The sequence below is a fragment of the Bacteroidetes bacterium endosymbiont of Geopemphigus sp. genome (assembly GCF_002904345.1).
In the GTDB taxonomy this organism is placed as follows: domain Bacteria; phylum Bacteroidota; class Bacteroidia; order Flavobacteriales; family Blattabacteriaceae; genus GSPS2-BC2016.
Map to the genome: position 1 here is coordinate 136,096 of NZ_PEIH01000005.1, position 115,343 is coordinate 251,438.

98 protein-coding genes, 2 tRNA genes and 6 pseudogenes are annotated in these 115,343 nt (G+C 36.5%); 60 read left to right on the forward strand and 46 right to left on the reverse strand.

Annotation, left to right across the window (positions count from 1 at the left end; genetic code table 11):
* Positions 1-787: 787 nt before the first annotated feature.
* The 4 genes and pseudogenes from mtnN to CS842_RS01855 form a co-directional block, all read right to left on the reverse strand.
* Positions 788-1,189, reverse strand: coding sequence for a 5'-methylthioadenosine/S-adenosylhomocysteine nucleosidase (gene mtnN, locus CS842_RS07770; protein WP_103328006.1), 402 nt, complete (start codon positions 1,187-1,189; stop codon positions 788-790).
* A gap of 197 nt (positions 1,190-1,386) precedes the next feature.
* Positions 1,387-1,859 (reverse strand): annotated as a pseudogene (locus tag CS842_RS01840) (S-ribosylhomocysteine lyase).
* Between the two features lie 411 nt (positions 1,860-2,270).
* Positions 2,271-2,522 (reverse strand): hypothetical protein, encoded by a 252-nt coding sequence (locus CS842_RS01845; protein ID WP_103327213.1) that lies wholly within the window; start codon positions 2,520-2,522, stop codon positions 2,271-2,273.
* 1,366 nt (positions 2,523-3,888) lie between these two features.
* Positions 3,889-3,973, reverse strand: a tRNA-Ser gene (locus tag CS842_RS01855).
* 415 nt (positions 3,974-4,388) lie between these two features.
* Between CS842_RS01855 and CS842_RS07400 the strand changes: the two genes are divergently transcribed.
* The 5 genes from CS842_RS07400 to lysA all read left to right on the forward strand — a co-directional run bounded on the left by CS842_RS07400 (position 4,389) and on the right by lysA (position 10,668).
* Positions 4,389-4,613: a glycoside hydrolase family 3 N-terminal domain-containing protein gene (locus CS842_RS07400; protein ID WP_195909828.1), complete on the forward strand. Its 225-nt coding sequence runs from the start codon at positions 4,389-4,391 to the stop codon at positions 4,611-4,613.
* Positions 4,614-4,704: 91 nt separating this feature from the next.
* The gene (locus CS842_RS07775; protein WP_146037426.1) at positions 4,705-4,845 is read left to right on the forward strand and encodes a glycoside hydrolase family 3 N-terminal domain-containing protein; all 141 of its coding nucleotides are present in this window, start codon (positions 4,705-4,707) and stop codon (positions 4,843-4,845) included.
* Positions 4,846-6,101: 1,256 nt separating this feature from the next.
* Positions 6,102-6,338: a hypothetical protein gene (locus CS842_RS01865; RefSeq protein ID WP_103327216.1), complete on the forward strand. Its 237-nt coding sequence runs from the start codon at positions 6,102-6,104 to the stop codon at positions 6,336-6,338.
* A 588-nt stretch (positions 6,339-6,926) separates the two neighbouring features.
* On the forward strand, positions 6,927-9,341 hold the full coding sequence (gene lon / locus CS842_RS01870) for an endopeptidase La (protein ID WP_103327217.1): 2,415 nt from the start codon (positions 6,927-6,929) through the stop codon (positions 9,339-9,341).
* Positions 9,342-9,420: 79 nt separating this feature from the next.
* Positions 9,421-10,668 carry a diaminopimelate decarboxylase gene (gene lysA, locus CS842_RS01875; protein ID WP_103327218.1) on the forward strand — a complete coding sequence of 416 codons (1,248 nt, stop codon included), beginning with the start codon at positions 9,421-9,423 and terminating at the stop codon, positions 10,666-10,668.
* 830 nt (positions 10,669-11,498) lie between these two features.
* On the opposite strand, the gene CS842_RS06800 is transcribed toward lysA, so the two are convergent.
* From CS842_RS06800 to prmC, 3 genes are all read right to left on the reverse strand, one after another.
* Positions 11,499-11,672 carry a hypothetical protein gene (locus tag CS842_RS06800; protein ID WP_195909829.1) on the reverse strand — a complete coding sequence of 58 codons (174 nt, stop codon included), beginning with the start codon at positions 11,670-11,672 and terminating at the stop codon, positions 11,499-11,501.
* Between the two features lie 155 nt (positions 11,673-11,827).
* The gene (gene ligA / locus CS842_RS01885) at positions 11,828-13,855 is read right to left on the reverse strand and encodes an NAD-dependent DNA ligase LigA (protein ID WP_103327220.1); all 2,028 of its coding nucleotides are present in this window, start codon (positions 13,853-13,855) and stop codon (positions 11,828-11,830) included.
* Positions 13,856-14,734: 879 nt separating this feature from the next.
* Positions 14,735-15,613, reverse strand: coding sequence for a peptide chain release factor N(5)-glutamine methyltransferase (gene prmC, locus CS842_RS01890; protein WP_103327221.1), 879 nt, complete (start codon positions 15,611-15,613; stop codon positions 14,735-14,737).
* Positions 15,614-15,877: 264 nt separating this feature from the next.
* Here prmC and CS842_RS07780 point away from each other — a divergent pair, with 264 nt between their 5' ends.
* From CS842_RS07780 to CS842_RS01910, 3 genes are all read left to right on the forward strand, one after another.
* Complete coding sequence (locus tag CS842_RS07780; RefSeq protein ID WP_430537312.1) at positions 15,878-16,066, forward strand: disulfide bond formation protein B; 189 nt, start codon at positions 15,878-15,880, stop codon at positions 16,064-16,066.
* A gap of 49 nt (positions 16,067-16,115) precedes the next feature.
* Entirely contained in the window at positions 16,116-16,424 is a 309-nt protein-coding gene (locus CS842_RS01895) for a hypothetical protein (protein ID WP_103327222.1), read from the forward strand.
* 1,651 nt (positions 16,425-18,075) lie between these two features.
* A complete protein-coding gene (locus CS842_RS01910) occupies positions 18,076-18,897 on the forward strand; it encodes a TerC family protein (protein ID WP_103327225.1) in 822 nt (273 codons plus the stop codon).
* Here CS842_RS01910 and lpdA (CS842_RS01915) read toward each other — a convergent pair.
* The 5 genes from lpdA (CS842_RS01915) to CS842_RS01935 form a co-directional block, all read right to left on the reverse strand.
* On the reverse strand, positions 18,894-20,297 hold the full coding sequence (gene lpdA / locus CS842_RS01915; RefSeq protein ID WP_103327226.1) for a dihydrolipoyl dehydrogenase: 1,404 nt from the start codon (positions 20,295-20,297) through the stop codon (positions 18,894-18,896). The two genes, CS842_RS01910 and lpdA (CS842_RS01915), sit on opposite strands and share 4 nt — an antisense overlap.
* A gap of 79 nt (positions 20,298-20,376) precedes the next feature.
* Positions 20,377-21,351 carry a deoxyhypusine synthase family protein gene (locus CS842_RS01920; RefSeq protein ID WP_103327227.1) on the reverse strand — a complete coding sequence of 325 codons (975 nt, stop codon included), beginning with the start codon at positions 21,349-21,351 and terminating at the stop codon, positions 20,377-20,379.
* Positions 21,352-21,401: 50 nt separating this feature from the next.
* Positions 21,402-22,973 carry a ribonuclease Y gene (gene rny, locus CS842_RS01925; protein ID WP_103327228.1) on the reverse strand — a complete coding sequence of 524 codons (1,572 nt, stop codon included), beginning with the start codon at positions 22,971-22,973 and terminating at the stop codon, positions 21,402-21,404.
* A gap of 211 nt (positions 22,974-23,184) precedes the next feature.
* Positions 23,185-23,472: a cell division protein ZapA gene (locus tag CS842_RS01930; RefSeq protein ID WP_103327229.1), complete on the reverse strand. Its 288-nt coding sequence runs from the start codon at positions 23,470-23,472 to the stop codon at positions 23,185-23,187.
* Positions 23,473-23,478: 6 nt separating this feature from the next.
* Complete coding sequence (locus tag CS842_RS01935; RefSeq protein WP_103327230.1) at positions 23,479-23,766, reverse strand: hypothetical protein; 288 nt, start codon at positions 23,764-23,766, stop codon at positions 23,479-23,481.
* A 405-nt stretch (positions 23,767-24,171) separates the two neighbouring features.
* On the opposite strand from CS842_RS01935, the gene CS842_RS01940 reads away from it, so the two are divergent.
* The 9 genes from CS842_RS01940 (at position 24,172) to CS842_RS01980 (ending at position 32,104) form a co-directional block, all read left to right on the forward strand.
* Positions 24,172-24,723 carry a nucleotide exchange factor GrpE gene (locus CS842_RS01940; RefSeq protein ID WP_103327231.1) on the forward strand — a complete coding sequence of 184 codons (552 nt, stop codon included), beginning with the start codon at positions 24,172-24,174 and terminating at the stop codon, positions 24,721-24,723.
* 10 nt (positions 24,724-24,733) lie between these two features.
* Entirely contained in the window at positions 24,734-25,852 is a 1,119-nt protein-coding gene (gene dnaJ / locus CS842_RS01945; RefSeq protein ID WP_103327232.1) for a molecular chaperone DnaJ, read from the forward strand.
* Positions 25,853-25,866: 14 nt separating this feature from the next.
* Positions 25,867-26,793, forward strand: a complete 927-nt coding sequence (locus tag CS842_RS01950) for an ABC transporter ATP-binding protein (RefSeq protein WP_103327233.1) — start codon at positions 25,867-25,869, stop codon at positions 26,791-26,793.
* Positions 26,786-28,048 (forward strand): ABC transporter permease, encoded by a 1,263-nt coding sequence (locus tag CS842_RS01955; RefSeq protein WP_103327234.1) that lies wholly within the window; start codon positions 26,786-26,788, stop codon positions 28,046-28,048. Before CS842_RS01950 ends, CS842_RS01955 begins: the two co-directional genes overlap by 8 nt.
* Before the next feature lie 19 nt (positions 28,049-28,067).
* Complete coding sequence (gene mnmA / locus CS842_RS01960) at positions 28,068-29,270, forward strand: tRNA 2-thiouridine(34) synthase MnmA (RefSeq protein ID WP_265614201.1); 1,203 nt, start codon at positions 28,068-28,070, stop codon at positions 29,268-29,270.
* Between the two features lie 1,064 nt (positions 29,271-30,334).
* Complete coding sequence (locus CS842_RS01965; protein WP_146037427.1) at positions 30,335-30,742, forward strand: hypothetical protein; 408 nt, start codon at positions 30,335-30,337, stop codon at positions 30,740-30,742.
* The gene (locus CS842_RS01970; RefSeq protein WP_195909830.1) at positions 30,699-31,160 is read left to right on the forward strand and encodes a prolyl oligopeptidase family serine peptidase; all 462 of its coding nucleotides are present in this window, start codon (positions 30,699-30,701) and stop codon (positions 31,158-31,160) included. The genes CS842_RS01965 and CS842_RS01970 overlap by 44 nt, the downstream gene beginning before the upstream one ends.
* A gap of 34 nt (positions 31,161-31,194) precedes the next feature.
* Positions 31,195-31,290 carry a hypothetical protein gene (locus tag CS842_RS07405; protein ID WP_265614200.1) on the forward strand — a complete coding sequence of 32 codons (96 nt, stop codon included), beginning with the start codon at positions 31,195-31,197 and terminating at the stop codon, positions 31,288-31,290.
* A 532-nt stretch (positions 31,291-31,822) separates the two neighbouring features.
* Positions 31,823-32,104 carry a hypothetical protein gene (locus CS842_RS01980; RefSeq protein ID WP_103327239.1) on the forward strand — a complete coding sequence of 94 codons (282 nt, stop codon included), beginning with the start codon at positions 31,823-31,825 and terminating at the stop codon, positions 32,102-32,104.
* A 52-nt stretch (positions 32,105-32,156) separates the two neighbouring features.
* Here CS842_RS01980 and CS842_RS01985 read toward each other — a convergent pair.
* Positions 32,157-33,285: pseudogene (locus CS842_RS01985) on the reverse strand (catalase); the annotation flags it as partial.
* 541 nt (positions 33,286-33,826) lie between these two features.
* Here CS842_RS01985 and CS842_RS06485 point away from each other — a divergent pair.
* Positions 33,827-34,012, forward strand: a complete 186-nt coding sequence (locus CS842_RS06485) for a hypothetical protein (protein WP_146037428.1) — start codon at positions 33,827-33,829, stop codon at positions 34,010-34,012.
* Between the two features lie 375 nt (positions 34,013-34,387).
* Here CS842_RS06485 and CS842_RS01995 read toward each other — a convergent pair whose 3' ends face one another.
* Both CS842_RS01995 and CS842_RS02000 read right to left on the reverse strand, forming a co-directional pair.
* Positions 34,388-35,182: a zinc ribbon domain-containing protein gene (locus tag CS842_RS01995; RefSeq protein ID WP_103327241.1), complete on the reverse strand. Its 795-nt coding sequence runs from the start codon at positions 35,180-35,182 to the stop codon at positions 34,388-34,390.
* A 6-nt stretch (positions 35,183-35,188) separates the two neighbouring features.
* Positions 35,189-36,289: a Nif3-like dinuclear metal center hexameric protein gene (locus CS842_RS02000; protein WP_103327242.1), complete on the reverse strand. Its 1,101-nt coding sequence runs from the start codon at positions 36,287-36,289 to the stop codon at positions 35,189-35,191.
* 809 nt (positions 36,290-37,098) lie between these two features.
* On the opposite strand from CS842_RS02000, the gene lipA reads away from it, so the two are divergent.
* Positions 37,099-38,004: a lipoyl synthase gene (lipA, locus tag CS842_RS02005; protein WP_103327243.1), complete on the forward strand. Its 906-nt coding sequence runs from the start codon at positions 37,099-37,101 to the stop codon at positions 38,002-38,004.
* Positions 38,005-40,998: 2,994 nt separating this feature from the next.
* On the opposite strand, the gene CS842_RS02010 is transcribed toward lipA, so the two are convergent.
* From CS842_RS02010 to mnmE, 7 genes are all read right to left on the reverse strand, one after another.
* A tRNA-Val gene (locus tag CS842_RS02010) sits at positions 40,999-41,073 on the reverse strand.
* Positions 41,074-41,127: 54 nt separating this feature from the next.
* Positions 41,128-42,303 carry a bifunctional folylpolyglutamate synthase/dihydrofolate synthase gene (locus CS842_RS02015; RefSeq protein ID WP_241518416.1) on the reverse strand — a complete coding sequence of 392 codons (1,176 nt, stop codon included), beginning with the start codon at positions 42,301-42,303 and terminating at the stop codon, positions 41,128-41,130.
* A 1,431-nt stretch (positions 42,304-43,734) separates the two neighbouring features.
* On the reverse strand, positions 43,735-45,039 hold the full coding sequence (gene murA, locus CS842_RS02025) for a UDP-N-acetylglucosamine 1-carboxyvinyltransferase (RefSeq protein ID WP_103327245.1): 1,305 nt from the start codon (positions 45,037-45,039) through the stop codon (positions 43,735-43,737).
* On the reverse strand, positions 45,026-45,664 hold the full coding sequence (locus CS842_RS02030) for a DUF4290 domain-containing protein (RefSeq protein ID WP_103327246.1): 639 nt from the start codon (positions 45,662-45,664) through the stop codon (positions 45,026-45,028). The genes murA and CS842_RS02030 overlap by 14 nt, the downstream gene beginning before the upstream one ends.
* A 241-nt stretch (positions 45,665-45,905) precedes the next feature.
* Positions 45,906-46,094: a cation transporter dimerization domain-containing protein gene (locus CS842_RS02040; RefSeq protein WP_103327248.1), complete on the reverse strand. Its 189-nt coding sequence runs from the start codon at positions 46,092-46,094 to the stop codon at positions 45,906-45,908.
* Positions 46,095-46,473: 379 nt separating this feature from the next.
* Positions 46,474-48,738: an ATP-dependent helicase gene (locus CS842_RS02050; protein ID WP_103327250.1), complete on the reverse strand. Its 2,265-nt coding sequence runs from the start codon at positions 48,736-48,738 to the stop codon at positions 46,474-46,476.
* Positions 48,739-49,681: 943 nt separating this feature from the next.
* Positions 49,682-51,058 carry a tRNA uridine-5-carboxymethylaminomethyl(34) synthesis GTPase MnmE gene (gene mnmE, locus CS842_RS02055; protein WP_103327251.1) on the reverse strand — a complete coding sequence of 459 codons (1,377 nt, stop codon included), beginning with the start codon at positions 51,056-51,058 and terminating at the stop codon, positions 49,682-49,684.
* 429 nt (positions 51,059-51,487) lie between these two features.
* On the opposite strand from mnmE, the gene CS842_RS02060 reads away from it, so the two are divergent.
* Positions 51,488-51,709: a phosphatase PAP2 family protein gene (locus CS842_RS02060; RefSeq protein ID WP_103327252.1), complete on the forward strand. Its 222-nt coding sequence runs from the start codon at positions 51,488-51,490 to the stop codon at positions 51,707-51,709.
* A gap of 48 nt (positions 51,710-51,757) precedes the next feature.
* Here the strand turns inward: CS842_RS02060 and CS842_RS02065 are convergent, their stop codons facing one another.
* Positions 51,758-52,432: a metal-dependent transcriptional regulator gene (locus CS842_RS02065; protein ID WP_103327253.1), complete on the reverse strand. Its 675-nt coding sequence runs from the start codon at positions 52,430-52,432 to the stop codon at positions 51,758-51,760.
* Positions 52,433-52,555: 123 nt separating this feature from the next.
* On the opposite strand from CS842_RS02065, the gene CS842_RS02070 reads away from it, so the two are divergent.
* Complete coding sequence (locus tag CS842_RS02070; RefSeq protein ID WP_103327254.1) at positions 52,556-53,884, forward strand: Nramp family divalent metal transporter; 1,329 nt, start codon at positions 52,556-52,558, stop codon at positions 53,882-53,884.
* A 1,237-nt stretch (positions 53,885-55,121) separates the two neighbouring features.
* Here CS842_RS02070 and CS842_RS02085 read toward each other — a convergent pair.
* On the reverse strand, positions 55,122-56,075 hold the full coding sequence (locus CS842_RS02085; protein ID WP_103327256.1) for an acetyl-CoA carboxylase carboxyltransferase subunit alpha: 954 nt from the start codon (positions 56,073-56,075) through the stop codon (positions 55,122-55,124).
* Positions 56,076-56,746: 671 nt separating this feature from the next.
* Here CS842_RS02085 and CS842_RS02090 point away from each other — a divergent pair.
* Positions 56,747-57,004, forward strand: coding sequence for an ankyrin repeat domain-containing protein (locus tag CS842_RS02090; protein ID WP_103327257.1), 258 nt, complete (start codon positions 56,747-56,749; stop codon positions 57,002-57,004).
* A 1,221-nt stretch (positions 57,005-58,225) separates the two neighbouring features.
* Here the strand turns inward: CS842_RS02090 and CS842_RS06805 are convergent.
* Positions 58,226-58,438 (reverse strand): ankyrin repeat domain-containing protein, encoded by a 213-nt coding sequence (locus CS842_RS06805; RefSeq protein ID WP_103327258.1) that lies wholly within the window; start codon positions 58,436-58,438, stop codon positions 58,226-58,228.
* A gap of 728 nt (positions 58,439-59,166) precedes the next feature.
* On the opposite strand from CS842_RS06805, the gene dnaN reads away from it, so the two are divergent.
* From dnaN to CS842_RS07105, 3 genes and pseudogenes are all read left to right on the forward strand, one after another.
* Positions 59,167-60,282, forward strand: coding sequence for a DNA polymerase III subunit beta (gene dnaN, locus CS842_RS02100; protein WP_103327259.1), 1,116 nt, complete (start codon positions 59,167-59,169; stop codon positions 60,280-60,282).
* A 36-nt stretch (positions 60,283-60,318) separates the two neighbouring features.
* Positions 60,319-62,742, forward strand: a complete 2,424-nt coding sequence (pheT, locus tag CS842_RS02105) for a phenylalanine--tRNA ligase subunit beta (protein ID WP_103327260.1) — start codon at positions 60,319-60,321, stop codon at positions 62,740-62,742.
* 479 nt (positions 62,743-63,221) lie between these two features.
* A pseudogene (locus CS842_RS07105) lies at positions 63,222-63,608 on the forward strand (LNS2 domain-containing protein).
* Between the two features lie 23 nt (positions 63,609-63,631).
* Here CS842_RS07105 and fumC read toward each other — a convergent pair.
* Positions 63,632-65,026 (reverse strand): class II fumarate hydratase, encoded by a 1,395-nt coding sequence (gene fumC, locus CS842_RS02115; protein ID WP_103327261.1) that lies wholly within the window; start codon positions 65,024-65,026, stop codon positions 63,632-63,634.
* A 92-nt stretch (positions 65,027-65,118) separates the two neighbouring features.
* Here fumC and CS842_RS02120 point away from each other — a divergent pair, with 92 nt between their 5' ends.
* On the forward strand, positions 65,119-65,340 hold the full coding sequence (locus CS842_RS02120) for a hypothetical protein (RefSeq protein ID WP_103327262.1): 222 nt from the start codon (positions 65,119-65,121) through the stop codon (positions 65,338-65,340).
* Positions 65,341-65,352: 12 nt separating this feature from the next.
* On the opposite strand, the gene CS842_RS02125 is transcribed toward CS842_RS02120, so the two are convergent.
* Positions 65,353-66,990, reverse strand: coding sequence for a peptide chain release factor 3 (locus CS842_RS02125; protein WP_103327263.1), 1,638 nt, complete (start codon positions 66,988-66,990; stop codon positions 65,353-65,355).
* Between the two features lie 1,187 nt (positions 66,991-68,177).
* Here CS842_RS02125 and CS842_RS02130 point away from each other — a divergent pair.
* Positions 68,178-68,393, forward strand: a pseudogene (locus tag CS842_RS02130) (hypothetical protein); the annotation flags it as partial.
* 438 nt (positions 68,394-68,831) lie between these two features.
* On the opposite strand, the gene CS842_RS02135 reads toward CS842_RS02130, so the two are convergent.
* Complete coding sequence (locus CS842_RS02135; RefSeq protein ID WP_103327265.1) at positions 68,832-69,116, reverse strand: OmpA family protein; 285 nt, start codon at positions 69,114-69,116, stop codon at positions 68,832-68,834.
* Between the two features lie 50 nt (positions 69,117-69,166).
* On the reverse strand, positions 69,167-69,325 hold the full coding sequence (locus CS842_RS02140) for a glycine zipper domain-containing protein (protein ID WP_195909832.1): 159 nt from the start codon (positions 69,323-69,325) through the stop codon (positions 69,167-69,169).
* Positions 69,326-69,989: 664 nt separating this feature from the next.
* Between CS842_RS02140 and CS842_RS02145 the strand changes: the two genes are divergently transcribed.
* A complete protein-coding gene (locus CS842_RS02145) occupies positions 69,990-70,868 on the forward strand; it encodes a lysophospholipid acyltransferase family protein (protein ID WP_241518488.1) in 879 nt (292 codons plus the stop codon).
* Positions 70,865-71,857, forward strand: a complete 993-nt coding sequence (locus tag CS842_RS02150; protein ID WP_103327268.1) for a glycosyltransferase family 2 protein — start codon at positions 70,865-70,867, stop codon at positions 71,855-71,857. The genes CS842_RS02145 and CS842_RS02150 overlap by 4 nt, the downstream gene beginning before the upstream one ends.
* A gap of 725 nt (positions 71,858-72,582) precedes the next feature.
* Here the strand turns inward: CS842_RS02150 and CS842_RS02155 are convergent.
* From CS842_RS02155 to lpdA (CS842_RS02185), 8 genes and pseudogenes are all read right to left on the reverse strand, one after another.
* Complete coding sequence (locus tag CS842_RS02155; RefSeq protein ID WP_430537309.1) at positions 72,583-72,891, reverse strand: hypothetical protein; 309 nt, start codon at positions 72,889-72,891, stop codon at positions 72,583-72,585.
* Positions 72,854-72,973: pseudogene (locus CS842_RS07785) on the reverse strand (hypothetical protein); the annotation flags it as partial. The pseudogene CS842_RS07785 and the gene CS842_RS02155, both read right to left, overlap by 38 nt.
* A 179-nt stretch (positions 72,974-73,152) precedes the next feature.
* Positions 73,153-74,154: a GTPase ObgE gene (gene obgE / locus CS842_RS02160; RefSeq protein WP_103328008.1), complete on the reverse strand. Its 1,002-nt coding sequence runs from the start codon at positions 74,152-74,154 to the stop codon at positions 73,153-73,155.
* A 5-nt stretch (positions 74,155-74,159) separates the two neighbouring features.
* Positions 74,160-74,744 (reverse strand): adenylate kinase, encoded by a 585-nt coding sequence (locus CS842_RS07110; RefSeq protein WP_103327269.1) that lies wholly within the window; start codon positions 74,742-74,744, stop codon positions 74,160-74,162.
* A gap of 1 nt (position 74,745) precedes the next feature.
* Positions 74,746-75,294, reverse strand: coding sequence for a hypoxanthine phosphoribosyltransferase (gene hpt / locus CS842_RS07115; protein ID WP_241518417.1), 549 nt, complete (start codon positions 75,292-75,294; stop codon positions 74,746-74,748).
* A gap of 4 nt (positions 75,295-75,298) precedes the next feature.
* A complete protein-coding gene (gene hemN / locus CS842_RS02175) occupies positions 75,299-76,663 on the reverse strand; it encodes an oxygen-independent coproporphyrinogen III oxidase (protein ID WP_103327270.1) in 1,365 nt (454 codons plus the stop codon).
* Positions 76,660-77,499, reverse strand: a complete 840-nt coding sequence (gene kdsA, locus CS842_RS02180; protein ID WP_103327271.1) for a 3-deoxy-8-phosphooctulonate synthase — start codon at positions 77,497-77,499, stop codon at positions 76,660-76,662. The genes hemN and kdsA overlap by 4 nt, the downstream gene beginning before the upstream one ends.
* Positions 77,500-77,530: 31 nt before the next feature.
* Positions 77,531-78,925 (reverse strand): dihydrolipoyl dehydrogenase, encoded by a 1,395-nt coding sequence (gene lpdA / locus CS842_RS02185; RefSeq protein ID WP_103327272.1) that lies wholly within the window; start codon positions 78,923-78,925, stop codon positions 77,531-77,533.
* 250 nt (positions 78,926-79,175) lie between these two features.
* On the opposite strand from lpdA (CS842_RS02185), the gene CS842_RS02190 reads away from it, so the two are divergent.
* The 11 genes from CS842_RS02190 to CS842_RS02230 all read left to right on the forward strand — a co-directional run bounded on the left by CS842_RS02190 (position 79,176) and on the right by CS842_RS02230 (position 85,254).
* Positions 79,176-79,442: an RNA recognition motif domain-containing protein gene (locus CS842_RS02190; RefSeq protein ID WP_103327273.1), complete on the forward strand. Its 267-nt coding sequence runs from the start codon at positions 79,176-79,178 to the stop codon at positions 79,440-79,442.
* 84 nt (positions 79,443-79,526) lie between these two features.
* On the forward strand, positions 79,527-80,444 hold the full coding sequence (dapA, locus tag CS842_RS02195; RefSeq protein WP_103327274.1) for a 4-hydroxy-tetrahydrodipicolinate synthase: 918 nt from the start codon (positions 79,527-79,529) through the stop codon (positions 80,442-80,444).
* A 299-nt stretch (positions 80,445-80,743) separates the two neighbouring features.
* Positions 80,744-80,929: a hypothetical protein gene (locus CS842_RS07575; protein ID WP_346962748.1), complete on the forward strand. Its 186-nt coding sequence runs from the start codon at positions 80,744-80,746 to the stop codon at positions 80,927-80,929.
* 49 nt (positions 80,930-80,978) lie between these two features.
* On the forward strand, positions 80,979-81,803 hold the full coding sequence (locus CS842_RS02205; RefSeq protein WP_103327275.1) for an outer membrane protein assembly factor BamD: 825 nt from the start codon (positions 80,979-80,981) through the stop codon (positions 81,801-81,803).
* Positions 81,804-81,822: 19 nt separating this feature from the next.
* Positions 81,823-82,158 carry a DNA-directed RNA polymerase subunit omega gene (locus CS842_RS02210; RefSeq protein WP_103327276.1) on the forward strand — a complete coding sequence of 112 codons (336 nt, stop codon included), beginning with the start codon at positions 81,823-81,825 and terminating at the stop codon, positions 82,156-82,158.
* A complete protein-coding gene (locus CS842_RS07120; protein ID WP_241518418.1) occupies positions 82,155-82,505 on the forward strand; it encodes a flavoprotein in 351 nt (116 codons plus the stop codon). The genes CS842_RS02210 and CS842_RS07120 overlap by 4 nt, the downstream gene beginning before the upstream one ends.
* Positions 82,506-82,683: 178 nt before the next feature.
* On the forward strand, positions 82,684-82,944 hold the full coding sequence (locus CS842_RS07410) for a phosphopantothenoylcysteine decarboxylase domain-containing protein (RefSeq protein ID WP_265614229.1): 261 nt from the start codon (positions 82,684-82,686) through the stop codon (positions 82,942-82,944).
* A 41-nt stretch (positions 82,945-82,985) separates the two neighbouring features.
* On the forward strand, positions 82,986-83,231 hold the full coding sequence (locus CS842_RS07415; protein ID WP_265614195.1) for a phosphopantothenoylcysteine decarboxylase domain-containing protein: 246 nt from the start codon (positions 82,986-82,988) through the stop codon (positions 83,229-83,231).
* A 382-nt stretch (positions 83,232-83,613) separates the two neighbouring features.
* The gene (locus tag CS842_RS06495; protein ID WP_195909833.1) at positions 83,614-83,811 is read left to right on the forward strand and encodes a type IX secretion component PorD family protein; all 198 of its coding nucleotides are present in this window, start codon (positions 83,614-83,616) and stop codon (positions 83,809-83,811) included.
* A gap of 997 nt (positions 83,812-84,808) precedes the next feature.
* Positions 84,809-84,967 (forward strand): hypothetical protein, encoded by a 159-nt coding sequence (locus CS842_RS06815; protein WP_195909834.1) that lies wholly within the window; start codon positions 84,809-84,811, stop codon positions 84,965-84,967.
* A gap of 86 nt (positions 84,968-85,053) precedes the next feature.
* Positions 85,054-85,254, forward strand: a complete 201-nt coding sequence (locus CS842_RS02230) for a hypothetical protein (protein ID WP_103327279.1) — start codon at positions 85,054-85,056, stop codon at positions 85,252-85,254.
* 46 nt (positions 85,255-85,300) lie between these two features.
* Here the strand turns inward: CS842_RS02230 and fsa are convergent, their stop codons facing one another.
* Complete coding sequence (gene fsa / locus CS842_RS02235; protein ID WP_103327280.1) at positions 85,301-85,957, reverse strand: fructose-6-phosphate aldolase; 657 nt, start codon at positions 85,955-85,957, stop codon at positions 85,301-85,303.
* A gap of 395 nt (positions 85,958-86,352) precedes the next feature.
* On the opposite strand from fsa, the gene CS842_RS02245 reads away from it, so the two are divergent.
* Positions 86,353-86,682 carry a hypothetical protein gene (locus CS842_RS02245; protein WP_146037430.1) on the forward strand — a complete coding sequence of 110 codons (330 nt, stop codon included), beginning with the start codon at positions 86,353-86,355 and terminating at the stop codon, positions 86,680-86,682.
* A gap of 98 nt (positions 86,683-86,780) precedes the next feature.
* Here CS842_RS02245 and CS842_RS02250 read toward each other — a convergent pair whose 3' ends face one another.
* The 5 genes from CS842_RS02250 to CS842_RS02265 all read right to left on the reverse strand — a co-directional run bounded on the left by CS842_RS02250 (position 86,781) and on the right by CS842_RS02265 (position 90,641).
* Positions 86,781-87,440, reverse strand: coding sequence for a carbonic anhydrase (locus CS842_RS02250; RefSeq protein WP_103327283.1), 660 nt, complete (start codon positions 87,438-87,440; stop codon positions 86,781-86,783).
* Positions 87,441-88,674: 1,234 nt separating this feature from the next.
* Complete coding sequence (locus CS842_RS02255; protein ID WP_146037431.1) at positions 88,675-89,025, reverse strand: hypothetical protein; 351 nt, start codon at positions 89,023-89,025, stop codon at positions 88,675-88,677.
* Between the two features lie 284 nt (positions 89,026-89,309).
* Positions 89,310-89,618 (reverse strand): outer membrane beta-barrel protein, encoded by a 309-nt coding sequence (locus CS842_RS07790; RefSeq protein ID WP_103327285.1) that lies wholly within the window; start codon positions 89,616-89,618, stop codon positions 89,310-89,312.
* Positions 89,615-89,743: a hypothetical protein gene (locus CS842_RS07420; protein ID WP_265614194.1), complete on the reverse strand. Its 129-nt coding sequence runs from the start codon at positions 89,741-89,743 to the stop codon at positions 89,615-89,617. Before CS842_RS07420 ends, CS842_RS07790 begins: the two co-directional genes overlap by 4 nt.
* A 280-nt stretch (positions 89,744-90,023) precedes the next feature.
* On the reverse strand, positions 90,024-90,641 hold the full coding sequence (locus tag CS842_RS02265; RefSeq protein ID WP_103327286.1) for a porin family protein: 618 nt from the start codon (positions 90,639-90,641) through the stop codon (positions 90,024-90,026).
* Between the two features lie 1,020 nt (positions 90,642-91,661).
* Here CS842_RS02265 and ribD point away from each other — a divergent pair.
* The 8 genes and pseudogenes from ribD to CS842_RS02315 all read left to right on the forward strand — a co-directional run bounded on the left by ribD (position 91,662) and on the right by CS842_RS02315 (position 99,177).
* Positions 91,662-92,720, forward strand: a complete 1,059-nt coding sequence (gene ribD, locus CS842_RS02270) for a bifunctional diaminohydroxyphosphoribosylaminopyrimidine deaminase/5-amino-6-(5-phosphoribosylamino)uracil reductase RibD (protein WP_103327287.1) — start codon at positions 91,662-91,664, stop codon at positions 92,718-92,720.
* Between the two features lie 77 nt (positions 92,721-92,797).
* Positions 92,798-93,034 (forward strand): hypothetical protein, encoded by a 237-nt coding sequence (locus CS842_RS02275; RefSeq protein ID WP_103327288.1) that lies wholly within the window; start codon positions 92,798-92,800, stop codon positions 93,032-93,034.
* Positions 93,035-93,059: 25 nt separating this feature from the next.
* Positions 93,060-93,332 (forward strand): hypothetical protein, encoded by a 273-nt coding sequence (locus CS842_RS02280; RefSeq protein WP_103327289.1) that lies wholly within the window; start codon positions 93,060-93,062, stop codon positions 93,330-93,332.
* Positions 93,333-93,836: 504 nt separating this feature from the next.
* A complete protein-coding gene (dnaA, locus tag CS842_RS02285) occupies positions 93,837-95,270 on the forward strand; it encodes a chromosomal replication initiator protein DnaA (protein WP_103327290.1) in 1,434 nt (477 codons plus the stop codon).
* Positions 95,271-95,290: 20 nt separating this feature from the next.
* Positions 95,291-96,001: an SAM-dependent methyltransferase gene (locus CS842_RS02290; protein WP_103327291.1), complete on the forward strand. Its 711-nt coding sequence runs from the start codon at positions 95,291-95,293 to the stop codon at positions 95,999-96,001.
* A gap of 642 nt (positions 96,002-96,643) precedes the next feature.
* A pseudogene (locus CS842_RS07800) lies at positions 96,644-96,899 on the forward strand (23S rRNA (pseudouridine(1915)-N(3))-methyltransferase RlmH).
* On the forward strand, positions 96,892-97,731 hold the full coding sequence (locus CS842_RS02310) for a CPBP family glutamic-type intramembrane protease (RefSeq protein WP_103327294.1): 840 nt from the start codon (positions 96,892-96,894) through the stop codon (positions 97,729-97,731). The pseudogene CS842_RS07800 and the gene CS842_RS02310 overlap by 8 nt, the downstream one beginning before the upstream one ends.
* A 528-nt stretch (positions 97,732-98,259) precedes the next feature.
* Complete coding sequence (locus CS842_RS02315; RefSeq protein WP_103327295.1) at positions 98,260-99,177, forward strand: ribonuclease Z; 918 nt, start codon at positions 98,260-98,262, stop codon at positions 99,175-99,177.
* Positions 99,178-99,449: 272 nt separating this feature from the next.
* Here CS842_RS02315 and CS842_RS02320 read toward each other — a convergent pair whose 3' ends face one another.
* Both CS842_RS02320 and CS842_RS02325 read right to left on the reverse strand, forming a co-directional pair.
* A complete protein-coding gene (locus CS842_RS02320; RefSeq protein ID WP_195909836.1) occupies positions 99,450-100,427 on the reverse strand; it encodes an MlaD family protein in 978 nt (325 codons plus the stop codon).
* A gap of 325 nt (positions 100,428-100,752) precedes the next feature.
* Positions 100,753-101,598: an N-acetylmuramoyl-L-alanine amidase family protein gene (locus tag CS842_RS02325; RefSeq protein WP_103327297.1), complete on the reverse strand. Its 846-nt coding sequence runs from the start codon at positions 101,596-101,598 to the stop codon at positions 100,753-100,755.
* 60 nt (positions 101,599-101,658) lie between these two features.
* Between CS842_RS02325 and CS842_RS02330 the strand changes: the two genes are divergently transcribed.
* From CS842_RS02330 to hisE, 8 genes are all read left to right on the forward strand, one after another.
* Positions 101,659-104,256: a putative LPS assembly protein LptD gene (locus CS842_RS02330; RefSeq protein ID WP_146037432.1), complete on the forward strand. Its 2,598-nt coding sequence runs from the start codon at positions 101,659-101,661 to the stop codon at positions 104,254-104,256.
* 169 nt (positions 104,257-104,425) lie between these two features.
* Positions 104,426-104,830, forward strand: coding sequence for a RidA family protein (locus tag CS842_RS02335; RefSeq protein WP_103327299.1), 405 nt, complete (start codon positions 104,426-104,428; stop codon positions 104,828-104,830).
* A 53-nt stretch (positions 104,831-104,883) separates the two neighbouring features.
* A complete protein-coding gene (locus CS842_RS02340; RefSeq protein WP_103327300.1) occupies positions 104,884-107,133 on the forward strand; it encodes a RelA/SpoT family protein in 2,250 nt (749 codons plus the stop codon).
* Between the two features lie 66 nt (positions 107,134-107,199).
* Positions 107,200-107,646 (forward strand): Fur family transcriptional regulator, encoded by a 447-nt coding sequence (locus CS842_RS02345; protein WP_103327301.1) that lies wholly within the window; start codon positions 107,200-107,202, stop codon positions 107,644-107,646.
* Positions 107,643-109,334: an OstA-like protein gene (locus tag CS842_RS02350; RefSeq protein ID WP_103327302.1), complete on the forward strand. Its 1,692-nt coding sequence runs from the start codon at positions 107,643-107,645 to the stop codon at positions 109,332-109,334. The genes CS842_RS02345 and CS842_RS02350 overlap by 4 nt, the downstream gene beginning before the upstream one ends.
* 277 nt (positions 109,335-109,611) lie before the next feature.
* On the forward strand, positions 109,612-109,860 hold the full coding sequence (locus CS842_RS07580; RefSeq protein ID WP_322746653.1) for a hypothetical protein: 249 nt from the start codon (positions 109,612-109,614) through the stop codon (positions 109,858-109,860).
* A gap of 36 nt (positions 109,861-109,896) precedes the next feature.
* A complete protein-coding gene (locus tag CS842_RS07585) occupies positions 109,897-110,406 on the forward strand; it encodes an aminotransferase class III-fold pyridoxal phosphate-dependent enzyme (protein ID WP_346962749.1) in 510 nt (169 codons plus the stop codon).
* A gap of 31 nt (positions 110,407-110,437) precedes the next feature.
* A complete protein-coding gene (gene hisE, locus CS842_RS02360; protein ID WP_103327303.1) occupies positions 110,438-111,085 on the forward strand; it encodes a phosphoribosyl-ATP diphosphatase in 648 nt (215 codons plus the stop codon).
* On the opposite strand, the gene CS842_RS02365 is transcribed toward hisE, so the two are convergent.
* Entirely contained in the window at positions 111,077-111,520 is a 444-nt protein-coding gene (locus CS842_RS02365) for a metallophosphoesterase family protein (RefSeq protein WP_346962751.1), read from the reverse strand. The two genes, hisE and CS842_RS02365, sit on opposite strands and share 9 nt — an antisense overlap.
* Before the next feature lie 90 nt (positions 111,521-111,610).
* Between CS842_RS02365 and truA the strand changes: the two genes are divergently transcribed.
* From truA to CS842_RS02380, 3 genes are all read left to right on the forward strand, one after another.
* Positions 111,611-112,387 (forward strand): tRNA pseudouridine(38-40) synthase TruA, encoded by a 777-nt coding sequence (gene truA, locus CS842_RS02370; RefSeq protein WP_265614191.1) that lies wholly within the window; start codon positions 111,611-111,613, stop codon positions 112,385-112,387.
* Complete coding sequence (locus CS842_RS02375) at positions 112,384-114,138, forward strand: ABC transporter ATP-binding protein (protein WP_103327304.1); 1,755 nt, start codon at positions 112,384-112,386, stop codon at positions 114,136-114,138. The genes truA and CS842_RS02375 overlap by 4 nt, the downstream gene beginning before the upstream one ends.
* Positions 114,139-114,314: 176 nt before the next feature.
* Positions 114,315-114,647, forward strand: a complete 333-nt coding sequence (locus tag CS842_RS02380; RefSeq protein ID WP_103327305.1) for a hypothetical protein — start codon at positions 114,315-114,317, stop codon at positions 114,645-114,647.
* The last annotated feature ends 696 nt before the right edge of the window (positions 114,648-115,343 follow it).

A 115,343-nucleotide genomic window follows, 5' to 3' on the forward strand; every position in this document is an offset into this window, starting at 1 on the left:
CATATATATATTTAAATAATATTTTTTCTTAAAAGTTTCTCTTTCTAAGATCATTTTCGAAAGTGCTTTCAGAAAAAAAAGGCTAGCTCAGCAGCCTCGGCAAGAGTGTTTATAACTCTTTTTTCTCCGCGATAATTTCAATAGAAGCACATTATAAAAGTTTTTTTTTGCAGAGCTTTTCTTTGTCTTTTCATGGGCTGGGTTTTAAGATACTGAATGAAGTCTATAATAGAATTTTCATTTTTCTTTTAAATTCTCCGAAGAGCTCTTTAAGCTATTTCAGAGGATCCTAGCGTTTTGCGTATTGCTTTGCTAAATAATAAAGCCTTTCAGGGGATTTTTTTCAATAGAAATTTTATAAAAAATTCACGCAATTTTCCCGATATCCTCCTATTAGGGGAGGCCGGTAAAAAAACAAATCTATGATTTTATTTATAAATTATTGATTTTCATGTTTTTATATTGAAATCAAAACTTGTTAAATGAACTTAAAAATAAATGATCAACAGAATGTGTTAATAAAGAAAATTGTATTTGAGCTCATTTAATAACCATAGAGTTTATATGGACAAAGAACTTAGTACCTTTTGGTAATAATTCAAAAGACTTTTAAATTCTGTCTTTGTAGTTAATAACCCTCGTATTTAAGTTTTTGATTTAAAAATTGATCCATTCAAGGATCATAGACTCTATTATGGAAGCGGAATTTTTACCGGCATCTGCAATAAATTTCTTGAAAGTAGCGGAAGAAGAGACACACCGGCGATATCTGATAAAGAACTAGTAATTACAAACGGACACTTAAAATATGATAGGTATGAGCAATGGCTCCTGCTTCCATTTCACAGGCAAGTGCCTCGGGAAATCGTTTTCTAACGATTTCTAACTCTTGAGGTCTTGATATAAAAGTATCTCCTGTACATATAGCGCCTGAAAAAACAGGCAGTCCAAAAGATTGTCCACTTTTTAAGGCTTGTTGTATAAGATTAAGATTGGCTTTGAAAACTGTAGGCGTATTAAGAAGTTGCCCTGGCTTACATCCAAATGCTGTTAAATCTACATCATGATAATGAACTTTAGTAGAAATAATGATATCTCCAATGTGGAGATTCTCCTTAAGACCCCCGGCAGATCCTGTGTTAATGACTGCCTTAACTACAAAATGATCTAGTAAAATCGTGGCGTCTATGGCTGCGTAACCTTTCCAATACTACACTGAAGAATAATTACATGTATTTTATAAAGTTTTTCTAAGTGGAAACAAAATCCTGCATATTCCAATAATTTTCGATCTTCAAGTAATGCTATAAGGTATCTAACTTCTTCTTCCATGGCACCTATAATTCCAATGCAAGGCAAAGATTCTTGTTGATGGGTATGGTTATATCAGGCAAAAACTTGTTCCCATTCTTTACGTTTGCTGAGAAAATCTTTCGCCAAAGTTTTCGCGCCTTCAAAAATGTGATTCGCAGCCCATCCACATTGTACCTCATTACAGGAAGGTACCTGAGCAGCGCTCAGTACCCTTTTCAGGGTATTTTCAATCAAATCAAGCACTCTAATCGTAATTTTCATAATTGATTAAGAGGATATAAAAACCTGTTTGACATCCCATAGGGCTGATATCAAAAATTTTATCGCTGTGATTGCGGGCAAGTTCAGCCATTAAATTCTCTAATGAATGTAACGCTGGAATACCCATATGAGCTTTATTAGGCTGTAAAAGGCGTATGTCGTATTTATAAGATCAGATCTCCTTTGTCTCCTTGCATGATACCCGTTAGTCGTACATAAGGAGTTTTTACCCTTGTATGATCGAGCTCAAAGCTCTCTACATTTGTTTTTAATGAATGCTTCATGCTAATATTATGGTCTTTTCCCAGCAAAGAAAAAATTTTGATTTCGGTCATTGTCTGCATTTGAACTTTTCTGTAGCCCTTTACTTATAGGTCTTGAAATCGTCTAAATCTTGCCTTGATAAACAGTTAATTATTTCATAGATAATAGAAAATTTTATATCTATCAGAAATTTACTTGTTAAGTATAATTGATTAGTAAATCAAGGGAGGTTCAATCAATTATTCCATCAGGAGGATAAATTTTATCTGATGGCATCAAGAGAAGAAAAAGAAGTTTCTCGAGGGTAAACCTAAAGTTTCAAATTCATCGATAAGTGATTTTCGAATTAAATCGAACTCTGTTAAATTATATGGTTTTGAAATTTTACACATCCAAAGGATAAGAAAATTTTCATAGCGCTTTAAGTCCATTTATAGGGTAGATTTCTCATGATAAGATTGCGTCACAGATATAGCTTTGTCTTTTTCATAAGATCCACCAAATAACCTGTCTACCTTATTTCTTGTCCATATTTTGTCGGATAACGTGCCCGGTTGTATGACTTCATTCATGCGTTCAAAGAGATAAGCGGAAAGCTTTTCAAAAGAGAAGCCCACTTGTACCTCTCTATGCAATGATAGATCAGTGAAGCTAGTTTGATGCTCCTTGACACAGTAAGGCATATTGTTAGAATAGACTCTTAGCAAGAGTAATTTCTCTTAAACGCATCTTATTTAATACATTAACTTCATGCTCTTATCACTTTAAGCCTTTGGATAATGAAAAGAAAACGTATGAGAAATCTGCCTCTGGCAGAGGGATAAAAATTTTATCAACGGAACGTTGGAAAAACTTGAAGGCTATTCTCTCTGAGATTTTCCGGTGCATCTTGTGAAAGAAACAAAGCTATATCTGTCAAAGACTGAATATAGAGAAAGCGCCCGTCTTAATTAAGAAGAATAAATAAGACGAGTCTCTTTCAAGTAATATTTATAGTAAATTTATAAAACTATACTTAGGCAAGATCAAGGTTCTTAAAATCTCTGAGGAGCGTTTAAGTTAACAGTGATAGTTTTTTCTTTCGAAAAAGAAGAAAGCATCTACTTAAGTAACAAGAGATAGAGAAGATTTACCCTATGGAACCTCTTTAAAAAGAGCGATAGGTTTGGTAACGCTCGTGATTGCGCCGTGGTAGGTCTTAGGATAGATCTTCAAATAAGTAGACTCTGGGAACATCAACTTATCTTCATTGAAACTAAATATGTATTAAAGACCAAACATTTTCATCGACTTATGATGCATATAATTTAAGATACCATATACTATTTTAAAAGAAATAGCGTGAAATGCTCCATAATAAACCAGTAAATCAGGGAAGTTTCTCTTATTAATTGTGGCTTGGCAAAATACTATCAAATCAATAGAGAATTTGTCAATTTTTTCAAAATATCCTCCTACAGCCTTTATTTGATCTGTATGCTAAACACGCCAAACGGTATGTATAAGGATGATTTTTAGAATCAAAAGAAAAAACATGCTCTTAATTCATAAGTTCAGAAGTAACTCCTGCAGGGATCTCTCCTCCTATTGATAAATCAGAAGAGTCTGCCCGGAAAGCTCTTAATTCACCCCATTTACAAAAAATTAATCACCCTGATAAGTTCAAAAGTAACATTCTATATTTTTTACATCGAGAAAGATTTTCAGAAAATATTAAAGAAAAAAATAGAAAAAGATAAAGAAAAATGCCATAAAATAAATAGAATATATTTTTTGATAAAAATATATTCTATTTATAAGGGATTTGATGAGATTTACGTAGTATACTCAGATTAAAAACAACACCGGAGCGATTTTGTTTTTCAAAAATTTCTGTAGCTATTATATAGGTGATTTATAGTATTTTCAGACTCTTATTTACACCCTTGATAGAGCTTTAAAGATAATGACCGCTCGAAAAGTGTTATAAATTCCTTAACAATAAAACACTTATTACATTTTTAGACCGATACAGTTACCCCTTTTAATAAGGTTTTAAATGCTTTGTAGCGGAGAGAGAGGGATTCGAACCCCCGGAGGTATTAGCCTCAACGGTTTTCAAGACCGCCGCAATCGACCACTCTGCCACCTCTCCTGAGTAGCCCGGCTAAAATAAATCCTTTTAAAATAGTTTCAAAGTATTTTTGAACATTTATTATACAAAATTTGTTGATCCCTTTGATAGGGTAAGTAACTTTATAATTAATATATTTTTCAAAATAATTTTAATCTGTCTGCAACAGAACTCTAGTTTTACAAACGATCCAGGAATAATAGAGTGTGTTTCCAGTACATTTATTTTAGAAGATCATACTAAAGTAACATTTACCAAAAACGTTCCAATCTACCCCTTTTAATCAGCGTGGATGCGGAATGGGATCTGGGAATATGCTTAAAATGGCTATCGCTTACCCTGGGAGCACTTCTAATGAATTATTAATAATACCGCGGATCGGTCAAAAATAGACCGACACTGTTGGCGTCTGGGTATACATGTTAATTCCAATCCGGTGGTCGATATCAATACCAACAACGTAGTGCGAAAATCTATCGCCTATGCGAAAGATATCGAAAAGGAAGAGGTCATGACTGTAGCCAAACACTTTCCCGGACATGGCGATATCTTTGTAGATTCACACAAAAACCTGCCTGTGCTAAAACATACTTATCACCGTCTTGAGGTTGTGGAGCTCTATCCTTTTAAACAATACAGGAATTCGGACGGACTATTATGAGAGGCCATTTGCTTTTGCAGTCCGCCCTTGGGGATAAAAATAACCTGTTTCGCTCTCAAAAACCATTTTAGAGAACGAACTCTAGAACAATATGAATTTTAATGGATTGATCTTTAGCGATGCGCTAAACATGAAAGCTGTAGCTAATCTTTATCCAGCATGTATGCTTGATCTCAAAGCTTTTCAAGCCGGAAACGATGTGTTGCTTTTTTTTTGCAAAACATTCGGGTAGCGAGAACACAATTTTTCAAGGTCCTCAAAAAAGGAGTGCTTTCTATAAAACGAATTGAAAAAATCGTTAATTCGCTTGATCATCTTAATGATTCGCAAAGCGAAGTCTTGCACAGAGAGATTATGGAATAAAAAATCATTACTCTCCTTAAAAAGGACGTAAAGATATTACCCACTCGAAGTTTGAACTCTTATAAGTTCACCTATGTCGTCTTTGTAAAAGGTTCACATGAGACTTATTATGATTACTTACGTCGCTATTCGTAGGTGGAGATTTCCATAAAATCTTTTTCAAATATATTCAAACTTAATTCCTATGAACTTGTGTTTGTAGACATTTACAAATCCGGATGATACGACATGGAAGAGCTCTAAGATTTCTTCCTCTGAACAAATTTTGCTCCAGGCCATTTCCCGGATACGGCTAACGGTGTTAAGTATTTTTACTAATCATTATACGATTTCTGATATAGATATAAAAAATTTTCAGGCTATTTTGATGGCTTATCAAAACAGTAAGCAAGTCCAAAGTATTGTGCCGCGCAAATCATTTTCGTCGCCCTGGACGCTTACGGAAAGCTTTCTGTAGAGATACCTCCCATTTTTAAAGCAACTTAGGGTATAGAACATTCACCTATAGAGCATCTCTCTTATGGTGTTCCGGAGAGCGTAAGTATGGATAAACTTAATAAAGTTGATGATATATCGTGCATAAAGCTATTGATAAAGGCGCCACACCCGGTGCTCAGGTAGAGTTATAGCGCGCAATGCTAAGATCATCTACCAAAGGAGTTTTGGAAAACTTGATCATAAAAATAATGAAAAAGCGCTTTGGGATCATGCATACGATCTGGCCTTACTAACAAAATTCTCGCTACCGTGCCTTTTCTCATGCATCTGATTTAGTTTATCTCCCCTTGAAAATTTTTTCCTACTGCGGAAAATACCGAAAAGGGTGATTTTAATATTAAAGAGTTTCTCACTCATTAGGCTGACTTACCCTCTTGGATACCTTTTCATAAATATATATTAGACAATCAATTTCAATTATTTACCCCAGATTTACTTAATAAAAAAAGATAAAACGCATCCTATTCAAGTAGCTCAAAATCTCTATATGAGAAAATCATGAAAGTGATATGTGTCAACTGATTTTGGAGTTGCCGTTGCAAAACGGAAGTATTTACAAATACAGCGATCTGGGCTTTTATTTTCTGAAAAATTTTAGAGAAAAACAAAGCGCTCAATCCATATCCCTTGCTGAACGCTAAACTTTATCAACCCCTGAGCTCTTACAGAATGGGGGGGGGATATTGTCCCCTAGAACGTTTTCCATCTGAAAGCATTGCCCCAACAACAGAAGATAAATTCTTGCGTAAGCAACCGCTTCACGTTTATGTACATGATGAGGGCGCGGCTTTGCTAGGCGGAAAATTGGGCACAGCAGACTTTTTGCTAACGCCAATGATGTGGCTGAATGATGTGACTGAATGATGAAGTCATTATTTGCAGAATGGATATTACGGAACGTAACGTTATTCTCAAGAAGCTACAGTTCTCCACTTTACCACTTATCAGTTTAAAAACAACAAAAGAGCTTTTTATCAGTTTAAAAACAACAAAAGAGCTTTAGGTTTTTTTGATAAACTCCCTGCAAAAAGAACGGGTAAGTATCCTTTTTCGTTTTCTCAAAAGAGCTATAATCATATAGACTTCACAGGTACTATGGCCTGGGCTAACCCTTTAGGATTCCCATTATTTATGTGTTTTTATCTAATAGAGTACACCCCCGGATGCAGAAAATAATTTGCTACAAAAATACGTACGTGCAGAAGATCCAGGATATTATTCATGCATCTATTGTTCAATAAGTTTCAATTGTATATAGTTTGGCACAACTATTGTCAAGTAAGATACCTTAAGACGTTTCTAGAGCAAATAGTATTATTAAAATCTTTTCAGTAATTAAAAACTTACCTTATAGGTGCGAAAACACTCTATCGTTAAGTTAAGTAAAGACGGGATTTATATAAAACAAAGTCAAGCCGGCATCATTTGTATACCAGGAACTAAAGATTAACTATGTTAATAAGAAATTTTTTAGAATCGGGTTTCGAATCCGAGGCAGAATTTATTCCATTGATGAATCAGGATGAAGAAGAACAGTTACTTAAAGATAACGTCCCTGAAAATCTTTCTATATTGCCCGTACGCAATGTGGTTTTATTTCCAGGAGTGGTCATTCCCATTACTGCAGGTCGTAGTCGCTCTATACAGCTTCTTCAGGATGCCTACCGCACGGATAAAACCGTAGGAGTTCTTACACAGAAGGATATAAATGTCGACAATCCTGTTGAAAAGGATCTGCACAACACAGGAACGGTCGCTAAAATCCTTAAGCTTCTCAAAATGCCTGATGGCAGTACTACTGTAATCCTCCAGGGCAAACGCAGGTTTCAAATCAAACGATTTATCCAGCAAAAACCCTATTTTAAAGCCGAAATCCTTCCCTTACAAGAGCTCAAGGCTCCTTCCGAGGATAAAGAGTATGCTCCTTTGGTGGAATCCATAAAAGATCTGGCCATTAAGATCATACAAGAAAATCCTAATATTCCTTCAGAAGCAAACTTTGCCTTGCGTAATATTGAAAGTCCCTCTTTTCTGATCAATTTTATAGCCGGGAACATGGGCTTGTCTATTAAAGAAAAACAAAGCCTCTTAAGTGAGAATGATTTAAAAAAGAGAGCGGTGAAGACTTACCGTTTTTTAAGTATAGAACACCAACAAGTACGTCTTAAAAACGACATTCAATCGCGTGTTCGAAGTGATATGGATCAGCAACAGCGCGAATATTTTCTTCAACAGCAAATTAAAGCTATACAAGAAGAGCTTGGGGATATCTCTTATGAAAAAGAAATCGGGGAAATGCGCCTTAAGGGTGCGCGCAAGAAATGGTCTAAGGAAGCTTCCGAGCAGTTTGAAAAAGAGCTTTTAAAGCTACAGCGTAGTAATCCGCAAATGCCTGAATATACTGTACAGCGCAATTATATAGATTTGATGCTTGATCTGCCCTGGCAGAAGTATTCTAAAGATCATTTCGACCTGGCCCGTGCGCAAAAAATTCTTGACAGAGATCATTCAGGTCTTGAAAAAGTAAAAGAACGTGTTATTGAGCATCTGGCCGTGCTGAAATTGCGCGCCGACATGCGCTCACCTATTCTGTGTTTTTACGGCCCCCCAGGGGTAGGTAAAACTTCTTTAGGTAAATCTATCGCGGCAGCCCTCAAGCGAAAATACGTTCGGATTTCCCTGGGGGGTATGCACGATGAAGCTGAAATCCGCGGACATCGTCGTACCTATATAGGTGCCATGCCCGGACGCTTGCTACAGTCGATTAAAAAATCTAAAACCTCTAACCCTGTTTTCGTGCTGGATGAAATAGATAAGATAGGGCAGGGTGCTCATGGAGATCCCTCATCGGCTATGCTTGAGGTGCTGGATCCAGAACAAAATACATCCTTTTATGATAATTTTTTAGAATTAGGTTACGACCTTTCTAAGGTAATGTTCATCGCAACGGCCAACTCACTCTCGAGTATACAATCTCCTTTATTGGATCGTATGGAAGTCATTGAAATAAATGGTTATACTATTGAAGAGAAAGTTGAAATCGCCCGTAAGCACCTCTTGCCCAAGCAACTTAAGGAGCATGGTTTAAAAAAAACCGACTTACTACTTGGTAATAAACAAGTTGAAAAAATTATTGAAAGTTATACCCGTGAGTCAGGAGTAAGAGCTTTGGAAAAACAGCTTGCCAAATTGGCACGTCATGTTGCTAAGAATATCGCCACCGAGCAAGATTTTTCAAAACGCCTAAGCATAGAACATATAGAAAAAATACTAGGTATTCCCCAAGATCCTGAGCGTTACGAGGGAAACAGCGTTCTCGGAGTAGTCACGGGATTGGCCTGGACCAGTATAGGGGGTGATATCCTTTATATCGAATCTATATTATCCAAGGGGAAAGGAGTACTAAGTATCACCGGAAATCTCGGCGAAGTCATGAAAGAATCCGCTACTATTGCTTTACAGTACATTAAAGCACATCATGAAGAATTCGGGATAGATCTTAAACTCTTTGAAGAGCAAAATATTCATATACATGTTCCCGAAGGGGCCGTTCCCAAGGATGGTCCTTCGGCAGGTATCACTATGCTTACTTCTTTAGTTTCAAGCTATACAGGCAGGAAAGTTAAACCTTACCTGGCGATGACCGGTGAAATCACTTTACGCGGAAAAGTTTTGCCTGTAGGGGGTATTAAAGAAAAAATACTCGCAGCCAAACGCTCCTACATTAAAGAGATTATTCTTTCAAAGGATAATGAAAAAGATATCTTCGGTATCAAAAAGGATTATCTTGAAGACCTGACTTTTCATTATGTAAAAGAGATAAAAGAAGTTATCGATAGAGCATTACTAAAAAAAGAAAGCCTTTGAATAAATTCATTATTTTTACAACTTGTCTTTTGATGATGCCTGAGGTCACCAAATTCTCGGTAAGAACTTAAAAAAACGCATGAAAAAATCTGATCTCTCTGTGCATGCGCGCCTTTTTCCAGATATAAAGCATTTGCAAGGCGTAGCAAAAAAATATGGAACTCCTTTATATGTATATGAGGCAGAAAAAATGATCGATCAGTACGATAAAATGATCCAGGCCTTCTCGAGCGTGAGAAAACTCAGTATACATTACGCCTGCAAGGCCAATACCAATCTGAATATACTAAAGCTATTTAAAGAAAAGGGTAGTGGTCTTGATACGGTTTCCATTCAGGAAGTAGAGCTCGGCCTTCTGGCCGGATTTAAACCCGAAGATATCATTTATACACCCAATGGCGTTTCCTCGACTGAGATCAAAAAAGTCAAGGAACTGGGCGTTCGAATTCATATAGACAACCTTTCCGTGCTAGAGCATTTTGGACAAGATTTTTCCTCCTCTTATCCCATAGGTATTCGAATCAACCCACATATCGTTGGGGGAGGAAACGAAAAAATATCCGTTGGTCATATAGACTCAAAATTTGGAATTTCTTATTATCAATTAGCTCATATCAAGCGAATAATCGAAATCACCGGCCTCAGAGTGGAGGGTCTTCACATGCATACAGGTTCTGATATTTTAGATGTGGAAGTTTTTCTTAAAGGTGCTGATATTTTGTTTCAAGCGGCGCGGGAATTTCAGGATCTGGAATACATAGATTTTGGCAGCGGTTTTAAAGTTCCTTATAAAGAGGGAGACGTACAAACCGATATTTATGAGTTGGGGAAATTACTGGGCAAAAAATTTAAAAACTTCTGTAACGAATACGGAAAAGAACTCTGCTTGGTTTTTGAACCTGGAAAATTTCTCGTAAGCCAGTCGGGTTATTTCCTAGCCAACGTGAATGCTGTCAAACAAACCACCTCTTCGGTTTTTGCTTGTGTAGATTCAGGATTTAATCATCTTATACGTCCAATGTTCTATAATGCCTATCACCATATAGAAAACCTTTCCAATCCTTCAGGTCGACTACGTTTATATAATGTGGTGGGGTATATATGCGAATCAGATACTTTTGGTTTAAACCGGCAAATCAATGAAATTCATGAAGAGGACGTGTTATGCTTTAGAAATGCTGGCGCTTATTGCTTTTGCATGTCTTCCAATTACAATTCCCGTTACCGTCCGGCGGAGGTAATGCTCTATAAAGGCCAAGATCATCTGATACGAAAAAGAGAAACTTTTCAGGATTTGCTTCGCAATACAGTGGAAATGGCCTTTTAGGAATATTAAAGTGTTTTTTTTTACGATCTGGTAGAGCATGATCTTTGTCGGATTTTTTCTTCACGAGGGTTTGATCTCTGGATTAATTAATCCTCTTATTCCTAAGAGACTAATGTTGGGAAAGTTTTGATTTTTAATTCCTTTAAGGATAGTCCCTGAATTCTGATTGAAAATTTCTGATGTGGCTTTTGAGTTGCGTTAACAGAGATGGCAGAGAGAGTTTCAATTTTCTCAACTGAAGAAAGTTCTGGTCATTTAGAATGGCGTGATCGAGTTTTCAAATATGGACTGAACCTTATATTAAAAAAGTTACTATTTCTTTTTTGAAGCGCTATAAGAGTTCTGCTATGATCTTTAAATCCTTTGTCATAAAGATTATTAGCTGTTCTTTTGAAATATACCATATCAGGATCATCAATAATAGCTTTATGCTTTACCAAACCCCTCCGGATTCTAACTCTCTTTTATATTCTCTCCACAGTTTTTATAAGATTTCCGCAGCTGAGTGAGATTCTCTATAATATGACCACTTTCCTTTATTGATCGACGCTAGTGGAAACTCTCCGGGCTGGGCAATCGTGCGTCTATAAAACCTTTATCAACCTTTACTTTATCAAGTTTATTGATCCTATATAGGAAATAAAATTTACCTGCGCGCCATGATGAATTACATTGTGAGACTTTACGTCAAACTGATGATGAAAATCAGGATTGCTCATAGCGATATATTCGTTGATAAGCTCAATAATATATTTTTCTTCTATAATATATGGAGTTTTTCATTAAAACTCATTGCCGTTCACGGTCTTCCACTAGGAAAAATAATCATATCATGCATATCGTAATCTCCCGTAAAAGATTTTTTCCCAATCTTCCCGGGCTTTAAGTCCTTGCAAACTTGCCTTCAAAGAATTTTCACTAGTGGTATCTACCGGCCAAAAAATGGGTAGGGTGATTTTTACCTTGAGGATCTTCCAGTTTTTTAGCTCTTTTAATAAGTTCACTTAAGTAAATTCGTTTCAATAAGCCGGTATTCTTATCCTAGTGACCTGCATAACTTTCTATTTTAGCATCTTTCATCCATCGAAGAATTTTTTCAGAGCTATTCTTTATAAGATTTATTTATAGAATAAATCAGTATAAAAATTATTTTCATAACCTATTTAGCATCAGAATCGATATACGCTTCAAGAGTTTCCAGGAATTTCGATTCAGTCCATATTTCAATGTTCTCCAAAAGCCTGGCTTTTTGAAGCTTTGAACCTGCGTTTTCACCCACCACGAGATAATCAAGCTTTTTGCTCACTCCCTTGAGTATCGTTCCGCCTTGACTGAGAACCGTTTGCTCGGCTTCTTTTCTGGTGAGGCAAGAGAGTTTTCCGGTAAACAAAAAGGTTTTCTGACTTAGAAGTCCTTTATTTTCAGAAAATTCAGAGTTTTTTATTTGAAAATTCAAGCCAGCTTCTCTAAGTCTTTTGATGAGTTCGAGGTGCCGGGTTTTTGAAAAATAGAACTGCACGCTCTCAGCGATCTTGCTTCCTACATCCCGAAGAGCGATCATCTCTTCATAAGTAGCATTTTGAATGGCATCTATACTTGTAAAATGGTAAGCCAACTTACGTGCCAGATTTTCACCTATATGACGAATACCCAAGGCATAAAGTACCCGCTCAAAAGATCTGCTCTTGGATTGCTTAATGCCCTGAAGAATATTCTGCGCCGATTTTTCAGCTATGCGATCAATAGTAAGTATTTGATAATCAGTTAATTCATATAAGTCAGCTATATTTTTAAGTAAACCCGCTTTATAAAATAAAGCGAGAGTCTCTTCCCCTAAGTTCTCAATATTCATAGCTTTTCGGCTTACAAAATGCTCGATTTTTCCTATAATCTGCGGGGGACAACCCTCCTCGTTAAAGCAATAACGGGCTGTTTTCCCTTGGTTTCGAATCAAGCTTGCGCCACAAGCGGGACATTCATTAGGATATTTCACAACTCTGGCTTCTTTAGGTCTTTTATCAATGGCAACCGCTACTATTTTCGGGATAATCTCACCTCCTTTTTCTATAAAAACACAATCGCCATAATGCACATCGAGCTTTTGAATGATATCTGCATTATGCAAAGAAGCTCTTTTAACGACAGTTCCCCCAAGTTTTACGGGTTTGAGATGCGCAACGGGCGTGACGACGCCTGTGCGTCCAAGTTGAAAGCTCACGTCAAGAAGCTCGGTACAAACACACTCAGTCTGAAATTTATAAGCTATAGCCCAGCGAGGAGATTTGGCGGTATAACCCAATAAAGCTTGTTGCTCATAAGCATCAATCTTAATCACTACGCCATCGGTTTCATAAGGGAGCTGCTGGCGTTTTTTTTCCCAACGATCTATAAAGTCAAAAACTTCAGTGATGTTTTTACAGAGTTTCCCTTCGTGAGGAACTTTAAAGCCCCATTCTCTAGCCTTTTCAAGAGCTTGATGTTGCGTAGAAAATAAAAGATCCTCGCCTTTAATTTCATAAACAAGGCAGTCCAGCGGTCTTTTAGCCACCTCTGCACTGTCTTGTAACTTAAGGGTACCGCTGGTGGTATTTCGCGGATTAGCATATAGATCCTCTCCTTTTTTCAGGCGTCTTTGGTTCATTGCTTCAAATCCTTTCAAAGGAAGGATGATCTCGCCTCTCGCTTCAAATTCGTCGGGAAATTCTCCCCGGAGTTCTAACGGTACAGAGCGTATAGTACGTACATTAGATGTTACCTCATCGCCCTGATACCCGTCTCCACGCGTAACGGCGCGATGAAGCCTGCCTTCTCTATAGAAAAGACTGATGGAAACCCCGTCGTATTTAAGTTCGCAAACATAAGAGGGGACGTTCTCGAGCTTTTTTAGAACACGTTTTTCCCACTCCATGAGATCTTGTCGGCTGTAGGCGTTCTCGAGTGAGTACATCCGACGTGAATGAGTAAAGGTGGGAAAAATTTTTACTAGCCCCCCTCCCACTCTTTGCGTAGGAGAGCTTGGATCTTTGAATTGAGGGTATTGATCTTCCAAATCGGCAAGCTCACGCATTTTTATATCAAAAGCTTTATCGGATATGACGGGTTGATCCAGTACATAATATCTATAGTTGTGATCAGAGAGTTCTTTACAAAGTGTGTTAATTTTATCTAGGATATATCTTTCATCCATAAAGACAGTACTTTAACATCAAAGATAAAGAGATCTATCCTAAGCTTAGGATAACTTATTTTTTAGACTTTTACTAAAAAAGTCGAATATGAATCTTAATAAATTGATTATTAATCGGCTAACGGTGAATCAACCCAAGAAAAATCCTTATTACATAGCCGCAGGATGTGATGATAAATGGTTTTTTTAAACAATAGTTTCACCGAAGTGTTCTATAAACAAAATGGATCATACTAAATTTTCTTTTTAAGAAAACCATGGGTTTTGTGGTTTTTTATATCTTTAGAAGATCATTTTTCAGTTTATTCCGAAATAAAAAAGCGTAGGTGATAATATTATTAATGGGCTCAACCATATTGACATCCATTACATACCTTGTCAGAGAATAATATTTTTTCTGAATTTATCCAGGAACGCTTCTTTGTTAATATCTCCGCCTTATCGAACGGATATGTAATAGATTTTAGGTAGACGCGGAAGGTTACGCAAAGCGTAATACGCTCTTTCATATAATCCTGCGTAGTTTTCAAAGCAGATAACCTATTCGTAAGTTTCGAGAGTAAATTAAACGAAAGGATCGTCAGCGGTGGCAGTTAATAAACACGTTAAACAAGCTGTCAATGCCGGAATTGACCGTACATCAGATATCGATCTTGTCCTATAGGAAGTGAAGAAAATGAATACCCAAATAAAGATATAAATATCAATGAATCAGACAAAATTTCTAATTTTAGAATCTTTTTTTCCGGTGTGAAGATCATTTCAAATCACTAACTCTAAATGGAAGATGCTAAAATTCATCAAGAAGCACTTTGATGAAGAAAATATTGAAGTTTCTTACCCCTTTCGAGTCGTGATTCTTAAAAAAGAATCCGAAGCCTAAAAATTAGGCGAAATGGCTTTAACCATGCGCGCCGCATCTTGCATGTCATTTTTAAGTTGGGGATTTTTATATCCCGATTTTTTAAGCAAGTCAAGGATTTCTTCTGATAAATATTGATTGATTTCAAAGTATAGCGCTCCTTGCCGAGCGAGCTTACTTAAGCTCCAGGTGGAAATTTTTTGGTAGAAAATTAAAGGATGTTCTTCAGTGACAAAAAGCGCCGTCTCAGGTTCATATTTTAATACGCTTTTAGACATCAAATCTTTTTCAGAAGGACGCACATAGGGCGGATTGCTTACGATAACATCGAATAAGGGTAGATTCTCAGGAAACTTTTTTAAGATATCTGTCTGAATAAAATGTACGTGCAAATCATGTAAATGAGCATTTTTTTGTGCGCATTTAATGGACCCACAAGAGCTATCGATCGCATAAATTTCCGATTGGGGAAGTTGTTTTTTTAAACTCAGGGCTATACACCCGCTTCCCGTTCCTATATCTAAAATGCGCGGCCTTGAGATCGAGGAAATTTCCAGAAGTATCCAATGAACAAGCTCTTCGGTTTCAGCTCGCGGGATCAGCACATTTTCATCTAGCTTGAGATGTATATTATAAAAAAAGGTCTCACCTAATAAATATTGTATGGGTTTATAATTTTTTAGTTCGCTCAGTAGATATTCAAAGCTTCTACTCTGGGCAGATCGAAGCGCTCTTTTTTCGAAAAGAGCCATGCGAAGCTCGGTTTTGCTAAGCTGCAGTACATGCGTAGCGGTCAAAAAAAAGATCTCCTCACGTTCCCTTGCTTGAGAATAAACTTTTTGCAACTCCTCTTGAAATCTAGTTTTCCATTGTGTCAATTCTACATGTTCATCCACGTCTCTTTTTTTATAAAAATTACTGTAGGTTTATAATTTTAAATATTTATATGAATTGAAACTATATTTTTCCGAAAAAATTATAACATATTTAATATGTATAATGATAAGTGAAGTCATATTTTTATATGATATAATATCTTATTTTTTTTTATTATGATGGGACTTCTGTTTTTACTGTTTTATTATGGCTGGTAAGCTCAAGCTGTAATTTTAATACATCTTTATTTTTTAAGATCAATCTATGAAAAAAGCACCATTATCATCAATCTTCTCGGGATATTTATTCTTTGTTTTATTCATTTGGGAGCTTACGCGGTTCAGTTCATTTATAACGAGCTCCACTGCCCTCTCTGTTTGATGCAACGTATGGATATCATCGGCGTGACTTTTGGGTTAGCTCTCAATGTACGATACATCGTAAACTCTGCACATTACGTATTTCCATTATAAGACGCTCTTTTAGGAGATTGCATCTCCATAGAGCATTATTACTGCATATTTGTACCACACCGTCGGTGGGTATGGCGCGCCTGTTTTCGGACTTCATCTCTATATCTGGGTGCTTTTAATCTTTTTCGTTTCGATTTTGATTATCGCTTTGCTTTTACTTGACGGAAAAAGATTAAAAGCCACAAGGGAAGAACATTTTATCTCAGCGCAGGGCTTGAAAGGCTTTATAAAAACGCTATTTGGTTTGTTGTTTTTTTTGACTTTGGCGAATTTTTTCACCACGCTTCTGATTTTCGGCATCGGACCTTGTCCGGATGATCCTGTTTCTTATCAACTGCTCAAAAGCAAATGGCTCTAAGCTTTATAAAATTAAGATGCATATTTCGATTGATAAGGAAGCAAGCTACTTATGAAGAGAGAGTAAGTGTTTGAATTTTATTCAACTCATTTGCATACTATTTAGAATATGAACCTATAACTCTGAATAATGATAATATATTTATACTGTAGATTATAAATATAATAACATAAAACTAAAGAATTTTTATTAGCGATTCCCTTCACCTCGGCGTCCTTTCAGGCTCAAATAGGCATGAGAACCAAACCCCAGAGAGATTAAAAACCCGGAAGAACCGACGGGTCCGGAGGTACTTTTTGTGCCTAGATTTCTAAAAATAACAGCTTCTTTCGCATCAAGAATGTCATTACGATTATAAGGGGGATAAAAAATGGAGAGTATCCCATAAAAGATAAAATTAATGTTCGCTTTACAACTATAAATGTTGAGCATATGAATTCTAATCAAGATAACATCTTTTTATATAAAATCATTACTATATAACATTATGTAAATTTTATTAAAAGAATATTACCTAATATCCTAAAAAGAGGTCTAACTATATAAGAACCACTGGAGATTATAATAGGTAATACTTCTTTTTTAAAGAATAGTACACACACCCATCTAAGTATAGGCTTCTTTAAGCAGCTTTAAGCAGCTTGTCCTATAGAATAATCTTATTCTCAACTGCGATCTTATCTCTTTCGGAGTCACGAGTCACAATCAAAAGATAGGGCAAGGTAGCTCGTTAGCGCAGTTTTTAATATAAATAATCATAATGATAATCTCCATAAGATTACTATTAGATATTATGACTAACGTGTATCAGCTCTAATCTTAAATAATGATCTTTATAAAATCAATGAAAAAGGACATTCAGCATCCGAGAAGAGAATTGTATTAAAAGTTTCCGAAAATGGCAATGATTATATACATGCAAATCGTGTAGATTTACAGTTAAATACATAATCTATTTTATAGCTCCTAGATATATTAAAGGACTCTCCCGAAAATAGACATTCATCTATGACAAATGGAAAAATCTCTGAGAATCTGATCAACTAAAATAAGCCCAAAAGAAATAGAGTTAAATATTTCGATTTTTATCTTGATGAATACTATGATATGAAATTAAAGATAAAAACTTACAGGATCTTTTTATAAAAAAAAACACAAATTATGGGAGAAATGATCTATCTGCTTTCCACCATATCAAATCTAATAATAAGGAACCTTGCTATTACAAGGAACAAGTCATAGAATTTAAAAGATTTTAAAAAATAGTGATTTGAGAAAAGCTGAAAATGAAGATTTTTCCGAAAAACAGTAGAATTCTAAATATATATTCGATACCTTTACAGCGTAAAAAAGCACATTTAGTGCAAGTAGATCAATATTCTCCGATGGGGTTGAGCGAATTTCTTTGTCTGTTATCTCTGGAGGAACATCTTTTATCTGAAAATAGACATACTAATTCCGTTGCCAAGACTATTACATAGTATAGAAATGGCGATGGCTTTTGTATTGATGACATACCAAGTATGCGCGGTAAAACCGTGCAAGGTCAAGAGAAAATGTAAATGAAGGGTATGAAAATTTTAAATTCACGGAAGATCTATAAAAAAATAGCTTTTCGTTATTTTATTACATTTGCAAAAAATAAAACCTTATGTGGGAGCTCTTTAGCTATCCGGCTTCATGGGTCGCGCTTATTACGCTTATTTTGCTCGAAATTCTACTGGGCATTGATAATATATTATTTTTAGCCATTCTTTCGGGAAAGCTTCCCGAAAATCAACAAAAAAAAGCGCGCCGTCTGGGGCTTCTACTGGCTATGGCGTTCCGTTTGGCACTTTTGTTTTCTATTTCGTGGATCTTGAGCCTTAGAAAGGCCTGGTTTTACTTTGAAAGTAGTTCATTTAGCGGACATATCTGCGGTCAAAACATGATTCTGCTACTTGGCGGCTTGTTTCTTATTTATAAAAGCATTGAGGAAATTCGTTATAAAGTAACGAACTTATCCGGTCAAGGGAAGACCTCTTTTCAGAGGAAATCTCCGGTTTTTAGAGGGGTTATCGCGCAAATTGTCTTATTGGACATGATTTTTTCAATAGACAGCTTGCTCACGGCTATAGGTCTGATCAGTCTTAAAAATCCACCGGAAGGTTTTGGTCAGAGAGGACTTTTGCTTATGGCCCTGGCTATTGTTGTTACTATAGGGGTGATGCTCTTTTTCTCCGAGACGGTGAGCCATTTTATACATAAGTATCCCTCGCTGCAAATGCTGGGATTGTGTTTTTTGATGTTGATAGGCTTGATGCTGCTTTCAGAAGCATCTCAGGCTGGAAAATGGAATGTAAATGGGTACGATGTAAAAAGCATTCCCAGAAGCTATTTATATTTCGCCATATTTTTTTCCCTCATCGTAGAGTTACTCAATGCGAAAAGAATACAAAAAAGCCCGGAAGAGCCCTCTGAGAAAAAATCCTAAACGTGCAGAGACCTGTTTTCAACAGCGGCAAGAGCCGCCTCGTGAAGAGCTTCGGTAAAAGTAGGGTGTGGGTGTGAAATTCTGGCGATATCCTCAGCCGCAGCTTCAAACTCCATAGCGGTGACTGCTTCCATGATCATATCGGCAGCGCGAGCTCCTAAGATGTGCACACCCAGAATCTTGTCGCTATTTTTATCAGCCAATATTTTTACAAATCCCTCCAAATCTCCGCTGATGCGCGCGCGTCCTAAGGCACGCATAGGAAACATTCCGGACTTATAAGAGATTCCGTCGGATTTCAATTGATCTTCGGTTTTTCCAACTGCCGCTGCTTCAGGACAGGTATAAACTACAGATGGGATCAAATCATAATTGATATGAGGTTTTTGTCCGGCAAGCTGTTCTGCTACAAAAACTCCCTCCTCGCTTGCTTTATGAGCTAGCATAGCCCCACCGATGACATCTCCTATGGCATAAACGTTTTCACAGGCGCTTTGCAATTTTTCATTTACAGCGATACAACCTCTATCATCGGTTTTAATCCCTAGATTTTCAAGCCCAAGTCCTGTGGTATAAGGATTTCTTCCAATGGCCATCAAAACATAATCGGAAGTGAAGGAGAATTCTTCCCCGGATTTCGCACGCGCTGAAATTTTAACTTTCCTTTCATTTACTTGAGCTGCGGTAACAGAGGTGGAGAGATGGAAAGAAATACCGGATTTTTTTAGAGTTTTCTCAAGTTCTTTTGCTAAAGAAGTATCTAAAGCAGGAGTAACTCTCTCAAGAAACTCGATGACTCTAACCTCAGTGCCCAGGCGGTTGTATATAGAGCCCAGCTCCAAGCCAATAACTCCTGCTCCGATAATGATCAGAGAATTAGGGATTTCACTTAAAGAAAGAGCTTGAGTAGAGCTAATAACTCGTTTTTTATCTACCTTCAAAAAAGGAAGCTCCGCCGGTTTTGATCCGGTACCGATAATAGCGTTTTTGAAAGCGATTTCTTCAGAGGCTCCCTCTGGGGTTTGCAGAGAGAGTATATTTTTACTCTTAAAGGCACCTGTTGCTTTATAAACGGTGATTTTGTTTTTGTCCATCAGGTATTTCACCCCTTCACAAGTTTGGGAGATCACCTGGTTTTTTCGCGAAATCATTTGAGAGAAATTTAGCGAAATATTTTCAGCAAAAATACCGTGCGGGGCAAACTTTTTTTTTGCGTTATAATAATGCTCCGAAGAATCCAGAAGAGCTTTTGAAGGAATACAACCCACATTCAGACAAGTTCCCCCCAAAGTGGGATATTTCTCAATCAGAGCTACTCTAAATCCAAGCTGCGCCGCTCTTATGGCTGCTACATAACCTCCGGGTCCGGAACCAATAACAACCAGATCATAGGTATTCATCTACAATAAATTTATTCACCGTCACAATATAAGCATTCAAAAGAAAAAATGTGAACTATAATTTTATATTCTGCTTTTATCACATCTCCAATATATAAGCAAACATCAAAGGTGCGACGATAGTGGCGTCAGATTCTATGATAAACTTAGGCGTGCTCGCGCTGAGTTTCCCCCAGGTGATCTTTTCATTGGGAACCGCTCCGGAATAAGAGCCATAGCTGGTAGTAGAATCAGAAATCTGGCAAAAGTAACCCCATAAGGGAACATCATAGACTTCCATATCTTGCGATAGCATAGGTACCACGCATATAGGAAAATCTCCTGCAATCCCGCCCCCGATCTGATAAAAACCTATGCTGCTGTCCCGGGCATTTTTTTGATACCACCTGGCTAAATACATCATATATTCTATACCGCTTTTTACAATACTGGGACTTAAAGTGCCTTTAATGCAATAGGAAGCAAAAATATTTCCTATAGTACTGTCCTCCCATCCAGGAACGATTATCGGGATATTTTTTTCAGCGGCGGCCAGCATCCAGCTCTCTCTAGGATCGATTTCATAGTAAGGTTCCAGCACGCCGCTTCGTAAGAGCCGGTACATGTACTCATGTGGAAAATATAGCTTTGAAGATAGCTGCGCTTCTTGCCAGATATTATAGATATGTCCTTGAAGACGTCTAAAAGCTTCTTCTTCAGGAATACAAGTATCAGTCACACGGTTGTAACCCTCTTCAAGTAAAACCTGTTCTTGCTCAGGACTCAGGTCACGGTAATGGGGAACGCGCTTATAATAAGTATGGGCGACAAGATTCATCAGATCTTCTTCCAGATTGGCTCCGGTACATGAAATGATATGAACTTTGTTCTGCCGAATCATTTCAGCTAGAATCTTCCCGAGCTCAGCAGTACTCATAGCGCCGGCCAGGGTAATCATCATTTTACCACCTTTTTTTAAGTGCCGCTTATAAGCGATCGAAGCATCCAAAAGGGTCGCGGCATTGAAATGCAGAAAATACTTATCGATAAACGAGCTGATCGGTGCGCCTTGCATTTACAAAAAATTCAAAAGGTTAATTTATCGTAAAGATCCATTAAAAATTTTTATCTCGCGATCTGCACAGCACGAGTTTCCCGAATAACCGTCACTCTTACCTGTCCAGGATACGTCATTTCATTCTGAATTCTATCGGTGATCTCCTGGGAGAGCTGAAAAGCACGCTGATCATCCACTTTTTCACTTTCAACCAAAACCCAAAGCTCCCGACCGGCTTGTACGGCAAAGGATTTATTTACACCTTCAAAGCTCAAGGCGATACCCTCCATATCGCTAAGGCGCTTGGCATAAGATTCTAGATTTTGTCGTCTCGCCCCGGGGCGAGCGCCGCTAATGGCATCGGCTATCTGAATGATCGGCGCAATTAAGCTTTTCATATCAATTTCGTCATGATGCGCTCCAATAGCGTTGCATACCTCGGGGTGCTCTCCGTGCTTTTCAGCCCAACGCATACCCAGCAAAGCATGTGGCAATTCAGATTCGGCCTCAGGTACTTTTCCAATATCATGCAGAAGACCGGCGCGCTTGGCTAATTTCGCGTTTAAACCAAGCTCAGCGGCTAAGGTACCTGCAAGGTGAGCCACCTCACGAGAGTGCTGCAGGAGATTCTGCCCATAAGAAGAGCGGTATTTCATGCGACCCACGATTTTAACAAGTTCAGGTCGCAAGCCGTGAATATCAAGATCGATCATAGTTTTTTTACCGTTATCAATAATCTCCTCTTCTATTTGTTTCTCGGTCTTTGAAACTACCTCTTCAATCCGTGCGGGATGTATACGTCCGTCAGCTACCAATTTTTGCAAGGCCAGACGCGCAATCTCACGTCGAACAGGATTAAAGCAAGAAAGCAGTATCGCCTCTGGGGTGTCATCTACAATAATTTCTACTCCGGTAACTTGTTCAAGAGTACGAATATTTCTACCCTCACGGCCGATAATGCGTCCTTTAATATCGTCTGATTCGATGTTAAAAACCGATACAGCATTCTCTATAGCTTGCTCAGTTCCGATACGCTGGATAGATTGTATAAGGATTTTTCGAGCCTCAGCCTTAGCCGTAAGCTGTGCGTCTTCTATAATCTGCTGTATATAAGCTCGTGCCTTTGTTTTGGCCTCATCTTTAAGCGTTTCAATAAGTTTTTCACGTGCCTCGTCGGCAGAATACTGGGAAATTTCTTCGAGCGATTTTACTTGTTCCGAGTAAATATTTTTAATTTCTTCGTACTTCTTACTAAGGATTTGTAGTTGTTTTTCGTAATCTGTCGCCTGGTTTTGAAGATTAATATTCTTTTTATGGTAAAGAGCGATTTCATCGGAGAGCTTTCGTTCTTTATCCCATATTCGTTTTTCTATATCCGTGATTTTTTTTTCTCTAAGATGTGTTTCTTTTTCATGCTTAGATTTGAGTTCTATAAATCTTTCCTTAGCCTGGAGAATCTTATCTTTTCGAATAGTTTCAGCCTCTCGATGAGCCTCTTTAATGATTTTATGCGCCTCTTGCTCAGCCTCGAAAAACAAACGGTGATGTTTTTTTGAAAAAAATTTCTTCCCAAGTAAGTAGCGAGCAAGAAAGCCAGCAATAAAACTCGCTGCAAGCACAAAAACTATATTTGTTTCCATAAATATTTCTACATAAAAAAACCTACATTGGTTTATGGGAATTGTAAAACCCTAAATAAACAGGATTTTTGGCTAAGGAATTGCTCAAGGATCTGAAATGCAATACAGCCTGCTTTTACAATACCATTAACTCAAGAGTTTAAATGGTGTTGAGATTACAAATTCAGCCAGAAACCAATGTAGGCTATTTTAGTTATGGAAATTTAGAACGTCACAAGGCCGAATGTATCCTTCCAGATAAATCGTCCAGTCTGTTTTGTAAAAATTTTTCCTCTTGCTTATAAGCAGCTTGCATAGCTTTATTTCTAGAAACATATTGTAATAAGCACATAGATAACGCATCCTGTTTATCTCTTACGGCATAAGCTGACTCGATATCTTTAATCGCCGCAGCAATATCTTTTACGGCACTACGAACAAATTCTTCTTCTTCCCTGGATATGGTCATCGGGTAGCTTCGTTCGGCGATATTTACATTGATTTTGATACGCTCTTGCATGCTTTTTTACATCTTGATTTGATTTATGGATCTGTCGATCTCTCTGATCAAAAGACTAATTCTAGACTTCATTAATTTCTTGTACTCTTGATTTCCTAAAATGGCATTCGCCGTCTTAAGCAATTCATTTGTCTCTTTGAGTTTTATATTTTCCTCAAGCTGTCCCTTGAATTCATGCTTTAACTTTCTGCTTTTTTCCCTTAAAAGACCAATTTCGTGCTTCTGAGTCTGATATGCTTCCAAAAGGGCAGACAATTTTGCTTCCAATTTTGCCAGCCTCTCATGGTTGTTCATACATATTTTTTAATTCAGATAACATCTACACAAAGGTAATGAGTGGGTAGCGATTTTCAAAAAAATCCTTCTGAAGACACCGATTATTATAAGCTAACCATCATATATTCAGTAAATACATTTGTTTTATTAACATTACAAAAAATATTCATTTCTTTTATAAATATATTTATTAATATTATAATTAAAGCTAATAATATACCATTAATTTATTAAAAATAAAATTTATTTATCACACTTTACGAAGTGTATTTAAAAGTATCATCGCATAAAATATTCTTTTTACAGTGATGATATAAGATATAGTAGGTCAACTTATAAAATGTGACATTATGACAAAAAACTACTTTTGGCAAAGCTTTTGATAGAAAGAAGCTGCCGTCCTATTTAAAAACCACGCGAACGATGAATACAGATCGTCAGGATCCACAACCCATTGAAGAAAGCGAAGAAAAAAAAACCTCTAAAAAGAAAGTAAATAATAAGGTTGAGCTTTCAAAAGAAAAATCAACCCAGGAGGAAATCTACAAAAAAATCGAAGAAGAAAAAGATAAATTTTTACGTCTTTTTGCCGAGTTTGAAAACTATAAAAAACGTACTCAAAAAGAAAGACTTGATCTTTTCAAAACTGCCCATCGGGAAGTTATGGTCGCTTTGATTCCCGTGCTGGATGATTTTGGGCGCGGTATGTCAGAGATCAAAAAATCCAAAGATGAGAATCTCATCCGAGGAATTGAGCTTATTCAGGAGAAGTTTTTCCGAATTCTTAAAGAGCAAGGGCTTCAAGAGATTAAAACGCAAAAGGGGGACGATTTTAATACCGACATTCACGATGCTATCACTCAAATTCCCGCCCCTTCAAAAGAACTACAAGGAAAAGTTGTAGAAATCGTAGAAAGTGGTTATAATTTGCGTGATAAAGTGATACGGCATGCGAAAGTAATCGTTGCAAAATAAGTGAATATTCATGGCAAAAAGAGATTATTATGAAGTATTAGGCGTTTTAAAAAACGCCTCCGCAGATGAGATTAAAAAAGCTTACAGAAAACTCGCCATTCGTTACCATCCGGATAAAAACCCAAATAATAAAGTTGCGGAAGAAAAATTCAAAGAAGCTGCGGAAGCTTATGAAGTACTAAGCTCTCCTGAAAAAAAACAGCGCTATGATCAGTTCGGACACGCCGGACTCGGAGGCGCTTCATCGGCAAGCGCCGGGGGAATGAACATGGAAGATATCTTTGCCAATTTCGGAGATATCTTCGGTGATGCTTTTGGAGGAACTTTTTCTGGTTTTGGCTTCGGAAGTAATAACAGATCAAGGCGATTAAAAGGAAGTGATTTGCGCATTCGTATAAAGCTTACCTTGGAAGAAATCGCAAAAGGCATAGAAAAGAAAGTGAAAGTACGTCGCATGAAAATGGCTAAAGACGTCAAATTCAAAACCTGTACTAATTGCAATGGGAACGGACAAATTGCTCAAGTAACCAATACCTTTTTGGGAAGAATGCAAACTATGAGCACCTGTGGACAGTGTCAGGGCATAGGAAAAATTGTGGATCACATTCCTTCCGGCGCCAACAATCAGGGGATGATTAAAGAAGAAGAGCTAGTAAGCATTCAGATTCCTACTGGAGTTACCGAAGGTATTCAGTTGAAAGTATCAGGAAAAGGAAACGAAGCGCCTTTCGAGGGCGTCAACGGAGACCTTATCGTGCTTATCGAAGAAATTCCACATGAAACGCTCAAACGTGAAAATCTTAACTTGCATTATGATCTTTATATTTCCCTACCCGAAGCGGTTTTGGGAGCTAATAAAGAAGTACCTACCTTAGGCGGTAAAGCACGCATCGCGATAGAAGCCGGAATACAATCCGGAAAGACATTACGTCTTAAAGGAAAAGGAATACCTGATATTGAAGGAAACGGCTGTGGCGACCTTCTGATTCATATCAATCTATGGACGCCCAAGAAGATCAGCCGCGAGCAAAAGGAAATGTTTGAAAAAATAAAAAACGATGAGAATTTTATTCCCAATCCCAAGCAGAGTGACAAATCCTTTTTTGATCGGGTAAGAGAAATGTTTTAAACATATAACATATAATGCAGCATCTTCTTTCTATACATCATCTGGAAAAAAGTTATGGTGAAAAAAGAGTGCTGCATTCATTTGATTTAAACCTTTTCAGAGGTCATATTCATGGATTGACAGGACCTAACGGAGCGGGAAAAACTACTCTTATAAGAATAATTAATCAGATTTATAAGCCGGATAAGGGCTATGTTCTTTTTAACGGAGAAAAGCTTTTGCAAAAACATATCCAACAAATAGGATATATGCCCGAGGAGCGTGGCCTCTATACAAATATGTGTGTTGGAGAACAACTTCTTTATCTGGGGCAACTCAAGGGAATGCATAAACAAGAGGTTCGGAAAAAGCTTGGCATATGGCTTGAATGTCTTGATCTTGAGCCCTGGCGTGATAAAAAAATCAATACGCTCTCAAAGGGCATGGCCCAAAAAGTCCAATTTATAGCTACGGTTTTACACGAGCCGGAGTTGGTCATTTTTGATGAACCTTTCAGTGGTCTTGATCCTTTGAATGTAAATCTCATCCGTCAGGAGATCCTTACGCTGAAAAAAAAAGGTCATAGCATTCTTCTCTCTACACATCGCATGGAATCTGCCGAAGGGCTTTGCGATGAGATTAGTTTTATAGATCGCGCGCACAAGATTCTTGAGGGAACACCGGTATCGATAAAAAATCACTTCAAAGAAGATCGCTATGGCATACAAATTGAATTGCGTGAACAATTTCTTTGGGAAGAATTTCTAAGAACTCATTCTGTATCGGAGGTTAAAAAACATAAAAACAATTGCAGTTTTAAGATAAACAAACCTAAACAAACCAGTACAGAAGACCTTCTTAGATCTTTGATGTCTATAGGTAACATTCGCACTTTTCAGCAAGTAGTTCCTACTTTAGAAGAAGTATTTCTTCAGGCTATAAAAAATTCACGAAATGCGTAAGACAGCTCTGATTATAAATAGAGAATACCGAACTCAAATTCGACAAAAATCATTTGTAATCATGACCTTTTTGGCGCCTTTAGCGCTTATTGGTTTGGCTACTGCCATTACTTTTATAAACCACTCGGTTAGTAACAGGCAATATGTAGCTGTGATTGATGAAAGTCATTTTATCTCTCCGGAACTTAAAAGTGTGGAAAATTTTACCTTTTCTTTCTTTGACTCCTCAAAAAAATCCGAGGTAAAAAGGCGTTTGCAAAAAGATATTAATGTTTTATTGATCATTCCACAGGTTGATGATTTAAGTCATCTGGAAAGGTCCATAAGTCTTTATAGTTACAAATCTCCGAGAATAAATTTACTCAAAGAACTTGAGAAAATTCTTTCTCAGAAAATTGCGAACCTAAAACTTAAGAAAAATGGCATAGACAGCGATTTATTAAAAGCTTCGGAGGCTCATGTACAACTTAAAACCATTTCTTTAAAAAATAGCGCACAACAGATACAACAAAACGAAACTAAAAGCCTGCTGATAGGCAGTGTGATGTATATTCTGATGATGTTTATCATCATATATGGCGTACGTGTCATGCGCAGCGTTCTTGAAGAAAAGAACAGCCGGATCGTAGAGATCATCATTTCTTCGGTAAGGCCTTTCCAACTGATGATGGGAAAAATCATTGGAACCGCTCTTGTGGCGCTTACGCAATTTATTTTATTGCTATTGATTTTTTTAGCAGTTGTACTGGTTTTTCAGTTATGTCCCCTAAGCTTATTTACTGAAATCAGGGGTCCTCTGGGGGAAATTCATACTTTCATTCAATCTCTGCAAAGTATTGATTTGGGATTTTTATTCGGAATGTTCTGTGTTTATTTCATCGGGGGTTATTTGCTTTTCAGTTCTTTTTTTGCTGCTATAGGCGCAGTTATGGAAAATGAAAGTGATACTCAACAATACTCTATTATCGGTTCAATGATTTTGATCATCGGTTTTTATGGAGGTGTTTCAGCGCTTGATAATCCCAATTCATCGATGGTTTTTTGGTGCTCTATGATTCCTTTTACCTCACCCATTACAATGCTTGGACGTCTGTACAGCGGTGTGAGCGGATTGCAAATAGGCAGCTCTCTTACAGTTTTAGTTCTTTCCATATGGGGAATGATCGCGCTATCGGCCAAAATCTACCACATTGGAATCCTTAGACATGGGGAAAAAACAAACCTTCGAACCCTTAAAAATTGGTTCCATCTCTAGGAAACAAAGTTTACTACATTTGCGAAAAAACGACATGCCAAGAGTAGTAGTAGGCCTCTCTGGAGGTGTAGATTCCAGTGTAGCGGCAATGCTGCTCAAACAGCAAGGTTACGAGGTGATTGGACTTTTTATGCGCAATTGGAATGATGAGAGCATTATTATCGACAAGCAATGTTCTTGGATAGAAGATAGCATAGATGCCATGCTGGTAGCCCAGCAACTAAATATTCCTTTTCAGATTGTTGATATGAGCAAGATGTATAAAAAACGCATCGTGGATTATATGTTTAAAGAATACGCCAGCGGCCGAACACCTAATCCGGATATACTATGTAACCGGGAGATCAAGTTTGATTTGTTTCTCAAAAAAGCGCTTTCCTTGAAAGCTGATTTTATCGCTACAGGGCACTATGTCCGATGTAAAAAATCTTCTAAAGATCAACATGCCCTCTATCGTTTATTGTCCGGTGTAGATAAACAAAAGGATCAATCCTACTTTTTATGTCAACTCAATCAGTTGCAACTAAGCAAAAGTCTTTTTCCGCTTGGAAACCTTGAAAAAAAAGAAGTAAGAAAATATGCCGAAAAAGCCGCTCTGGTAACAGCCAAGAAAAAAGATTCACAAGGCCTCTGTTTTATTGGCAAGGTGCGACTTCCAGAGTTTTTACAACAAAAGCTCAAACCTAAAACTGGAGATATTATAGAAATCCCACCGGATACAGATATTTATGACAAACAAAAGAATTTTTCTGAATTAAATGAAGAAAAATATGCCTTTCTGGCGAGAAATTATATCTATAATAAAACCTGTGGAAAGGTCATCGGGAAACATTTAGGAGCGCATTATTTCACCAAAGGTCAACGTAAGGGACTTGGTATAGGAGGTCATACTGAAGGACTTTTTGTTATCGATACAGATATTAAACAGAACATAGTCTATGTAGGAATGGGGAAAAATCATCCGGGTCTTTATAAAGGTGCCTTATTTGTAAAAGAAAACGATATTCACTGGTTGCGTAAGGATCTGGAATTGAACAAAGGAGAAAAACTAAAAGTAAAATGTCGTATACGCTATAGGCAAAGCCTGCAGTCAGCTTGCTTATATAAAGTAGAAAATGGGCTCTATGCCATATTTGAAAAATCTCAGGTCTCCATTACCGAAGGACAGTTCGCTGCGTGGTATATAGATGAGGAGCTCATCGGGTCTGGGGTGATTTCCTGATGACAAACTCTCACGATAAATAACCGCATTATTGATCTTTTTAAGATACGATATCCTATCATACAAGGAGGAGGTTTTTTGGGTTAGCGGTTTTTTTATCAAAATTATCGCCGTGATATCCTTATAAGAAAAGGCCATGAACTTAGAGATATACCGAGTATTTTTACGTTGATCTTCTAAGAATTTCTGATCCAGAATAGTATTCAAGTTTTTCAGAGAATAATTCTAACCTTTTCAAAAAGATATGCACCGTCTGCAATAAAAGATCCTCAAAAACAATTTCATTGGAAATGAAAGTCTCCGTTTGTTGGATCATATATGGTAAGACGTGTTTTTATCATCGGACGTGACCGTTACTGTTACATCGAAACCATTAGCAATGGTATATCAGATGGCTATAAAACTCGTAAAGCCCCTGGTAAAGAGCTCAATTTTTGCACTTTCTGTTTACAGGTACTCTAGTTACCTCAGAATAGTTGAGTACTATAAGGGGACTTTCAGGAACGAGGCTCTCAAAACTTAAAGCAGGCTAAGCCTGTTTATCATAAACTCCAGCATCCGATTTCTCATCAAAAAATTTTTCTGATTTATTACTACAATTTAATAGTATATAGTATAAAAATAATCTTGTATTCAAGGTTTTCTAGATGGATAAATACTTTGAAAAACAGCTATTTTCACATATGAATGATAAGAAAATTAAATGGAGGTGATTTAAACACATCTTTATATGATATAAATCTATATGTTTAAAGCATAAAATAAACGAAATAAAAATAACGGAGAAAAATATACCATTTCTCGAATGGTATCGTATTATACCTATATATTTATTTCAAAAATACAATATAGTTAGTCGTCATATATTAAATAATATATGCAGATAATTATAAACATCTTCGTTGGTATATTATTTTTTATATTCGAAAAGACAGCGCTTTACGCCCTTATAAAGTTTTTAAACATCTATTAGGAAAAGATTCCAGAGAGGATAAACTGATTTTTCATGAAAAAGAGATGAACGATTTAATCTGTCGATTTCCAGATCAAAAGATAAACGCTATTTGTTTATCCATTCAGCAAGTACACTATCAGATGAGTACCGATTTCTTTTGTCGGAACAACCTGAAGAAAAATGGCGCATTTTTCAAAAGCGTCAACCAAAACTTGAGTACCGTGTTGATCATTTAAATGATCAATTTTATATCGTCACCAACAAAGATAGAGCAATGAACTTTAAAGTAATGAAAACCTATCCAAAACAAAATGATCAAAAATACTGGATAGACATGATTCCTCACAGAGAAAATTATTTAGTAGAAGATATTGAGTTATTTAAAGATTACCTGGCAGTACAACAACGTCATAGAGGTAGAGTAGAATTTCATATCCAAAGATGGGATGGCGATAGTAATTACCAGGTGGATTTTGGCGAAGAAAGCTATATGGCCACTTATCGGAACAAATCTTGAGAGCAATACCACTATTCTGCGCTATAACTACAGTTCGTTGACCACACCTTATTCGGTGATCGATTTCCATATGGAAACCCATCATAGAGAGATCAAAAAAGAGCAAAAAGTGCTGGACGGCAATTTTGACAAAAAAAACTATGTATCTGAAAGAATATGGTCACCGGCTCAGGATGGTCAAAACATCCCTGTCTCGCTTGTATATCGGAAAGATACAGAAAGATCTGCTTCTACTCCCTTGTTGCTCTATGGGTATGGTTCTTATGGATATACCATTGATCCCTGTTTTAGCAGCCTGCGCTTAAGTCTGCTCGATAGAGGTTTTATTTTTGCCATTGCCCATGTGCGCGGGGGACAATACTTAGGCAGGTCTTGGTATGAAGATGGAAAGCTATTAAAAAAAACGAAATACTTTTAATGATTTTATAGACTACGCAAAATATCTCACCGAGATGCAATACACCTCTGCAGAACATCTCTACGAAATGGGAGCATCAGCCGGTGGACTGCTTATGGCCACTGTAACCAATATGGCATCATCCTTATAATTAATCTTCCATAAAAGATGCTTTTTACACTAGGAGAAAATTTTAGCTTTATCTCATCATCAAATGAAAGAGTGGAAAAATATATAAAATCTTTATACTTCTGAAAAGTTATATTATTATAACTTTTCAGAAGTATAATAATAAATTATAATTAATTCATTTACAGTATACTAAAAACATAAATCTGCATAACGAAAGATCGATAACTTACTATTTTCTATACTTTCCATAAAGTAGTAAATTAAGCATAAGGTTTAGCTATAACCCCTTGGTTCAGGTTTTCAATTTGTGTCTTACATATTACATCTTACGTTTTGTAACATGCAAATGAATTTAGTGATTTACCGGATTCAAAGATCCTTCCTAAGAAGAAATGACTCCCTGAACTTTCAAGATAAGTTTATCGCATCTGACCTTACAAATTTACCATAAATCAAAGATTGTCATAGTGAGGTTGAAAAATCACCAGATATATAAAAAATAGTTCATTAAAATAATAATATTATTTTTTGTTGATTATATATAGTAATATGTGTTAATTGTTCATTTAAAATTAAAACCATATGAAGCTACAATTACTTTCATTTTTATTTTTATAACCATAGGAACCCTGCAGGCTCAGATGGACATAGGGACGAAACACTCTAATGGGGTTTTGCATATTAAAACTCAAACAAAAAACATTCAGGGGAAAAGTATTCAATCCGCCCTGGTATTACCCATACCGGATAAAGCGGAAAATCTGGAAAATGTTCACGATGGGGAGCCTGCTCCGGGATCTTTGGTATTTGATCAAAACAAAACTAGTGCTTGATGTATTTCTATCTTACAAAGAAAATGTGAACCTCGGCTCAGGGAAATGGCCTGAATGCGTTGGGATCGCTTCCAAAATTTTCATCCAGACGCATAAAGCCATCACGTTGATACGTTCATACCAAAAAGTACAGCGTATTAGCGGCAAGTTGCTCATAATTGACGCCTAAACGATAGCTATGTGCATCAGGATAAAACAATAAACAACCTTAAAGCATTATTTTTTATCCGGAGAATATCCGATACCGTCTATCACATGTGCAGGCGCAAAAGCAGCTTACTCAACTTCCGTAAAGTAATTAGTAGGAATCTTATTGAGTTCCACCTCGCCCCCACATCGATCAGAGGAAAATCTTTATAACTCCACACTTTACTTAGGTCAAAGGGATTGAGGGATATTTGTTGACCTGCTCTCGGGTCATGATCTGCATTTTTAAAGCCCATTTCGGAAAATCTCCTCTGTCGATGACCTCCACTAAATCCCGCTCTGGGCATGATCTGGATCTTTACCTTTCATCTCCATAGCTTCACTGTCTGTGAAATTTTTATACCCTGAAGCGTCTTGAAATGAAACTTTACGTAAAAGCGCTCATCATCTTTATTCAGAAATGAATAAGTGTGCGATCCGTAACCGGTTCATATGGCGATAACTATAAAGAGTTCCCCTGCGCTCAAATGAAAGCTTTCAGGGTTAAGACTCCAAAAAATACCACATTATAGTGGTGTCTTTACAATGAGTACGCGAATGACGCTTTTGTGTCAGGATTTTTAGGATCCTTAATAAAAAATATCAGTGTATTTATTGCCAACCAAATCCAAGTTGCCCTCTTCGGTATAGAATTTACCGGAAGATCCACGTGGATCACGTTCTATAGCAGATTCTTTTTTCCCGTCTACGGTAGAAAAACGAATCAAAAGGGGTATTTTTTTTACCTATATCTGAAAAATTTAGCCCGTGTATAAAAAATGATATCATGTGTAAGGGTGAAATTCCCATAAGAACCAGTGCCTTCGGTGTGTATTACGAGCTCAGGAATACGTTCGCGATTGAAATGAGCAAGTTTCTCGTGTAATCCTCAAGCAACAAGAACCTATTGGCCCGAGACTCAAGGTGTCTTCATAGTTCGAGCGAGGAATTCTAAGTGCCGTAGTGAGTTTCTCGCGTGTAATTTTTTGCCCAATAAGAAGTTCAATAATATAATTAAAGTATATACTCTATATTTATTTTATTATTTTTTAATAACAAAATTTATAAACACTATAATTTTAAAAATTATACTTCAGAATGGAAGGCCAAAATAAATTTTTGGCCTTCCATTCTGATTAATTGCCTTTATGGGCAAAACATATCAAACAACTATTTGAGAACAAATCATTTGGAATCTCCTATAGTTAAGAGGAAAGTCGATTCTGAAAGTAACCTGCGTAAAAGTTGTTTCTTTGAAATTGAAGATTTTTCAAAATCAGGATTAACGTAGAAAGTATACATTTCGGGTCATGAAAGACGTGGACTCCAAAAAGCACCCATAGCGAATTGAATAGAAGATGAAAAAATTTGCTTACTCACTAAAACCCACACTACACATATAGCAGCTACCATGATGGTACAGCCAGTCCTTATGGATAAAAAGCATGCATTTCGGATATCCCAGTTCTATTGACTCTTGCTGGGACCTGATCATTTATAGTCATCTTAAGAAGCTCATTATAAAATGTATAGAAAATGATCGTACAGAAGATTCAGAAAAATCATCCAAAGACCAGCTGGGAAAATCCAGCTTTGATTCCGTACTCGATGGAAATACAGCAAAATTTGCTCATAGTACGTTGTGTTAAAGACTCATCTACCTCCATTTCCGGAAGAATTCAAAGCACTCTCCCTTTAAGTTCCTGGGAAACTTACAGATAATAAATGCATCAGACCAAGTTATAAACGCCTCGGGAAAATCTGTTATTAGCTATATCATTGAGGGAACTCGATAGGTATCGCAAGAACCTCCTAAGATTTCCACATTTATGAAAGCAATATGTAAGACGCTTGTATATAGAATTTCTTTAGATATCACCATTAAAATTTAGCTATAAACATAACATGAGAGTCAGGTGTCATAACTTGAGGAAAAACTTAATAGTGAAAGAGTATAAAAATACTAGATGCGAGCAGCAAATCTTATTGACCTCCTCTCTGAACACCGTAAACATAAGACAACGCCATGAGGGTAATTCCACCGTGGAAGTTTTTATTTAAATGCAATAAAAAATCAACTAATAACCTTTATAAATATTAAGACTCAATAAGTATTTTCCGAATTTTCGGAAGAATTTTTTGACGCTCCTCCTCAGCTAAGGCCGCATCAATAAGTATACGACCGCTATGTTCGTCGATCACCACTTTTTTTCGTTGAGCGATATCGATACATTTTTGAGGAGGAATAGTAAAGAAAGACCCGCCCGAAGCCCCTCTTTCCACCGGTACAATGGCAAGGCCATTTTTGGCTTTAGAGCGGATACGTTTGTATAACTGTAGTAAACGAGATTCTACATTTTTTGAAAAAACAGTTGCCTTTTCCATTAAATCTATTCGCTCCTCTTCGTGCTTTTGTAGCATCTGATCGAATTCTTTTCGCTTTTGATAAAGATATTCTTTTTTTTCACTGCAAAGCACGTTGAACTCCTCATAAAGATCTTTTTTTTGAGCGATGATAAGCTCAAATTCTTTAGCTCTTTTATTGGCTAATTCTATTTCAAGTTCCTGATATTCAATTTCCTTGTCAAGAGATTCAAATTCCCGATTATTACGCACCTTATCTTGCTGATCGCGATACTTCTTAATAAGAACCTCAGCATCCTTTATAAGATTTTTCTTTTCTTGCATGCCGCTTTGAGAGGCGTCTATTTCTTGTTGTAATTGCTGACTTTTATTTTGTATATCATTCACTTCATTGTCAAGTTCCTGCACCTCCAGGGGTAAATTACCCATAAACAGCTTTATCTCGTCTATATGAGAATCTATGAGTTGCAAGTCGTATAAAGCCCTGAGCTTTTCCTCTACACTGACCTCTTGTGGTTTGCTAGCCATACAGATTTAATAAAAATAATGTACCGGATTGGTACGTGTATTGGATTGAATGATGGCAAATTTAGGTAATTTTTCCCTTAAAACACGTACGAGCAAGTCTTTGGTAAATTGCTCCGACTCATAATGTCCTATATCGAGAATAAGAATCTCGTTATTAGCCTTAAAGAATTGATGATACTTGAAATCTGCTGATACAAAGGCATCTGCCCCTCTGTTTTTGGCTGAAGACAGAGCGAAACTTCCAGATCCTCCCAATACGGCGACGCGCTCTATGGGTCTGTTTAATAAAGGTGAATGCCTTATACAAGGAGTTTGCATGCGTTCTTTAACAAAACTTAAAAATATTTCTTCAAACATAGGTTTGGACAAACGACCTATCCCCCCTAGACCAATATCGTTGTGGTGTGAGTTGTGTAATTGAAAAATCTCATAAGGCATTTCCTCATAAGGGTGATTTTCCAGTAAAGCCTCAATAAGAACTGATTCAAGATGAGCAGGAAAAACCACATTTATGGAAATTTCTTCTTGATGATGAAGTCCTCCCTTCTTACCATAAACAGTTGAAGATTGTTCATTGTCCATAAAAGTTCCCAAACTGTTTATGTTGTAACTACAACGCTCATAATTTCTAATACTGCCTGCGCCTGCTTTGAATAGTTCTTCTCGCAACTGATCAGCATGCTCTTTCGGGACATAAGTAATAAGTTTCTTGAGCGCTCCCTTATATGGAATAAGAACCTTAAAATCGATCAAGCCTAAACGCTGAAAAATCTGATGATTTGTTCCCTGAGGATGATTATCCAAGTTGGTGTGAATAACATAAATAGCGATGTCATGTTTCAAAGCCATCATAATAAGACGCTCCGAAGACTGAGCTCGAGTGAGCCGTTTTAAGTCTTTAAAAATTACCGGATGAAAACTTACGATCAATTTACAGTCCAGCCCAAGAGCTTCTTTAACTACCTCTTCGGTGGTGTCTAAAGTAACAAGAATTTTATTGCTTATCCAATTTGGATCACCTACAATCAGACCTACATTGTCAAAATCTTCGGCATAGATTCTTGGGGCCCAAGAATCAAGGACTTGACAAATATCTCCAACTCTCATGGATAAGATTTTAAAAGTTTAAAAATATAAAAAACTAAATCTGCCGTCAAAATATTATCCTATTTTTGAGAGTAATCTTATCAGATATATCATAAAATCTTACCTGGTTTTAGCGCTGATTTTCATAGCCTTACTAGGTCTATCCGTTTTTGGAATCATCCTGAAGATATGGAGTCAAAAAAACGGTCGCTTCGCAGGTACTTGAGCTAGTGAAAGCCCAATCTAAAAGATGCAAAATGTGAATTGTGCAATTACAGAAAATCAAGTCGCTGCAAGAAACAGTACATCTCTTAAATAAAATTTACATATTACTTATATAAAAACATTCACGACCAGTAGAAAGACAGGGATACTCCGGCTGAAATTTTTTTCAAAATATCTTGAAAAATTCAAATCTTTCAATGAAAGTTGATAATTTCAAAACCGGTTATTTACTCATTAGGTCATGCAACAGCGCGTCGGATTCTTTACGCAAGGAGTAATAAGTAAGGTGATAAAAATATTTTCTTTTAGAGCCTAATACCTGCAAAGAGCGAATTTTTTTGTATACTAAAGAATTTCAGTAAGATTTCAAGAACAACTTAAACCTTGGAGCATAAACAGATCTCGGAGATAAGATTTACAAAAGGATACATTTGCAAATAACTATATAAAAACTTGAAAATCAAAGTATATAATATTATTATGAGACTTTTTAGAGCAAAGAAAAAAATGCATGAAATTTCGTGGACAATTCAATGAGTTTTTAAAACAAATTTTAAACTTACTACCTTTATGTTTTTGATCCTTACCATATACTTTGACTATTTATGAGTGATTCCATAAAATCCAGTCTGATTTACCCTGACGAAAGAGAAGTCGTAGAAAAATCTGTAATAAAAAAACCTCGCTGGATTCGCGTTAAATTACCTACAGGAAAAAATTACCGCAATCTGCGCGGTTTGGTTGATAAATACCATCTTCACACCATCTGTCAAAGTGGAAGTTGTCCTAACATGGGTGAGTGTTGGGGAAATGGCGTGGCTACTTTTATGATTTTGGGTAATATTTGTACGCGCTCTTGTGGATTTTGTGCGGTAAAAACCGGTCGACCAAAAAAACTAGACTGGGAAGAACCGGAAAAAGTAGCACGCTCAATTAAATTAATGAAGATCAAGCATGCCGTTATTACCTCGGTGGATCGGGATGACTTAAAAGATATGGGATCTTTATTTTGGGCAGAGACCATTCAGACAGTCAGACGTATCAACCCAGAAACCACTATAGAAACCCTTATACCGGACTTTCAGGGGCAAAGTCGTTTTTTAGACAGGATTCTTCAAGTGCGTCCCGAGGTGATTTCTCATAATATGGAAACCGTCCGACGACTCAGCCGCGAGGTGCGTATTCAGGCGAAATATGATCGTAGCCTGGAAGTATTGAGCTATCTTAAAAAAAGCAATCAAGCGCGCACTAAAAGCGGTATTATGCTGGGTCTTGGAGAAAGCGAAGCAGAAGTGTTTGAAACCATGGAGGATCTTAAAAATGCAGGCGTAGACATCATTACCATAGGACAATACCTTCAGCCTACTCAAAAACACTTAACCGTAAAAGACTTTATAACCCCTAAGCAGTTCAGAAAATACGAAAGTATCGGACTAAAAATGGGATTTCTGTATGTAGAAAGCGGAGCGCTGGTGCGTTCTTCTTATCATGCGGATCGCCATGTATGCTAGCCTCCACATCGTAAAGAGAGTACTTTTAGAGTACTTTTTACCTACCGGTCTTTTCAGCAGTGGTAAAAGTCCTATAATGATAAACTATAATTTAAAGGAATAAATCTTTTCTTTAGTTGCGCCGATCTTATGTTGGAAGAAAGGTTACCTTTATTAGAAATAATTTAGTCTTGATTTACAAATCAATAGAATAAGATCCAGCTCTAAGCTTAATTTACATCTTTTGCTCTGAGAAGTTTATAAAACTTACTTTCATATTTTAGCAAACGCATGTATAAACTGCAAGCAAGTCTTTTTATACCCTTCTGATTTGATAATAAACGCTCGCGTCCGTCATTGGGCTTTTGATTTATTTACTCTCCTAGAGGCATTAGAAGCATAGAACGTGATATAAAGAAAAAAAGGGCAGATAAGTGCATATCATAAAAAATAGAACTACTTATTTTAAGTTATATTATATATAAAATTTTATATAAAAAAGTAATTATATAAAATTGTTAAATATGTATGAAATCATCAGTAAAGTATTTATTAAAAAATACTTTATTAGGAAACTATTCATTTCCTTTAACGCTTTTCTCATTATCTCTTGCGCTGATAATAGTGAGTATTTACTAGGGGTATTATTGAAACAAACTCGAAGTGTTCTATTTGAAAAGCGATACAGATAATTTTAGCTGGGTTCGTCTGTTTTGATAGATGGAAACTGGAAACTTATCGGTTTAAAAGAAACAGTTTAGAGAGTGAACTGATATATCCCTGGAAAGATTTGACTTTGCAAAAGTCAGCAAAGAACTTATCCTTTATCGTGGGAAAACAACAATTTTAATATCTCTTCGGACTTTCAACGGAACATCATTACAGTATTTTCGGAAACCATATCTTTCCTAGATCAATACAATTACAGAATGTATGAAAATTTGATTTAAATGAGGTCACAAAAGATACTTTGAGGTATGAAGTTTATTTCGGCGTTATTTATACAGGTATAAAAACCACAAAAAATGGGAATTCACCTGGAAGAGAAAAAACTGACCTGAGCAACTTTTTAAGTTGCAATGTCTAAATATTTGTCAGTTTTTTGATCAAAGATGCCCTCAGGCTCGTAGAAAAATATGAGTGTTCCTGTGAATTTTTATGTTAAATCCGTTAAAATTTCAATTTTTTTAAGGTTTTTTATAATCTTATTTATTTTTTAAGGTTTTAACTTTGAATGTTTTTAATTTTCAATCGCTTCTTTATAAGTTTAGCAAATCATTTATAGCTTCTTCATAATTTGATAAAAGGATTGTCATTTTGATTCATATGTAATATTGTTTTTTTCTTTCCCTTAAAGCGTCTATTTATAACTATTATGTAGTTTTAGTTTTTATATCAACTACTTGATCAGGCTTTTGATAAAGCCTGTTTTCTGTATCTTTATAGATATTTCCAAATCATCGGAGATCATATTTTTGAGTTTATGCCTTTCATGAACTCCAATATTTTCAATTGTGGATCAATAACAACGATTTTTTTAGTTGCCTATAAGCATATATATCTATATTTTCACATACTTATATCATTTACATCTGCTCACAAGAGTTCACCATTAAGCAGTTTTAATCATATTTATCGGATAAATATAATTCAAAACTACCATAAGGTTCTCTTTATTAAGTCGAAAGAATAAACGCCGTCAAAGACCTTACCGAAAGGTTCTCTAAGAGTTACCCAAAGGAAAGGCACTTTCTATATGCCGCCATATAGCACGACATGTGGAAAAAAGGAAGATATCCGTCTTGGACTACTTAAGCAATCCCAACTTCAGAGGAGTAAGACTGGTTCAACGTCAATATCTACTAGCTTTCTTTGCATAGGTTGCGCGCGGCTATCAATGGATTAAAGATAATAAGGAAACTCCCATCCTTGGGGAAATCGTTATTGAGAGCCATGTATTATAAAAATAGAATATAAGTTCAGTACTCACCGATAACAGGTAAAACAAAGAACGATTTAACAAGAGCTCTCCGCCTTTCTTTGGAACCTACGAAGGGACAACTACTTCCCTAATAAGTATTAGAAGGGAATATAAAAAAAACAAAGAGTCCTTTTTAGGACTCTTTGAGTGGATAAAAATAAGCTAAAAGAAATTACTTAAACGAGGCTTAAATATATAACATATAAATATATACAAATATAAAATTAAGATAAAAATGTTACAGTAATTAGATTTCTCTGGCGTAGAAAAAATTGTTATCAATAGCATTATAGAGGAACCAGATTTCGCTTTTGAAGCGATTTTCTCGTAAAATCTATAGTAGGATAACAACAACAAAGAAATTGAGTTCAGAATGCTATTGTATCGGGCTATTTCTTTTTGGCTACGGCAATTAAATTCTAGTAAACCTTGCCAGTCAAAATTTTCAATATGAATTAAAAATGTTATTTGCGTTCTATAAATCTCAAAATTCGGGGTGCGATAGAAATTCAGGGGGGGGGAGGAGGGTTTATAATAAATTTTCCAAAGAATATTAAGAATAAAGAAACATTAAATAATCAGCTATTTATTAATTTATAGATAGTTTTCGGTAATAATATTGACCACAAGTTTTCCTTAACTTACCAAAAAAAGTAGATCCCTATAAGTAGCTAGATAACTAAAAATTAATCTATTAATTTTTATATAATTATTCAAGTTTGAGAATTAAAATTCCTATTTCCCAAAGGATCAATTCATTGTCACATCATTTAAATTTTTTACGGTAAAATATTTATATCAAATGAATATTATATCAGTTTATTCTACGAGAGAAATATTTCCTTTTACACAATAACAGTAAAAACCTCTTTCTTTAATTAAGTCATAAATTTTGTAAAGAATGATACGGATTTTTACAAGAAGTTTGTTTAAGATGACTGTCGGGCATTTTTCCAACGGAAGAGTCAAGAGATTTCTTAAAAAAGAAACAAAAAAAGAAATTCTAATTACTGATCATAAATATTCTACATTAGTGGGCGATACTGGGTTCGAACCAGTGACCCCCTGCTTGTAAGGCAGGTGCTCTAAACCAACTGAGCTAATCGCCCTAATAGAATTGCGACTGCAAATATAAGGTCTTTTTCTGTATTGCCAAATCTTTATTACAAAATATCAGCTACCACAAAAGTGCTTCCGCCTACAAATATAAGATCCCTTTGATGGGCATCTTTTTTAGCCTGAGCAATCGCTTTCTTTACACTATCAAAATAATAAACACTTTCATATAAATCTTGTGTTAACTCTCGGAGTTCTTCTATAGGAAAGGATCGATCTAGAGAAGACTGACAAAAATAATATATTGCATTTTCTGGAAAAAAAGACAACATTTTTTCTATCTCCTTACCGCGAACAAAACCCAGAACCAATCGTAATTGTTTCAAGGGTTCCTCAGCGAGCTGTTCAGCTACTATACGAATACCGTCTTCATTATGAGCAGTATCGCATATAATAAGTGGCGAGTGAGACAATAATTCCCAACGCCCCCGGAGCGCGGTATTTTTAATAACATTACTTAATCCGTTTGTTAGAGATTTGGAAGAAATTTTCCAGGATTTTTTTCTCAAAACCTCTACCACTTTCAGAGCTGTTTGCTCATTAAAACGTTGATACCTTCCCTTTAAAGGAAGGGGATATATAGATTCCGCCAATGGTTCTTTCGCAAAATAAACAGGAGCAGAACATTCCCCTGCAACCGCTTCGAAAACAGCGCGCGTCTCAGGGATCCATGAGCCTATAACCACAGGAGTATCATTTTTAATGATTCCTGCCTTTTCCAAGGCGATCTGCTTAAGTGTACTCCCAAGAAATCCAGTATGGTCGCGACCAATATTTGTAATAACAGAGAGCTCCGGTAAAATAATATTCGTAGAATCTAGACGACCTCCAAGTCCTGTTTCTATAAAGGCAATATCTACTTTTCGTGCCCGAAAGTTATCAAAAGCCATAGCCGTGGTCATTTCGAAAAAAGAAAGGGCGTTTACTTTCATAAACTTATAATGACGACTAACAAAGTCGCTGACAAATTTTTTAGAAATCATAACGCCATTACAACATATACGCTCTCGAAAATCTTTCAGGTGGGGTGAAGAAAATAGACCCACGCAATAGCCGGATTCTTGTAAAATGGAAGCGAGCATATGTGCTGTAGATCCTTTACCGTTGGTACCTGCTATATGTATACTTGCAAAGCTATTCTGAGGGTTACCAAGGTATTCACAAAATTTTAAAATACGATCCAGGCCGGGTTTGTAAGCAGGCATTCCTTGCTTTTGATACATCGGAAGATGATCCAAGAGCCATTTAATTGCTTTTGTATAGTTCATCAATATAAATAAAGTAAAAAAACACAAGAAGGATCATTTTATTTTAAAACGATAATTAATTTGAGCCGGTCGACGCAATGTAGCATAAGAAGAAGTTTCTCAAAGGGTTTGAGAGGTAGATTTTAGTTCTGGCTGTTTGCAAATAAGAAGAATACTCTTTACACAAGGGGATTTCCTTTATAATACAATCTTTAAGTCATTTCATATATTGTTGTAGTCCTTCGCTTTGGACAATAAATGTTCTCCGGAAGTGGCTCGAAGGTCGCCTTACGATGCTTAAAATGGTAATACGTACCGGTATAAGAAAGAATCACCGAGCGGAAGAAATTGATTTTTTTGACTCGAAGACTGCTTAATTTTACAAGTGTTCTTGCTCTTTTTAAGAGTATACTTCAGAGCTTTTTTCTTTTAGAATCTAAAGACTTAAGATGGGAGTTTTTCTTTTTAGGTGAAACGATCAAGATCTTTTCTTTCGATTTTTTTTCGCTAGCTTTTTTTATCTTGCCTCATAGGATTTCTTTTCTTGACCGGAGCCTTCAAAAGAATTTATCCGTAAAGGCTTGCTGATTTTTAAATTAACTCTGGTTAACTTGCCGTTGCGTTTGAATTTCATTATGAAAATTCAAGACATGGATTCATAGGAGATTTTTTTACGATCTATATAATAAGCTCCTGACTTTCGAATCATCACATAGGTGTTCGCTGTTTTATACTATCACTTTCCTAAGCATCGCTCAAATCCAACGTATTATTGACCATAAGAGAAGAGGTCAGCATGAAAAAAAGTAGCGAAAAAATAAGATGTTCGTTATCAAGGAAGAGCTGAACCCGGTCTGGATAGGTTTTTTTCCTCTTAAGTTCATCAGGAGAGCTGTTGATTAACGGCGTCGATAAAATCCTGAGGCTGCAGCTTCTAAATTCGCAGCAGCGTGATCTATTTTAATTACCAGAAGATTAAAAAATATATGTTACTATTCTAATAACAAGCCCGGCAGCAGTTGTATTCATAGCTATGTAAATTCCATGGGCGAGCAGTCCCCTTTTCCCATATGATAGACCTGCTGCTTACCAAGATTCTCCATGGATTGTGAGATTTTACTTAAGGGAGGCTCAATGCGCACTAGACTTTTTTCAATCATCATAGATCATATCGCGAATAGTGACACTAAATTCTTGATAGCTCCCAAAAAAATAACTTAACACAAACAAACGTTCAAAAAAGAGGAAGATCACTTCGAGAAGCAGAAAAAAGATAAGCAAAAGAATCGCATTTCCTATAGCCCAACCACTTGTAAGAAATTCCCATATTGTATATCGCTCGTCAGGGACTGACGAAAATGGAGAAAAGGTATAACATAATACTTTATTATTAATAGGGTTTAAAAATTACAGGCGTTTGATTTTAGCGCCCAGCGCTTGTAAGCGTTTATCGATACATTCATAGCCTCGATCTATCTGCTCTATGTTATGTATAATACTCTTACCCTGGGCTGAAAGCGCGGCGATAAGCAAGGCGATACCTGCTCGTATATCTGGAGAGTTAAGAGATGATCCGCGCAAGGGCGAATTATGATTCATACCGATGACCGTTGCGCGGTGTGGATCACAAAGGATGATCTGCGCGCCCATCTCGATGAGTTTATCGACAAAAAACAAGCGACTCTCAAACATTTTTTGATGAATTAAGACACTTCCTTTAGCCTGAGTAGCTGTTACCAAGAGTACACTCAGAAGATCCGGACTAAGCCCTGGCCAAGGCGCATCAGCCAGTGTCAGTATAGAACCATCGATAAACTTTTGAATGCGATAATGTGCCTGGGAAGGGATGTAAATATTATCTTCACGGCGCTCGATCTTTATGCCAAGTTTTTGAAAACTTGCCGGGATTACTCCAATATTTTGCCAGCTGACATTTTTTATGGTGATCTCCGAACGAGAAAGAGCCGCCAAAGCAATCCAGCTGCCGATTTCTATCATATCGGGCAAGATCTTATGAGAACATCCTCCCAGTGCCTCGACTCCTTGTACGCTAAGTAAATTAGAACCTGTACCTTCTATGCGTGCGCCCATAGAAATAAGCAATTTGCACAATTGCTGAATATAAGGCTCACAAGCAGCATTATATATGGTGGTTTTTCCGCGAGCTAGTACAGCGGCCATTAGAACATTCGCCGTTCCAGTAATTGAAGCCTCTTCTAAAAGGACGTAAGCGCCCGTAAGACGCTCTGCATGAACTTTATAAATACGTTTTTCCTGAGAATACTCAAAACGAGCCCCTAAGGCTTTAAATCCCTGAAAATGAGTATCCAGCCGACGACGCCCAATTTTATCACCTCCAGGTTGCTGAAGAAAAACTTTTCCAAAACGAGCCAATAAAGGTCCGATAATCATAACAGAGCCACGAATCATGGAAGCTTCTTTTTGAAATTTTTCCGTAGAAAGGTAATCCAGATCAAGGGTATTAGCCTGAAAAGTGTAATGGCCATGAGCGTTTTCCTGAATTGTAACGCCGAGGTTTTTAAGAATACACATCAAATATTTAATGTCCTGAATCTGAGGAATATTTTGAACATGTACCGGCTCTGAGGTTAAGAGCACGGCACATAAAATTTGCAAAGCCTCATTTTTAGCACCTTGCGGGATTATTCCGCCTTTTAGCGGACAACCGCCTTGAATCTCAAACACTCCCATTAAATCCAAAAAACTTCTTTTTTCTGTGCGGGTTGCTGTACGGGCTGTTTTTATTTCTTCTTTTTCCATTTTGCAGGATTTCCTCACTAACAACCAGGGGATCCGATAGCGTATTCACTACAATTTTCCCTCCCGATAATCTACGAAGGTCTTCAAAAATTACACTATCCTCTACCGTATCCTTATTCCATTTGATATAATTTTTTTTCATAGTATTGGCAATAGCATATATCAATCCCTCTTTTTTATCAGGATCTAAACATTCAACGGCCACGGCAATCATATCTCGTACAATTTTTCCATAGTAGCGAACCTCCAGCAAATATTCAGGATAAGAAATTCTTCTGGGAGGACGTTGAAATTGTTCAGGTTCGGGTTGAGAAAAAGGGGAATCTACTTTCAATTTAAAATCGGACATGATAAAGAGCTGATCCCATAACTTATGTTGAAAATCAGGAACATCTCTAAGATGTGGATTTAAATCGCCCATAACTTTAATAACACTCCAAGCACAGCGATTACGTTCATTTTTATCCTCTATAGCTACCACATGCCAGATCATATTATGAATATGGCGTCCATATTCAGGAATGATCATCTTTGGACGCTCTGTGTTATATTCCATAGGTTTTTAGGATTATCAAATTTTTATCAAAAGTAGTGTATTATACCTAATAATCCCCAAAGCCTGATGATTGAACCCTTTATGGTTTTTTTCAATCCGATGAGGGCAATCCTCAGAAATATTATCTAAAGTCCAGGAAAACTGATGCTTAATAAGAAAATCCCTCACCAAGAAATCTTGTTTGGAGCAAACAGGGCATGAATTATGCACACAAAGATCTACATGAATGAAAAATTCCACCCTAGTCATCTATTTCATCATGAGCTTCTCTCACATTGAAAAAACAGGGCACCATAAGATGCGCATCTATGTGCAAAGCACTTCCGTATTTGATAATTCTCAAATTATGCAAGTCGATCCAGTTAGGTTTTCTATGAAATTCTAGGTAATTGACAATTGAGTTGATGAGTTTTTCATCGGACTCATCCATGACTCCTGCGGCAGTAGTTGTATGCTGGTATATAGTAGACCTCTTTTATATTGGTATCGATGATCTCATCCCAATCTTGCCACAGCTCGCATCGGCAAAAGATTCAAAACCTAGGGCTACAGCAGCATTGTTAATGAGGACACGAAATGTTTTTCAGAAAGCATCGAATGAACTTACCTCCTGGAAAACTGTCTTATATTTTTTAATATTAAAATTAAGTGCTTCTACGGACACTGAATAATTTTTTATTAAAATTCTTTATATCTATTAAGTGATCTCCGCGATGACCTCATATTATAAGGGCATCGCCTTCTTTAGCCAAACGTTCAGCACAAGCGACACCAATACCTGAGATTACAGCGGTAATAGCTATTTCTCTTCATGAGAGTATATTGATTTTGGCAAATCTTAATAGAAGCTTTTTCTCACCTACTTGCTCGAAACGCACAAGAGCCACCTTATCAGGCTCAGTTCCTTGAATTTCCATTACCTGGCCTTCTCCAAAACGCTCGTGACTCACGCGCATTCCCTTGCCCAGGAGGTTCATCTTATCGCTTAGCGCTTTGAAAGGAAACTCTCTTAGATGCTTAGCTTTTTTCATTATGGTTTTTTCTTTGCGCGAAATTTCAAAAAGATCATCAGAGGGGATCTTTTCAAAAAGTGAGGATTTAAGGGACGAAGGAGAAAATCTTTGTGCTTGCGCGCCTATCTTAGCCAGTCGATTCTGATCAATTTCCTCAATAAAACGACTGGGCTGACCATCGATAAGTTTTCCCCAGCGATAGCGCGTGAGCGCATAGCTCAGTACAGCTTGTTTTTGGGCACGGGTTAAAGCGACATAAAATAAGCGTCTTTCCTCTTCAAGATCATCGCGAGTAGTCAGACTGAGCATAGAGGGGAAAAGATTTTCTTCCAGACCTACGATAAAGACCACCGGAAATTCAAGGCCCTTCGAGAGATGGACCGTCATCAAAGAAACGCGGTCTCCTTCTTGATTATCAACTATATCAGTGGCCAGGGCGACATTTTCTAAAAAAGCCGCCAGGGATATATTGCCGTCGGCCAGCTGAGCCTGTTCCTCGACATAAGCCTGCAGACTGCTCATAAATTCCTGAATGTTTTCATAACGCGAAATGTCTTCAGGGGTGTCATCCTGGCGAATATCACCAAGCAAACCGGAGTTTTTGACTACCTGCTGAGCTACAACATAGGCCCCTTCAGGTAACTTCAGGGAAAAGCGTTTAATCATTACAATAAATTCTTCAAGCCTCTTCAAAGTCCCTTTATCAAGGGACATTAATTCAGGATTTTCGAGCAATTCATAAGCTGTTTTGCCTTGATCAGCTGCCATTACAAGTAATTTATTAATCGTAGTTTGTCCTATACCACGAGCCGGATAGTTAATAATGCGCAAAAGCGCTTCCTCATCGTTAGGGTTGACCAGCAAGCGAAGATAGGCAAGCAAATCTTTGATTTCTTTGCGTTGATAAAATGAAAGGCCACCATAGATTCGATAGGGAATATTTTTCATACGAAGCGCCTCTTCGATTGCGCGCGATTGGGCATTGGTACGGTAAAGAATGGCGAAATCTTCATTGCGCAACTGATGATGAACCTTAAGCTCAAAAAGCGTATTGGCTATAAAGGCAGCCTCTTCTCCGTCAGAGAGGGCTCTATAAAGTTTGATCTTTTCCCCGCTCTCGTTTTGAGTCCATACTTTCTTTTCTAACTGCTCCTTATTGCATGCAATCACATCGTTAGCTGCCTGAACGATATAATTTGTGGAACGGTAATTCTGCTCCAGATGGAAAATTTTGGCGTCAGGATAATCCAATTGAAAATTTAGAATATTACGGATATTCGCTCCGCGAAAGGCATAGATACTTTGAGCGTCGTCACCTACTACGCAGAGATTTTTATAGCGAGCGGCCAAAGCCTTTACGATAAGATACTGTGAGTGATTAGTATCCTGATATTCATCTACCATAATGTATTTGAAACGCTCTTGGTATTTATATAATACTTCAGGAAAGCATGTAAAAAGCTCATTGGTACGTAATAAGAGATCATCAAAATCCATAGCTCCGGATTTAAAGCAACGATCTACATAGGAACGATAAATATCCCCCATACGAAGTCGTAAGCTTTCCGCATCGCGCTCTTGAAGCTCAAGGTCATCAAAATAGGCCCGAACGGTAATAAGATTACTTTTGAACTGAGAAATACGCGAAAGTAGAGCCCTGGGTTTATAAAGATCTTTCTCAAGTTTTAAGTCCTCTATGATTTTTTTAATGACACTTTCGGCATCTTGCTGGTCGTAAATAGTATAATCCGAAGGATAACCTAAGCGGGAGACCTCAGCACGGAGTATACGGGCAAAGACTGAATGAAAAGTTCCCATCCAAAGGTTTTCCACCTCCGTGGAATTTACCAAATGCGCGATTCGTTGTTTCATCTCCCGAGCGGCCTTATTAGTAAAGGTTAAGGAAAGAATATTAAATGGATCGATGCCCTCTTGCATTAAATGTGCGATGCGATAGATGAGCACACGTGTCTTACCCGATCCAGCCCCGGAGATGACCATCATCGGTCCTTTGATTGTAGTAACAATTTGTGATTGAATCGGATTAAGATCAGCTTTCATCGCAATAGGTAGGTTTAGGGATTTCAAATATACAAAACACTACTTATCTTATTCATATAGATGATATTTGATAAAATAGTTTTTTGTGCAAAGAATTAAATAATAAAACTAAATAGTTAAAATATATAACTATAAAAACAATATATATTATTGTTAATTATGATACAAAATTATTTTTATAAATTCTTATAAAAAGGAATATATACTTTGAGTTTTCACTTACAGTAAGACCCCTCCTTAAAACAGGATATATCCCACTGAGTTTTCATTATTTCTCACGAAAAAATAATAATCAACTGATAATTTATAAATAAAAACAGCCTTAGGGGAAAAAGTAATGAAAAATAATGTGATAAATAGAAAAACTATAAATAAAAATACAAAATCATTATCAATAACATTGAAAAAATAACAGACGAACTTACGCTATATAAATCCAGACCGGATCGGTGATATGATTAAAAATGAAAATAAATAAATTATTTTTGATGAATTTTTTATTATCTAGCTTAAAATAGATTCTTAAGAAATTTAATTTGAACGGCATTCTCTTGCAGTAAATCAGAAATAACAATTAACTTGTTATCTTTCAATCGGTTTTCCAATTATCTAGCCCTGCTAGTTTGCGAAATTACATATGTCAGAGCGGCAAAGAGTAGTAGTGGTTCGCGCCGTAAATTTTTTACCACAATGCTAACAGAGTCTTTATACCTGAATTTTTGAAATCATTTAATGTCTTTAGACATAATTAAGTGCCATTATTTCCTCAAAAAGACAAAAAAAATTGTACCCCACAGCACGGGGTACAAATGAAGTACAAAATTAATCCCAATAAATAGGTAATAACTCAAAACAAGAATTAAGAGTTTAATTTATTAATGAACTGTAAATAAGTTGATAATTTTCTATACTAAGAGTTTACTATAGATTTGTTTTGCCAGAGTTATTTTCCGATACAAAATTTCGAAAAAATATTTCCCAATAATTCCTCGCTACTTATCTCTCCGCTGATTTCTCCTAAATAATCAAGTGCACAGCGAATATCTGTTGAGAGCAAATCACCGGGTCTTTTTTCATTGACAGCTTGTTTGATATCATGTATAGCCCGCAAGGCCTCATGTAAAACCTCATAATGCCTGCTATGTGTAATCAAGGTGCGATCCTCTAAAGCCCTGTGATCCACCAAATCGAATAAGGCCTTAAGAAGCCTGTCGATTCCTTTTTCTTTTTTTGCTGAAATACGAAAAGTTTCTTTGAAAGCGTCATCCGGAGAAAAAGAATCCTGAGAAAGATCTGATTTATTCGCAATAACAAAAATTTTTTTATCAGGATAATTTTCAGAGAGATTATGAAGTTCTGCCAGAAGAGCTTTTTTGTCAAAATCCGAAAGATCAAAAAGATAAAAAATCACCTGAGCCTGATGTATGCTCTCAAAAGTCTTTTCAATACCAAGAGCCTCTACTCTATCTCGGGTCTGTCGAATTCCTGCGGTGTCTATAAATCGAAAGCGTATACCAGCGATTATTAGCTGATCTTCTATAACATCGCGCGTGGTTCCGGGAATATCTGAAACAATAGCACGTTTTTCTTGTAACAAAGTGTTGAGCAAAGTGGATTTACCCGCGTTCGGAGGGCCAATAATCGCAACGGGAATCCCTTGTTTAATAGCGTTTCCCAAAGCAAAGGAATCGAGTAAAAGCTTAAGGTGTCTTTCGATAGTTTCAAGCAGCTCCGAAAGATGAGATCGATCTGCAAACTCAATATCTTCCTCGGAAAAATCCAGGCTCAGCTCAATAAGAGAAGCAAAATCGATAAGTTCAGAGCGAAGCAATCTGATATGATTTGAGACGCCCCCTCGAAGCTGGTGCATAGCTAGGGCATGATCCGCCTCTGCCTGCGATGCAATCAAATCCGTCACCGCTTCTGCCTGGGAAAGATCCATTTTCCCATTCAAAAAGGCGCGCAACGTGAATTCTCCGGCTCGTGCCATACGAGCGCCTTTTTGTATAAACAATTGCAAAATACTGCGCGTAATATAAGGCGATCCGTGACAAGAAATTTCGATAACATCCTCTGCGGTGTAGGAATTCGGCGCTTTGAACAAAGAAAGCAACACTTGATCGAGTGCCTTGTTTTTATCGAAAATATACCCTAAATGTAAAGTATGAGAAACTTGCTCCTGTATTTTTTTCCCCGGCTTCGAGGCCTTAAAAAGGCTCTCAACGATGGAAAAAGCTTTTGAGCCGGAAATACGAATCACAGAAATCGCCCCATGACCATCAGGTGTGGCCAGAGCAACTATGGTGTCTTGATCTAACATAGAACAAATGTATATATCCTCTCTTAGCAAGAGCATCTGTCATATAAATAAAAATCATAAAATATTGAGCGGCAAATCGATAAATTTGAAAATCCTTTCAATGGTTCATAACCGGAATAACAACAATATATGTTTTTAGAAAAGATAAGCAGAGGATTTTTTGTATCAGCAGTGGTAGTTTACTCTACTTTTCATTAAACACACAGGATAAAGATTTTAAATATTCAAGCTCGTTTCTCGACGAAAAAACATTCCAATTAAAAGAGTAAATCCTGCGTGTATCCCTTATTTTATATGGAACGGCATTAATTTTAGGTTCGATTAAAAAAGATTTTCAAGAAAACCTTCAAAAAGGCAATCATTCCGCAGATGATTACATTCAATATACACCTATGGAGATTTCCTTGACATAAAGGCAAAAAATACCACATGGAATTTAAAGATTCACAAGCTTACTGGGTCTATAGCGGTTATCCTTTTGCCATAACTACCGCCATTTTGCGCATAACTAATTACAAACATTGGATATCAGATGTATTGGAAGGTACCGGACTGAACATATTGGTAGCGAACCTAGTGTATTATTTCGAGCCCCTGAAAATTTGGGATCCCTTTAAATCAAAAAGAATACGCCTTGATTATTCTTCCTAATCTGCGATTAAACAGCTATGAAACCAGCGTAGGCCTGGTGATATAATTCTAGAATTTTTCCCTTGGCTTGAGAGGAACGATAAAAAGATGATCGGCAAGAGAGCGGGAAATATTCACAGGAGAATTGCCCTGGCAAGAGATCAAAAAAGAGCCGTCAAAGTCCACGCGCTCGATGATTTTTATAGAACTTCCTATATAAATATTAAGTTTTTCAAGATATTGCAGAAAATCGGGCGCATCTGTCTTTACCGCGATTAAACGTGCGGTGTTTCCGGGAAAAACACCCGATAGGGTTTGCTTTTTCGAATCATTTACAGATCCATCCGATGAAGGAATGGGATCTCCGTGTGGATCAAAACACGGATGATCTAAATAACGCTCGAGTCTCTCGAGCAATTCAGGCGCCTTGATATGCTCAAGCTCTTCGGCAATAGCGTGCAACTGATCCCAGCGGTAACACAATTTTTTCGAGAGAAAGCACTCCCATAAACGATGAGCACGTACGATTTCTATGGCTATGACATATCCATTTTTGGTCAGATAAATCCCCTTTTTCTTTTCATAAAACACAAAGTTTTTAGCGATCAATTTTTTAAGCATATGAGCCACGGAGGCGGCGCTGACTTTAAGTTTTTCAGAAAGCATAACGGGCGAAACTCTAGTTCTTTGCAAAGAAAGTTGATAAACCGCCTTGAGATAATTCTCTTCTGAGAGAGAGTGCATGGGTAAAATTTTCTTTATACCATCAAATGTAGGCAATTTGACCCACAAAAATTAGTCATGCCTATTTTTAAAAATAAACTTTAACATAAATTAATTTATATTTGCTCTGGAAATCAATAAAAAATGTCCTTATATACTCCCAAAGAAGGTTGGAGAAAAGAATCTAAAAGCGTTTCTCTTCCCGAGGTTTTTTCCTCAATTTCAGTTCCCCAAAAAGCAGGTTTCTGGAAAAAATTGCTCTCCTTTAGCGGACCGGGTCTTCTCATTGCAGTAGGTTATATGGACCCCGGGAATTGGGCAACCGATATCACCGGAGGTTCTCGTTTTGGCTATATGCTCTTATCAGTGATTTTAATCTCCAATCTTTTCGCTGTTTTTCTACAGCATCTCTCTATAAAACTGGGAGTTGTAGCCGAAAGAGACCTGGCGCAAGCCTGTAGAAATCATTACCGCCCAAGCATAAATTTTATTCTCTGGATTCTCTGTGAACTTGCCATTGCAGCCTGTGACCTGGCAGAGGTCATTGGTTCTGCACTGGCCCTTAATATGCTCTTTGGTATTCCCGTAACATGGGGTGTATTAATTACAACGATTGATGTGCTTATCATTCTTTTTTTTCAGTACAAAGGCTTTCGGTATATTGAAGGAGTAGTATCGGCTTTGATTTTTACAATACTACTGTGCTTTGGTTTTGAAATTATACGATCAAAGCCGGAAATTTTCCCACTGCTTAAGGGACTGATACCGGATGTTAAAATCATCAGAGACCCGGGTGCTTTATATACTGCCATAGGTATTTTGGGAGCTACGGTAATGCCACATAATCTTTACTTGCATTCAAGTATTGTGCAAACACGCAATTACCCACGCAACTTTGAAGGTAAAAAAATGGCCATTACGTACGCTACCATAGATAGCACGCTGGCGCTCTCACTGGCTTTTTTTATTAACGCATCCATACTGATTGTCTCAGCGGCTACTTTTCATACAAGCGGACATACAGATATGGCCGATATTGAAGAAGCCCATAAGATGCTCTCGCCTTTACTGGGCTCAGGCTTGGCCGGGACGCTTTTCGCCGTGGCTTTATTAGCCTCAGGGCAAAACTCTACACTCACGGGGACCCTGGCAGGACAAATCGTTATGGAAGGCTTTGTAAACATTCGTCTTAAACCCTGGATTCGAAGATTAATCACAAGGTTAATCGCTATTATACCGGCCATGGTAGTGGCTATTCTTTATGGTGAAAAGAAAATGGGCGATTTATTAATTTTAAGTCAGGTAATTCTCTCTATGCAACTGGGTTTTGCAGTAGTTCCTTTGGTTATATTTACGAATGATCCGAAAAAAATGGGAAAATTTTCTAATGGATTTTTATTAAAAATAGCCGCCTGGATGATCGCCCTAATCATTATTGCACTTAACATTTTCTTGCTCTGCGAAGTTTTTTAAAAAATCAAGCTTATTTATTCATTGCCACGGACTTTTCTTTGTAAGGCTTTACTGAAACAATTAACGAACTATATAGATCATAAGTGTGTTACTTTTAAAAGTAAAACAGTTTGATCGGGTAAAATTTTCAGTTTTATTATAGTATCATTTCGCAACAAAATCTACTTTTATAACTGTATCGAAAGCTACCGGATCAAAGTTCACCTCATTTATATTGAGATATCTTACAGGAACATTTGCTTGTTTTTCACTCGGGTAATATCAGTTTTATCGATTTCTTTCGCGAGCATACGGTCTTTATAAAAATAAACATAATCTAAGAGATTTTCTGACTTTTTTAGATAAAAAAGCCCTTTTTTAAGGGTTTTGTTTTTAACAATACAGTAAAATAATTGATCAGCGAGTGGTGTAACCACCATTGGCAAAAATCGACCGGTAATCCAACAGCCTTCGGTGGCCGAAAACTTTAGAATTGGGACGATAGTGAGTTATCCGTTCATGGCTTGTGATTTGTGATACTCCACCACTTGTTGTTCTTCGGCAGGATAAAAAAGAAGTATCTATTGAGCCCGAGAAGCTTGCGCGGTAGCGGAAATTCCGTGCGGAGCGAATTCCTTGGTAGCCGCTCTGATAAAATGCTCAACAGGCACCTCAGTGTCCCAGTATACGTAGAATAAAAGTCTGTAAAAGCTGCCAGTAAAGAAGTGAGAACGGTGATGAGCTTTCCATTCTTCTCAACTGATTTTCTGGCTTATTGCATGAAAAAGTAGGTGGATTTGGGTTAATATCGAACATTTGATCATATTCTTGCTCGGTGGCCGACAAAGGTTTTTTTTTAAAAACGCTCCTTACAGCATTAATAGCAATATCCACGTGATTGAAATGCGCTTCGGTTTCCTTAAAAAGTTTCTGAGCATTAGCTACCTTAGTAAGCTCTTCTTGAAAGAACTCTATTTTCCAACCCTAGTCTTCTATTTCTTTCTTTAAAATCCTTAGTTTGTTTTTTGAGGCGTTACTGTGGTAGAGGTGCCTTCTTTAGCGAAGACTCTCGATATAAGTGCTCTGATATTTTTAGATCTGCCGGCTTATAATAACTACTTTTCATTTTAATAAATGTGCGGACATATTTAACAATTAATTTAATTAAGTGGTTAATCTAAAATTAAATCATTATTATCTATAGTTTTATAGATAATGACTATTATCACATTTTTTAATCGTATTAATAAAATAAGACCTAATCATCAAATATACCCATAGCCAGATATTTATCCTGCCTTTTTATAATAAGTTCTTCAGAGGTAAGTCTTGAGAGTTCCTTCGCAGCTTTAAGGATATATCGTTTCACTTTTTTATAAGCTTCTTCAGGATGAAAATGCACTCCCCCTGAGGGCTCTTTAATAATGTCGTCTATAAGCTTTTGTTTGAGCATATCAGTAGCTGTAAGCTTTAAGGCGGCAGCGGCTTTCTCCTTATATTCCCAGCTGCGCCATAAAATGGTGGAACAACTCTCAGGAGAAATAACAGAATACCAAGTATTTTCCATCATACACACGCTGTTGCCTACACCGATACCCAGGGCACCCCCGCTGGCCCCTTCACCGATAACGATAACAATAACAGGTACCGAAAGACGCATCATCTCATAAATGTTCCTTCCGATAGCCTCACCTTGACCTCGTTCTTCAGCTTCTAAACCCGGATAAGCTCCTGGGGTATCTATAAAAGTAACGATAGGTTTTTCAAATTTTTCCGCCAATTTCATCAGTCGAAGGGCTTTTCTGTAACCTTCCGGATTGGGCATGCCGAACCTTCGGTATTGACGATCTTTGGTGTTTTTGCCCTTTTGCGTGCCGATGAGCATAAAACTCTCCCCGTCTATTTTTCCAAAACCGCCGACGACAGCCTTATCATCCCCTGCGTAGCGATCGCCGTGCAACTCGATAAAATGACCCCGAGTAAGGGCTTGAATATAATCAAGCGTATAAGGTCGGTTTGGGTGTCTTGAGAGCTGCACTCGTTGCCAAGGACTAAGATTTTTATGAATCCGCGCAGTGGTTTTTTCCAGCTTCAGCTGAAGCTGCGCAAGAGTTTTGCTGGTATCCACACCGCTTTCACGTCCTAGAATAACGCATTTATCGTACTGCTCACGCAGATCTTGAATAGGCTTTTCAAAATCCAAATAATTCATGAAAAAATGATTCTCAGCAAATATAATCTATTTACTAAAAGAGCGCTTCAGGAATTTTTCAGGTTTTGCTCCTGATTAATCGACAAAAAAGCAAGTGGCATAACAAAGACCGACGAATAAAATTTTATTTTTGTTTTCTCATCATCCCCAAAGATGAGTCCAGGAATAAACATACGATAAAGAAGATCAATATTAAAACTAAGAAACAAGCTTATGCAAAATAATTTTCTTCATTGAGATTCATCGCTTTAACAAAGTATATGGTGTAGATATTATATTGAATTCGCTTACATAATAAAATTTATATTACTCCACGTTACACTACGTAACATTATTAAAATAAGTATATTAAAAAATTAATTTATATCATTATATAATATATAATCACAACTACTCGTATGTTTATTATTATATAATATCGTTCTCTTGAACTTTAAAGCTATGAAATCAGAGACTGTATTCGCGAAATACATCTACATATCAGGGTATTGAGAGCCCCCTTTTTACTCAAAAACTTCTTTATATCTCCTTTAGTTTTTTTGGAGCTTATCATAATGAGTTCTTGTTTGAGAACTGGTATAGAAGCCTAGCAATATGGCCGGGTAAACTCTCAAGACTTATAGCATGCTCAAACATAGCGATAGTGTGAAGAGCTCACTAAGACAGATCCTATGTTAGAAAAAGAAGAACAAAGCACATTAAATAAGGTAGCTCTGTTTGGCAAAAAAGATATTGTGGAGCTTCTTATTATAGCTAAGAGCGTTGATATAAACGCGAAAGATTATTCGAAGCAAATTCCGCTGCACGCAGCGCTTGCAAATGACAATACGGAGCTTGCGAAGCTTCTCATAAAATCTAAGGGAACGGATCTCAACGCTCTCTATGATCTGGTAACCGATATAAAAGTTAAAAAGATTCTTAAGTCATAATAGGATTTATAAGTTCTCTTAAATTTATTTTTTTCGTGCCAACCTTGCATACGGTTGGCTTTTTCTTTTTGTGAGATTAAGCTATTACTAAATGTAGAAGTATCTTATATCGAAGTAGTATTATACAGCAATTTTTTAAATTATAGCGAATATATATTATTTAATCTTTTGTATAATATATTTTTTAATTAACTTTTTACGATATTATCGTAGATAATTCACACGGAATTTTCTTATCAATTCACTGAATGAAAAGTAAGTGCTATAAGTAAGTGTTATATATAAATACAGGTATACACTAATATAAAATTAATAATTGTGAAAAAAAAATGATCTTGACTTGTGTAGTGATTTTTATGTATTTTTCCTGCAATGATGGTGAGGATTCTCAAAAAATTAACTAATAAATACAATATTATAAATACAGTAGATCAGGAATCTGATCTAATAATTAAAGGCGAAATAGATGTGAATTTTAAGGATGGGAAAGATAATTTAGGAGAAATTACTACATGTTACAGCTTACTATGGCAGCACAAACACTATTAAAACTCTTATCGAAAAAAGTACTAATAAAGAGACTAAAAATAACAATGGCAAAACTCCACTTCAGTTAACCACTGAGAATGACAAAAAAAAGCTATAAAAGCTATAGAGTTTCTTATCACCAAAGGCGTTATATAAATGGACTCGGAATAATAGAGGTTGTTGGCCCTTTGATATGATTGCTGATGGCATGACAAAAAACTTCTTACAACCTAGGGGGATTTATCTGTTCTCTAAGGATTATTTGAAGTGGATACTTAATAAAAGCTTAGAACAAGGTAACCCTGCTGTAACGAGGTCACTTTTATTCCTTTAAAGGTAGGACCTCCTATAGAGGAGTGACGAAAGACACAAAAAATACACAAGAATAACCAGTAAATTACCGATATCAACCTTAAAACATTCTAATACTATAGAGTGAATTTATTAATAAAATTTATTCTACTAATTTATAATTATTTATAAAATAAAATTTTTATCTGAACAATCAATAAAAAATAGTTTACTATTTCATTTTTTATTCTTACATAAAGTAAAGTTTGGCTATAAATCTTTCTTTAAAATTTCCACTTTATGTTATACTTTTGAGGCGACAATAGATCTTTGGAGGCGGATTTTGCATTTTTTTCTCTCACAAGACACTCTTTTCGAACACAAAGAGGACATGAAGTCCATCTAAAAGCTCAAAAATCTCTTGAGCTTCGTCCCATTGAACATGGCATTTGACCTTTCATTGCCCAGAACTTCTTTTCTTCCTTCTCTATTGAGACCAACGGATAAATAAATTATATGATCTCTAGGGTTTACATCAGCACCTGCATCTATAAGAGCTTTTATTTTCTTCATATTTCCTCTCTGAGCTGCCTTATGTAGCGGTCTCCCCTTCATTAGGCGAAATGACTGAAGTATATGTAGAAGTTTGCGGTATAAGGAATCCTTACTTTTTCACAGATGTTATAATTAAGATTACCGATTTTTAATCTCCGTTATCAGGGTTTTGTATGAATTTTATAGACTTTATTTATTATAATATATATTATCATTATATTATTATTTAAAATATTTACTCGCTTTTATCTTATCATGACGGAATTTTTGAACCTCTCTTAGGTCTCTTTATCTTCAAACTATATATATAAAATGGCATACTTACAAAAAACTATTGTAGTTACTTATTGTAAAAAATTACATGTAAAAGCCTCACAGTAATTTCGATATAACATGTGTAAAGGATTTAAATGAAGATCCAGCAGGATAAAACTATTTGTGATGGGTTGTCCAAAAGTGGTGTTCTTTTTCATTAAGAAAAGGCTATTTACAAACCGGTATCTTGTTTTCCTGCCGCCTTTCTTTGTAAGAAGACATTAAAAAACAATGAAATACTCAGGATGTAAACAAATATTTTTCATCTTCTTGAGTTAATTTTTTCCAGCCTTTGAGTTATTAAGTTTTAATTCTAGTGACTATATTAGCTCTGAGAGTTTTTCTTTATTGATGACACCGCAAAAAATTCTTTCAAAACAGAGAAAGAAACTTTAAATTAAGTTAATTTGAATTAAGTTAAAAAGAAATCTTTTTCATAAACAAAGTATATTTTTGCCTTCAAACTCAGTTTTATGAAATTCATCGTCTCAAGTTCCGAACTTCTGAAACAGCTTCAGACGCTAAGCACTCTGGTAAGCAATAGCAATGCATTGCCCATTTTAAATAACTTTCTTTTCGAACTTCAGGAAAACGAACTTAAAGTTACTGCTACTGATCTAGAAACTACTCTGATTAGTTATATAAAAGTAAGCTCAAACACTTCAGGAAAAACAGCGGTTCCCGCCAAGCTCATTACCGATATGTTAAAGACTTTCGCAGAACAACCGCTTACGCTTTCTTTAAAAGAAGATAAAAACAGCCTTGAAATTACCGCAGAACAAGGTCATTACTCGTTAGCGGTACAAAATAGCGAAGAATTTCCAAAATCACCTGTATTAGAGAATCCTAATCGCTTGACGATGAAAACAGAGGTGCTTTTAAAAGCCGTTAATCAAACCCTTTTTGCCAGTAGTTCTGATGAGCTTCGCCCGGTAATGACTGGAGTGCTCTTTCAACTAGATCCTCAAGGGGCAAATTTTGTAGCTACCGATGCTCACAAGTTAGTAAAATTTGTCAGAAAAGATCTAAAAACAGATCAGTTGACTGAGTTTATTCTTCCAAAAAAGCCACTTCAGCTACTTAAGAATATGCTCGATATCGGAGAGGTTACCATAGAACATAATGAAGCGAACACACGGTTTATATTTGATAATAAAACTCTTATCAGCCGGCTGATCGACGGAAAATATCCTAACTATGAAGCGGTTATCCCTAAAGAGAACAACAAAACCCTTAGCATTAACCGAACGGGTTTTTTAAACGCGCTTAAGCGTATAACACTTTTTTCCAATAAGAGCACTCATCAAATTTGCCTGCAACTCAGTAGAAATGAACTTCAGATGTACGCCGAAGATCTTGATTTCTCAAATAAAGCTCAAGAGCGTTTTAATTGCGATTATAAAGGAGAAGACATGAAAATAGGATTTAACTCAAAATTTCTTATAGAAATGCTTTCCCATCTCGATGCTGAAGACATTCTCTTTGAAATGTCAGATCCGAATCGCGCCGGCATCCTTAAACCTTTAAAAGATAAAGAAGAAGGCGAAGAAACCCTTATGCTGGTAATGCCCATTACACTAGGTATCTAATGCATTTTCTTTTCCAGTATTAAGAAGAAAGCGCATATGAAAATATCCTATAACTGGCTTAAGCAGTATTTAATTTGTGAGTTGACCCTTCATCAGCTTTGTGAAATACTTACTGATATCGGCTTGGAGGTGGAAAGCTGCAAAGAATCTAAAATTCTAAATCCGATTTTAGATCATGTGATCCTAGGTGAAGTGCGCTCTTGCGCGATGCATCCCAACGCAGATCACCTTAAGCTTACCCACGTGGGTATCAGACAGAAAGAAGAACTACAAATCGTTTGTGGAGTACCTAATATAATCGCAGGTCAAAAAGTACTTGTAACCCCCTTTGTAGGGGCTCACATCCTCGATAGAGAAGGAAAGCAAATACGTTTAAAGAAAAGTAAGAGTCGGGGTGTAACCTCTGAAGGAATGATTTGCTCAGACGATGAATTGACTCTAGAGGGAGATTCTAAGAAAATTCTATTGATAGATAGCAAAGCTCCTCTCGGAGCGCCGGAATCAGAGCTTTTCCAAACAGATAAGGACTACCTTATTGAAATAGGTCTTACACCCAATCGATCCGACGCCATGGGACATTGGGGCGTAGCACGAGATTTATATGCTGCCCTTAAAGCGCGTGGGCACAAGGCCGAACTCCATAAACCTAAGGTGGAACACTTCAAAAGTGAAGAAAATATATCAAACTTTCCCCTTTATATAGAATCACCCGATCGATGTGTACGCTATAGCGGTTGTTTAATTACAGATATAAAAATAGCACCCTCCCCTCCCTGGCTTCAAAAACGCTTACAGACACTTGGGTTAAATCCAATTAACAATGTGGTGGATGTGACCAATTTCGTAATGCACGAATTTGGACAGCCCCTTCATACCTTTGACGCAGATTGCTTAGAGGGTAAAGAAATTCACGTAAAAACACTTTCAGAAGGTCAATCTTTCAGAACGCTGGACCATATAAAACGCACACTTAGCGATGAAGACCTAATGATCTGTGACGCTCAAAAGCCGCTTTGTATGGCCGGTATTCTGGGGGGGCTGGATTCGGGAATTACCCAAAAGACGCAAAATATTTTTCTCGAGAGCTCCTGCTTTGATCCGATAAGCATACGACAGAGCGCCAAAAGACATAAACTGAGCACTGACGCCTCCTTCCGATTTGAACGAGGAGTTGACCCTGAGCAAGTAGTATATGCACTTAAAAGGGCAGCGCTCTTGATTAAAGAAATCGCCGGAGGAAAAATATCAAAACCAATAGATCTCTACCCAAATCCCGTAAAAGCTTTTCAGGTAAAGCTCCGCTATGAAAAAATAAACCGCTTACTTGGCGAAATACTTCCTAAAGAAAAAGTAAAAAAAATCCTTTTTTTACTGGAAATAGATATTCTCTCGGAAGAGGATAAAACGCTCAGAGTTTCCATACCCCCTTATCGAATAGATGTAGTACGTGAGGTGGATCTTATTGAAGAACTTTTAAGAATCTATGGTTACAACCTGATAAAAACGCCTAAAAATTTTTGCTTTTTTCTGAATTATGAAAAGAAATCAAAACTTGAAGAGCTTGAAGAAAATACTGCAACGATATTAAACGCACAAGGCTTTTATGAGCTTATCAATTTATCGCTGACGCATCGCAAGTATCAGAAATTTATAAAAGACTCCTCAGATCAAAGCATTGAACTACTCAATCCACTTAGCGAAGAACTTGCCATATTACGTCAAAGTCTTTTATTTGGCCTCATGGAGCGCATCTCTTACAACATCAGTAGAAAAAATACTTCATTGAAATTCTTCGAATGGGGGAAAACCTATAGTAAAAAAGAAGGAAAATATATAGAAAACTATCATTTGTCCCTGATTATCACTGGAAAAGAACAAAAAGAACACTGGCTACACTCGAGTGGGCTGTTTTCATTTTTTGCACTAAAGGGCGTTGTAGAAGCTTTACTGAAAAAAAATCGCGTTCAACAATTCACACAGCAACTCAAAGAAGATCCTTTATTGGATAAGAGTCTTTTACTTGTACATCGACAAAAACCACTGGCTCATCTGGGACGTGTAAAAAAATCCATTGTCGAAAATTTTGATATTAACCAAGAAGTATTTTACGCTGAAATCTGTTGGAAATCTGTGGTAAACATCTTTCAGGAAAATAAAATCTATATTCAAGAGCTACCTAAATATCCGAGAGTACGCAGAGATTTAGCCATCTTGCTTGACACAGATATAACTTTTGAAAAACTCTATGAGAGCGTTCAAGAAACCGAACGAAAGCTAGTAAAATCCACAATTCTTTTCGATGTATATAAAGGGGGGAAACTTCCAAAAGGAAAAAAATCTTATGCATTGAGTTTTCAACTCGAAGACCCTCAGGAGACACTTACTGATGAGCGCATAGAGAAAGTCATGGAAAATATTCGTAATAAACTTCGCAAAACTCTGGGCGCAGAATTCAGGTAATAAATAAAATTTAAAAAATATAAGTGAATAAAAGTCAGGTATTCTTAAGTGTTTAATATGTGAGATATTATGCAGAGAGTAAAGTAAATTCCTTAGATAATTTCCTCACTGAGGTAAATTAAATACATCGGCGCTCAAAAAGCCAGGAAGCTCACTTATAGAAAAAAAAAGATTTATTTTCATAAATAAATTTTGATACAGTAAAGCTACTGTTTCATTCTTTAAGCTATTATGAACAGGATTTTAATCGATATATTAAAATTGCTTGCCACTATTCCTGTTCAAGTTACCGCTGAATTTTTTCAAATTTTAATATTGATAAATATCAATTAATTCACAAGTTGTTTTTAAAATATTTACTCTGAAGCAGAAGATTGTAAAATTTCTTTTTTTGCAAGTTTGCAGCTATCAATATTGAGCTATTGATAGAAAAGAACATCGATGAATTCTTACATAAGAAATCACAAAACCACGAGCATATGAACCCTATACTTCCTGAAAACATCAAGAATTTTTAATCGATATTGATCGAACTATTTGTGAAGATATCTCTAATGAAGAGTCCTGGCGCATTAGAAAAGGCTAAAATTTTCGATGTTCTGGAGGTGGTCAATACGTGGTACAATGAAGGATATATCATCATCTTTTTTACCTCATGTACTGAAGAACATAGAGAGGTTACCAAGTGATGGCTTAAAAACATGGATTTAAATATCATGGCTTGCTTTACGGAAAGCCTCGGAGAGGGAAACCATTGGATAGATAATCATATGGTAAAAGATATGCGTTATAGGGGAAGGTTCACAGATCTTGTGAAGAAGACTGCTCATATTCAAGTTTTTGATGATGGATATCTAGATCGATAAATGCGCGAACAGACAAATCTGACCTAGGTCTTTCCAGTCATTTTTTCAGGCTGTACCCATTCATCAAATTCTTCAGGAGTTACATAACCTAGCCGAAAGGCTTCTTCTCGAAGAGTTGTATTATGTTTATGAGCTGCTTTGGCAATTTCAGCTGATTTTTCATAACCAATATAGGTATTGAGTGCCGTAACCAGCATGAGCGAGCGCTCCAAGAGCTCTTGAATACGTGCATAATTTGGCCGGATACCCTCTACGCAATTTAACGCAAAAGACAAACAGGCATCTCCTAAAAGTTGAGCTGATTGCAAAAAATTGCAAATGATCACAGGCTTAAATACATTGAGTTCATAATGCCCTAAGGAGCCCGCTATAGAAATAGTAGTGTCGTTACCCATCACTTGCGCGCAAACCATAGTGAGAGCTTCACATTGCGTTGGATTAACCTTACCGGGCATAATAGAAGAACCCGGTTCGTTATCTGGAATCAATAACTCTCCTATTCCCGAGCGAGGCCCGGAAGCCAACATACGTATATCGTTAGCGATCTTCATTAAGGAAACCGCTAATTGTTTAAGCGCGCCGTGCGCCTCTACTAAAGCATCATTCGCGGCCAGGGATTCAAATTTATTCTTAGCCGTTTTAAAGGGAAGATTTGTAAATTTTTTGATGTATTCAGCGACTTTAACATCGTAAACTTTTGGAGTATTTAGCCCGGTGCCCACCGCAGTTCCCCCTAAAGCAAGTTCGGAAAGATGGGGAAGGGTATTTTCAATTGCCCGAATTGCGTAATCAAGCTGAGTAAAATAGCCTGAAAATTCTTGCCCTAAGGTAAGTGGTGTGGCATCCATGAGATGAGTACGACCTATTTTTACAATCTTTCCAAAGGCTTTAGATTTTTTCTTCAACACATCACGCAATTTTTTAACCCCCGGAAAAGTCACCTCCGAAAGCTTCTTATAGGCAGCAATATGCATAGCCGTAGGAAAGGTATCATTAGAAGATTGCGATTTGTTCACATCATCATTTGGATGAATAATACGCCTGTCTTCTTTGAGGTTTCCTCCTTTAAGTACGTGCGCACGATTGGAAATTACTTCATTGATATTCATATTGGTTTGAGTACCAGATCCTGTCTGCCATATAACTAAAGGGAACTCATCATCAAGACGTCCTTGTAATATCTCCTGACAGACCTGCGTAATTAAAGATTTTTTTTCTTCTGTAAGAATTCCCAAATCAGCATTAGCATAAGCAGCAGCTTTTTTCAGATAAGCAAAGGCATATACTACTTCTAAAGGCATAGAAGATGACGGGCCGATTTTAAAATTATTTCGTGAACGCTCTGTCTGCGCTCCCCAATATTTATCGGCAGGTACCTGTACCTCACCCATGGTGTCTTTCTCTACGCGATGGCTCATTTCCTCTTAATTTTCTAAGGGAAGAAAGGTACAAAAAGCTTAGGAAAATTGTTAATAAATTCCCTACCTTTGAGTCAAAATTTAAGTTTATTATGACGATTATCTCACAATTTATAGGCTTTTTATTTTTTCTTCTTATAACCTTGTCAGGCTTTTGGTGCCTGAGCTTTCTTATCTCGATAGTCCCTTATTGGATCACCATGGGAGCAGCCGAAACTTATGGAAAGATCAATAAGGATATCTCGCCGAGAGATGTACGGAGAAAGACCTTATCTGAACAAGAGGATGTAGAGTTGCTCTGGATAAAATCTTAATTGCATAAGATTCTAAGCTGTGATTTTTTCACTGGTAAAACGCAGTTTTATTAAGGGGTATTTTTCTTTCATCATTTGTATACTAAAAACTGAATCGGCCAGGAAAACCATTTGATTTTCTTTGTCATGGGCTATGAATCGCTGTTTAACGCGTTTAAATTCTTGAAAATCCGGATGTTTTTCATCATCCACCTCTACCCAACAGGCTTTATAAACCGGGAGTGTTTCATAAGTGCAACGGGCTCCATATTCATTTTCCAGACGATATTGTATGACCTCATACTGCAAGGCACCCACGGTGCCTATAATTTTACGTTGGTTATAATCCATTGAAAATAACTGAGCTACACCTTCTTCCATAAGTTGATGGATGCCTTTCTCGAGTTGTTTGGTCTTCATTGGATCTGCATTATTTATATATCGAAAGTGCTCAGGAGAAAAACTTGGGATTCCTTTGAAACGAAGCGCTTCTCCTTCTGTCAATGTATCGCCGATTTTAAAATTGCCCGTATCGTGTAAACCTACAATATCTCCGGAAAAGCTCTCCTGAATGATCTGCTTCTTATCGGCAAAGAAAGCGCTGGGGCTGGCGTACTTGAATTTTCTTCCTAAACGTACATGCAGATAAGGTGTATTGCGCCTGAAAACTCCAGAGGCAATTTTCACAAAAGCGATGCGATCGCGATGTCGTGGATCCATATTGGCATGAATTTTAAAGACGAAGCCACTAAAAGATTTTTCATCAGGCGCTATCAGGCGCTGCTCACTCTCTTTTGAAGAAGGTCCAGGGGCGATCTCCATGAAAACATCCAAAAGCTCTCGTATACCGAAATTATTAAGAGCCGAGCCAAAAAATACCGGCTGCAAATCACCCTTCATATAGGCTCCACGATGGAATTCAGGATAAACCTCACGAACGATTTCGAGCTCCTGACGTAGTAGCTCAGCTGACTTTGACCCTATGGATTTATCAAGAATTTTTTCGTGAAGATTTTTTAATTCTAAACCTTTTTCTATTTTTTGCTTTTTCTGACCTGAGAATAAAAGTAAGCTTTGTTCCCATAGATTATACACCCCCTGAAAATCGTTTCCCATGCCGATAGGCCAAGAAAGAGACGTGATGCGCAAACCAAGTTTTTGCTCTATTTCATCGAGCAGATCAAAAACATATTTTCCTTCACGGTCAAGTTTATTGATAAAAACAAGAATAGGAATTTTTCGCATGCGGCATACCTCCACTAGCCTTTCAGTCTGTTCTTCGACCCCTTTAGCCACGTCGATAACCACAATAACGCTATCTACGGCTGTAAGGGTACGAAAGGTGTCTTCAGCAAAATCTTTATGGCCAGGCGTATCGAGAATATTGATTTTATTGCCTTTGTATTCAAAACTGAGCACTGAGGTGCTAATGGATATGCCTCTTTGACGTTCCAATTCCATAAAATCGGAAGCGGCGGTTTTCTTAATCTTGTTGCTCTTTACCGCGCCAGCTTCCTGTATGGCTCCTCCAAAAAGAAGGAATTTTTCTGTAAGCGTGGTTTTTCCAGCATCTGGATGAGAAATAATTCCAAAGGTTTTTCTTCGCTGGATCTCTTCTCTAAGTACCTTTTCCTTTACAAAGGAAGATGTTACAGAATCGTTTTTTTTCATTTTTCACTGATTACTTTTCTATATTCTTAGAACGAAACCTCTCTTTGGATCGTTCGAGATAAGAAAAATCGCCACAAAAATACGATTCACAAAGCTTTAAAGGCACATCTTAAAATTGGGTTTGCAAAAAAAAAGTTTTATAGATCATATTTAATATTTATATTAATTATATAATAATATAACAAACAAAGATGTCATTACATTTCTTTATCTTTACCATTTAATAGATAATAATTTTTGAAAAAAATACTGTAATATAGAAGATTATGGATGATAAAAATGTAGATCTCTCTCTTTTTAAGAAAGAAAAAAAATTAAAAGAAAGCTCCACGAATGTCTCAAAAATTTTTTCTCAAACAAGGGGAAATGCTGAGCTTTTTTTAAATATATGTGAAATACCATAGAGTAAATAGAAGATGAAATCAAATCTATGATCAGAAACCTTGCAGCTGATTAGAAAATTGAAATCTCAGATAGATACTCTCGAGAGTCTTAAGAATATCGTATTAAGTAGTCGTCTGAATTTTCAACCGGAACTTAGAGATAATATTCAAAGACTGAGAAAAGAATTAAAAAAATCCTCCAGGCTCAAGGCGTGTATATCATCAAGAAATAATATGCTTATAAACAATAATTTAAACTCCTTTCTCTTCCTTATTTTAGGCACGTTAGATAAAGGTAGATAAGGATACTATTGGCCTATTGGATGCCATTGAATCTAATTTCCGGGAAATAGAGAACAAATACTTGAAATCAATGAAAAGATTCAGATGGAAAGAGCTACTATAAAACCTGCAAAGGAGTGCAAAGAAAATTCTATTCCACCTATATTAAATCTGATAAAAACTGAAAGAATAAAAGAACAATCAGGTCAAATTTTGTAGCATTGTTGTTTTTTAGTGTATTAAAAAAAACTTGAAATATTTCATTAATTTTCCAATTACAAAATTTTTACCCAGTTATTTACAACTCTCTATGAAGAGCTTTAACGTATTTTCTTACTCATGGCGTTTAAGAAGAATGGTGAATCAAAGATCCTCAAAGCTTTTCTAAAAAAGAGATGTCGATGAAGATATTAAAGATAAATATAAATACACTCCACTTAGCAGCTGTTTTTAAGAATCTAAACTGTATCAAAATTCTTCTGGAAAAGCGAGCTAACGTAAAATGCTAAGAAAAACAATGGACAAAGCCCGTTTCATTTGGACTCTACAAATGAAAATAAAGAAATCATTGAACTATTTATATCAAACGGTGCTGATGTAAACTTTAAAAATGATTTTGGAAAAACACCACTTCATACTGCCGATCAATTCGATAACGAAGGGGCCGTTGAAGATTCTATAAAGGTAGGTGCCATTAAAATTCCAAAGATAATAATCAAAAAACTCCCTATGATTTGACTGGTAAAGGATATATTAAAAAGCTTCTTAAACCAATAGAAGGTTCATTCTGTTCTTTTATTAGGACTAGCGACAGATAAAGTGCTCAAGCCATAACAAACTAAGGCGACTCTGTTCAAAGGGTGCACACCTTGGATTCCTTTAAAATGATTCAGATAGTCTCGTTTCAAGGATAAGAAGTAACCGAAAGGTCAAACAAGTAAATTTGTACCTACAAAACAAAGTAGCAGAAATTCGTTGTTTTGAAATTTGAAAATATATTCTTATTTATTTTTTCAATAAAAAAGGAAGCAGACGATAAATGCTACCTCTTTTATTTTGTCACTATTTATGAAAATCGCACGGATTTAATTGGTCTGTATTTTAGCCTCGGTCTTCATTATTAGCGGTAATAACGATTTTCACGCGACGATTTTTTGCGCGATTTTCTCTATAGTATTAGGGTATTTCAATTGCGATTTTCCGTACCAATTGGTGGTTAAACGCGAAGGAGAAACACCTTCTTTCACAAAGCAATTCTCTTACCGCGATAGTGCGACACTGTGATAATCCTATATTGTAATTATCAGCGACTTTGTCATCGGTATGACCTTCAAGTAAAATATTGATATCGGGATATTTTTCAAAAACTTTTACTATATCGCTTAAAGCGCCAGCGGAAGCTGAGTCGATATTCGACTGATCAAAGCCAAAGTACATACCGCTTTTCTCATCAAAAGTCACATTGATTCCGTCTCCTACGCGCTCTACCGTAGCGCCGGGGACCTCGTTTTTTATTGGCTACAGGGGCCTGTAGATCCCGTACGATTTCCGATAATCCTGGCTACAACACCACCTACGGTGGTACCTAATATGACTCCTACAGCTGTATTTCCGGTAAACTTACCGATCGCACCTCCTAAAACAGCACCGGATCTGGTTCTGATGGCCACTCCTTTTTGCTGGTTGATCGCCCGCTGAAAAGCGTTACAACTTAAAATAATTGAAAAAGATGAGGAGGGAAAATAAAGTTCTTAATTATGTATTTCATAGTATAGTTTTTTGTAAAATTGTATAAATTTATTGAATGACTGTTCCTTTTGAAGGAACAGTCGCTCTTATACGCATCTGCACCAAGCCAATCTGATCAATATGCAAGCGATAGCCGGCTTCTTCCTCAAAAGATTTTCTACTCGAAGGGTCAGTTCTTTTACACCTCCGGGGCCATAAACCGACCAGCGCAAACTAAGCAAGACAAAGAAGGACAGTTCGCCTTTACCCCTCTAAAGGGTAAGAATTTATGCTATTATTTCATATAAAGGTCCATAAACTGCTTTCAAAGCATCTGGCACCAGGTCCCATCAAAAAGTTTTGATTTAAATTCACCAGAATTTCCGCTATATGTAATATTGTTTAAAATCCATCGACTATTGATATTGATACGATACTTTTTATTCATGTACGTGAGCATGCATGAACTCAAAAGAAGAACTATAATCCAGAAAATATTTTTCTCATCTCGTATTAAATTTATTCCCAATTAAATATAACATAAATCGTCAAAAACAACGATATATTCAATTATATATTTTACAATAGATTTTACATGCAGCGATGATGAAGCGATGGGAAAGACTTATTTTTAGACTATTTACAGTCATAGCGCGATGTCCTTTTGGGTTGCTTTATCGATTATCGGATCTACTGGCTTTTATCTTAAACTATATAGTAAGATATAGGAAAGCTATTATTCGTGGAAATATGCGAAAATCCTTGCCTAAATTTTCCGAAGAAAAAATTCGATGCGTTCAGCGTCTTTTTTACAGAAATCTTTCAGACTACATTTTTGAAACCCTCAGCTGCCTTCGCCTGAATTTTGAAACACTGCAAAAACGTGTAGAGTATGAAGGTATCGAATTTTTTGAAAAATATCATTCAGAGAAAAAAAATGTTTTCCTGCTTATAGGTCATTTATTCAATTGGGAATGGTTGATTTCGCTCGGTCCGAAATTACCTCAAAAACAGACCTATGCCATTTATAAACCGATAAACACCTCTCTTATAAATCAGCTTATGAATACCATTCGCGGACGTTTCGGAACGATTAACCTTCCCTTAGCGCAAAGTGTGCGCAGTCTTATGCAACTACCCAACGATGGCGAGCATGTTTTTTTAGTACTTGGTGATCAAAGCCCGCAAAAGCGTAAAATACGCTATAGTTTACCTTTTTTAAATCAAGAAACGGGAGTTTATAACGGATTTGATAAGATCGCCCGAAAAAAAAACATGCGCATTTTATATGGAAATATCCTCAGGAAAAAAAGAGGTCATTATATAATTCGTTTTGTACCTATAGAAGCGCAAGGAAAGAAATTTCGAGAAAATGAAATTGCAGAAAAATTCTTCGCGCTTCTCGAGGTCAACATCCTTGAGCAACCTGATAATTGGCTTTGGAGTCACAGGCGCTGGAAACATCAAAAAGGCATAGATTTTTGAACCTGGCTGTTGTCATACTGAACTGGAACGGCGTAAGATGGCTAGAAAAATTTCTTCCCGCAATTGAACGCTTCAGCCAAAAATCGGATCTTTATGTTATTGATAATGCCTCAAGCGATACTTCGATAGATTACCTTGAAAAAAACCATCCCAGCATAAAAATCATACGGCACGCTCAAAATCTGGGATTCGCAGGCGGTTATAATAAAGGCATAGAGCAAATCCATACGAAAATTTTATGCTTACTTAATTCCGATGTAGAGGTCACCGAACACTGGCTCAAGGCGATCGTGTCATTTTTTGATAATGATCATAAGCTGGCTGTCTTACAGCCTAAAATATTAGATTATACAAATAAAGAATGCTTTGAATATGCAGGGTCCGCCGGAGGTTTTATAGACAATTGGGGCTACCCTTATTGCCGCGGACGGATTTTTTATCAAACGGAAATCGATACAGATCAATATGAAGATAGTTCTGAGATTTTCTGGGCATCGGGCGCTTGTTTTTTTATACGAAAAAGCACCTATGAAGAGGCCGGGGGATTTGACGAGCAATTTTTTGCTCATATGGAAGAAATCGATCTGTGCTGGCGCTTAAGAAATAAAGGCTATAAAATAGCTTATACAGCAAGTTCAAAAGTATATCATATGGGTGGAGGAACCTTAAAAAAAGAGGATCCAGAAAAAACTTTCTTAAACTTTCGAAACAGCCTTTTGATGTTGGTTAAAAATCTTCCTTTGAAGGAATTATATAAAGTGTTGACAGGGCGTCTTTTTCTCGATGGGTGGGCAGGCGTTTATTTTTTACTTCACGGCCATTACAAACACAGTTGGGCGATAGTGAGAGCCCATTTTTCTTTTTATAAAAGATTTTTCATAAATTATCAGAAGAGATCCGGAGAAGAATTGTCTGCTTATTATCGGCACAGAAATATCTTCTTTCAATATTTTATCATGGGCCGAAAATATTTTCACAAACTTCGCTAAAATCCCTCTGATTTATTGTCTTAAGAACATAAATTTTACTAAAAAAAATAAACAAATCAAGAAGGAAGTAGCTAGAGAGCATATAAAACAAGTGTAGCTTAAATAGAATTAGAATATTTTATCAATATATTCATATATAGCATTTAAAGCTATGAAGGTTAATTAGAAAAACCTACACAAAAACTGGGCTGATAGCTAAAAAACTCAACTTACTTAAATTCTTGTTTAGAAATATACTGATGTTTTATTTATGTTAAATTTAAGTTAATTGACAACTCATTATTTAATAATTTTTATTATATATACGATATATCCAAAATATATATCAGATATTATGACCGAATAAAAAATTTTAACGGATATAAAGAGCTTGTAAAGCTTATTGATAATAAAGGTAGAAGAGGACAATTATGTCCGAATCGGAAAGTAATCTTAATAGATCTGGAGCATATCCTCCACCAGTGCCTTCTATATAATAGACATGTATGCTTCGATTTTTAAATGTTTTTAGAGTAAATTTTCATGAATTTTATCCTCCTGCGCCTGCTTCTACCTGTTCTTTGAGGGTTGGATTGAGCTATTCCATGAACTATGGAATACCAAGATTAATGGGAATATGATCACAAGTGGCGGTAAACTATACTGTGAATGTGTACGCTTGTGGACAGATACAATCTAATGGCTATCTACGAACTTTAACGATTGTATTTTCAGCTGAAATGACCTCAGTTCCGGTATCGATAATCATATTTGTAGTACCCCCCTTCATTCCCTGTTTGGCATAGACAATAACAGTATTGGTAATAACTAGATCTAGAGTTTTTTTCTCGAGATCCAAGAGGATCTTGTCCCATAGTATCGCGAATAACCTTTCCACCAAAAAATACACATTCATCACGATAAAAAGTATAATCTTTTCCAATTTCTATGCATAAAGAAGTATCAGCAAATCGTGTTTTATCCCCAGTAGTGGGTCCATACATATGGACGTAATGCTTATGATTGATTGTTTTCATGATGAATGTCAATTTCATAATTTTCAGTTCCTGATCGTTCAAACCTTAGGGTAGCATTGGCTTTGTAAATAGGAAAGTGTGAGTCAACTTGTATAGAACCACTACCGGTATTTTAATGATTCTCTTTATACTCTTCTCGGCTGCTCCTCTTGGGGTGATTTTGATATGCTCTAAAAAATATTTCTCACTTTTATGTTTTGTAATAGCTATGATTGAAAGATTGGGAATCTTACTGTAAAGGACTATAATGAATTAATAACTTTTATATTTTATTTTTCTTCACAAATCTAAAGAAATATGAATACATTTCCAGAGTGCGTCCTTAAGATCCTCTAGGCCTTTTTGATGATGAGAAGATATAAAAATGGTTTCCAAACCTTCAGGAAATCGACCCTCTAATTTTTTTTTCATCTCTTCATCTAATAAATCTGTTTTGGAAACAACCAACAAACGTTTTTTATCTAAAAGTTTAGGCTTATAAGCCGCGAGTTCTTTGAGCAGAATTTCGTATTCTTTTAAAAGATCTTCTGTATCACAGGGTATCAAAAACAATAATACCGCATTGCGCTCTATATGACGAAGAAAGCGATGCCCTATTCCTTTTCCCTGACTAGCGCCTTGTATGATACCGGGAATATCAGCGATTACAAAAGAGTGCTGATTTCTGTACTGCACAATGCCTAGTTGAGGAATCAAAGTAGTAAAGGCATAATCGGAAATCTTGGGCTTAGCTGCCGTAAGGGAAGAAAGCAAGGTAGATTTACCCGTGTTGGGAAAGCCTACCAAGCCTACATCGGCCAATATTTTTAGCTCCAGGCTAATCCAGGCCTCTCTACCAGGTAATCCAGGTTGCGCATAACGTGGTGTGCGATTGACTGAATTTCTAAAATGCCAATTTCCTAGACCGCCTTTACCCCCCTGGAAAAGCACTTGTTGCTCTCCTTGCTGAGTGATTTCAGCTATAGTATTTCCCTGCTCATCTTTAGCGATAGTGCCCAAGGGCACTTTCAAGACGAGGGCTTTTCCCGAGGCGCCACTCATGCGATTTCCTCTTCCAGGAGATCCATTTTTAGCCTTATGGTGTCTGTTGTACTTAAAATGAAGCAATGTCCAGAGCTGAGCGCTACCTTGCAAGATCAGACTTCCTCCATCTCCCCCATCTCCCCCATCTGGACCGCCCTTGGGAATAAATTTCTCCCGACGGAAGTGCGCCGCTCCAGTGCCTCCATGGCCGCTTGCGCAATAAATTTTTACCTGATCTATAAAATTTTCTGAAAACATTCCGGTCAAATAGACAAACGCCTGATTTCAAGCTCTAAAGAAAGTGCAATCTCCTCTATATTTCCCTTGGCGTTAATTTCCGTCAAAATAGCTTTTTTACGATAATATTCAGAAAGTGGAGCGGTCTTTTTATAATACTCTGCAATGCGTTTTCTAATCACGCCCAAGTCAATATCATCCGAACGCCCACTGGTCTTTCCTCTTAAGGAAAGACGCTTTATAAGAAGCTCATCGGGAACACAAAAAGAAAAGGCAGTATTTACAAAACCCAATGAAAAGCGCTCTAAAAGTTCATCTAACGAAATGGCTTGTTGTAGTGTGCGCGGATAGCCATCATAAATAATACCAGCCTCTGGCTGGTCGTTTTCCGGAAGGAAATCTTCAAGCATAGCGGTGGTCACATCATCAGGAACGAGCAAGCCCTGATCTATATAAGATCTTGCTTTTAATCCAAGTGAATTTTTTACTTTCATATGATGACGGAAAAGATCGCCTGTGGAAAGATGCTTTAAGTTGAATTTGTTAGCGACAAGCTCAGCCTGTGTACCCTTACCCGATCCGGGAGGACCAAATAAAATAATGTGCTTCATACTAATCTTTTAACTGATAAATATCAGGTATATTTCTTCCCATTCCATCGAAGTCCAAACCATATCCTACGATAAAGCGATTGGGAATAGGCCTTCCGATATAATCTATAGGTAAATCACTCTTATAAACATCAGGTTTAAAAAAAAGCGTGGCGACTTTGGAGCTTTTTACCTTTTGATCTTGGATCATTTTGTGAATTTTTTTAAGTGTAGTTCCCGTATCGACGATATCTTCAAAAACAACTACCTCACGATCTGTTAAATCCACTGGCCAATTGGAAATGATATTTACCTTACCGCTTGAGCAAGTATTATCATGGTAAGAGGCCAACTGAATAAAGGCTATCTCACAGTTTCCAGGATAGTTTTTTAGAAAATCGCTGAAAAACATGATTACTCCGTTGAGAACTCCTACAAAAACAGGTGTACGTCCGCCGTAATGGCGATGAATTTTTTCAGAGAGTTCTTTGACAATTTTTTCAATCTCTGCGCTTTTTATAAACGGAATAAAGGTTTTTCCTCGGATAGATATTTCCTGTATTGCTTGCATAAAATTATATAGTCATGGAAAACAGACGTGTCTGGGGTTGTTCACGAATCAAGCGTAAATCAAAAGCCATGCAAATATTCCTCAGAAAAGAATGTCCTGCCGGGGTGATGCGAAGACCCTCTTGCAAAAATTCTACTAAAGCATCGTTACGCATCTCCTCGAGTCGCTCTAATACCTTGGGAATCTCATCGAAATACATAGAGGCTTTAGACCAACAGGTTTCGAGTCGACACATCAGATTAAGAATATGACGACGAATGATTAAATCCTTCTGCGTGAGGATATGGCCCCTAAAAACAGGTAAATCTCCCTTATCGAGTGCTTGGTAATAAGATTTGACATCGCGGAAATTCTGTGAAAAAGCATACCAGCTATCAGAAATAGCAGAAGCCCCTAAGGCGATCATGAGCTGGGTTTTGGAATGGGTATATCCCATGAAATTACGATGAATCTTCGTTTCTACTAAGGATTTATAAAAACTATCGTGAGACAAAGCGAAATGATCCATACCAATCTGGTGATAGCCCATCTCTGTCAAATGCTCCCGCAAGCGCTCGGAAAGGGCTTGTTTAAGCAAGCCCGAGGGCAAATCCGCTTGATCAAATCCACGTTGTCCAAGTCCTTTAATCCAGGGAACATGGGCATAGCTATAATTTACCACACGATCCGGTCGGAGCAAAGCTATATTTTCCGCCACTCGCTCAATACTCTCCATTTTTTGAAAAGGAAGACCATACACAAATTCATGACATATGGACTCATAGCCGATTTTCTGAGACCACTCGCTTACAAGCTTTACTCGCTCAAAAGACTGGATTCGATGAATAGCCTTTTGTACTTTTAAATCGTAATCCTGAACGCCAAAACTCACGCGACGAAACCCTAAATCATAAAGGGTTTGAAGGTGCTCAAAAGAGGTATGATTAGGATGAGCCTCAAAACTAAAAGTCTTATTCTCATAGATATCCACCGTTTCAAAAAGAGATTCAAGCAGGTATTTCAGGTGTTTTGGTTTGAAAAATGTAGGTGTGCCCCCTCCCAGATGAAGACCCGAGAGCAAGGGTCGTCCTTTGAGCAGCTCAAGATACATGTTCCACTCCCTGATCAGATAATCGATATAGGGACGCTCCACCTCATGACGCTTGGTAACATGTTTATTGCAGGCGCAAAAGGTGCAAAGACTCTCACAAAAAGGCAAATGGATGTATAGATTAATGCCCTCTTCAGCATTTGATTCCTTAAAGGAACGCACAAGTGTTTCCTTCCATTTCTCCAGAGTAAAGGTCCGAGTTTCCCAGTAAGGAACCGTTGGATAACTCGTGTATCGAGGCCCAGGAATATTGTATTTTCCAACTAAGTGCCCTTTCATTTAAGTTGATCTTTTTTATCGCTGAAAACTTTGATAGCCTTTCGAAGAACTATCAGTTTTTTTAGCAAAGGATCCAAAAGATCCAAGGGCAACATATTAGCGCCGTCGCTTTTTGCCTTGTGAGGGTAGGGATGTGTTTCTATAAAAATACCGTTCACGCCCGTAACGATACCTGCCTTAGCGAGGGTCTCTATCCATTGCGGATGTCCGCCGGTAATACCGCTTCCCTGATTGGGTTTTTGCAGCGAATGGGTCACATCGAGTATCACAGGGGCATATTCCTGCATGATGGGTATACTTCGGTAATCGACCACTAAATCCTGATAACCGAAAGTAGTGCCACGCTCTATAAGCGCCAAACGGTTACTGCCGCTATCACGCATCTTTTCCACCACAAATCTCATGGATTCAGGCGAGAGAAACTGCCCCTTCTTGAGCGTAACGGCCCTTTGTGTTTGAGCAGCTGCTACCAACAGGTCGGTCTGTCGCACCAGAAAAGCCGGTATTTGTAATACATCTACATAATCAGCGACCCTTATCGCGTCAGAAGGCAAATGAATATCGGTGGTGACGGGAATATCGAAAATTTCGCCCACTTTCCGAAGGATCTTTAGTGCTTTTTCATCTCCTATACCTGAAAAACTATCTAAGCGTGAACGATTCGCTTTTTTAAATGAGCCCTTAAATATGTAAGGAATTTTATAGTGTTCCGAACTCCTGGCAATACCTTCGGCAATATGCAAGGCCATTCCTTCCGACTCAATAACGCAAGGGCCAGCGATAAGGAAAAAATTATCCGCATCGATATGCTTTATTTTTGAGAGCGTTTGTATCATTAAAAATCAGAGTTCCGAAAAATTTAAAAAACTACAGATGAATGCATTCATCATAAGCATTTGCTGTAGCTTCCATAATAGCCTCGCTAAGGGTTGGGTGTGGATGTACCGCTTTAAGGACTTCATGGCCCGTAGTTTCAAGCTTGCGTGAGGTAACGGCTTCGGCAATCATCTCTGTAACCCCCGTGCCTATCATATGACAGCCCAACCACTCGCCATATTTAGCATCAAATATCACCTTAACAAAGCCTTCGGTGTCTCCATTGGCGGTAGCCCTTCCAAGGGCTGTAAAGGGAAATTTACCTATTTTAAGATCATAACCTTTTTCTCTGGCTTGTTCCTCGGTGAGTCCCACAGAGGCGATTTCCGGACCGCAATACGTACAAGAAGGAATATTTCCGTAATCCAGCGGCTCAGGATTCAGTCCTTTAATGTGCTCCACACATATGACGCCCTCTGCAGAGGCCACATGCGCCAACGCAGGACTTTGTACTAAATCTCCTATGGCATAATAACCCTCAACAGAGGTCCGATAAAAATGATCCACCACGACACGTCCTTTATCAATTGCAATACCCACCTCCTCGAGTCCGATATCCTCTATGTTGGGCGTAATACCTACTGCGGAAAGCACCACATCTGCTTCTAGAGAATGATCTTCTTTGGAGGTTTTGATAAAAACCTTTACCTTATCTTTAGAAGCCTCTATCCTCTCTACAGAGGAAGAAGTAAGCACTTCTACCCCGTTTTTTTTTAAAGAGCGTTCAAGTTGTTGAGAAATTTCCGAATCCTCTAGGGGTACAATACGCGAAAGATATTCCACCAGCGTAACCTTAGCACCCATAGCATTATAAAAATAGGCAAATTCCGCTCCTATAGCCCCAGAGCCCACCACTACCATGTGTTTTGGAAGTTCAGAGAGCACAAGCGCCTGTCGATAGCCGATCACTTTTTTACCATCTTGAGGAAGATTAGGCAGATTTCTAGATCGGGCACCTGTAGCGATGATGATATGATCAGCTGTATACTCAGAGGTTTTTCCCTCTTTATCGAGTACGCTTACTTTCTTACCCGCTTGAAGTTTCGCCACTCCAAAAATTACTTTAATCTTGTTCTTTCGCATCAAAAAGCTGATGCCCTTGCTCATCTTTTGAGCCACCTCCCGACTGCGTTTGATCACGGCGGGAAAGTCGGCACTGAGAGTTCTCTCGTCTAGACTTAAGCCGTAAGACTGCACGTGCTTTAAATAATTAAAAACTTGTGCGCTTTTAAGCAGGGCTTTGGTCGGTATACAGCCCCAGTTTAAACAGATTCCTCCAAGTTCTTCTTTTTCGATGACAACTGTTTTAAGACCCAGCTGCGCAGCACGTATAGCTGCTACATAACCCCCGGGGCCGCTACCGATAACGATCAAATTAAAATTCATAAAGATATACTTTTCATATAGATGAGATAATATATGCAAAGTTACGATTTATTCATAAAAATCACATAGAGATCAATAGATAAATAATCGTTTCAGATAAAACGATTTATAAATTATAAAAAATCATGCGGAAAAATCAATTTTTAAAATCTCTTTAATGATACCTTGTTAAAAATTGTTTTTTATCTAGAATAGATTCTGTAAATATTTATATTTAGATTTGTATCTTTAAATTACTAATTCTCATGAAATGAAATTGTATATTGGAAATTTACCATTTGAAACTAACGAAGAAGATCTTAAAAGTCTTCTTAAAGAAACCGGAGAGCAAATTAAAGATGCAAAAATCATCATCGATAGGGAAACAGGAAGGAGCAAGGGCTTCGGTTTTGTTGAAACCTCTGATGACAAAAGTGGACAAAACATCATAAATAAGCTCCACAAAAAAACTGTGGAGAGCAAAAACAGCAACAATCTGAGAGAAATTATAGTTGCTGAGGCGCGTGACAGAAAATAATTTTTAGATGTTATAAAATGGCAAAAAATGTTACATCTCTTTTGCCATTTTTTAAATGATCGGAATTGATTCAATAAAAAACTCATGAAAAAACTTCGCGGAACAGGCATAGCACTTGTAACACCCTTTGATAGGGAAAAAAAAGTGGACTTCGAGAGCTTGAGCCGCTTGAGCAAGTATGCTATAACAAAAGGTGTGAATTACCTGGTGATTTTAGGCACTACCGGTGAGCCGGCCACCTTGCGGGATGAGGAAAAAAATGAAATTATTTGCTGTGTTCAAAAAGCAAATCAGGAAAGGCTTCCTTTAGTTCTTAACATAGGTGGAAACAACACTCAGGAAGTAGTTGAAAAAATTCAAACTACAAATCTTTCAGGTTTTGAAGCTATTCTTTCAGTGACGCCTTACTACAATCGCCCCTCGCAAGAAGGTATCTATCAGCATTTTAAAACAATAGCGGAAAATACAGAAGCTAAAATTATCATCTATAACGTGCCTTCGCGCACAGGTTCGAATATACTTCCCAAAACCGTGCTTGCTCTGGCGCGAGCGTATAAAAATATCGCAGGTATTAAGGAAGCTTCTGGAAATCTTTTGCAAGCTTACGAGATTCTTAGAGAAAAACCTAGCCACTTTAGCCTGATCTCAGGAGATGATGCTTTAGCGCTTCCTATAACTCTTGGTGGAGGAGACGGCGTGATCTCAGTGCTTGCTCAAGCGCTACCTGATGAGTTTTCTAGTATGATCCGCTATGCGCTTAAAGGAAAACCTTTAGAGGCTTTTAAGCATTATTATAAATTCTTTGAACTTATGCACCTTATTTACCAAGAGGGTAACCCTGCCGGTGTGAAATCACTTTTACATAGCATTGGCATTTGCAAAACCCATGTAAGACTACCATTGGTAGAGGCTTCCGCAACGTTGGAGGAAAAAATAAAAAGAGCTTACGAAGGCTATACCAATATCACAACTTCTGGTAAGAAGAATAATATACTATGCTAAGCAACACTATTGAAAAAAGACTTAATGCGCAGCTCAGGCCTCACAGATCTACCTTTCCATGGCTTCAAAGGTTTTGAAGGTGTAGGCGAATTTCTTTATGTTCACTCTTATGAGGAACGAACACATATACTCAAATTACTGCGTTATATCAACGAGCAACGAGCGCGGAGGACCACATGGTCCAGGTTTTTCAGAGCTTTCTTCTCCTGAAGAAGAGTATAGCTCGCTAAAGAACCTTTTCACAAAACTTTTCGAGCATAAGAAAAAAAAATTCGAAAGAGATCAACGATCTGGTAAATATGACTTTGAAAGAAAAATATTATTCCATTCACAATTTTCTGCAATGGTATGTAGCTGAGAAAATTGAAGAAGAGCCCTTAGCTCAATTGATTCTTGATAAACTTCATTTGATTGATGAAGACAAAGGGGGTATCTGTCTTTTCGACAGGTATATTCAAAATTTCCATAAGCGAGCAAAAGTTTAAAAATTCAAGATATTATGAATAATATCCTAGAAGGTATTATTTTTGCACCATGCAGAAAAAAATAATCTTTCAGTTCTTTTTACCTTGGTTTTTAATTCTGAACGGATGCAATAAGGAACTCGACAATCCGCTTAAGAGCACCGATGTGACTTATATCTTTTCACAGGGAGATGCTTTCGTTTCCCAGAAAAAATATCCCCAGGCCTTACAGCTATACGAACGTGCTGCGCCTATGCTACGAGGAACAGAAAGCGCCAAAGATCTGATTTTCAAGACTGCCATGGCAAATTTTTACGATAAAAATTATAGCCTGGCGGCACATCAGTTTAAGAATTTTCATTCAAGTTATCTCCAGGATGAACGCGCTGAAGAGGCTCTTTTTCATTCAGCCTATTCCTATTATATGAGCTCGCCGGATTATAATTTAGACCAAAGCAGCACTTATGCCGCCATTGAGGAGTTACAAAACTTTATCAATCAATACCCTGGGAGTAAAAAAATTTTAGAAGTGAACACTTTTATTCAGACACTGACCAAGAAATTAGAAAAAAAATATTTTGAAATTGCCAAGATTTATCACGATATTATGCGATACAAGGCGGCGGTAAAGGCATTCGAGCAACTCATCAATGATTTTCCCGAGAGTCCACTGAGAGAAAAAGCCGAATACTACAGGTTAGATGCCCAGTATGAATTAGCAATACATAGTGATCCATCGCTGGAAAAAGAGCGACTTGAAGAGGTCTTAACCATGGTTGAAAACTTCAGAAAGTCCTATTCAGATTCTCAACATAAAGAGGAAATAATAAAAATTGAAAGAAGAGTGTCACAAAATCTTAAACATATCAATGAACTTTCCGCCCTGAAAAAATAACACATTTAATTAAAATTCTATGAAATTTAAAGATATTAAAGCACCTCTCTCCACTGAAACCATTGATCGAAGAGAGATGGAAAAATCTGGAGAAAACATCTACTCTATCATCAATATACTGGGTAAGCGCGCTAATCAAATCAACAGCATTATCAAAACCGAGCTTTATAAAAAGCTCGATGAATTTAACGCTTATAATGATTCGCTAGAGGAAGTTTTTGAAAATAAAGAACAAATTGAGCTTTCAAAATTTTATGAAGAGCTTCCCAAGCCTACAGCCATTGCTGTTCAGGAGTTTTTAGACAGAGAAGTTTATTTTCGGAAATCAGAAGATGACACTAAAATCGACTTATGATACCTTGGGAGGGAAAAAATATTTTAGGAGTCAGCGGCAGTATTGCTTCCTATAAGATTCCGATATTATTAATGCTACTTCTTGGTATGCAGTTAGAAATCAAAGTTTTAATGAGTCCTTCAGCTAAGAAATTTGTCAGAAAAAACACCTTAGCCACGCTTTCCAAAGTTCCTGTCTGGGACTCGTTCAGATACGGAGATCGTAACTGGAATAATTACGTGAACTTAGCATTTGGGCAGATGCATTTCTTATCGCTCCTGCTACGGCCAATATTTTTCGCTCCGGCGATGGATCTCGATATATACCTGGCATCCCACTACAAAAGAGAATATAGGGAGACTCCTTAAGAGAGGACATATTTTAATACCTTCTAAAAAAGGATGGCTCGCAAGCGGCTTACCTGGACAGGGACGAATGGCCGAACCTGAGCAATATTATAGGGACCCTGGTAAAACATTTTGAGAAAAAAACCTCTCATTTAAAAGAAAAAAAATACTTATCACCGCCGGATCTATCTATGAATCCATAAATCCAGTACGATTTCTGGAAAATCGATCCTCAGGAAAAATGGGCTTTTCCCTGGCAAAAGCTTCTGCGCAGCTGGGTGCAGAGGTAACGATCATTTATAGCCTGGTTAAGGAAACGATAGAGAAAAAGGGCGTAAGAAAAATTCCAGTCACTTCAGCTGAAGAAATGCTTAATAAAAGTTTAAAATACTTCAGGAAATGTGATGTGCTCATTATGGCCGCAGCCGTATCTGACTATAAGGCAGTTCTGCAATTTTAAAGGAAAAGATAAAGAAAAAACAAGCAAACCTCTCTCTTGAGTTGATTCGAAATCCTGATATCCTCAAAACCTTAGGAGCACAAAAGAAACATCAATATATCGTAGGTTTTGTGCTGGAGAGCGAAGATGAACTAGAAAATTCTAAGAAAAAACTGAAAGAAAAAAAGCTTGATTTTATCATACTGAATTCTTTGAAAGATGCAGGTGCAGGATTTGACAAGGATACTAATAAGATCATCTTAATCAATGATAAAGGAGAGACTCTCCCCCATAGAATTAAAAAGTAAAAAAGACCTGGATTTTGATATATTGAACTAGGTTTCGCAAACCTTAAGTTAATTTAAGGTTATGATGCGCTTATTAATCTTTCTTTTTAGAAGCGCAATGCGCGTGCGCGCAAGAGCTTTCGGAAAAGGTTAAAATCAACTACGAGAAACTACAAAACTCACGCACGCTTCTCTCTATGAAAATCTTGAAAAGGAGCTTAACGATTGGCTCAACCAAAGGCGTTAGGGCGCGATGATTTTCAGGCAAATGAAAATGATAGAATGCTTTGTTTTCAATCACTGTTAATAAGGTTTTCAGACCTCCTTGGATGTGATGCTGATACCTTTTCTAAGAGTGCAGGCAAGGAATATTTCCTGGCAGCACAAAAAATTGCCGGCAGTGTTGAATCAGAGAATCTTTTTTTGTTGGCTGGACTGGACCCATAGAAAAGGCTTGAATGTGATGTCTGAAAAACCAGCTGAAGGCAAACAAAACATCACTGAGACGCTTGTCGAACTTGACAAAATATCAGATATAGGCGCTGTTAATTCCTATCCTGTAGATATCTTTTTCAAGGCTAAAAAAAGAGGAGATCAGTAAGATTCTCAATGGCGCGGGCCTATCATACAAATTAATAAATTTTAACTTAAAAAAAGTTCTCATATCACTGGAATAATTTCAAGATTTGAATGCTTACAAAACTCTATATATTCAATTTTAGTATTATTAATAAAGCGGAACTCGATTTAGCTGGAGGTCTTACAAATCATCACGGGAGAAACCAGAGTAGGCAAATCTTTACTTATGAATGCCCTCTCCGGGCTTATCTCAGATAAAAGATCAGATAAAAGAGCAGATACCTCTGCTATTTTAGATAAAGAAAAATAAATAGCGAAGCTCATTTACGCAACTTCCTGAAAGCCTCTTAAAGCACTACTACATCGATAATGAGTCCAAACGATCTTACGAAGGGAAATACATCCTGGCGACAAGTCAAGAAGTTTTATTAATGATAGTCTGGTAAGTTTGGAGCAGTTTGGAAAACTAAGAAGAAAGCTCATCAATGATAGCTATCATCAGCTAAAATTCCTCGATAGCTATTGTAAAAATAATAAATTCCTAGAAGGAATAAGTATCAAAGATATTTTGAAAATACCAGTGCGTCAAAGAGCAACTACTCCAGTTAAAAGAGCGAGAAGCAAACCATCTGCGAAAGAAAGAGTACAATAATTTTCTCTTAAGAGCTTCATATGGCAAAGATCGTTGATAATGAGGAAAGGGAATTTGAGAGAGAAGCCTATCACATGCATGCTTAGGAAATAAGTAGATGGTTTTCCGAAGGCATCAGTCTGCTTGCTTCAACTGACACGTTTAAAAAACTTGTCTTGACAAATCTGCAGAACCTTCCCATCGTCATCATGAACTTACAGAACAATCCTATGTAGCATGGATCGAAACGAGTGATCTTTACAATGAAATAATCCATTGGATAAAGACCGTTGAATCACACCCGAAACATCTGGAAGTAATACATCAGCGCCTTGATTTACTCACCCAACTACAAAAAAAACATCAGGTAGCAAACTCGGGAGAATTATTGAAAGTTCTTGAAAAACTTGAAAAAGAATATCAGGAAACAGAAAATATTCACCTTGATCTGGAAGATTTAAAAAGAGAAGAACGTATATCATCGAATGAGCTAAAAAAGAAATATACAAATCTCAGTGATATAAGAAAAGAAAAAAAAGAGCTTTAGTAATTCATAATCACATTACTATATACACTAGAAATTCCGGAGGAAGAGTAAAAATACAACTCATCCCTGCAAAGGATCTGCATACGATGGAAGCTGAAAATATTCAGATACTTTTCTCTACCAATAAAGGAAGTCACTTGCAAGAACTCAGCAAAACCACCTCTGAAAATTTACAAAACATAAAACAGGAAAGAGCCATTATCCTTTTTAAGGAACTCATAAAAACAGATCAAATCGAAGAAATTGCGCAGATTCTCAGCGAAATAGCCGTTACCGAAGAGGCCTGATTGCAGGTTTAAATGTGCTTTTGTCTTCAGGAGCTAATTCAAAGGATTAAGAAGAAGTTTTTTGATAATCGTCGAGAAATTTTTTCAGACCAATATCCGTAAGGGGATGATGCGCAAGACTCTTGATCACCTCCAGAGGCGCTGTAATGACATCAGCGCCTATTTTTGCACAATTGACAATATGCATGGAATGACGTACCGAAGCGGCCAAAATTTCCGTTTCAAAGTCATAACTGTCATATACCATTCGTATATCCTGAATAAGCTGAAGACCATCTGAAGAAATATCATCGAGTCTTCCTATAAAAGGCGAGACATAGGTAGCTCCCACCTTAGCTGCTAAGAGCGCCTGAGATAAAGAAAAAACCAAAGTACAGTTGGTACGTATGCCTTGTTCATAAAAATGATGAATAGCGCGAATGCCATCGATGGTCATGGGGATTTTCACGACGATTTGCGAATGCAAATTCGCCAGAATTTCTCCCTCAGAGCACATGCCTTCATAATTAGTGGCAATCACCTCAGCGCTTACATCTCCTTGAATGACTTCACAGATGCTCAGGTAGTGTGCGTGAAGGTTCTTTTCGCCACTGATTCCTTGTTTAGCCATCAGCGATGGGTTAGTGGTGACGCCATCGAGAACACCTAATTCATTGGCTTGACGTATTTGATCAAGGTCAGCCGTATCTATAAAAAATTTCATGAAATATTTTTTTCGGATCAAAAGTAAAGATTATTCCGATTTTTGTATAAAATATTATTCAACTATTTCAATGAATCATCGAATAAAAAACATACTTACCACAGGTACAATCGGTTATAGGAAATCGCTTAAGCGAAATGCTCTATGAACGAGGCTATAAAAGGTATCTGAGGAGAGGATATAAAGTTAAAGGAAATTTCCCTGTTTATTTATGGGATTCCAAAAGGATTTCATCGATACAAAAACCTTATATCAATTGCATAATATCATTCATTTGGCAGGAGCGCTCAGGAAAAGATAATAATTTCATAAGTCCGCGGCGTAAGCGCGCGTTTTTTATGGCAACACATAAGGAAATCCAAAGAGCAACCTGAGTGTTTCTATAAGTGCCGGAGGTGTCAGTTATTTCGGGAGCATTACTCAAAAAAGCCTTTACGGAAGAGGATCCTCCGGGGATAGATTTTCTCGCACAAGTGTGTCAAGCATGGGAGGCTAACGCAGATCTCTCTCAAAAAAAAAGTGGTATTCTCACAGTGAAATTACGCACAGGCGCCGCCCTTTCTGGAAAGGGCGGCGCCTTACAAAGTATGGAAAAAAATTATAAAATATTATCTGGGTGCTCCGCTAGGAAATGGGAATCAATCCATGTCTTTTTTTTGCTTTATTTCATTGGGAAGAACGCTGATACTATACCGGAAAGCATGCTGAAAGCATGTATAAAATAGACCTAAAAGCGCGTTTAGCAGGAAAGTAATAAATAAGCTTGAAAAGCGCCGGATCATATATAAAATCTTTAATAAAACCAAAATCTAATCTAGATATCTTATATTATTTGCTTTTTCGAATTAAAAATACCTTCCTTTTCATAAAAAGTAACTTTTCCTGTGCTCAAATCATATTTGGCCGGAATAATTCCTACTTCTCCGTTATCGATCATTTCCTTAAGTACACGACTATTCTGTAAAATATAATGAACGCTTTGCCTCAAATGCAAATCGCATACCTTTTCAACGAATTCTTCATTTTTAGAATTTCTGTTTTCGATGATGCTCGTCTCAGCCTGAACGGCGGGGTAAATCTTAGCCAAAAGTTTTGAAAGATTTTCCATCTGTACTTCGTCGCAAGCGCCTTTGATAGCGCCGCATCGGGTATGTCCTAATAAGACGATAAGCTTCGAATCTGCGATTTTACAAGCATACTCGATCGAACCCAATACATCATAATTGATGGCATTACCTGCAATTCGTATACTAAAAACATCCCCCAGCCCTTGATCAAAAATCAGCTCAGAAGAAATACGTGAATCCATACAGCTGAGAATAACGGCAAAAGGCCACTGATTTTCAGAAGTGACATTAATCATTTGCAAATGATCATGATCTCGGTTAATGGCGTTAATAAAGCGAAAATTTCCTTCTTGTAAAAATCTAAGCGCTTCTTTAGGGCTAAGATCGTGTGAAGCTTTGTTTTTATGATATTTCATAAAATGTCCTAAATTTACTTATTAACCTTATCTCTCTTGAACTGTCTGATGGGTCTTTCATACCTTCCGGAGAAGAGTTTGGGTTGTTCATTATTTGAAAGCAACTTATCGGGAATAACCTCTAAAGCGTTCTCAATATTGTAAATATTTTTGAAACCTATAAAGGATACTTTGATATTTTTAGTAGGTACTCTGAATTCCCTGAACTCCCTAAGCAAGTCCAGAACATCGAAATCTATGTAAGCGGTTTGGCATCGATGATAAGATTAGTGCCTTCAGGAATGTTATCAAGGGTTTCTTTGATACTTTATTTGTTCAGAAAAGACACCTCCTGAGAAAAAGTCAAATGAATGAGTTCCCCGTTGGAATAAGTGATGCGTTTATAAATAATAAGGAATTTTCTTCTGACGCAGCATAAAAATATGCTCAATACCATACCAATATACTACTCCATTGAGCAAATCCAGGAATACCACCGTAATAAAGGTTATTATAAAAGGTATTGAAGGCATGCTAGCAGCTATCGGTCTGATCATTATTATGAAGCAGGTTCCTTACCTTTGGGCTTTGATGTGGAAAAGACTACGGAATTCATGCTTTTGGAATCAGGATTTTCTTTTATTCATCACTCGCTTAAACATATCAGCCTAGGAATATTGCTTACCGGCTTAATCTCACTGGTCTTGCTCATTTTTTGAGAACAACCCTTCATGAAAATTTTAGGTCATACCCGCTGCGATTATAGTGGTGGTATTGGGCATCTTCATGAAATATATTGTTTTCTTCTTTTCCCTCCTCTCTAGCGGCAGAAAGTTGAAATTATATGGTATAATCTACCCATAGCTGCTAATATTAAAGAATATATCGGACAGTTTACACTTCCTGACTTTAGTGGATTTTCTAACCTACACGTATGGCAGATCGCTTTGGTCATACGCTAATAAGCTGCTTATCGATAGTTTAGTTTTCTGTTGAATATATTAATAAACTGGAACCATTACGTTACGCTCTTAGAAGTCGTGAGCTTAAGGCGCAAGGTATCGGCAATACCGTCAACATCCTTCTCGAAGGTTTGCCTGTTACTTCAGTTATCGTAAGGTCTTCGGAAAATCTAAACGCAGGCGGATGAATTAAAATCGCTACCATAACACATGGCGCTTTGTTAATATTATGTGTAGCCTTAGTGTCGGGCCTTCTCAATGAAATTCCCTTAGCCGCTTTGGTACTGTTTTAATCATGGTGGACTAATACCTACAGGACAATTATATTTCGCCAAAACAGGTATATTGATATAATATCTTATTAAATAAAGCTCTATCTCTATGTACTCTAAATTTATCAAACGTTTCCCCTTTGATTGTGGTGGTATTTTTTTTGAATTTTTAAAATGATTTGACAATGACTTATCCACGTTAAAAATAGGGGCTATGCCTATCCCTGCTTTGACTCCGAAATAAAATTCGTATTTCTGAGCAGATCGTTTAAAACGAGAAGATTCCTGAACCTTGAGCGAACTTACTATAAAAAACAAGGTAAAGACAAATAAATGATTATCTTCTTCATAAAGAAGAATTATGTAATCCATAGGAAAAAGTATTTTACTTATTACGTAAGTAAAATACATTATTTATATAATTAAATAATGTAAAATTATTATTTTAAAATTCATAAAAAATTTATATATAGAGATAAAAAAGTCCCAGAATATTCTGGGACTTTTTAGTAAGCACCGATGAAAAATATCGAAAAGCTATTAGAACATATAGCCTACACCTAAATGATAGCCTAAACCTCCGGCGAGGGCGAAATCAAATTTATCAGTATCATCCTTAATGTGATCTTTGTAACTCATCTGGAAGTTTTTCTCCGTCAGGAACTTTTAAGCTGATTGTTGATAACAAAACCTATTTGGTGGTCTAATTCCAGATAAAAACCGCTTAGCATAGAGCTAGGAAATATATAGTGAAGTATCACAGGTAAATTGATATAGTCAAGCCTTCTCGTAAATACTCCTTGTTCTTTACCTATCTGGTGAGAATATATAAGCTCAGTTTGAATGGAAAATCCATCGGCGAGTATATAACCGAGATAAACTCTGGCGTGCATTCCCGAGCGCAAGCTCGAACTTTTTACTCCGGAGGAATTTCCAAGTTTAGATATATTCAGCCCACTTTTTATTCCAAAATATGTTCTCCTCTGGCAGGCATGGCAGAGAACTCACAGACGGGAAACATGGTTTTTTCGTAGAGCTGAATGGAGGTAAAAAACAATGCAAATGATAAGATGTCAAGTAGTCTTTTCATACATTTTTTATTAATGTGTTAACACAAATTTATATATTCCTTTTATAAAAAGGAAGAATCGTAATTGAGAAAAAAAAACTCAACCATACATAAAAAAGAATATAAACAGACCGTTTTATTTAAAAAAAATATCTAAATCAAAAAATAACTGATTTATAAGGATATTAAAAAATAGCTCTGAAATAAATTCTCATAAACTATGAACGAAAGAGAGAAAACAAAAGGCCTTGAAAATTTCAAGGCCTTTTGTAAAAAAATCTTTTATAAAAATATCTCTGTCTTAAAAGACATAGGCCAGACCTGTCTGAAATACTGAATTTTTATTTGAAGAAATCTTATCAGCTTTATAAACATTGGTAAGACCTATGGTGTATCGCGCGGTAAGGCCTAAGTCCGGAACTTTAAAATACTGACTTACATCGTATTTTACCCCTAGGGTCAGGCTAAAATCAAATCCATTGGCTTTTTTTGGAGAATCGCCAGGGTGATAATTGTCTTTATTTATGGCAAAACCCAATTGAGGACCCATCTCAAAAGCGAGCGAATCTACCAAACGATACTGAAACATAATAGGAATATTTAAATAGCCGTTTGATACGGTTTCTTTCAGGGATTTATTTTTAAAGCCTTGTGAGGAAAATAAAAGTTCGGGTTGTATGGACATATCCTGGTCTATATTGTATCTTCCGTAAACACCGGCGTTAAAACCTGTACGAGAAGAAATGTTATTTAAACTTATAACGCTCGAAAAATTAACCCCTGACTTTACACCGTATTCCATTTGTTTAAACACTTTCTTGGTACATTCTATAGTTTTATCTAGCCTCTGACCTATCGTCTGGGACTGGGTTGATAAGACGCCTGAAAACAGGCCTATGGTTAGAAATAGTTTTTTCATGTTTTACAATTTTTATTCAAATGTAAACAAATCAGCACTATAATAAAAACTTTCAAAGTATTTCTAATCTGTATAAATTCACCTAGAGACTAAGTATTTCAAATAATTTATTTAACTCCCAAAAAGAAATAAGAAGTTAAAAAGGGACACAAATACGAACGATCAGCGTTTTTCTCTACATGTTAATTGCAAAGAGCTCCTGCACAGTACATGGTGAAATTCCTAAAAGCGAAACTAAGGGAAATTCTCTCTGAGAAACCTTTTTCTTCTCTTAAAGGCTTACAACGCAGAATTAAATTATTAAAGCAAAACCTGGTTGACAAGAATTCTATCGCTAGATATCTGTAAAGTTACGTAAGTTTCAAATAATCAGATAAAAGAAACAAAAGCTGCGCGCATTAAGAAACTTAAAAACAAATAAAAGCCTTTTTTTTAAATAAAAAAATTCTTACTTAAACTAAGTTTTTTTTCTGCCTTTTTCACATATGAATAGATTATAAATCTCTTATATATAAACAGATTGAAAACTTTAATAACGTAAAACTTATTTTGCAACGAGTAACAAGTAGTTTTTGATAGTTTATCATTATTAAAGAGTTTGAATTAAAGTTTTTTAAATGAGATATCATATTTATTACAAATAAATTCATACTAAATCCATTTTTATAAGATTTTTTTCAGCTTTAAAGACACAAAGCTCTTTGTTTTTTGATATTTAGATATTTATCTAATGCTTTTTAGGTGAAAGAGGATCTAGATATAAATACGTTGCATCAAACAAATACCTTTTATAAAAGCAAAACGCACCTTATTAAGCCCTGAAAAACTCTTTCATAGCCTTTATATTATCTTTTATACAAATAAGGTTTTCAAGAGAAAAATAAGCTCTCTTTCAAGCTATAATCACTTAAATTATTTGTTCCAACGTTAATTTATCTCCCCGGCTATCAAACTTTTTCTTCAGATTTTGTCTTTTTGTGAGTATTACAAAATAATATAATTTAATCTTTTATTTAACTTATGAAAGAAATTCAAGAACTCTTTATGAGAAGAGCCTTGCTCTTAGCTAAAAAAGGGGTGGGTACTACACGGCCCAATCCTATGGTAGGCTGCGTGATAGAAAAAGATGAGAAAATCATCGGAGAAGGTTGGCATTATAAAAGTGGCGGGCCGCATGCGGAGGTTGTGGCTATAAACTCAGTAAAAAATCCTCCGGAGTTTAATAAATCTACTCTGTACGTCACACTGGAACCCTGCTCACATCATGGAAAAACAAGCCCGTGCACAGACTTGATCATCCAAAAAAAAATACCGAGAGTTGTTATAGGAACTCAAGATTCCTATGAAAAAGTAAACAGAACGGGAATAAAGAAACTCAAATCCGCCGGAATAAAAGTCATTGAAAGTGTACTCGAAGAAGATTGCCGTATACTTAACCGGCGTTTTTTAAATTTTCATGAAAAAAAAAGACCTTATATTGTCTTAAAATGGGCGCAAAGTAATGATGGATTTATGGATGTTTTACCTCATCAGAAAAATACGGGAGAAATTTTCTGGATCAGCAATGTTTATTCAAGGCAACTAACTCATCTTTGGCGTACTCAGGAGGAAGCTTTACTCATCGGAACGCAAACGGCCCGAAACGACAATCCTCAACTAAACGCCCGGCACTGGTACGGAAATAACCCCTGGCGTGTCTTGCTGGATAAAAACCTCCGTTTACCTTGTTCGCTAAATATATACGATCAACAACAACCTACCCTGATCTTTACAGAAGAAACACCTCCTGAGAATAAAAATAAGACGCGTTTCATACAAACGCTTTTCAATGAGAGATTTCTTGAAAATATGTTAAAAAACATTTATGATCTTAATGTCCAGTCATTGATGGTGGAAGGTGGTAAAAAAACTCTGGAAAGCTTTATCGAAAAAAAACTGTGGGATGAAAGCAGAATTTTCATTGCCGGAAAAAATTTAAAAAATGGATTAAACGCGCCTATGGTACAGGGAAAAATATGGAGGCAAAGAACTATTGATAATGACAGACTTCTGATTCTTATCCCTGATGGTGCAAAATGACACGAGTGGCTTTTTCTCCATAACCAGAGCGGCTGAAGAAGTGGTTTATAAGGAGAATAATAGCAAATTATTCGGTTATGCTTATCGAAAGTGATATTCAAGAAATCAAAGCATATCTCTCAAGCTGCACGCAAAAACACCCACGTGCGCGCGGCATTTCTACTACGCTTATCGATTGGAGGACACGAATTCACGAATTATGGATTTTCAAACGATCAAAAACCTTGCTTTCAGCCGCGGAGTCGCCGATCTTTCAGAAGATCGTTTCAAAAGAGCTTTATAATACGCTCTTGATCATAGTACGTTATTTTTGAGGAACAAAATTAGGAATCGGAGGGATTGATACGAGCTTACAAAAATTGCACAGAAAGCACTCTCAAGAACACTGCCATTGACAAGATAATAGAATGGAATAGATATGTAATAGAGCTCGTTTATGAAGACTTAGCTCCATCTTACCGATGGATCGAAAAATCCAATACTATTTTCATTGATTGCCGGATCAACGAAAATAAAGCTTCATTAATTATCTGGATGGAAAAATTTGAAGCAATTGATTTTAAAGAAGGCTTTCAAAGGCTAGATCTGAATTATAAAACAGAAGAAAAATGAGGTTTAAGCTTTTGATGAATAAAACCCGGACATCGAACAGGGTGTCTGCTTGGAAATAGTGCTTGCCTTGGATAAAAAATCCGTATTTTTATTATAAAATTTATAATAAAGATGGATACGTATTCCTAAAGAAAGAGACTTCAGATAGATATTTATGGTAAGAAGATCTAATTAATAATTCGCGCCGTTTTTAAATAAGTACAATTAAGCTCTATTACAGATATCATAATACTCTAATTTTAGATGTGTACTGGTCACAATGCTCATGATACACATAGCTCATTTACCCACTTCAGAATAATCCACTCTTATATAATTTTTTACATGTATCATTTTGAATTATTAGATTAATACATAGTACAAACATATTTAAAATTAATCAAGATTAAAAAGAATTTTTTTTTAGGAATTTTCTCTTCAACTTTGGTCTTCGCTCAGCCTGTGAGAATGGCTGCTTTTTCAAAAAATATTTTATATAATAATAAAGCAAAAATAATACTTTAAATGAGAGATAAAGCAGAATATATCTGGAAAAATTGTTTAAATTTTATAAAGGACAATATTTCTGAACATGCTTTTACAACTTGGTTTAAGCCTATAGTACCAATAGCCCTTGAGAAATCTATGCTTACCATACAGGTACCTAGTAAATTTTTCTATGAATGGCTTGAAGAACACTACATACGCCTGCTTAAAGTAGTACTTCAGAAAGAATTAGGTCATGAAGCGCGCTTGGTATATAATATATTGATGGAAAAAAAAGCTGAACAAGACTCGCATCCCCATACTATGAATATACCCAGTATAGGAAAAGAAAAAATGAGGCCTCAGGAAGTTCAGGCGCCACTCTCTTTAAAACCGCGTGAAATTAAAAATCCTTTTATCATTCCGGGACTCAGAAAAATTCATATTGATGCGCAATTAAATCCACATTATACTTTCACTCATTTTATCGAGGGAGAATCTAATCGCTTAGCGCGCTCGGCGGGTCTTGCCATTGCCAGACGTCCGGGAGGCACTGCTTTCAATCCACTCTTTATCTATGGAAACGTCGGACTTGGAAAAACGCATCTGAGTAATGCTATAGGGCTTGAAGTAAAAGAAAAGCATCCTTATAAAACAGTACTTTACTTATCAGCCGAACGCTTCACCCAACAATTCATCGAGGCCATTAAAAATAATACCCGGAATGATTTCATCCATTTTTACCAGATGATCGATGTACTCATTGTAGATGACATTCATTTTCTTGCGAGTAAAAAAGCGACCCAGGAGGCTTTTTTTCATATATTCAACCACCTCCACCAGAGTGGTAAACAGCTGATAATGACTTCCGATAAGCCTCCTATCGATATGCAGGATATGGAACAGCGTTTAATTTCACGTTTTAAATGGGGTTTATCAGCTGAATTGCATACACCTGATTATGAGACTCGTATAGAAATCCTCAAAAGCAAGATTTATAAAGACGGTCTTAGTGTAGAGGAGGCTATCGTAGAGTATATTGCGAAATATATCCATACCAATGTACGAGAACTTGAAGGCGCTTTAATTTCTTTGGTAGCCCAGGCTTCATTAAATAAGAAGGAAATCACACAGAAATTAGCTGAACAAACCCTCATAAATTTCATATCTAACACAAGAAAGGAAATTTCCATAGACCAAATTAAAAAAATTATTTGTGATTATTTCAAGATCAGCGCTGAGCAAATCCAGTCCAAGACGCGAAAAAGAGACATCGTTCAGGCCAGACAATTGGCTATGTATTTTGCCAAGGAATACACAGGTGCTTCCCTATCGAACATAGGCGAAAAAATCGGTCAACGTGATCACGCTACTGTATTACATGCTTGTAAAACGATTAAAAATCTCTCGGAAACAGACAAAATGTTTAGATACTACATCAGTGACTTGCGTAAAAAAATCACCACTCCCTAATCTTTCAAAGGTACAATTACATGTATGGGAAGCTCTTTTTAATTCCTACACCTCTATCGGAAAGCGCTTTTCAAGAAGTATTGCCTGAGCGTATCGAAGAAATAATAAACGAACTAAATCACTTTATCGTTGAAAATGAAAAAAGCGCACGTCATTTTATAAAAAGGATATGCCCGAGAAAACCGCAACATTATCTTCATATCGGTGAGTTACCAAAACATGGTAAAAAAATTCAAAACATTGATTCCTATCTTGAGCCCTTGCTCAAGGGTCATTCGATGGGCTTACTATCAGAAGCCGGCTTACCTTGTATTGCAGATCCCGGATCAAACATCGTACTGAGAGCACATAAGCAAAAGCTGGTTGTGATGCCACTTTCCGGACCTTCTTCAATATTGATGACTTTAATGGCTTCAGGTTTGAATGGGCAGCGGTTTGCTTTTCATGGTTATTTACCTATTGCGAAAAACCTATTGAAGGAGAAAATTAAATCTCTTGAAAAATATTCCAGGGAAAATGGGCAAACACAGTTGTTTATGGAAACCCCTTATCGTAACGGAAAACTCCTGGAAATTCTTCTATCGGTTTGTAATAAATATAGCCTGCTCACCATAGCTACAGATCTTACCGGCAGAGATGAGATGATCAAAACTCAGTCCATTTTAGAATGGAGAAAAACTACAATTAATCTTTATAAAAGACCTAGCTTATTCGGGCTTTTGTCGTTTTAAATCTGTTTGGAGATATTTATAAAAAATAATTTTGGTTTTTTAATGCCATATGTTAGTGATAATCTCATGCCCGAGAAGAATCCAAAGATTATTGATATAGAACCAAAGCATCAAAATAAGTATAGTTTTTATAGAACCGTAGAGCACGTTATAAAAAGAAAAAAGCGCAAAAAAAACTGTAGTAAAAACAGCGCCGGGCACCACTTGCTTCCAGGAAAAGTGAAGATGGGAACCGAAATAACACAAAATATATATCCCAATAAAAAGCCACCCAGAGACTAAAATAATTGGTTAAATTAAGCAGAAAAGAAGGTATAAATATACCTGTAAAAAAGTGCCAGACTAAATTTGACTATGATAGATAAACAAAAGACTCAAAAGCAGTAAAAGACTTAAAAAAATCGTCACTAAATCCGAAGAAAAGAGAAGTATTTCCTAAAGAACGTAACTTTACTCTTTGAAGAAAAGAAATAATTATTTGGCTTACGAAATGATGTTTGATATGGTAAATCAATTCACGGCTTATTTATTTTATGAAATATATTGCACTTTTTGTAGGAAAATCACGCGACGAGAATTTAAAAACGTTCACACGAGTTTATTTCAAAAGACTAGAAAGAGAAATTTCATGTCGTTTTAGAAATTCCTGATGTAAAAAAATCTACCATATCTGAGCAAAAACAAAAAAAGTCGGAAGCAATTCTGTTAAAAGTGTTTCCCGGCGATAAATTTTGCCTGCTCGATGAAAAAGGAAAGACTTACGGTTCTATGGAATTTGCTTCTTTTATCAGAAATCAGCTAAAATATTCCACAAAGTGTTTATTGTTTACTTATTTGCGCTGAGCAACTTTATCGCGCGTTCTCGATTCTTAAAAATCATCCCTATCATCATGAATGATTATAACTACTTAAAAATAAATTACCGTTATGCGATCCATTTAATTTTGATGTTCATTAATTTTGGATTATTATCAACTTTAATCCTGATTTTCTCCTCAAAAATTATTCCTTCTCTGAAATCAGGACCGCTATTACAAATAGTTGGTTATACTCTTCCATTTTTATTTCTTTTCTGGTATATTTATCTTAAAAATCGTAAAGAATCTGTGCAGTGGAATACGCCATGGAAAACACTTGGATGGAATATTTATGTAAGCGCTTTTTGCTTGACAATTTTTACAATTGTGTTAAATGAATATATAATTAATATTATACCTAAAGAAGGTCCTCTCCTAGGCCCTCTCTATAGTTGGTTTGACACAAATATGAAAGAACAATTAGTACATCCAGTTACTTTTTTTATTGCTGCTGTTTTATTAGCGCCTTTTTGTGAGGAATTTTTCTTCAGGGGAATTTTGCTTAACGGTCTCTTACGCGAGAATATCTCACCTGTGAAAGCTATTTTATTTTCATCGTTTTTATTTGGAGTCATACATATGAATCCTTGGCAATTTATTGGTGCTTTTTCTTTGGGAAACCTTATAGGACTGATATATTTCAGAACACATTCGCTTTTATTGTGTATTCTCTTGCACGCATTAAACAACGGGCTTATCGTATTTCTCACATTTATTGATAAAGAGGAGAAAATCTCTCAATGGATCCAATCGCATACTTTTATCGGATGGGTGGCGCTTATTCCATTGGCAGTTGTACTGCGTTTATTTCTTTTCCAGACAAGATTATCTTGGAATCAATGGTCTTTATCACGGGCAGTTCCAATAGACTAATCAAAATGCAAATAATTTTAAATACAAAATCTCAGGTATTTTTTTAAATTACTCAGGTATAAAAAATATATAACAAAAATTGGACAAACCTATCGAAAGAATATGCGTCTTAAGGAAGAGAAAATTTTCAAGAATATTCCGAAACCTTATTTAGGGGAAGATCTAAATATAAGAGTTTTATCATCAGCGGACGTTCTGAGAACGTATTCGAAGCGTTATACCCGAAACGGGAAAAGTAAAAATAGTATTCAAAACCACTAAAGAATTCAAAGAAAATAAAAAACACAGTGCAGAATTCATAGATATTCTTTACCCAAAGAAACTCTACGAGAGATGTATTTTTTTAGAAAAGCTCAAATGATATATAAAAACACCTACAGGTCCATATTTTAGGCTATGATGCGATCCTCATCGCATCGGAAACTTTAGGTGAGTTAAGCTTAGAGGGGAAAATCACATCAACCACATATACACAGCATTGAAGGTACTTTTAGTTTTTTTACAGATATACTCTAAAAGCTTTATCTTATGAAACATGCACAAGTTACCGTGCTTGGCGCACATTCAGCGTTCCCGGCAAAAAACTCGTATCCCACGGCACAAGCGCTACAAATGAAGGGACATCTTTTTCTTATCGATTGTGGGGAGGGCACGCAAAGGCAACTGCGTAAAGCACGCATAAGATTTAGTTCTATAAATCGCATATTTATCTCTCATCTGCATGGTGATCATTTTTTTGGCTTAATCGGATTGATTTCTACTTACCAATTGATGGGACGAGAGGCACCTTTATCTATTTATAGCCCCAGAGGATTGAAAAAAATTATAGAATTACAACTCGTGTACGCTTGTTATTCTTCTTCTTACCCTATTGAATTTATTGAGTTAAATTCTTTAACGTCTGAAAAAATATGGGAAGACGACACCATAAGTGTTCAAACTATACCTTTAAAACATCGAATATATACCAACGGTTTTTTATTTAAAGAAAAGCCAAATCCCAGACGATTGAACGTTCGGGAGATCAAAAAATATCCTGAAATTACCTACAAGCAATATGTTGCCTTAAAAAATGGAGAAGATCTTTTAAGTAACAATCAAAAGATTGAGAACACCCATCTTACCTTAGATCCACCAGAACCCTTATCTTATGCTTTTTGTTCGGATACTTCCTATCACAGGGGGATTGTAGAGGAGATTCAGGGGGTAAATCTGCTATATCATGAATCTACCTATCTCGATAGCGAAGCTGAGCGTGCTGCAATTACCGGTCATAGCACAGCAAAACAAGCTGCTATGATTGCCAAAGAGGCACAGGTAAAAAAATTATTGCTTGGACATTATTCTCAACGCTTTCCGGATATCAAAAAATTTGAACGGGAAGCACAGAAGATCTTCCGTAAAAGCGAAGCTGTAAAAACCTTAAGAAGGTATCTTATAGAGTGAAATTTATAAGTAGCGATAGGTGTTATTACCTTAATATATCTATTTATGAAATTCATATAAAATTATCCTTGTTTCTGTTGCTCGTATTATCGACGCAATGATAAATATGTTTGATCTCAAATTTTATCGACATGATTTTAAAATTCAGATTATTATACGATTTATTCTAAGACAAAATGAGTTATTAGCTTAATAAATCGTTAAATAGCTGGTTTTCCAAAGATACTTTACTATCTGATTAATATTTTTTATTTTTTAATGAATAACATTTTTTAATCTGCATATTTTTTATCAGTTGTAGGATTTATCGATTCATTTTTTTCAGAATAAAGAACTTCCTTCTTCCCGAATACAGAAAAATGAACATAACGCTTTGGATGCAAACGAAAATCACGTGTAAGCAATTCAAGTTCTTTTGAAAGGCCATTGAGCTGATTGTACAACTGATCATTGCCGGCTAATTTCCCCAAAGTCCCATGTCCTTTGTTAATGCCATCGATAAGTTGACTAAGACTTTCTAAAGAACTTTCAAGATGCTGAAAAGTCTCTTGTATAGGAATTTTTTCAATGCGCATAGCCAATTTCTTATAAGTCTCGGCGGCATCCCCGATGCCCTCAAGGGAATGATTAAGCGTCGATTGGTTTGAGCCCACCATCAGGACAGCTGCGTCAGCCCCGGATTTAACTGAAGCTAAAGCGCTATTAAGTCCCTTGATCATTTTTTTGATGCCGGAAGCGTTTTCTTCATTGAGAATAACATTGAGCGAAAGAAGCATTCTATCCATATTATCAAGCGTTTTTTGAAGTTTTATCTTAATAGGGTCAATGCTATTAGTTAAAGCAGCGATTTGCGAGGGTTTTACAGCAGAAGAAAGTGTATCCTGATCTATTGCGATTTTTCCCTCGTTTGACATAAGCAAATTCAATTGAGGACCGTCCACCAATCCCGATTCGGTAATCACTACTGTTGATTTTTTTGAGAACTCAAAATCAGACCATATTCGGAAACCTACTACTAGTTTTCCGGATTTATCCGAGTGAAAAGCAATGCTTTCTACTTTACCTACTTTAAGACCGTTTACCAGCACAGGACGTGAGGGTTCAAGTCCGGAAACGTCTTCATAAATGGCATAAAAACGACGTCCTTTCTGAAAAAAATCATTACCCTTTAGAAAGTTGACCAATCCTATGAAAGAAACGATAGCTGCTATAGCTATAAGTGCCGCCTTTATTTGTTTTCCGTATTTCAAAATCTATAGAATGAATACACGAAATTAATTATTTTCTAGCAAAGCCTCGGTTTGTGTTTTGCTTAAGCAGATCCCATTTTACAGCCAGGATAAAAGCAGAAGAAAAACCTAAATTTCGTGCATGCACAAACCACTCTTTAGCTGTTTGTAACTCTGATGAGGTATTTCCGTAGATATACTTATATAAATTCTCTTTTTTATAAAGAGATACAGGCGCAAGCCCTAAAAAGCAGGATCTACCCCGGAAATCTTTCTCGAAAGGCTTAAAAGCTATATAGTATATACAATACCTAATGGATTTGATGTATTTACCCGATAGCTCTTATCAGGTAGGCTTTCTATGATTTCCACATAAGAATCGGACTCTTTCTAAAGGAATTATACTAGAAATGCCTGGAGCCTCCGTGTTTTTAGCGTCATAATCAGACTTAAATCCGCAAAAGGCCTTATAAATAGCCGAGGCTATCGCCTCCTGACCGGAGGAAGAAGCCAAAAAAGCACCTTCATTTGGATTCGTTATAAAACCTATCTCGATCAGCACAGAGGGCATAGATACTTCACGATTGACAAAAAGTCCGGCTTGTTTCACTCCCCTGGATTGCCGATGGACTTGTGAAAAATTTTCCTCAACTTTTTTAGCAAACTCTATACTATTTCTTAAATAAGTGTTCTGAATCAAAGTAAGACCTATGACCGATTGCGGAGAATTAGGATCAAAACCCTGATAAGTTTTTTTATAATCAGATTCAAGAAATATTACGGAGTTTTCCCGTTTGGCTACCTCAAAATTATCTCCACTTCGTTGCATACCAAGTACATAAGTCTCCGTACCTTCAGGAGAGGCGCGTGGGGTAGCGTTGCAATGAATCGAAATAAACAAGTTTGCATGATGTCGATTGGCAATATTTGTCCGCTCCCCTAAAGGGATAAATACATCTGTTTTACGCGTATAGATTACTTTCACCTGCGAAGGATAATTTTGCTCTATATACTCACCTACTTTTTTTGCTACTGATAAAGCTATATTCTTTTCATAGCCTCCATAGCCATAAGCTCCGGAGTCTTTACCTCCATGACCTGCGTCGATGACTAATACAAAAGACTTCTTTGACTGCGCGGGAGCAAAAAATGAAACAATAAACAGTAGAAAATAATAAAAGACGTGCTTCATAAGAGAGAGCAATTTTTAACTATTTTTGGGACTAATAGCAGCCTAAAATATCTCAAAAACTTGTTTAAAAATGTATTGGTAATTATCATTTATTTTTTTTTTATACTCAAGGGGAGTATAGCGAACGCGCAATACTCGCCTATATTTCTTTCCGGTGATCCGGAGTCTGTAAAAATAACCAAAGATACGTTAAAAGCAGAAAAAGAAACTCCTATCAAAGATACCGTAGAATACGATGCCGATACCCAGGATCATGATCTTCTTGAAAAAAAATCTTACCTCATAGGAAACGCCTCAGTGAAGTATACTGATATGAATATATCAGCTAACTATATAGAGATCAACTGGAAAACCGACATGATTTACGCACGTGGAAAGCTTAACGTCTTGGGAAAGTCAGAGAGCTCTGCCACCTTAACACAAGCGGGAAAAAAATACGAATACGATAGTTTTTATCTAAATTTCAAGACCAAAAAAGGAAATTTCCAAAACATACGAACCGAAGAACAAGAGGGTGTAATTATCTCTAAAAGAGTGTTGCGAAAAAACGATAGCGTCAACCTAATGCGCGATGCTTTGTATACGACAGATACTTACTTCAAAGATAAAAAAACCGAGGATCCTGATTATTTCCTTAAAGCGCGAAAGATCAAATATTATGATAAACAATCTATTATCACGGGTCCTGTATTTATATATATTTACAAGACACCATTTCCCATACCTTTACCTTTTTCTTACATTCCTTTCTCAGAAAGGAGTAGCGCCGGATTTATATCACCGCGTTGTGGAGAGAACAACGATCAAGGTTTTTTTATAGAAGATCTAGGTTTTTTTTGGCCCATTTCCGATTACTGGCAGGCTAAAATATTCAGTTCATTCTATACCAGTGGAAGCTTGGCGATTCGTTCAATAACAGACTATAAGAAACGTTACAAATACTCCGGGGGGTTCCAATTCAATTATGATATGCGGATCAATGGTACCAGAGGACTGGATAATTATGGAAAATTTAAAAATTATCAAATACGTTGGAACCATACACAGGATAAAAGTGCGCATCCGAGTTTAACTTTTTCTTCCAGTATAAATTTCTCAAGTAGCAAGTTCTATAGAGAGGGGCTATCTATAGATAATATAAATAACGGAAAAGTATATAATAACAATAGCAATTCAAGTATTAGTTTGGATAAAATATTTGGGAATATTGCCACGATGAAATTGAAAATTGTCGATTTAAGTCAAAATTTTAACACGAGAGAAATTAGAGGAGCTTTTCCAAGTTTTACATTGAATGTAAACCGACAAAATCCTTTTTCAAACAAAAACGACAGGTTTTTGCAAAACCTATACATCGATTATAATTCTTCAGCTAGCAATAAAATCAAAACTTCGGAAGAATCCTTTTTTAAAAATAAGATGTTTGATAATATGAAGACCGGAATTCATCATGAGTTAAAATTTGGCAGTACTCTAAAGATATTAAAATACATACGTCTTTCACCAAATATAACCTATGACGAAGTCTGGGACTTACAAAGTATTGAAAAACGCTGGGATTGGGATGTTAAAGAGAAAAAAGAAACAGAGCAGATACTAGTAAAGAAAGGCTTTAAGAGTTTTCGTACCTTTAGTGTCGGAGCTGAGTTAAACACTACGCTCTATGGTTTTATGCGGTTCAAAACCGATACCTTTTTTCAGGCGCTAAGACATAAAGTAGATCCAAAAGTTACTTTCAGATACGCACCAGATTTTACAAAACCCTTCTGGGGCTATTATAAAATATATAACGTAGAAAACGCTCAAAAAATACCTTATAGTATTTTTGATAGCTCTTCTTATATAGGTGCGCTTAGCAACACATCAGGTCGGAAAGTAGAGTTTTCTCTGAATAATAATTTGGAAATGAAGGTAAGAGATGAATCCCAGGTTGGAGGAGTACGTAAAATAACTCTTCTTGAGCGATTCAATTTTAACACTCATTACAATCTGGATAAAGAAACCTTTAAATGGTCAGATATTGATTTTAGTGGAAACACCTCTTTCACCAAAAACATAAGCACTCAATTTATCGGAAGAATCAATCTCTATAAAACGATAACAGACGTAAAAGGTCCTTCTAAAAAAATCAGAGTTGATAAAATAGGCCCTTTTACGATGAAAAATTTCAACTTAAATTTTAGTTATTCCTTAAATAATGAAACTTTTCAAAAAGAGGATTCGAAAAAAAAAGAAGATATTTATAAGAAAAAAGGCGAAATTCGTTACGAAAAATTTGTCTTTGACAAAGATAATTATGCCCATTACTCTCTACCTTGGAGCTTAAATACAAGCATAAGCTACAATTATGATAGATCTTACGTAAGTGATATCCGTACCCACAGGGCAGAGCTGCGATTCGATGGAAAGCTATCACCTACACCTTATTGGAAAATTACATTTGATGGTTATTATGATTTGATGGGTCAAAAAATCACTCGATTAAATTTAAAATTTGAAAGAGATCTGAGAAGTTTTTCAATGAATTTTAACTGGACTCCCGTTTCTTCTGGTTTTGGATCTACATGGAATTTTTTTATAGGAATAAAAGCCAACGTTCTTAAAGATTTAAAGTTTGATAAAAAAGAATCCTTCTCAAGATCGATGGATGATTTCTAAATGAATAATAGTACTTAGTTTTTTTGCGTAAAAAAAAGGTTTGAAAAAAATCTTATAGTGTAATATTTCACGAACTTTTGAAAAAAAAATATCCCTTAAAAAATAGGCTTTTTTTGACTATTTTAGTTTTACTTATATTTGTTAGACCACACCATAAAGAAGATTTTTCATGAAAAAAATTATTTCCCCAACGAATGCCCCCAAACCTATAGGTCCTTACAGCGGAGCGATCTTAGTTGAGGGTTTTTTATACGTTTCGGGCCAAATACCAGTAGATCCTTCCAGCGGGAAAATTGTATCGGATAATATAAAAGATCAAACACTACAGGTGATGAAAAACCTTAAATACTATCTTCAGTGCGCAGAAATGAATTTTGAAAATGTAATAAAAACTTCAATCTTTATAAAAGATATGAATGATTTTTCTAAGATTAATGAGGTGTACGGAAATTTTTTCAATGAAAGCAATTATCCAGCAAGAGAAACGATAGAGGTATCTCGTCTTCCAAAAGACGCACACGTAGAGATTTCACTTATTGCTCATTCCTCGAAGGCTAAAAATACAACCTCCTAAAAAAATTTCATTCGAATGAAAATACTATTTATTTTTCAAAGGAGTGGTAAAATATGCATGAGAGCTATAGCGAAGAAGAACGTCACGAGATTGCTAAAAGGTATAAAGAACTTTTAGCGGGAGCTTACTTAAGCTTAAATACAGAAGACAAAAAACTTATTCGAAGAGCTATGGAGGTAGCTGCCGATGCCCATAAAGGACAAAAGAGGTATTCAGGCGAAGCTTACATCCACCATCCTATCGCTGTAGCAAAAATCGTTTCACAAGAAATAGGCCTCGATGCCACAGCTATAGCAGCAGCCTTATTACACGATGTAGTAGAAGATAGTGATTATACGTTAGAAAACATCTCACATGCTTTCAATGAAAAGGTAGCCAAAATTATTGATGGTCTTACCAAAATTTCGGAGATCAAAAATTCAAATATTTCATCGCAGACTGAAAATTACAGAAAGCTTTTATTTACTCTTTCTGAAGACATCCGGGTAATTCTCATTAAACTGGCCGATAGATTGCACAATATGCGTACCATGGAAGTCATGCCAAGGGAAAAGCAAAAGAATATCGCCTCGGAAACCCTTTACATTTTTGCTCCTCTGGCACATAGGCTGGGACTTTATAACCTTAAGATGGAGCTAGAGGATCTAAGCGTTAAATATATCGATCCAAGAATGTATAGATATATTCTCAAAAAGCTAGAAGACAGCAAACAAGAACGGGAAGATTATATTGAAAAATTTAGCAAAAGTATACGTGAAGCCCTTGACAAGGAAGAAATAAAACACCAGATTAAAGGTCGTCCCAAATCGGTTTTTTCTATCAAAGAAAAAATGAATAAACAAGGGGTGCCTTTTGAAAACATTTATGATATTTTCGCCATACGAATTATTTACGAAGCTACGCCCAAAGAAGAGCGTTTTCTGATCTGGAAAATTTATTCCATAGTGACTGACTTATATTATCCAAATCCAAAACGTTTTCGTGATTGGATATCACATCCTAAGTCTACAGGTTATGAATCTTTACACACCACAGTAATGGGGCCTCAGGGGCACTGGGTGGAAATACAGATTCGTTCAGAACGCATGAACGAAATCGCTGAAAAAGGCATTGCGGCACATTACAAATACAAACATGGCTTTGAGCAAAACGAAGAAAAAGGTCTGGAGGGTTGGCTTAACAGGATTCGTGAAATTTTAGAAACCGAACATTCTAACAGTACAATAGAACTCGTCGATAACTTTAAATTAAATCTTTACGCCAAAGAAATATATGTTTTTACGCCCAAAGGCGATCTGATCTCACTTCCTAAAGGAGCTACCGCCCTTGATTTCGCTTATAACATTCATTCATTTATAGGAGACAGGACTTTAGGCGCCAAAGTAAACGGAAAAATCGTAACGCTTAAACACGCATTACAAAGCGGAGATCAGGTAGAGATCATAAATAGTTTGAATCAAAAGCCTAAGGTAGATTGGCTTGATATGGTGATCACCTCTAAAGCTCGTTCAAAAATCAAGAGTGCGCTAAATATAGAAAAAAAAAAAATTGCCGATCAAGGCAAAGAAATTCTTGAGCGCAAGCTACGTCACCTAAAGGTAAAATTCAATGAAAGCACTGTAAATGCGCTAGTAAATTTCTTTAAGATCTCTACTAGTCAAGAAATATTTTATAGAGTAGGTAATGGAGCAATTGATAGTCATGATCTCAAGCTATTTTACGATGAATTTAATAAAACAAACATAGTAGTAAAAGGAAGTTCAAAAAAAACTTTGGAGACCTCTCCGGTAGATTTCAATACTGATAAAAAACAAAATAATATACTGGTTTTCAATAACAATCAGCAAGATCTCGCCTATACCTTAGCTCCATGCTGTCATCCCATTCCTGGCGATTTGGTCTTTGGCTTCGTAACTATTAATCAAAATATCAAGGTGCATCGAGAAGATTGTCCTAATGCTATTAGTTTACGCGCGAATTACAAATATCGTATCATCAAGGCGAAATGGATTAACTCTTTAGATAAGGATTTTGAAATCAGAATCAAGATAGAGGGATTTGACCGAGCGGGTATTGTTAAAGAAATCGGAGAAATTATTGCCCAGCATATTCAGCTGAATATTAAAAACATAAATATTTCCAGCGGTAATAATTTTTTTGAAGGCATTCTCACGTTAGAGGTAAAAAATAAATACCAAGTAGATCATACTATCAAGCAACTTGAAAACATTCATAATATCAAATCGGTTAAACGCCTGGAAACACATCCGCAACCTAAACATGAAGAGAAATCCTCTTTATAGTCTCTATTCTAAGGATTTAAATTATGATATCTTTATGAATAGGTCGAATAAGCATCTTAAAAACTCATGAATCCAATCATAAAAAAGAGTCGTTTTGAAACCGTTAAAAAAGTACTTGAGGAGTATCTTAAAAAACATGGTCATCGCAATACGCCCGAGCGTTATGCTATCTTGGAAGAGATTTATAAGTGTGATGAGCATTTTGATGTGGAAACGCTGTATTTTAATATGAAACAGAAAAAATACCGCGTGAGTCGAGCCACCCTTTATAACACCATTGCACTTTTACAGGATTGCAAGCTGATTCGCAAACATCAGTTTGGGGAAAATCAATTTCACTATGAAAAAGCTTACTTTGACAGGCAACACGACCATCTGATTCTTAGCGATACTGGTGAGATCATCGAATTCTGCGATCCACGCATCCAGGCGTTGAAATCCACCATTGAAGAACAGTATAATGTAAAAATAGAGAGCCATTCGTTATACTTTTACGGGATCAGAAAAAAATGATCTTCAAAAATTTTAAATATTTTTTTCTTTTTACTGCTAGCTTATTGATTATTAAAGGTCATCTCAAAAAAAATCAATTATCAAAAAAAAAGATTCACCTTATCCATGCAGATCTTATACAAAAAAAAGGGGTTATAGATCCCGATGCCTTGTTTCTTAGCGGAAATGTTTCTCTTGAACATCAAGGAAACACATTAGATTGTGACAGCGCGGTGTATTATAAAAAAAGCAATGAGTTTAAAGGTTTTGGACAGGTAAAGATGCACTCGAAAGACCGGAGATTTACAGGAGAGAAACTCGAATACGATGGTAATAGTGGAATTGCTAAAGTCTATGAAAAACCAGTGGCGTATGAAAAAGAAACTGAAATTAGGGCGGATACTCTTTACCATGACTCACATACAAAAATCTCCAGGGCTATTGGAAATACCTTGCTTACAGATAAAAACACTCGCGTAAGCAGTTCACTTCTTGAATACAACGGCAATAACGAACAGGCGTATTACACTACTGGAGGCACTGTGTATGATGAAAAAAATATCTTAAAAAGTCTTAAAGGAGTTTATTTTTCAAGAGAGAAAAAAGCGGAATTTCTTTCAAATGTGGATATAGAAAATCAAGAATACAAAATTCTCTCTCATAGAGCTCATTATTACACAGAAGAAAAAAAAGTGGACTTCTTAGGCCCTACTACCATAAGGAAAAAATCTAAACCTCAAGAATATATCTATACTGAAAAAGGAAGTTATTATACTCAAGACAAAAAAGCTTATGGACAAAAGGCTCCGAGTTTACATTATAATGGAAAAATCCTTAAAGGCGACAGTTTGTATTTCGATCAGATCAGTGGATTCGGATCTGCTACTGGAAACGTCTGTCTGGAAGATCCCGAAAAAAAAAGATTCCTCACCGGAGGTTACGGGGAAATCTATCAGCCATCCGATTCAGCTATACTTCTTAAAAAACCTTTGGCTATAAAGCTTGTCAAAAATGATTCTATTTTTATTCATGCCGACACGCTTATAGCGGTGAAAACGATAGAATCAACTAATGTAATTCGTGCTTATCATTTTGCAAAAATGTATAAAACAGATATGCAAGCTAAATGTGACTCTATCGTCTATCATGAAGATCAAGGCCAGATGAGTTTCTATAAAGATCCCGTCTTTTGGCGTGAAAATCAGCAAATCCAGGGGGATATGATTCATGCTTATATTCATCCTGAAAAAGAAGTGCTTGATTCCATGCAAATCATTGGAAACGCCTTTGCAAGTAGCAAAGTTGACTCTCTTAATGAAAAAGAATTCAATCAGCTTAAAGGACGTTTTATGAGTGCTTATTTTAAAAATAGCCAAATCGACAGTATAGAAGCAAAAGGGAATGCCCAGAGCCTTTTTTTTGCTGAAGAGGAAGACCAAAGAAACAAAGTTAAACGCCGTATCGGTATTAACAGATCAAATTGTGGACTTATTTTAGCTTGGTTTACACCAGAGCAAAAAATCCGGAAGGTTTCCTGCAGACAAAAAGCTCATTCAATTCTTTCCCCTGAAGTAAAATTCCCTGAGCAAGAGCATTTTCTTTCTCATTTTCAATGGCGAGATAAAGAACGTCCCATAAAAAAAGAAGAGATTTTTATTCCAGATATCCTCTCCTATCGTAAAGAGCAAGAAAAAAGCAAAAAACTATAAAAAACTTGGGAAAAAACCTATCTGAAGATGGATCTTAAAAAATCTTTTTACATTATCAAGCTCAAACCAGTTTACATCCTATAAGTCTGGAAATCACTAATAATCAAGAATGCATGTCATGATGTACGGAGAGTTTATACAGGGGTTTTGTGTAAATCTTTGTGAAAAGCTTGTTTGCTACAACCCTGGGAGGCCTGGAGAGCACCTACCTGGTTAATCCGGAAACGGAGGCTATAGAGGGGAGCTATAAAATTGGCTAATCATTATACTGGTCGATATGAGATCATCTCCTGTGAATGTGAAAATGTTTATCAATGCTTATCATGGTAACACACAAAGCGCACTAAGTCTCATGGGACAAATTATCCCTAAAAGAACCTTCTTCCCTTTATTAACTGACGTTCGATTTATTAGATTCAATGAAGAAGAAGATCTTGATAAAATCACTGAAAAAAACTGTTTGCGTTCTTTTGGAAAACATATAGGGATCAGCGCGATTTGTTTTACCCGAAAAATCTTACCTTAGAAAGGTAAAGAAGTGCTATCAACAAACCGGCGCTTAATGAAATATAGCCGGGTTTTGCACGAACTGGAAAGTTTTTTTGCCTTTGAGCATTGTGAAAATGCCCTACCGGATGTTCTGGTCATGGGAAAAGGAATGGGAGGTGGCATGCCTATTGATACATTTATAGTCTTCGAAAGAATTATGAGCTGCCTCAGTCATAATCCCACGCTGGGGTATATTACTACTTTTGGCGATCACCGAGTGATCGCCAAAAGTACCTTGGCTACCTTCTTAGATGAGCTCATGGAATGGCGATTGATGCAAAATATTTCGGAAAAAGAAAAACTTTTTCAAGAGCTACTCGTACATAAGGAAATTCGATTCATACAAGGTCGCGGGCTGATGCTCGCTTGCGAGCTAAAAAGAATACGTATTGAAAACAACCCAGGCTTTCCTTGCAAAAGGATTGATTGTTTTTTGGCTGCTTTTCTCAGGAGATTTGCGAATCTCTCCTCCTTTAAGCCTTATCTCAGAAGAAGTATACAAATGATGTTATATTCTGCTTGAATGTCTCGATGAAAATCCCTCAATCTTTTGAATGATGAAAACATCTTTTGAAAATATAAAAATTGAAGGTGTGTTACCCGTAATAATACAGGATGAAGACACAAAAGTAGTAATTGAAACTGCTTTTATGAACCAAAACGCACTGGATAAAAGTCTCTCAGGAAAAGCTTGTTATTTCCTTCGGGATACCTTACTTGAAAAACATCCAGAGCTTCAGGTGCAACAGGTACTGTTTAATGAGAAAAAAAACGTACTTCTAGTAAACGTTTCCTCAACACATCCAAAAGGAAAAAGCCAGTGGGGTGAATTAAACGAAGTTAAAGAGAAACTCTCTTTTCTAAGCAAACTTGAAGAAGTTATAGAACAATATCGTTTTTATGGAGACAAAAAATCTTATCGTTGTCCACTATTCCGAACGAATCTGAATAAAATTGTGAAGAAACTTGGCGAAGAAGCTACTGAATTTATTATAGAAGCTAAAGACGATCATAACGATAAAAAATTCCTCAATGAAGCAGCTGACTTGATTTTCCATTTTTTAATATTGCTCAATGCCAAGGGTCTACATTTTGATGATGTGCTAAAAATTTTACATAAAAGGGAACAAAAAGGAAAATTAAAAAGGAAAATAGAACGCCTTAAAGAGAAAATACGAAAACACAACCATCGCTTAAAATAATAATTTATTATATTCCGGATCTCTTGTGCCCAGTTCTATGACCTCAAGAGCTTTAATATCGTTCTTATCAACACAAAAGCACAGCATGGTACGCAACTGATGAAAGCCATATCGACCCGCTGCTCCAGGGTTCATGTAAAGTATACTAAGTTTTTTATCGTATAATATGCATAGAATATGGGAATGTCCACAGATAAACAGACGAGGGCTCTTTTTTTTTAATTCTTCACGAACTCTAATATCATAACGACCTTGGCAACCCCCTATATGTGTGATCCATACTGATACTTCCCCGAAAAGAAAACGCGCTGATGCCCAGGATAAGATTTTCTTTATATCTATATCATCTATATGTCCATAGACAGCCTTTAAAGGGGCCCATTCTTCAAGCGAAAGAGCTACTTGTAAAGATCCAATATCTCTCTGGCATGCCAGATCTCATCAACGCTATTCGCGTAATAGAGTATGCGCTGATCCATATAACCATGGGTATCAGAGAGCAAAAGAATTCGTTTCACTAAGACTTTGTATTTTTACAAATTCAAAATTAAAAAACCATTGCGCTACTTTATCGAGCTGGCCTACAACGGAACAAGATACCATGGTTGGCAGATGCAAAAAACCGGAATTTCCGTAGAAGAAGTACTTGAAAACTGCCTTTCTCAACTCCTTAAAACACCTATAGACCTTATAGGGGCCGGACGTACTGATAGCGGTGTGCATGCAAGGCAATTTTTCGCTCATTTTGATTATGCAGAATCTCTGAATCAGAATCTCATACAAAGACTTAACGCTTTTTTACCTTATGATATTAAAATTTATAAAATTTATCCGGTGGCTTCCCGAGCACATGCGCGCTTTAGTGCATTAGAGCGCAGTTATTGCTATTTCATCTCTTTAGGAAAGCACCCTTTTTTTAAAGAGTTTAGCTGGCAATGGCTCTCTACTCCGCTTGATATGGAAGCCATGAATCAAGCAGCGAGAATACTTAAAAATTATCGGGATTTCAGCAACTTTTGTAAAACACATGCTAACAATAAAACCGGTCTATGCAAAATAGAATATGCTCAATGGAAATACGAAAATGATTTGTTGTACTTTAAGATCACAGCCGACAGATTTTTAAGAAACATGGTACGTGCCATTGTAGGGACGCTTATTGAAGTAGGTAAAAGAAAGATTTATCTGCAAGAATTCCGCAAGATTATCGAGGCCAAAAACCGGCAAAAGGCAGGAACCTCAGCGCCGGCAAAAGGATTGTTCTTAACTTCCATACGCTATCCAAAGAGTCTTTTTTTATGAAAAAGGCCGCAGAAAATAGTTCATCACTTAGAAAGCTAATTCATATGAGCTGGCGTTATCGCGGACTTACCCTTTCGATTTTACTTATTTCCATAGCACTTTCAATAGCAACGGCCTATCGGCCCAAATTAATCCAGCAGGCTATTGATGAACCGATTTCAGAAAAGAATTTTCCTTTTCTTTTGCATCTTATCTTATGGATAGGGCTATTGCTATTTCTAGAGGGGCTTTTTCAGTTTGTACTGAATTATTTTTCCAATGTTCTGGCGCAAAAAGTGATCAGTGAACTTCGGGTAAAACTCTTTAACCGATTACTGAGTTTTAAACTCGATTTTTTTAATAAAACACCTGTGGGTTTGCTTATAACGCGTGTAGTATCTGATATAGAAACTATCGCAGGTGTATTTAGTGATGGGATTTTACTTCTCTTTGGAGATTTATTTAAAATCCTTCTCATTATAGGGATGATGTTCAATATAGATGCCCAACTGGCAATTATCAGCTTGTTGATCCTTCCAAATATGTATTGGATTACACGTTATTTTCAGCGTTCGCTCAGGAATACCTTCCGTGAGGAACGCTTACAAAACGCACATTTGAACAGTTTCAGCCAGGAGCGTATCAGTGGAATGATGATAGTACAGCTCTTCAACAGAGAAAAACTTGAATATAAAACCTTTGAGAGGATCAATTACCAGCTAATGCAAGCTTACTTTAAGACGATTTTTTATTTCTCTATTTTTTTTCCCATTGTTGAATTGCTTTCCAGTGTAAGCGTCAGCGCACTTATAGGCTATGGAGCTTTTCGAGCGATAAATACGGCCGATGTGAGCTCGGGAGAAATCGTTGCCTTCATCTTCTTTATTTATATGCTTTTCCGACCAATGAATCAAATGTCAGATCGTTTTAACACCATGCAAGGTGGACTCGCTGGAGCCGACAGAATATTCGATTTGCTCAATCAGAAATTCGAGACGCCTGATGAAGGTAAACTTCAGCCCATAAAATTAAAAGGACATATCCTCTTTGAAAATGTTCACTTCTCATACACCCCAGAAGAGAGAGTACTTAAAGGACTTTCGTTAGAAATCTTACCTGGCGAGAATGTAGCCATTGTAGGTTCCACAGGAGCGGGAAAATCTACCTTAGTACAGCTTTTGGCTCGTTTTTATGATATAGAGAGCGGCTGTATTAGCATAGATGGACATCCTATTAAAGATATCGCTTTAAAAAATCTCAGAAACCATGTCAGGGTAATGACACAAGAGCCTTTTCTGTTTAATGATACTATTAGAAAAAACGTAAGTATGGGAAAATCCATAGACTTAAAAAAAATTCGCGAAAAAGCTCGAATTATAGGTATAGATAACATTATCATGTCATTACCCTTAGGGTATAATCAAAATGTAGAAGAAAGAGGAAGGTTATTTTCTATAGGTCAGCGCCAGTTGCTGACTTTTTTAAGGGCGCAATTGCATCCTCATTCGATTTTGATATTAGATGAAGCTACGGCTTCGACAGATAGTTATACTGAAGATCTTATGTATAAAGCTATGAAAAACTTAACTCACAAAAAAACATCCATTGTGATAGCTCATCGTTTATCTACGGTAAAAAAAATGGATAAAATATTAGTTATAAATAAAGGAATATTAATAGAACAAGGAAATCATAATGATTTATTACTAAAAAAAGGTTATTATTGGAAAATGTATAATTCACAAATTTCGAAAAAGAAAAGAATGAATTAAACTTTCAAACAACTCCGAGGTCGTAATTTTTAGTATATAAAAAATCCACCATATATTTGCGGTTGCAATTCAAATCGTGATAAAGATGAAAAAAATGATTTTCGTTCTATTTGCAGTATTTTTAGCTGTATTTACCTCTTGCAAAAAAACCTACTGAGGATAGTGTAGCTGCCAATATGGAAGACAAGGTTCAGCAAAAAGGCGATGCTACGAAAGATGTTGTTGAAGATAAAATATCTGAAGACATGGACAACATGAAAGATATTTCTGGCAATATGCCAAAATTTAGCAGTGAAGAAGCTCAAAAATTCGTGACCGACTATTCACAATATATAAAAGACTTTAAAGCTACCGCTCTTGATGGAAGCAAAGGAAAGCTTGTTGAATTTCAAAACAAAGCTCAAGAATGGAGCAAAAAAGCTCAGGAAATTTCTTCCAAATTAAATTCTGAAGAGTCAAAAACCTTTATGAGATGGTTTAATAAAACCAACGAACAAATTTCGAAATAGTTCATCTCTTTTCTGATTTTTATACCTTTTACTTCAAGCCTTTTCTCCGCGCCAAGCGCTAACTTTTTCATGGAACATATTCTTTTCCAACAAAGGAGTTGGACCTAAGGTAAGTATATGCTCAACATAAGGTCAATATTCTCCCAGGCTTCTCTGTATAGCTCTTCAAACTTAAAGTGTAATGTAAATAAATTGAAGACCACGTATATTCTAATACACTCCTCTTAGGTTCTAGATAATATATTTGAAAGTACTCAATTAAAAGATTAAGATCTGCAGCGATTTCAAAAGGGTATTTTCATCATTCAAACCTGTAGAATTTGATTTTATAATCATGATTAATTTGTGTTTTCGCAAACATTTACTTAAAATTAAAGCATTTTTACGAGACTCTTTAATGAATTTAAAAATTCACAAGACCTCTTTTTTTATACGATGATGATTACTCAACTACAATATCTTCTCGCTGTACTAAGTATAAAAATTTTACTATCGCAGCAGAGCAATTCAACCCACTTTGGATACGCAAATTCAAAAACTCGAAGAAAATTAGGAACTGAACTGCTCGACCAAAGCTTCACATCTTATTATGCATACTCCTATAGGCAAAAAAAATCATTGCACAGGCAAAAATAGTGACGAACGAAATGTGTAAATTTTAGCACATTCTTGAAGAAGAAAAAGGAAGTCTAGAAA

Bases quoted from the DNA above. Each gene is read 5' to 3' on its own strand.
- CS842_RS02155 (WP_430537309.1), bottom strand. From the start codon at position 72,891: ATGAAATTGACATTCATCATGAAAACAATCAATCATAAGCATTACGTC.
- kdsA (WP_103327271.1), bottom strand. From the start codon at position 77,499: ATGATACAAACGCTCTCAAAAATAAAGCATATCGATGCGGATAATTTT.
- lpdA (WP_103327272.1), bottom strand. From the start codon at position 78,925: ATGAATTTTAATTTGATCGTTATCGGTAGCGGCCCCGGGGGTTATGTA.
- hisE (WP_103327303.1), top strand. From the start codon at position 110,438: ATGATGAAAACATCTTTTGAAAATATAAAAATTGAAGGTGTGTTACCC.
- CS842_RS02210 (WP_103327276.1), top strand. From the start codon at position 81,823: ATGAAATTTAAAGATATTAAAGCACCTCTCTCCACTGAAACCATTGAT.
- CS842_RS02340 (WP_103327300.1), top strand. From the start codon at position 104,884: ATGCATGAGAGCTATAGCGAAGAAGAACGTCACGAGATTGCTAAAAGG.
- CS842_RS01940 (WP_103327231.1), top strand. From the start codon at position 24,172: ATGAATACAGATCGTCAGGATCCACAACCCATTGAAGAAAGCGAAGAA.
- CS842_RS02040 (WP_103327248.1), bottom strand. From the start codon at position 46,094: ATGGATGAGTCCGATGAAAAACTCATCAACTCAATTGTCAATTACCTA.
- dapA (WP_103327274.1), top strand. From the start codon at position 79,527: ATGAAAAAACTTCGCGGAACAGGCATAGCACTTGTAACACCCTTTGAT.
- CS842_RS02060 (WP_103327252.1), top strand. From the start codon at position 51,488: ATGGAATTTAAAGATTCACAAGCTTACTGGGTCTATAGCGGTTATCCT.
- CS842_RS07585 (WP_346962749.1), top strand. From the start codon at position 109,897: ATGAAATATAGCCGGGTTTTGCACGAACTGGAAAGTTTTTTTGCCTTT.
- CS842_RS02015 (WP_241518416.1), bottom strand. From the start codon at position 42,303: ATGTATCAAAAGCAAGGAATGCCTGCTTACAAACCCGGCCTGGATCGT.
- CS842_RS06485 (WP_146037428.1), top strand. From the start codon at position 33,827: ATGATCGTACAGAAGATTCAGAAAAATCATCCAAAGACCAGCTGGGAA.
- CS842_RS02250 (WP_103327283.1), bottom strand. From the start codon at position 87,440: ATGAAATATCATAAAAACAAAGCTTCACACGATCTTAGCCCTAAAGAA.
- CS842_RS02190 (WP_103327273.1), top strand. From the start codon at position 79,176: ATGAAATTGTATATTGGAAATTTACCATTTGAAACTAACGAAGAAGAT.
- CS842_RS02125 (WP_103327263.1), bottom strand. From the start codon at position 66,990: ATGAAAAAAAACGATTCTGTAACATCTTCCTTTGTAAAGGAAAAGGTA.
- CS842_RS02120 (WP_103327262.1), top strand. From the start codon at position 65,119: ATGACGATTATCTCACAATTTATAGGCTTTTTATTTTTTCTTCTTATA.
- dnaN (WP_103327259.1), top strand. From the start codon at position 59,167: ATGAAATTCATCGTCTCAAGTTCCGAACTTCTGAAACAGCTTCAGACG.
- CS842_RS01935 (WP_103327230.1), bottom strand. From the start codon at position 23,766: ATGAACAACCATGAGAGGCTGGCAAAATTGGAAGCAAAATTGTCTGCC.
- CS842_RS02335 (WP_103327299.1), top strand. From the start codon at position 104,426: ATGAAAAAAATTATTTCCCCAACGAATGCCCCCAAACCTATAGGTCCT.
- hpt (WP_241518417.1), bottom strand. From the start codon at position 75,294: ATGCAAGCAATACAGGAAATATCTATCCGAGGAAAAACCTTTATTCCG.
- CS842_RS07120 (WP_241518418.1), top strand. From the start codon at position 82,155: ATGATACCTTGGGAGGGAAAAAATATTTTAGGAGTCAGCGGCAGTATT.
- CS842_RS02000 (WP_103327242.1), bottom strand. From the start codon at position 36,289: ATGAGAGTTGGAGATATTTGTCAAGTCCTTGATTCTTGGGCCCCAAGA.
- lon (WP_103327217.1), top strand. From the start codon at position 6,927: ATGTTAATAAGAAATTTTTTAGAATCGGGTTTCGAATCCGAGGCAGAA.
- lipA (WP_103327243.1), top strand. From the start codon at position 37,099: ATGAGTGATTCCATAAAATCCAGTCTGATTTACCCTGACGAAAGAGAA.
- lysA (WP_103327218.1), top strand. From the start codon at position 9,421: ATGAAAAAATCTGATCTCTCTGTGCATGCGCGCCTTTTTCCAGATATA.
- CS842_RS07775 (WP_146037426.1), top strand. From the start codon at position 4,705: ATGAATTTTAATGGATTGATCTTTAGCGATGCGCTAAACATGAAAGCT.
- CS842_RS07580 (WP_322746653.1), top strand. From the start codon at position 109,612: ATGAGATCATCTCCTGTGAATGTGAAAATGTTTATCAATGCTTATCAT.
- CS842_RS02350 (WP_103327302.1), top strand. From the start codon at position 107,643: ATGATCTTCAAAAATTTTAAATATTTTTTTCTTTTTACTGCTAGCTTA.
- ligA (WP_103327220.1), bottom strand. From the start codon at position 13,855: ATGGATGAAAGATATATCCTAGATAAAATTAACACACTTTGTAAAGAA.
- CS842_RS02345 (WP_103327301.1), top strand. From the start codon at position 107,200: ATGAATCCAATCATAAAAAAGAGTCGTTTTGAAACCGTTAAAAAAGTA.
- CS842_RS01930 (WP_103327229.1), bottom strand. From the start codon at position 23,472: ATGCAAGAGCGTATCAAAATCAATGTAAATATCGCCGAACGAAGCTAC.
- CS842_RS02230 (WP_103327279.1), top strand. From the start codon at position 85,054: ATGGAAGCTGAAAATATTCAGATACTTTTCTCTACCAATAAAGGAAGT.
- CS842_RS02205 (WP_103327275.1), top strand. From the start codon at position 80,979: ATGCAGAAAAAAATAATCTTTCAGTTCTTTTTACCTTGGTTTTTAATT.
- CS842_RS02030 (WP_103327246.1), bottom strand. From the start codon at position 45,664: ATGGAATATAACACAGAGCGTCCAAAGATGATCATTCCTGAATATGGA.
- murA (WP_103327245.1), bottom strand. From the start codon at position 45,039: ATGGGAGTGTTTGAGATTCAAGGCGGTTGTCCGCTAAAAGGCGGAATA.
- rny (WP_103327228.1), bottom strand. From the start codon at position 22,973: ATGGAAACAAATATAGTTTTTGTGCTTGCAGCGAGTTTTATTGCTGGC.
- hemN (WP_103327270.1), bottom strand. From the start codon at position 76,663: ATGAAAGGGCACTTAGTTGGAAAATACAATATTCCTGGGCCTCGATAC.
- CS842_RS02070 (WP_103327254.1), top strand. From the start codon at position 52,556: ATGTCCTTATATACTCCCAAAGAAGGTTGGAGAAAAGAATCTAAAAGC.
- dnaA (WP_103327290.1), top strand. From the start codon at position 93,837: ATGAGAGATAAAGCAGAATATATCTGGAAAAATTGTTTAAATTTTATA.
- CS842_RS02065 (WP_103327253.1), bottom strand. From the start codon at position 52,432: ATGCACTCTCTCTCAGAAGAGAATTATCTCAAGGCGGTTTATCAACTT.
- lpdA (WP_103327226.1), bottom strand. From the start codon at position 20,297: ATGAATACCTATGATCTGGTTGTTATTGGTTCCGGACCCGGAGGTTAT.
- CS842_RS02310 (WP_103327294.1), top strand. From the start codon at position 96,892: ATGAATGATTATAACTACTTAAAAATAAATTACCGTTATGCGATCCAT.
- CS842_RS02375 (WP_103327304.1), top strand. From the start codon at position 112,384: ATGAAAAAGGCCGCAGAAAATAGTTCATCACTTAGAAAGCTAATTCAT.
- CS842_RS07575 (WP_346962748.1), top strand. From the start codon at position 80,744: ATGACTTTGAAAGAAAAATATTATTCCATTCACAATTTTCTGCAATGG.
- CS842_RS07405 (WP_265614200.1), top strand. From the start codon at position 31,195: ATGCAATACACCTCTGCAGAACATCTCTACGAAATGGGAGCATCAGCC.
- CS842_RS02325 (WP_103327297.1), bottom strand. From the start codon at position 101,598: ATGAAGCACGTCTTTTATTATTTTCTACTGTTTATTGTTTCATTTTTT.
- CS842_RS02290 (WP_103327291.1), top strand. From the start codon at position 95,291: ATGTATGGGAAGCTCTTTTTAATTCCTACACCTCTATCGGAAAGCGCT.
- CS842_RS01910 (WP_103327225.1), top strand. From the start codon at position 18,076: ATGTGGGAGCTCTTTAGCTATCCGGCTTCATGGGTCGCGCTTATTACG.
- CS842_RS01950 (WP_103327233.1), top strand. From the start codon at position 25,867: ATGCAGCATCTTCTTTCTATACATCATCTGGAAAAAAGTTATGGTGAA.
- dnaJ (WP_103327232.1), top strand. From the start codon at position 24,734: ATGGCAAAAAGAGATTATTATGAAGTATTAGGCGTTTTAAAAAACGCC.
- CS842_RS02050 (WP_103327250.1), bottom strand. From the start codon at position 48,738: ATGAAAGCTGATCTTAATCCGATTCAATCACAAATTGTTACTACAATC.
- obgE (WP_103328008.1), bottom strand. From the start codon at position 74,154: ATGTTTTCAGAAAATTTTATAGATCAGGTAAAAATTTATTGCGCAAGC.
- CS842_RS02265 (WP_103327286.1), bottom strand. From the start codon at position 90,641: ATGAAAAAACTATTTCTAACCATAGGCCTGTTTTCAGGCGTCTTATCA.
- CS842_RS02380 (WP_103327305.1), top strand. From the start codon at position 114,315: ATGGAAGACAAGGTTCAGCAAAAAGGCGATGCTACGAAAGATGTTGTT.
- CS842_RS02145 (WP_241518488.1), top strand. From the start codon at position 69,990: ATGAAGCGATGGGAAAGACTTATTTTTAGACTATTTACAGTCATAGCG.
- mnmE (WP_103327251.1), bottom strand. From the start codon at position 51,058: ATGTTAGATCAAGACACCATAGTTGCTCTGGCCACACCTGATGGTCAT.
- fumC (WP_103327261.1), bottom strand. From the start codon at position 65,026: ATGAGCCATCGCGTAGAGAAAGACACCATGGGTGAGGTACAGGTACCT.
- CS842_RS02090 (WP_103327257.1), top strand. From the start codon at position 56,747: ATGTTAGAAAAAGAAGAACAAAGCACATTAAATAAGGTAGCTCTGTTT.
- CS842_RS01955 (WP_103327234.1), top strand. From the start codon at position 26,786: ATGCGTAAGACAGCTCTGATTATAAATAGAGAATACCGAACTCAAATT.
- CS842_RS01845 (WP_103327213.1), bottom strand. From the start codon at position 2,522: ATGCCTTACTGTGTCAAGGAGCATCAAACTAGCTTCACTGATCTATCA.
- CS842_RS01995 (WP_103327241.1), bottom strand. From the start codon at position 35,182: ATGGCTAGCAAACCACAAGAGGTCAGTGTAGAGGAAAAGCTCAGGGCT.
- CS842_RS02085 (WP_103327256.1), bottom strand. From the start codon at position 56,075: ATGAATTATTTGGATTTTGAAAAGCCTATTCAAGATCTGCGTGAGCAG.
- CS842_RS06805 (WP_103327258.1), bottom strand. From the start codon at position 58,438: ATGAAGGGGAGACCGCTACATAAGGCAGCTCAGAGAGGAAATATGAAG.
- CS842_RS02275 (WP_103327288.1), top strand. From the start codon at position 92,798: ATGCTTATCGAAAGTGATATTCAAGAAATCAAAGCATATCTCTCAAGC.
- pheT (WP_103327260.1), top strand. From the start codon at position 60,319: ATGAAAATATCCTATAACTGGCTTAAGCAGTATTTAATTTGTGAGTTG.
- CS842_RS02315 (WP_103327295.1), top strand. From the start codon at position 98,260: ATGAAACATGCACAAGTTACCGTGCTTGGCGCACATTCAGCGTTCCCG.
- CS842_RS07420 (WP_265614194.1), bottom strand. From the start codon at position 89,743: ATGAAAAGACTACTTGACATCTTATCATTTGCATTGTTTTTTACCTCC.
- CS842_RS07110 (WP_103327269.1), bottom strand. From the start codon at position 74,744: ATGAAGCACATTATTTTATTTGGTCCTCCCGGATCGGGTAAGGGTACA.
- ribD (WP_103327287.1), top strand. From the start codon at position 91,662: ATGAAAGAAATTCAAGAACTCTTTATGAGAAGAGCCTTGCTCTTAGCT.
- fsa (WP_103327280.1), bottom strand. From the start codon at position 85,957: ATGAAATTTTTTATAGATACGGCTGACCTTGATCAAATACGTCAAGCC.
- CS842_RS02255 (WP_146037431.1), bottom strand. From the start codon at position 89,025: ATGGATTACATAATTCTTCTTTATGAAGAAGATAATCATTTATTTGTC.
- CS842_RS01920 (WP_103327227.1), bottom strand. From the start codon at position 21,351: ATGCAAGGCGCACCGATCAGCTCGTTTATCGATAAGTATTTTCTGCAT.